Source organism: Neorhizobium sp. SHOUNA12A, assembly GCF_023006505.1.
Taxonomy (GTDB): domain Bacteria; phylum Pseudomonadota; class Alphaproteobacteria; order Rhizobiales; family Rhizobiaceae; genus Neorhizobium.
Genome location: NZ_JALBGV010000008.1, coordinates 1 through 115,343, shown reverse-complemented (window position 1 = coordinate 115,343; position 115,343 = coordinate 1). Strand labels below are relative to the sequence as shown.

The 115,343-nt window shown below is 59.9% G+C and carries 98 protein-coding genes and 7 pseudogenes (1 of these 105 running past the window's edge); 61 read left to right on the top strand and 44 right to left on the bottom strand.

All coding sequences use genetic code 11. The annotated features are described in order from the left end of the window. On the top strand, positions 1 to 845 hold the 3' portion of the coding sequence (locus tag MOV63_RS06320) for a family 16 glycosylhydrolase (protein ID WP_040125433.1). The gene continues 85 nt to the left of window position 1, outside the view; the window shows 845 of its 930 coding nt (coding positions 86–930); its start codon lies beyond the left edge, outside the window; its stop codon occupies positions 843 to 845. Positions 846 to 867: 22 nt separating this feature from the next. On the opposite strand, the gene MOV63_RS06315 is transcribed toward MOV63_RS06320, so the two are convergent. Next, positions 868 to 2,271, bottom strand: coding sequence for a hypothetical protein (locus tag MOV63_RS06315; RefSeq protein WP_247032685.1), 1,404 nt, complete (start codon positions 2,269 to 2,271; stop codon positions 868 to 870). A 28-nt stretch (positions 2,272 to 2,299) separates the two neighbouring features. Continuing rightward, a complete protein-coding gene (locus MOV63_RS06310; RefSeq protein WP_247032677.1) occupies positions 2,300 to 3,217 on the bottom strand; it encodes a sterol desaturase family protein in 918 nt (305 codons plus the stop codon). A gap of 766 nt (positions 3,218 to 3,983) precedes the next feature. Between MOV63_RS06310 and MOV63_RS06305 the strand changes: the two genes are divergently transcribed. Further along, positions 3,984 to 4,910, top strand: a complete 927-nt coding sequence (locus MOV63_RS06305) for a transcriptional regulator (RefSeq protein WP_247032675.1) — start codon at positions 3,984 to 3,986, stop codon at positions 4,908 to 4,910. 40 nt (positions 4,911 to 4,950) lie between these two features. On the opposite strand, the gene MOV63_RS06300 is transcribed toward MOV63_RS06305, so the two are convergent. From MOV63_RS06300 to MOV63_RS06270, 7 genes are all read right to left on the bottom strand, one after another. Beyond that, positions 4,951 to 6,498 carry an alpha-N-arabinofuranosidase gene (locus MOV63_RS06300; RefSeq protein WP_405029304.1) on the bottom strand — a complete coding sequence of 516 codons (1,548 nt, stop codon included), beginning with the start codon at positions 6,496 to 6,498 and terminating at the stop codon, positions 4,951 to 4,953. A gap of 44 nt (positions 6,499 to 6,542) precedes the next feature. Next, positions 6,543 to 7,439 carry an ABC transporter ATP-binding protein gene (locus MOV63_RS06295; protein WP_051900617.1) on the bottom strand — a complete coding sequence of 299 codons (897 nt, stop codon included), beginning with the start codon at positions 7,437 to 7,439 and terminating at the stop codon, positions 6,543 to 6,545. Further along, positions 7,436 to 8,503, bottom strand: a complete 1,068-nt coding sequence (locus tag MOV63_RS06290) for an ABC transporter ATP-binding protein (RefSeq protein WP_247032674.1) — start codon at positions 8,501 to 8,503, stop codon at positions 7,436 to 7,438. Before MOV63_RS06290 ends, MOV63_RS06295 begins: the two co-directional genes overlap by 4 nt. Next, on the bottom strand, positions 8,503 to 9,363 hold the full coding sequence (locus MOV63_RS06285) for an ABC transporter permease (protein WP_247032673.1): 861 nt from the start codon (positions 9,361 to 9,363) through the stop codon (positions 8,503 to 8,505). The genes MOV63_RS06290 and MOV63_RS06285 overlap by 1 nt, the downstream gene beginning before the upstream one ends. Further along, positions 9,360 to 10,367: an ABC transporter permease gene (locus MOV63_RS06280; RefSeq protein ID WP_247032672.1), complete on the bottom strand. Its 1,008-nt coding sequence runs from the start codon at positions 10,365 to 10,367 to the stop codon at positions 9,360 to 9,362. Before MOV63_RS06280 ends, MOV63_RS06285 begins: the two co-directional genes overlap by 4 nt. Before the next feature lie 64 nt (positions 10,368 to 10,431). Then, positions 10,432 to 12,330 (bottom strand): ABC transporter substrate-binding protein, encoded by a 1,899-nt coding sequence (locus MOV63_RS06275; protein ID WP_405029303.1) that lies wholly within the window; start codon positions 12,328 to 12,330, stop codon positions 10,432 to 10,434. Positions 12,331 to 12,579: 249 nt separating this feature from the next. Then, positions 12,580 to 13,611, bottom strand: coding sequence for a LacI family DNA-binding transcriptional regulator (locus tag MOV63_RS06270; RefSeq protein WP_247032670.1), 1,032 nt, complete (start codon positions 13,609 to 13,611; stop codon positions 12,580 to 12,582). A 178-nt stretch (positions 13,612 to 13,789) separates the two neighbouring features. Here MOV63_RS06270 and MOV63_RS06265 point away from each other — a divergent pair, with 178 nt between their 5' ends. The 4 genes from MOV63_RS06265 to MOV63_RS06250 all read left to right on the top strand — a co-directional run bounded on the left by MOV63_RS06265 (position 13,790) and on the right by MOV63_RS06250 (position 20,005). Then, the gene (locus MOV63_RS06265; protein WP_247032668.1) at positions 13,790 to 16,174 is read left to right on the top strand and encodes a CaiB/BaiF CoA-transferase family protein; all 2,385 of its coding nucleotides are present in this window, start codon (positions 13,790 to 13,792) and stop codon (positions 16,172 to 16,174) included. Positions 16,175 to 16,177: 3 nt separating this feature from the next. Continuing rightward, positions 16,178 to 17,017, top strand: a complete 840-nt coding sequence (locus MOV63_RS06260; RefSeq protein WP_247032666.1) for a MaoC family dehydratase — start codon at positions 16,178 to 16,180, stop codon at positions 17,015 to 17,017. A gap of 244 nt (positions 17,018 to 17,261) precedes the next feature. Further along, entirely contained in the window at positions 17,262 to 18,374 is a 1,113-nt protein-coding gene (locus MOV63_RS06255) for a mandelate racemase/muconate lactonizing enzyme family protein (protein WP_040125415.1), read from the top strand. Between the two features lie 35 nt (positions 18,375 to 18,409). Beyond that, entirely contained in the window at positions 18,410 to 20,005 is a 1,596-nt protein-coding gene (locus tag MOV63_RS06250) for an ABC transporter substrate-binding protein (protein WP_247032664.1), read from the top strand. A 119-nt stretch (positions 20,006 to 20,124) separates the two neighbouring features. Here the strand turns inward: MOV63_RS06250 and MOV63_RS06245 are convergent, their stop codons facing one another. From MOV63_RS06245 to MOV63_RS06220, 6 genes are all read right to left on the bottom strand, one after another. Continuing rightward, positions 20,125 to 21,144, bottom strand: a complete 1,020-nt coding sequence (locus MOV63_RS06245; RefSeq protein ID WP_247032662.1) for an ABC transporter ATP-binding protein — start codon at positions 21,142 to 21,144, stop codon at positions 20,125 to 20,127. Beyond that, positions 21,141 to 22,148: an ABC transporter ATP-binding protein gene (locus MOV63_RS06240; protein WP_258719124.1), complete on the bottom strand. Its 1,008-nt coding sequence runs from the start codon at positions 22,146 to 22,148 to the stop codon at positions 21,141 to 21,143. Before MOV63_RS06240 ends, MOV63_RS06245 begins: the two co-directional genes overlap by 4 nt. Further along, positions 22,145 to 23,038 (bottom strand): ABC transporter permease, encoded by an 894-nt coding sequence (locus MOV63_RS06235; RefSeq protein WP_247032659.1) that lies wholly within the window; start codon positions 23,036 to 23,038, stop codon positions 22,145 to 22,147. The genes MOV63_RS06240 and MOV63_RS06235 overlap by 4 nt, the downstream gene beginning before the upstream one ends. After that, positions 23,039 to 23,974 carry an ABC transporter permease gene (locus MOV63_RS06230; protein WP_040125405.1) on the bottom strand — a complete coding sequence of 312 codons (936 nt, stop codon included), beginning with the start codon at positions 23,972 to 23,974 and terminating at the stop codon, positions 23,039 to 23,041. Positions 23,975 to 24,067: 93 nt separating this feature from the next. Beyond that, on the bottom strand, positions 24,068 to 26,647 hold the full coding sequence (locus MOV63_RS06225; RefSeq protein ID WP_247032649.1) for a hypothetical protein: 2,580 nt from the start codon (positions 26,645 to 26,647) through the stop codon (positions 24,068 to 24,070). Positions 26,648 to 26,816: 169 nt separating this feature from the next. After that, complete coding sequence (locus MOV63_RS06220; RefSeq protein WP_247032647.1) at positions 26,817 to 28,433, bottom strand: ABC transporter substrate-binding protein; 1,617 nt, start codon at positions 28,431 to 28,433, stop codon at positions 26,817 to 26,819. Between the two features lie 277 nt (positions 28,434 to 28,710). Between MOV63_RS06220 and MOV63_RS06215 the strand changes: the two genes are divergently transcribed. Next, complete coding sequence (locus MOV63_RS06215; protein WP_247032645.1) at positions 28,711 to 29,841, top strand: LacI family DNA-binding transcriptional regulator; 1,131 nt, start codon at positions 28,711 to 28,713, stop codon at positions 29,839 to 29,841. A gap of 131 nt (positions 29,842 to 29,972) precedes the next feature. Beyond that, positions 29,973 to 32,171, top strand: a complete 2,199-nt coding sequence (locus tag MOV63_RS06210; protein WP_247032643.1) for an alpha-amylase family protein — start codon at positions 29,973 to 29,975, stop codon at positions 32,169 to 32,171. Between the two features lie 90 nt (positions 32,172 to 32,261). On the opposite strand, the gene MOV63_RS06205 is transcribed toward MOV63_RS06210, so the two are convergent. From MOV63_RS06205 to MOV63_RS06195, 3 genes are all read right to left on the bottom strand, one after another. Next, positions 32,262 to 33,479: a diguanylate cyclase gene (locus MOV63_RS06205; protein ID WP_247032729.1), complete on the bottom strand. Its 1,218-nt coding sequence runs from the start codon at positions 33,477 to 33,479 to the stop codon at positions 32,262 to 32,264. Positions 33,480 to 33,626: 147 nt separating this feature from the next. After that, complete coding sequence (locus MOV63_RS06200; protein ID WP_247032637.1) at positions 33,627 to 36,053, bottom strand: PAS-domain containing protein; 2,427 nt, start codon at positions 36,051 to 36,053, stop codon at positions 33,627 to 33,629. Between the two features lie 691 nt (positions 36,054 to 36,744). Beyond that, a complete protein-coding gene (locus tag MOV63_RS06195; protein WP_247032627.1) occupies positions 36,745 to 38,610 on the bottom strand; it encodes a chloride channel protein in 1,866 nt (621 codons plus the stop codon). Positions 38,611 to 38,710: 100 nt separating this feature from the next. Between MOV63_RS06195 and MOV63_RS06190 the strand changes: the two genes are divergently transcribed. Together MOV63_RS06190 and MOV63_RS06185 are read left to right on the top strand one after the other, a co-directional pair. Next, the gene (locus tag MOV63_RS06190; RefSeq protein ID WP_247032625.1) at positions 38,711 to 39,160 is read left to right on the top strand and encodes a MarR family winged helix-turn-helix transcriptional regulator; all 450 of its coding nucleotides are present in this window, start codon (positions 38,711 to 38,713) and stop codon (positions 39,158 to 39,160) included. A 23-nt stretch (positions 39,161 to 39,183) separates the two neighbouring features. Continuing rightward, positions 39,184 to 39,627, top strand: coding sequence for a MarR family winged helix-turn-helix transcriptional regulator (locus MOV63_RS06185; RefSeq protein WP_040125877.1), 444 nt, complete (start codon positions 39,184 to 39,186; stop codon positions 39,625 to 39,627). Positions 39,628 to 39,695: 68 nt separating this feature from the next. On the opposite strand, the gene MOV63_RS06180 is transcribed toward MOV63_RS06185, so the two are convergent. Continuing rightward, a complete protein-coding gene (locus MOV63_RS06180) occupies positions 39,696 to 40,712 on the bottom strand; it encodes a LacI family DNA-binding transcriptional regulator (RefSeq protein WP_247032623.1) in 1,017 nt (338 codons plus the stop codon). A 143-nt stretch (positions 40,713 to 40,855) separates the two neighbouring features. On the opposite strand from MOV63_RS06180, the gene MOV63_RS06175 reads away from it, so the two are divergent. From MOV63_RS06175 to MOV63_RS06140, 8 genes are all read left to right on the top strand, one after another. Then, positions 40,856 to 41,890 carry a Gfo/Idh/MocA family protein gene (locus MOV63_RS06175; RefSeq protein ID WP_247032621.1) on the top strand — a complete coding sequence of 345 codons (1,035 nt, stop codon included), beginning with the start codon at positions 40,856 to 40,858 and terminating at the stop codon, positions 41,888 to 41,890. An 11-nt stretch (positions 41,891 to 41,901) separates the two neighbouring features. Then, a complete protein-coding gene (locus MOV63_RS06170; protein ID WP_247032619.1) occupies positions 41,902 to 42,807 on the top strand; it encodes a sugar phosphate isomerase/epimerase in 906 nt (301 codons plus the stop codon). A 78-nt stretch (positions 42,808 to 42,885) separates the two neighbouring features. Further along, positions 42,886 to 44,118 carry a sugar ABC transporter substrate-binding protein gene (locus MOV63_RS06165; protein WP_247032617.1) on the top strand — a complete coding sequence of 411 codons (1,233 nt, stop codon included), beginning with the start codon at positions 42,886 to 42,888 and terminating at the stop codon, positions 44,116 to 44,118. A gap of 73 nt (positions 44,119 to 44,191) precedes the next feature. After that, complete coding sequence (locus tag MOV63_RS06160; RefSeq protein ID WP_247032615.1) at positions 44,192 to 45,094, top strand: carbohydrate ABC transporter permease; 903 nt, start codon at positions 44,192 to 44,194, stop codon at positions 45,092 to 45,094. Next, positions 45,091 to 45,918: a carbohydrate ABC transporter permease gene (locus MOV63_RS06155; protein ID WP_247032599.1), complete on the top strand. Its 828-nt coding sequence runs from the start codon at positions 45,091 to 45,093 to the stop codon at positions 45,916 to 45,918. The genes MOV63_RS06160 and MOV63_RS06155 overlap by 4 nt, the downstream gene beginning before the upstream one ends. Next, positions 45,915 to 46,985: an ABC transporter ATP-binding protein gene (locus MOV63_RS06150; protein ID WP_247032597.1), complete on the top strand. Its 1,071-nt coding sequence runs from the start codon at positions 45,915 to 45,917 to the stop codon at positions 46,983 to 46,985. The genes MOV63_RS06155 and MOV63_RS06150 overlap by 4 nt, the downstream gene beginning before the upstream one ends. A 404-nt stretch (positions 46,986 to 47,389) precedes the next feature. Further along, positions 47,390 to 47,638: a type II toxin-antitoxin system VapB family antitoxin gene (locus tag MOV63_RS06145; protein ID WP_247032595.1), complete on the top strand. Its 249-nt coding sequence runs from the start codon at positions 47,390 to 47,392 to the stop codon at positions 47,636 to 47,638. Then, complete coding sequence (locus MOV63_RS06140; RefSeq protein WP_247032593.1) at positions 47,635 to 48,048, top strand: type II toxin-antitoxin system VapC family toxin; 414 nt, start codon at positions 47,635 to 47,637, stop codon at positions 48,046 to 48,048. Before MOV63_RS06145 ends, MOV63_RS06140 begins: the two co-directional genes overlap by 4 nt. A 184-nt stretch (positions 48,049 to 48,232) precedes the next feature. On the opposite strand, the gene MOV63_RS06135 is transcribed toward MOV63_RS06140, so the two are convergent. Beyond that, a complete protein-coding gene (locus MOV63_RS06135) occupies positions 48,233 to 48,991 on the bottom strand; it encodes an IclR family transcriptional regulator (protein ID WP_040125876.1) in 759 nt (252 codons plus the stop codon). A gap of 111 nt (positions 48,992 to 49,102) precedes the next feature. Between MOV63_RS06135 and MOV63_RS06130 the strand changes: the two genes are divergently transcribed. The 8 genes from MOV63_RS06130 to MOV63_RS06095 are packed head-to-tail and all read left to right on the top strand — an operon-like array spanning position 49,103 to position 58,556. Then, positions 49,103 to 50,038, top strand: coding sequence for a polysaccharide deacetylase (locus MOV63_RS06130; RefSeq protein ID WP_247032591.1), 936 nt, complete (start codon positions 49,103 to 49,105; stop codon positions 50,036 to 50,038). A gap of 43 nt (positions 50,039 to 50,081) precedes the next feature. Continuing rightward, positions 50,082 to 51,575, top strand: coding sequence for an ABC transporter substrate-binding protein (locus MOV63_RS06125; protein WP_247032590.1), 1,494 nt, complete (start codon positions 50,082 to 50,084; stop codon positions 51,573 to 51,575). A gap of 18 nt (positions 51,576 to 51,593) precedes the next feature. Beyond that, positions 51,594 to 52,514, top strand: a complete 921-nt coding sequence (locus MOV63_RS06120) for an ABC transporter permease (RefSeq protein ID WP_247032588.1) — start codon at positions 51,594 to 51,596, stop codon at positions 52,512 to 52,514. A 10-nt stretch (positions 52,515 to 52,524) separates the two neighbouring features. Next, positions 52,525 to 53,388, top strand: coding sequence for an ABC transporter permease (locus MOV63_RS06115; RefSeq protein WP_247032586.1), 864 nt, complete (start codon positions 52,525 to 52,527; stop codon positions 53,386 to 53,388). A 28-nt stretch (positions 53,389 to 53,416) separates the two neighbouring features. Continuing rightward, on the top strand, positions 53,417 to 54,199 hold the full coding sequence (locus tag MOV63_RS06110) for an SDR family NAD(P)-dependent oxidoreductase (RefSeq protein WP_040125373.1): 783 nt from the start codon (positions 53,417 to 53,419) through the stop codon (positions 54,197 to 54,199). Positions 54,200 to 54,208: 9 nt separating this feature from the next. Continuing rightward, complete coding sequence (locus tag MOV63_RS06105) at positions 54,209 to 55,201, top strand: ABC transporter ATP-binding protein (RefSeq protein WP_247032577.1); 993 nt, start codon at positions 54,209 to 54,211, stop codon at positions 55,199 to 55,201. Further along, positions 55,198 to 56,175, top strand: coding sequence for an ABC transporter ATP-binding protein (locus tag MOV63_RS06100; protein ID WP_040125367.1), 978 nt, complete (start codon positions 55,198 to 55,200; stop codon positions 56,173 to 56,175). The genes MOV63_RS06105 and MOV63_RS06100 overlap by 4 nt, the downstream gene beginning before the upstream one ends. Positions 56,176 to 56,201: 26 nt before the next feature. After that, entirely contained in the window at positions 56,202 to 58,556 is a 2,355-nt protein-coding gene (locus MOV63_RS06095; RefSeq protein WP_247032575.1) for a penicillin acylase family protein, read from the top strand. 272 nt (positions 58,557 to 58,828) lie between these two features. On the opposite strand, the pseudogene MOV63_RS32920 reads toward MOV63_RS06095, so the two are convergent. Both MOV63_RS32920 and MOV63_RS06085 read right to left on the bottom strand, forming a co-directional pair. Beyond that, positions 58,829 to 59,107, bottom strand: a pseudogene (locus tag MOV63_RS32920) (transposase); the annotation flags it as partial. Continuing rightward, complete coding sequence (locus MOV63_RS06085) at positions 58,992 to 60,023, bottom strand: LacI family DNA-binding transcriptional regulator (RefSeq protein ID WP_247032721.1); 1,032 nt, start codon at positions 60,021 to 60,023, stop codon at positions 58,992 to 58,994. The pseudogene MOV63_RS32920 and the gene MOV63_RS06085, both read right to left, overlap by 116 nt. A gap of 164 nt (positions 60,024 to 60,187) precedes the next feature. Between MOV63_RS06085 and MOV63_RS06080 the strand changes: the two genes are divergently transcribed. The 3 genes and pseudogenes from MOV63_RS06080 to MOV63_RS06070 all read left to right on the top strand — a co-directional run. Further along, positions 60,188 to 61,135: a dihydrodipicolinate synthase family protein gene (locus MOV63_RS06080; RefSeq protein ID WP_247032572.1), complete on the top strand. Its 948-nt coding sequence runs from the start codon at positions 60,188 to 60,190 to the stop codon at positions 61,133 to 61,135. 237 nt (positions 61,136 to 61,372) lie between these two features. Then, entirely contained in the window at positions 61,373 to 62,755 is a 1,383-nt protein-coding gene (locus MOV63_RS06075) for an MFS transporter (RefSeq protein ID WP_247032570.1), read from the top strand. An 896-nt stretch (positions 62,756 to 63,651) separates the two neighbouring features. Beyond that, positions 63,652 to 63,879 (top strand): annotated as a pseudogene (locus MOV63_RS06070) (PIN domain-containing protein); the annotation flags it as partial. A gap of 371 nt (positions 63,880 to 64,250) precedes the next feature. Here the strand turns inward: MOV63_RS06070 and purU are convergent. The 6 genes from purU to MOV63_RS06040 all read right to left on the bottom strand — a co-directional run bounded on the left by purU (position 64,251) and on the right by MOV63_RS06040 (position 71,008). Next, positions 64,251 to 65,135 carry a formyltetrahydrofolate deformylase gene (purU, locus tag MOV63_RS06065; protein WP_247032568.1) on the bottom strand — a complete coding sequence of 295 codons (885 nt, stop codon included), beginning with the start codon at positions 65,133 to 65,135 and terminating at the stop codon, positions 64,251 to 64,253. 113 nt (positions 65,136 to 65,248) lie between these two features. Beyond that, entirely contained in the window at positions 65,249 to 66,331 is a 1,083-nt protein-coding gene (locus MOV63_RS06060; protein WP_247032551.1) for an ABC transporter permease, read from the bottom strand. 21 nt (positions 66,332 to 66,352) lie between these two features. Next, on the bottom strand, positions 66,353 to 67,906 hold the full coding sequence (locus MOV63_RS06055) for a sugar ABC transporter ATP-binding protein (protein ID WP_247032549.1): 1,554 nt from the start codon (positions 67,904 to 67,906) through the stop codon (positions 66,353 to 66,355). Between the two features lie 63 nt (positions 67,907 to 67,969). After that, positions 67,970 to 68,893, bottom strand: a complete 924-nt coding sequence (locus MOV63_RS06050; protein WP_247032547.1) for a sugar ABC transporter substrate-binding protein — start codon at positions 68,891 to 68,893, stop codon at positions 67,970 to 67,972. A gap of 113 nt (positions 68,894 to 69,006) precedes the next feature. Further along, positions 69,007 to 69,819, bottom strand: coding sequence for a TIM barrel protein (locus MOV63_RS06045; protein WP_247032545.1), 813 nt, complete (start codon positions 69,817 to 69,819; stop codon positions 69,007 to 69,009). A 157-nt stretch (positions 69,820 to 69,976) separates the two neighbouring features. Continuing rightward, a complete protein-coding gene (locus MOV63_RS06040) occupies positions 69,977 to 71,008 on the bottom strand; it encodes a LacI family DNA-binding transcriptional regulator (protein WP_247032543.1) in 1,032 nt (343 codons plus the stop codon). Between the two features lie 171 nt (positions 71,009 to 71,179). Here MOV63_RS06040 and MOV63_RS06035 point away from each other — a divergent pair, with 171 nt between their 5' ends. The 4 genes and pseudogenes from MOV63_RS06035 (at position 71,180) to MOV63_RS06020 (ending at position 74,672) form a co-directional block, all read left to right on the top strand. After that, the gene (locus MOV63_RS06035; RefSeq protein WP_247032541.1) at positions 71,180 to 72,271 is read left to right on the top strand and encodes a fatty acid desaturase family protein; all 1,092 of its coding nucleotides are present in this window, start codon (positions 71,180 to 71,182) and stop codon (positions 72,269 to 72,271) included. Positions 72,272 to 72,315: 44 nt separating this feature from the next. Then, a complete protein-coding gene (locus tag MOV63_RS06030; RefSeq protein ID WP_046638479.1) occupies positions 72,316 to 72,630 on the top strand; it encodes a MocE family 2Fe-2S type ferredoxin in 315 nt (104 codons plus the stop codon). Between the two features lies 1 nt (position 72,631). Further along, complete coding sequence (locus MOV63_RS06025; protein WP_247032539.1) at positions 72,632 to 73,852, top strand: NAD(P)/FAD-dependent oxidoreductase; 1,221 nt, start codon at positions 72,632 to 72,634, stop codon at positions 73,850 to 73,852. Positions 73,853 to 73,877: 25 nt separating this feature from the next. Then, positions 73,878 to 74,672, top strand: a pseudogene (locus tag MOV63_RS06020) (3-methyl-2-oxobutanoate hydroxymethyltransferase). 110 nt (positions 74,673 to 74,782) lie between these two features. Here MOV63_RS06020 and MOV63_RS06015 read toward each other — a convergent pair. Both MOV63_RS06015 and MOV63_RS06010 read right to left on the bottom strand, forming a co-directional pair. Further along, a complete protein-coding gene (locus tag MOV63_RS06015) occupies positions 74,783 to 75,691 on the bottom strand; it encodes an alpha/beta fold hydrolase (RefSeq protein ID WP_247032537.1) in 909 nt (302 codons plus the stop codon). Then, positions 75,664 to 75,915, bottom strand: coding sequence for a hypothetical protein (locus tag MOV63_RS06010; protein WP_247032535.1), 252 nt, complete (start codon positions 75,913 to 75,915; stop codon positions 75,664 to 75,666). Before MOV63_RS06010 ends, MOV63_RS06015 begins: the two co-directional genes overlap by 28 nt. Before the next feature lie 486 nt (positions 75,916 to 76,401). Here MOV63_RS06010 and MOV63_RS06005 point away from each other — a divergent pair, with 486 nt between their 5' ends. Together MOV63_RS06005 and MOV63_RS06000 are read left to right on the top strand one after the other, a co-directional pair. Continuing rightward, positions 76,402 to 77,544, top strand: a complete 1,143-nt coding sequence (locus tag MOV63_RS06005) for an epoxide hydrolase family protein (protein ID WP_247032534.1) — start codon at positions 76,402 to 76,404, stop codon at positions 77,542 to 77,544. 79 nt (positions 77,545 to 77,623) lie between these two features. Beyond that, positions 77,624 to 78,454 (top strand): endonuclease/exonuclease/phosphatase family protein, encoded by an 831-nt coding sequence (locus tag MOV63_RS06000; protein ID WP_247032532.1) that lies wholly within the window; start codon positions 77,624 to 77,626, stop codon positions 78,452 to 78,454. Between the two features lie 258 nt (positions 78,455 to 78,712). Here MOV63_RS06000 and MOV63_RS05995 read toward each other — a convergent pair whose 3' ends face one another. Both MOV63_RS05995 and MOV63_RS05990 read right to left on the bottom strand, forming a co-directional pair. Next, positions 78,713 to 78,889, bottom strand: coding sequence for a hypothetical protein (locus tag MOV63_RS05995; protein WP_172716982.1), 177 nt, complete (start codon positions 78,887 to 78,889; stop codon positions 78,713 to 78,715). Between the two features lie 484 nt (positions 78,890 to 79,373). Continuing rightward, on the bottom strand, positions 79,374 to 79,577 hold the full coding sequence (locus MOV63_RS05990) for a cold-shock protein (RefSeq protein ID WP_040125337.1): 204 nt from the start codon (positions 79,575 to 79,577) through the stop codon (positions 79,374 to 79,376). Positions 79,578 to 79,665: 88 nt separating this feature from the next. Here MOV63_RS05990 and MOV63_RS05985 point away from each other — a divergent pair. After that, positions 79,666 to 79,914 (top strand): annotated as a pseudogene (locus tag MOV63_RS05985) (hypothetical protein); the annotation flags it as partial. Between the two features lie 169 nt (positions 79,915 to 80,083). Then, entirely contained in the window at positions 80,084 to 80,209 is a 126-nt protein-coding gene (locus MOV63_RS32565) for a hypothetical protein (protein WP_258718730.1), read from the top strand. Positions 80,210 to 80,222: 13 nt separating this feature from the next. Here MOV63_RS32565 and MOV63_RS05980 read toward each other — a convergent pair whose 3' ends face one another. The 4 genes and pseudogenes from MOV63_RS05980 to MOV63_RS05965 all read right to left on the bottom strand — a co-directional run bounded on the left by MOV63_RS05980 (position 80,223) and on the right by MOV63_RS05965 (position 82,297). Next, the gene (locus MOV63_RS05980; RefSeq protein WP_247032527.1) at positions 80,223 to 80,531 is read right to left on the bottom strand and encodes a hypothetical protein; all 309 of its coding nucleotides are present in this window, start codon (positions 80,529 to 80,531) and stop codon (positions 80,223 to 80,225) included. A gap of 211 nt (positions 80,532 to 80,742) precedes the next feature. Next, a pseudogene (locus MOV63_RS05975) lies at positions 80,743 to 80,868 on the bottom strand (DNA polymerase IV); the annotation flags it as partial. A 74-nt stretch (positions 80,869 to 80,942) separates the two neighbouring features. Next, positions 80,943 to 81,584 (bottom strand): 3-oxoacid CoA-transferase subunit B, encoded by a 642-nt coding sequence (locus tag MOV63_RS05970; RefSeq protein WP_040125333.1) that lies wholly within the window; start codon positions 81,582 to 81,584, stop codon positions 80,943 to 80,945. Further along, complete coding sequence (locus MOV63_RS05965; RefSeq protein ID WP_247032525.1) at positions 81,584 to 82,297, bottom strand: CoA transferase subunit A; 714 nt, start codon at positions 82,295 to 82,297, stop codon at positions 81,584 to 81,586. The genes MOV63_RS05970 and MOV63_RS05965 overlap by 1 nt, the downstream gene beginning before the upstream one ends. 77 nt (positions 82,298 to 82,374) lie before the next feature. On the opposite strand from MOV63_RS05965, the gene MOV63_RS05960 reads away from it, so the two are divergent. From MOV63_RS05960 to groL, 12 genes are all read left to right on the top strand, one after another. Next, positions 82,375 to 82,965 carry a PAS and helix-turn-helix domain-containing protein gene (locus tag MOV63_RS05960; protein ID WP_247032523.1) on the top strand — a complete coding sequence of 197 codons (591 nt, stop codon included), beginning with the start codon at positions 82,375 to 82,377 and terminating at the stop codon, positions 82,963 to 82,965. 233 nt (positions 82,966 to 83,198) lie between these two features. Beyond that, positions 83,199 to 83,945 (top strand): TetR/AcrR family transcriptional regulator, encoded by a 747-nt coding sequence (locus MOV63_RS05955; protein WP_247032521.1) that lies wholly within the window; start codon positions 83,199 to 83,201, stop codon positions 83,943 to 83,945. A 297-nt stretch (positions 83,946 to 84,242) separates the two neighbouring features. Continuing rightward, positions 84,243 to 85,190 (top strand): 4-hydroxy-tetrahydrodipicolinate synthase, encoded by a 948-nt coding sequence (locus MOV63_RS05950; protein WP_040125328.1) that lies wholly within the window; start codon positions 84,243 to 84,245, stop codon positions 85,188 to 85,190. Between the two features lie 10 nt (positions 85,191 to 85,200). Further along, positions 85,201 to 85,980, top strand: a complete 780-nt coding sequence (locus tag MOV63_RS05945) for an SDR family NAD(P)-dependent oxidoreductase (protein ID WP_247032519.1) — start codon at positions 85,201 to 85,203, stop codon at positions 85,978 to 85,980. Between the two features lie 95 nt (positions 85,981 to 86,075). Next, positions 86,076 to 87,047, top strand: a complete 972-nt coding sequence (locus tag MOV63_RS05940) for a tripartite tricarboxylate transporter substrate binding protein (RefSeq protein ID WP_247032517.1) — start codon at positions 86,076 to 86,078, stop codon at positions 87,045 to 87,047. A gap of 2 nt (positions 87,048 to 87,049) precedes the next feature. Further along, positions 87,050 to 89,425, top strand: a complete 2,376-nt coding sequence (locus MOV63_RS05935) for a molybdopterin-dependent oxidoreductase (protein WP_247032515.1) — start codon at positions 87,050 to 87,052, stop codon at positions 89,423 to 89,425. Further along, entirely contained in the window at positions 89,422 to 89,880 is a 459-nt protein-coding gene (locus MOV63_RS05930; RefSeq protein WP_247032507.1) for a tripartite tricarboxylate transporter TctB family protein, read from the top strand. Before MOV63_RS05935 ends, MOV63_RS05930 begins: the two co-directional genes overlap by 4 nt. A 9-nt stretch (positions 89,881 to 89,889) precedes the next feature. After that, complete coding sequence (locus MOV63_RS05925) at positions 89,890 to 91,389, top strand: tripartite tricarboxylate transporter permease (protein ID WP_247032505.1); 1,500 nt, start codon at positions 89,890 to 89,892, stop codon at positions 91,387 to 91,389. Positions 91,390 to 91,423: 34 nt separating this feature from the next. Next, the gene (locus tag MOV63_RS05920) at positions 91,424 to 92,680 is read left to right on the top strand and encodes an FAD-binding oxidoreductase (protein ID WP_247032496.1); all 1,257 of its coding nucleotides are present in this window, start codon (positions 91,424 to 91,426) and stop codon (positions 92,678 to 92,680) included. Between the two features lie 167 nt (positions 92,681 to 92,847). Next, positions 92,848 to 93,456, top strand: coding sequence for a J domain-containing protein (locus MOV63_RS05915; protein ID WP_040125316.1), 609 nt, complete (start codon positions 92,848 to 92,850; stop codon positions 93,454 to 93,456). Positions 93,457 to 93,695: 239 nt separating this feature from the next. Then, complete coding sequence (gene groES, locus MOV63_RS05910) at positions 93,696 to 93,992, top strand: co-chaperone GroES (RefSeq protein WP_040125314.1); 297 nt, start codon at positions 93,696 to 93,698, stop codon at positions 93,990 to 93,992. Positions 93,993 to 94,058: 66 nt separating this feature from the next. Continuing rightward, positions 94,059 to 95,693 (top strand): chaperonin GroEL, encoded by a 1,635-nt coding sequence (groL, locus tag MOV63_RS05905; protein ID WP_247032495.1) that lies wholly within the window; start codon positions 94,059 to 94,061, stop codon positions 95,691 to 95,693. 124 nt (positions 95,694 to 95,817) lie between these two features. Here the strand turns inward: groL and MOV63_RS05900 are convergent, their stop codons facing one another. Genes MOV63_RS05900 through MOV63_RS05890 form a run of 3 tightly spaced genes read right to left on the bottom strand, consistent with a single transcriptional unit; the run spans position 95,818 to position 98,987 of the window. Continuing rightward, positions 95,818 to 96,612, bottom strand: a complete 795-nt coding sequence (locus MOV63_RS05900) for a sulfite exporter TauE/SafE family protein (RefSeq protein ID WP_247032489.1) — start codon at positions 96,610 to 96,612, stop codon at positions 95,818 to 95,820. A 7-nt stretch (positions 96,613 to 96,619) separates the two neighbouring features. Further along, positions 96,620 to 97,495: an MBL fold metallo-hydrolase gene (locus MOV63_RS05895; RefSeq protein ID WP_247032487.1), complete on the bottom strand. Its 876-nt coding sequence runs from the start codon at positions 97,493 to 97,495 to the stop codon at positions 96,620 to 96,622. Then, positions 97,482 to 98,987: an aminotransferase class V-fold PLP-dependent enzyme gene (locus MOV63_RS05890; protein WP_258719122.1), complete on the bottom strand. Its 1,506-nt coding sequence runs from the start codon at positions 98,985 to 98,987 to the stop codon at positions 97,482 to 97,484. Before MOV63_RS05890 ends, MOV63_RS05895 begins: the two co-directional genes overlap by 14 nt. Positions 98,988 to 99,091: 104 nt before the next feature. Here MOV63_RS05890 and MOV63_RS05885 point away from each other — a divergent pair, with 104 nt between their 5' ends. Beyond that, entirely contained in the window at positions 99,092 to 99,574 is a 483-nt protein-coding gene (locus MOV63_RS05885; RefSeq protein ID WP_247032483.1) for an Lrp/AsnC family transcriptional regulator, read from the top strand. A 132-nt stretch (positions 99,575 to 99,706) separates the two neighbouring features. Here MOV63_RS05885 and MOV63_RS05880 read toward each other — a convergent pair whose 3' ends face one another. Continuing rightward, positions 99,707 to 100,837, bottom strand: a complete 1,131-nt coding sequence (locus tag MOV63_RS05880; protein ID WP_247032481.1) for a LysR family transcriptional regulator — start codon at positions 100,835 to 100,837, stop codon at positions 99,707 to 99,709. On the opposite strand from MOV63_RS05880, the gene MOV63_RS05875 reads away from it, so the two are divergent. From MOV63_RS05875 to MOV63_RS05840, 8 genes are all read left to right on the top strand, one after another. Then, positions 100,751 to 102,796 carry a hydantoinase/oxoprolinase family protein gene (locus MOV63_RS05875; RefSeq protein ID WP_040125301.1) on the top strand — a complete coding sequence of 682 codons (2,046 nt, stop codon included), beginning with the start codon at positions 100,751 to 100,753 and terminating at the stop codon, positions 102,794 to 102,796. The two genes, MOV63_RS05880 and MOV63_RS05875, sit on opposite strands and share 87 nt — an antisense overlap. Further along, a complete protein-coding gene (locus MOV63_RS05870) occupies positions 102,796 to 104,406 on the top strand; it encodes a hydantoinase B/oxoprolinase family protein (protein WP_247032479.1) in 1,611 nt (536 codons plus the stop codon). Before MOV63_RS05875 ends, MOV63_RS05870 begins: the two co-directional genes overlap by 1 nt. Before the next feature lie 22 nt (positions 104,407 to 104,428). Continuing rightward, on the top strand, positions 104,429 to 105,475 hold the full coding sequence (locus MOV63_RS05865) for an SIS domain-containing protein (RefSeq protein ID WP_247032477.1): 1,047 nt from the start codon (positions 104,429 to 104,431) through the stop codon (positions 105,473 to 105,475). Positions 105,476 to 105,608: 133 nt separating this feature from the next. Beyond that, complete coding sequence (locus tag MOV63_RS05860) at positions 105,609 to 106,502, top strand: fructoselysine 6-kinase (protein WP_247032476.1); 894 nt, start codon at positions 105,609 to 105,611, stop codon at positions 106,500 to 106,502. Between the two features lie 11 nt (positions 106,503 to 106,513). Next, entirely contained in the window at positions 106,514 to 108,217 is a 1,704-nt protein-coding gene (locus MOV63_RS05855; protein ID WP_247032474.1) for an ABC transporter ATP-binding protein, read from the top strand. Beyond that, positions 108,214 to 109,191, top strand: coding sequence for an ABC transporter permease (locus MOV63_RS05850; protein ID WP_247032472.1), 978 nt, complete (start codon positions 108,214 to 108,216; stop codon positions 109,189 to 109,191). Before MOV63_RS05855 ends, MOV63_RS05850 begins: the two co-directional genes overlap by 4 nt. Beyond that, entirely contained in the window at positions 109,188 to 110,024 is an 837-nt protein-coding gene (locus MOV63_RS05845) for an ABC transporter permease (RefSeq protein WP_247032470.1), read from the top strand. Before MOV63_RS05850 ends, MOV63_RS05845 begins: the two co-directional genes overlap by 4 nt. Positions 110,025 to 110,074: 50 nt before the next feature. Further along, on the top strand, positions 110,075 to 111,610 hold the full coding sequence (locus tag MOV63_RS05840; protein ID WP_247032468.1) for an ABC transporter substrate-binding protein: 1,536 nt from the start codon (positions 110,075 to 110,077) through the stop codon (positions 111,608 to 111,610). A 376-nt stretch (positions 111,611 to 111,986) separates the two neighbouring features. On the opposite strand, the pseudogene MOV63_RS05835 reads toward MOV63_RS05840, so the two are convergent. The 3 genes and pseudogenes from MOV63_RS05835 to MOV63_RS05825 all read right to left on the bottom strand — a co-directional run. Continuing rightward, a pseudogene (locus MOV63_RS05835) lies at positions 111,987 to 112,151 on the bottom strand (IS3 family transposase); the annotation flags it as partial. Positions 112,152 to 112,185: 34 nt separating this feature from the next. Further along, a complete protein-coding gene (locus MOV63_RS05830; protein WP_247032466.1) occupies positions 112,186 to 112,518 on the bottom strand; it encodes a hypothetical protein in 333 nt (110 codons plus the stop codon). Between the two features lie 240 nt (positions 112,519 to 112,758). After that, positions 112,759 to 113,355 (bottom strand): transposase, encoded by a 597-nt coding sequence (locus MOV63_RS05825; RefSeq protein WP_247032458.1) that lies wholly within the window; start codon positions 113,353 to 113,355, stop codon positions 112,759 to 112,761. Between MOV63_RS05825 and MOV63_RS05820 the strand changes: the two genes are divergently transcribed. The 3 genes from MOV63_RS05820 (at position 113,342) to MOV63_RS05810 (ending at position 115,058) form a co-directional block, all read left to right on the top strand. Then, entirely contained in the window at positions 113,342 to 113,653 is a 312-nt protein-coding gene (locus MOV63_RS05820) for a hypothetical protein (RefSeq protein WP_247032456.1), read from the top strand. The two genes, MOV63_RS05825 and MOV63_RS05820, sit on opposite strands and share 14 nt — an antisense overlap. A 244-nt stretch (positions 113,654 to 113,897) precedes the next feature. Continuing rightward, a complete protein-coding gene (locus tag MOV63_RS05815) occupies positions 113,898 to 114,344 on the top strand; it encodes a hypothetical protein (protein WP_247032454.1) in 447 nt (148 codons plus the stop codon). Positions 114,345 to 114,614: 270 nt separating this feature from the next. Beyond that, the gene (locus MOV63_RS05810) at positions 114,615 to 115,058 is read left to right on the top strand and encodes a hypothetical protein (protein WP_247032452.1); all 444 of its coding nucleotides are present in this window, start codon (positions 114,615 to 114,617) and stop codon (positions 115,056 to 115,058) included. Here MOV63_RS05810 and MOV63_RS05805 read toward each other — a convergent pair. Further along, a pseudogene (locus tag MOV63_RS05805) lies at positions 115,055 to 115,240 on the bottom strand (transposase domain-containing protein); the annotation flags it as partial. The gene MOV63_RS05810 and the pseudogene MOV63_RS05805 sit on opposite strands and share 4 nt — an antisense overlap. Positions 115,241 to 115,343: the final 103 nt, after the last annotated feature.

Sequence of the window (115,343 nt, the reverse complement as noted above, 5' to 3'; positions counted from 1 at the left end):
CGGCATCTGCGCGCCTGGAAGACCCCACCAGCGGGCGAGCCCTGATATTCGAGGACAATTTCACCAGGCTCGATTGGTCGACCTGGAGCGCCGGTCCGAAGCCGACGACCTCCGATCCGGGCTTTTACGGCCGTTCGGCTTTCGCGAGAGATCGCGGCGAAGAGGGCTTCAACCCCTATGCGATCGTCGACGACCCGAACGCGAGCGATGGCAAGGCGTTGGAAGTGGCCGCAAAACACATCGGACAGCCGATGAAGGTCCCCAATTATTACGGCAACGACCTCGCCGAATTTCAGTGGATATCGGGCAATATTCAGACGGCCAAGCGCGACGGCACGGTCCTCAAAGGCTGGCGGCGCGGCTATTTCGAGGCACGGATGCTGTTTCCGAGACACCCGCTGAGCTGGCCTGCCTTCTGGATGATGAACGGACGCAGCATCCTTCGTCCTCAGACGAGCATCGAAATCGACGTCGTCGAGCACAAGGGCTGGGAGCCGACGCTCTACGGGGCCTATCTGCACGAATGGGGGCAACCCGGCGAGCATAATGAAGGAACCGGCGTGCCCACTCCAATCGACATGACCGCCGGTTATTGCCGATACGGGGTGCTGGTCACCGACACCGAATGCACCATCTATTTCGAGCGGCAGCCCATCGTTGATACCAAGACCGGAATGCCGGCGGTCTGGACGATCAACCGCTCCGCGCAACTCGACGCCGATCAGGACGTGTTCTGGCCGGTGCTCACGCTTGCCTTGCGTTCCGATGTCCCTTATCCGCAGCCGCTCTTGCCCGCGGACACGCTCACCCGCATGCGGGTCGATTATTTCCGGGTCTATGCCTGACGGACAAGCTTTCGGTGCGCAATCAACTCACCTTTGCCGTCATGTAGCGGGTCGCCGGAGCGGTCAGCGTTTCGCCATCCGGCTCGGCGCTCGAAAGGCCGGCAAGGATAAAGAACACAAGGCCGAGATCGACGGTCGGTCCCGCAACCATGGCCCCGATCATCAGGCAGGCGCAGCCGTTGCGCGCGGCAAGCCGGATATCCGAGGTGAAGGTGCGCGGCGTCCCACGCCGTTTCGAGAATGCCGAAATCGCAAAGAGCGAAAACATGATCGTTCCGGGTATTCCCACATTGGAGAGCAGAGCGAACAGGAAGCTCGACGTGCGGGAGGTACCGAGGCCAACCCCGAGACCGTAGGAATCGAGAAAATTCTGGTATCCATAGGTGTTCCAGGAGCCGCGTTCGACCGCGGAAGACGAGGTGGACTTGCTGAAGATGAGCAGGTCAAAATAGTCGTAGAGCTGTCGGAAAAGCGCATCGTTGAGGGCAATCACCAATGCGACGAGACAAATCAGCGGCAGTGCAAACAGCACGATCGCCGAACTGTTCCGGGTTCCGGATTGCCCGCCGGAACGGAAGAAGGCGGTGATATACAGGATCACGAAACATAGCGGCAAAGCCAACAGGCCCGCCGACGACGTGGACCGTATCACCAGCAGGGTCGTGACAAGGAAAAGTGCGCCGCTCCATCTCAGGTCGCGCCCGCAGAGCCACAGCGTGCCGGTAAACCCGACTGAGGCGAGGCTGATGCCGGCAAATGCCGACGCTTCCGGCCATGAGCCGACGATACGCTTGACACCGGCGACGACGTCATCATCGTGAAATGTGTATTGGGCGTTGCGGATGTAGAGAAAGACGTCCTGAGCCCCCGTGCCATAGGTCGCGATGTCGAGCAGAGCAAAGAAGGCATTCGCGCCGGCGAATACCAGAACCCCGACGGTAATCGCCCTGAAGCCGGCCATGGTGGATCCGATTGCCAGGATCAGGACATAGGCAAGAAGATCTGCGGAAACGTAGACCGCCTGGGTGAAATTGCTGGAGACCGGCCCCAAAGGCACAGTGCGGCCGGTGGATGGATATTCGGAAACGCCGAGCGGGATGATGTCCGTCATGCGGGCAAACAGGCGCGGCGCGAAAAAACCCAACGCTGTTCCGTAGATCAGCAGACACGCCAGCCAGAACCCGGGCTTGGGGAAGGACAGTGCCTTGAGCGCGATGTTGAACTTGTCTCGATAGGTCAGGACGCTGAGGGCAAGGAATGCGAGAAAAAGGTGCGCCGGCTGGATGTTTGCGGATCCGATCAGGATCGCGGCTGCAGCACCGAAAACGGAAAGGCCGATGAACACGACGATGCTCGTATGGTATCCTGCAAACAGGCAATAGAGCCCCAGAACGAGCGTGAATATTCCGATGGGCTCCAAACTCATGCGCGATACCTGTCGTTGCCAGCGCCCATCAGCCGATCGTTCCGCTATTTGATGCCGGCGAAGGAGATCGTGGGCCGATGGCGGCCGGAGCCGAACCGGCCGTATCGGCGCCTTGCTCCGTCCTCTTCTGCGTCTCGATGATGAAAGTCGGCGGGTCCCTTTTGGCGCCAGGCTTGGCACGGGCGTCGGGGCGCACCTGCGCGACAATCGCCTTCCAGCTCCTCAGGACCGGATCGAAATAGGCGCCCCTGAACGTATTGAATTTCTGCAATGAGGCGTCGCTGTAGCCGGAGATGCCGAACACCGCCTTCTCTCCTCTTTCAGGCCGGTAGCCGGTTCCAAACATCCAGTCGAAGATCGAAAGGTTGGTTCCGAAATTTTTGTCCCAATGGCGCTCGACCTTGCTGTGGTGGATCTGGTGCATGTGGGGGCTGATCAGGAACCGGTCGAACCAACCCAGACTGACCGGAATATGCGAGTGCTTGAGGGGATCGAGCGTCCAGATGGTGAATATCTTGCTCGCCACGGCCCGCAGGGCGACGGCTTCGACGAGGCTGATGCCGAACAGGAACATGAACAGCCCGGCAAATGTGCCGGTGATCACACCAGCGGCGATCCCACCATAGACCAGCGGGAACGAGTGGCCGCGCTTGGATGTCAGGGGGTTGAGGAAGTCGGCCGAGTGATGGACTTTATGCAGCTCCCACAGGGCGGGCACCTTGTGTTCGAGGTAATGCACCAGGTAATCGGCGAACTCGGCGGCAATCAGCATCACGATCGTGCACGAGAACGTCACGACGTAATTGATACCCAGCGGTGAAAAATCGGCAAAGACGGATCGCAGACCAAAATCCGTCGCGCTGGATACCAGAGCCGTGACCGCGAGCCCTGGGGCGACGAAAACGAGATCCGTCAACTTTCTCCAGACATAGATGATGACATCCATGTGGAAACTCTTCGATGTGAGCACATTGAAAGGCACGCAGTGCTCGAACATTTCCCTGAATGAAAAGTCCGAGTGGTCTCTCCACAGCAGGAAGAAGAAGCTCAGCAAGCCCGCCCCGAAGAAAATCCCCCACGTGACGGCGAACTGCGGAAAATTCAGAAAATATGCCTGTAGATTTTCCATCGTGATCCCTTTCACTCGTTGCGTGGAGCCGAACGTGCTTCACGTCAGGACGCATTGGGGGACTGTGTATGGTCGCTATGGGTGGCAAGGCTTGCAACGCAGCGACGAACTGCCGGACGATCCGTTCCAAGGCTCGTGCCCTATCCGCCCCAAGGCTCGAGCCTTCGCCATGCTTCGTAAGTTACGGCAAAACCCAAGGTCGGTCGTTTTCCGAGCCGAGCCCTAGGTTATCTCCGTATCGCCGGTGGATGGTATCGCGTTGAGCCGTCCTGGCAACAGGATCAAAAGGTTTAAGCCTTGAGCGGCTTTCCATGGGTTTGTTGGGCAAATGGCAGACGATCCTGCCGACGTTCTGCGGAAGCCAGCCTGTCCATCCTCCGAAAGACGTATTTTGCAGAATTGCGGAAGGATCGGCTACTTTCGCGCGATCGGGAACAGTGGTTCTGTGAAGCTACTCGGGCTGGCGTCTGTAAAACGCCTAGATCATCCGCTGACCAAGAGTATCGCCCGGTCTTCGAAAAATTTGCTCTTAGTAAATCAAAATCTCTGATACAAAGGGAGGGCAACTGCATGATCATGAAGCATGAAGCCCAATTTTCTCACCGTCTCGGCCAATACCGGCAGCTTGGTTCTCAAGGGCCTGGCTTCACCTATTCGGGTCAACATTCTTCAGCTTCTCCATGATCGCGGCAAGCTCAACGTCAATGAAATCAGCGCGGCCTTGTCGCTGCCGCAGTCGACGGTTGCCGTGAACATTCTGACCCTTGAAGAGGCGGGTCTCATCGAGACCTATTCTGTCAAGGCGACCAAGGGCAATCAGAAGGTCTGCAGCGCCAAATACGACGAAATCATCGTTCGTTTCGATACCGCCGAGAAAGCAACGAGAAACAACCAGATCGAAGTTGCGATGCCTCTGGGCCTCTACACGAGCTGCGAAGTCTCCGCACCCTGCGGACTTTGCTCGCCAGACGGCGTCATCGGGCTGCTGGATGTTCCGGATTTCTTCCTCGACCCCGGGCGGGTGCAAGCGGCATTGATCTGGTTCGGCCGCGGCAATGTCGAATACAAATTTCCGAACAATGCCAAGCTTGTTAACTCGGCGGTCGAGGCCATCGAATTTTCGATGGAACTTTCATCGGAAGTGCCCGGCACGAACGTCAACTGGCCTTCCGACATAACGCTGTGGATCAACGAGCATCGCATCGGGACCTGGACGTCACCCGGTGACTATGGCGACAAGCGTGGGGTCTATACGCCTCACTGGTGGAAGCTTGAAGGCTCTCAATACGGCAAGCTGAAGACTTGGCGCGTCACCAAGCAGGGATCATTTATCGACGGCGTATCGATCTCCAATGTCACTATCGGCGACATCGGTTTGGCCGAGCATCATTCGATCAGGATGAAAATCGGCATAGAAGAGAACGCCCCCCATCCGGGGGGCATCAACATCTTCGGTCGCGGCTTCGGCAACTACGACCAGGACATCATCATGCGGCTCTATCTTGCCTGACGGCGGATGGGGCCTGTACGGGCCGTCTTCGACTTCGGTTTCACAGGGAAGCGCTGAACCGAACGACGCTCCATGACGCCGGAGGGACGGTGATCGTGACACTGTCACTCGTCACCTCTATGTCCTTCAGATCGCGAGGCGCCACGGTGTTCGGCGCATTTTTGGTGTTACTCGCCTTGAGATCATGGTGATGCAGCGAATGTGCTCGCTGCAGCTTTAGCCCGCCGAAGCCGGTTGCCGCGATATCAACCTGCATATCGTCGGAAAGATGCCGGTTCAGGATGAAGAGGGTGACCGTCTTGTTCTCTTCCGAATGCACCGCCGAGAACTTGAGGTACGGAACCGAGTCGATCTTGTCGTACAGGTCTTCCGTGTGAGTGGGGTCGTAGTAGCGGGTGGCATAGGTCGGCGTATCGACGCGGGTTCTGAGGACGCTGCCCCTGCCGAGATTGCTGAAGTCCGAGAAGGGCCAAAAGATCGTTTGCCGCCAGGCCGGTCCACCGGTTTCCGTCATGATGGGGGCGATGGCGTTTACGAGTTGGGCGAGGCATCCGGCCTTGACGCGATCGGCGTGATTGAGGAGTGAGATGCATGCGCCGCCGAAGGCAAGCGCATCCTGCATGTCGTATTCCTCCTCCAGGATGGGTGGGGCGACGGGCCAGCCTTCCTTCACGCGGTTATGTTCGCCGCGCCGAGTGCGATACCAGACGTTCCATTCATCGAAGCTCAGCATGATGCGCTTGTGGGAGCGACGTCGCGCCGCGACGGCATCGGCAATCGAAACCACCTCCTCGATAAAGCTGTCCATCAGGTCGGGACTTGCCAGGAACGACGGCGTGTCGTCGGCATAGTTGTTGAGATAGGTGTGCAGCGATATGAACTCGACGTGATCGAACGTGTGTTCGAGGACGATCCTCTCCCATTCGCCATAGGTCGCCATTTTTCGTCCGGAAGATCCGCAGGCCGCCAGTTCGATCGTCGGATCGGTCATCCGCATCATCTTTGCGGTTTCCACCGCGATGCGGCCGTATTCGTCGGCCGTTTTCGCCCCCATCTGCCAACCGCCGTCCATTTCGTTGCCCAGGCACCAGAATTTGATGTCGTGCGGTTTTTCCCAGCCGTGCTGTTTCCGAAGCTCAGAAAGATGGGTGCCGGAAGGATGGTTGCAGTATTCGAGCAGATGGCGGGCTTCGTCTGGCCCGCGCGTGCCGAGGTTGACGGCCAACATCGGTTCGATACCGGCCACCCGGCACCAGTCCATGAATTCGTTGGTTCCGAAATGATTGGTGTCGACGGATTTCCATGCCAGGTCGAGGCGGCGCGGGCGCTGCTCCACCGGCCCCACTCCATCCTCCCAATTATAACCGGAAACGAAGTTGCCGCCGGGGTAACGCATGATGGTGGGATTGAGCTCGCGCACGAGCTCCAGGACATCCCGCCTGAACCCCTTTTCGTCGGCCGTCGGATGGCCGGGTTCGAAAATGCCGCCATAGACGCAGCGGCCAAGATGTTCGACAAACGCGCCGAACAGGCGGTTGTCGGTGTCACCAATGATAAAGTCCCGGTCGAACCGGGCTTGGGCCTTGATCATCTCTCAAATCTCACTTTGCTTCAGGAAACGGTAATTCGCCGCTAATGCGACTGCAGCTCTGTCTCTTCGATCGACGAATCCGGCGATGCGCGCGCTTGCTGAGATGCGGCGCTGTCGCCGGTCAGCACGCCGCGACCGTTCGGGTCGGGAGACAGGATGGCGGACTTCAGGAGCTGCGAGTACGGATGCTGGGGGTTATCAAGGACCGAGCGTGCGTCGCCGCTTTCGACGATTTCACCCTTGCGCATGATGATGATCCTGTCGCTCACGTAATAGGCCGTCGCAAGATCGTGCGTGATGTAGATGATCGAAACCTTGAGGTCATCGCGCAGTGCACGAAACAGATTGACGATCGACATTCTCAGCGAGGCATCGACCATCGAAACCGGCTCGTCGGCGACAAGCATCGAAGGGCCGGGGATCAGCGCCCGGGCAATCGCCACCCGCTGGAGCTGACCACCGGAGAGCTCGTGAGGAAACCGCCCACGCACTTCGGCAATCGAAAGGCCGACATTGTTCAGCGCCTTGTCGGCCACGGCTTCCAGCTGTGCGGATGAACGGGCGTCGGTGAAGTTTCTTGCCGTCATGAACAGATAGCGATCGACGCGTTTCAAGGGATTGAACGCCTCGAAGGGGTTCTGAAAAATCGGCTGGACCTCTTTCATGAACCTTCGCCGCGCTCCAGTCCCGCGGATCGAAACCAGGTCGCGGCCCTTGAAAAAGATCGTCCCGGCGCTTGGCCGGACCATGTTGAGGATCATCCTCGCAAGCGTCGTCTTGCCGCTTCCGGATTCGCCGATGATCGTGAAGACTTGAGGCTCATCGCCCTCCAGGCAGAACGATACATTGTCGACGGCCCGGAATTCCTGACGGCCAAGCAGGCCTCCTCGTTTGTAGAGCCTGGAGACGCCGTCGAGCTGCAGAAGAGGAGCCGTCATCGCTCGGTCTCCAATTCCTCGGGCTGGTTCGGCTTCTCGTCAGGTGTCGGCAGGACGTCCGAACTCGCTGCGAAACATGCCACCTTGTGATCTTCCGCGAGGGTGGTAAGGGCCGGGTTCTCGTGTCGGCAGATCTCCATCGCCAGTGGACATCGCGGATGGAAACGGCACCCTTTTGGAGGATCGGCCAGGTTCGGCGGGGTTCCATGAAGCCCGTCGCGTGTATGCCTGTCGCCGATCGTCGGCAAGCTGGCAATCAGATGGGCCGTATACGGATGCAAGGGATTGGCAAAAACGTCAGCGGTTCGCCCTTCTTCGACAAGACGGCCGGCGTACATGATGCCGAGCCTGTCCGTGATGTTTGCATGAACCGTCAGGTCGTGGGTAACGAAGATCATTGACGAGTTGAATTCATGCTGTGTTTCTCGGATCATCGCCAGGACGTCTTTCTGGACGACGACATCGAGCGCGGTCGTCGGTTCGTCGGCGATGATGAACTCCGGCCTGCAAAGCGTAGCGAGGGCAATACAAACGCGCTGCCGCATCCCGCCCGAGAGTTCGTGCGGATAGGACCGGAGGATCTCCGCAGGAAGGCGCAGCCGCTCCAGATGGCGCCGCACCTCCTGGTCGAATTCGGCGCGTGGCAAATGCATGTGCCGGAACGCGAAATCCTCGAACGTCTTGTGAATGCGACGAACGGGATTGAGTACGTTCATCGACCCTTGCAGGATGTAAGAGAGGTGGCGCCAGCGAATGGCTGCACGTCGTGCCGGGGGCAGTGCATAGAGATCATCGTCGATGAAGCTGTATTTCACCTGCCCGCCAACAATTTCCAACGGGGGCCTGATCGCAGCCGCGATCGCTTTGATGAACGTGGTCTTGCCGCAGCTGGATTCGCCCGCAATGCCATAGATCTCGTGCTTGCGCACATGTATCGAGATCCCGTCGACAGCTCTTACTTCGCGGTCGATCCCGAAATATTTCATCCGGTAGTAGGCGCGGAGATTACTCGTTTCCAGGACGTGCGCGTGTCCGTTGCCGGCTGAGACGGGGATCTGCGTCATCAGGAATTCCCCATCCGATCGAGCCGGCTGCGCGGATCGATGTATTCATTCATCGAGATGGCCAGAAGGAAGAGGCCGATGAACGTCAACGTCACGAAGAGGGTGGGAAAGAAGTACCACCACCAGACTCCGGACACCATTGCACTGTGCTGGTTGGCCCAGAAGATCATGCCGCCGACGGTCGGTGTGTCGACATCGGTAAAGCCCAGGACTGCAAGCGTGACTTCGAGCCCGATCGACCAGTTCATGTTATTCATGAAAGTCGAGAAGACGATCGGCAGCACATAGGGCAGATGTTCCTGCGTGACGATCCTCGGCATCGACATGCCGGAAAAAACGCTGGTGTTGGTGAATTCACGGGTTCTGAGGCTTATCATGACCGATCGAATAAGCCGCGCATCATAGGCCCATCCGAGGCCCGCCATGACGAGTGCCAGCACGAACCAGGTCATGTCGTCACGCAACACGAAATAGAGCAGGACCAGAAGCGGGAACAGTGGAATGACGATAAACGTGTCGTTGATCGACATCAGGATGCGATCGACGATCCCGCCGACATAACCGGAGATCAGTCCGATCGTCAGGGAGAGTATGCGACTGATGAGCGCTACGATGAAGCCGAAGGCGAGGGTATTGCGGATCGCAAAGGTCAGTTGCCAGAAGATGTCCTGACCGCGCGAATTGGTTCCGAATATATATTCCAGCGACGGTGGCGCATCCAAGGCCACAACGTAGGAGTCGATCGGTTCGTATGGCGAGAAAAAGGAAGCTACGGCAAGGCCGAGGATGATCGCCATGATCACGCATCCGATTGCGAACTCGCCGTTATAGCGGAACAGGTCTCTGAGGACGGCAATCATTGGCTCACCTGTACGCGCGGGTCGATCAGGGGATAGATGATGTCGATGATGAAGACGGCCGCCGAAACTGCGATGATGGCAATCGAGGTGATGCCCAAAACGAGCGAATAATCGGCAGCATGGACGGCCTCAACCAGAAGGCGCCCGATCCCCGGGTATCCGAAGACCTGTTCGGTGATCACCGCGCCGTTGAAGATCGCGCCGATCGACATTGCAAGGCCGGTGATCTGCGGCAGGAATGCATTGCGCATGACGTAGGACGTTACGAGCTTTTTGTCCGGTACGCCGGCGAGCGCAGCATAGGTGACGTAGTCGTCGGTCACGATATTCGAGACCAGCGCCCGCATTCCCATGAACCAGCTTCCGACACCGACAAGGATGAGGGAGAGCGAAGGCAGAATGGAGTGCATCAGGACGCTGCCCACGAATTGCGGCGTCCATCCAGTCCGGAGGTTCATCTCGTAGCCGCCGCTGCTCGGCAGGATCGGCAAGAGGAATGTGAAGACGATCAACAGAACGAAGGCAACAATATAGTAGGGTACCGGATGGAGCCCCATCATGATCATGCCGAGGACCCGAAGGATGCGATTGCGGCTGTAGTAGCCTGCCAGTCCGCCAAGGACATTGCCAATAAACCAGCTCAATAGCGTCGACACTGTAAGCAGACCGATCGTCCAGGGGATGGCTCTTCCAATCAGTTCACTCACGGGCGTCGGAAATGCCGATAGCGAGGGGCCGAAGTCGAGCATCGCCAGTCGTCGCCAGAATATGAGATACTCCTCCCACAGATTGTCGCCGACGCCGTAGAGTTCCTTGAGGGACTGCCGAAGAAGCTCAATGGATTCGGGGCTGGAAAAGCCAAATGTGCTCACTTGTGCGACGGCATGCTCGACCGGATCTATCGGCGTGAGATGCGTGATCAGAAACGTGATGCTGATGCCGACAAAAACGACCAGCGCGAACTGTAGGATGCGCTTGGCCACATAGATGGCGTAGGATCGCATTGATGCCTCGTATATCGGGATGAGGTCTCCGCCCGGTGCCTTGGAGGCTCCGGGCGGCAGTTTCTCACTTTGCCGGCTTGGTCGGCTTCAAATTGACCATCATGTATTTAGTGTTGCCCCAGTTGGGGACCGGGTCCGTGTAAGGCTTGGTTGCGAGGCTCGGGAAGCCGGTCCAATACGTCGTGTCCATGGTCGTGAAGACGTTGTAGGCCATGAGCGGAATGATCGGCATCTCTTCGGTGGCCAACTTCAGATAATCGAGACCGAGCTCGACCCCACGCGGATCGTCGAAATCGATGGTGCGGATCTCCTCGATGATCTTGTCCAGCCTCGGTTCAGCCCATCGTTGCCAGTTTCTCGGCGGTTGCACCTTGCCGACGTCGACGACAAACTGGGAATGCCAGCTGTCGAGGAAGAACGACAGGTCCGGGTGACCGCCCCAGGTCTCGACGCTCCAGCCTATGAAGGTGTCGAAGTCGCCGACACCTCGCCGGTCAATCATCGTTCCCTGGGCGACGTCGATAACCGCATCGATGCCAAAACGCCGCCATTGCTGCGCGATGATCGATCCGGCACGCGTCATGACCGGCCGGAGATCGCCTTCGACCATGACCTTTACCGAAAATGGCTGCCCGTTCGGCTGAAACCAGCGCTCGCCCTGTTTGGTGAAGCCGGCTTTCTGGAGAAGTTCGGTTGCCGCCTCCGGATCAGGTTTCCACCATCCCTTGCCAAACGCGGTCGCTATATCAGCCGGGTCCGATGGTATCTGGTCCTTGAGGGACGGGCGCAGCATGTCTGCGATCTGCTTGCCCGTCGTCGGGTCGTAGGGCTTGATCTTCCGCTTGCCCGTGTCGAGTTCGAAACCCGTCAGCCACTGCTCCATCGGTTCGAAATAGTATTTCGGATAAAGACCGGTGGGCGGCACGCCGATTGCGGAGATGGTGGCGGCGCCTCGATAGGAAGCCATGCTGACAGCCTTGATGTCGATCAGCAGCGCCAGCGCCCAGCGGACGTCCTTGTTCTGGAATTTTTCCAGCCGATGGTTGAAGATGACCGCAGGCAGGGTCGGGTCAGGATGCGCATAGGGAAACCCCTTGAACCAGCTGACCGAGGACGGCGAGTCCTTGGCAAGCGTGAACATGCCTTCGGGGGACAGATCGTGGATGACGTCGAGACGATGATTGAGCTGCTCGATAACCCGTTTTTCGGGCGGTCCCGGGTCAATATAGGCTAGATAGCCGGGGCCGGGTTCGCCGAACCGGGCGACCGTGGTCCGCTTCCAATCCTCGCGTTTCTTCCAGATGAACCACTTGCCGCCGCGGTCGAAATTGTGGAGCGTATAGGCACCGAGCCCAACCGGCGGGTTGAAGTCGAACTTGAGAACGTCACCGGCTTTCTCAAACACATGCTTCGGCATCATCCACATGGCGTTCCAGCGAACCGTGAACAGTGCATGAAAGCGCGAATTGGGCTTTTTGAGCTTGAAGAGCACTTCTGTCGGGCTCTTCTTCTCGATCGCCGCGACGTTGATCTGAACCGGTGCACTCCAGCGCAGGCCGCTGGTCTTCATGTGGGTCTCGATCGTGAACACCACGTCGTCCGCAGTGAACTCCACGCCATCGCTCCAGAAGATGCCGGAGCGGAGCTTCACGGTCATCTCCGTGAAATTCTTGTTATAGATCGGCTTTTCTGTTGCGAGCGAATTGTCCCAGACACCATCGACACCGTGGTCGGGATCGATGTACCAGAAGGTGTCCATCATGTTCTGGTGGAGACCCGTCGTCTGCCCGCCGGCATTGATGGCCCAAATGTTAAACCATCCGGCGTTTTTGATCGTTCCTTCAGGGTTTTCGAGAATCAGCAGCTGTTCTCGGGGTAAATCGTTGCTTGGCACTTGCCCAAGCGCCGGCCTGGTCGCGAGAAATGTCCCCGCGAGCCACATAAATGTCCTTCTCGAAAGCATGCCGTATTCCTCCCAGTTTCCAGCGTGCTGATCGGCTACCCGACTAAACGAATACTGCCTGGGCGGTGCGGAAAGTCAACCGTTTTCGTGATTTGTATCATGTTTCGTGATATATTCGGTCGGCAGCCGATGAGCTCGAGACCCGGGAGTTGGCTCGCGAGCGTGGTACGCTGTGCAAAAATCGGTTGCCCCCGACTGTCAGTCGCTGGTTACCTTCGGCGATGCCGCGAGGTCTGTCGCCGACTATTCCTATGAAACGCCGGTCGAACCCCGCTTGATGAGCTCGCCGGAAATGCGGCGGATGACCGGTGGTTGGCCCGGAGCGCATGAACCGTTCTCCAGCATCGTCACCGCCACATCGACGATCGTATCGATCGGCTGACGGAACGTAGTTAGATCGTAATGCGGCCAGGCGGCCATGCTTATATCGTCGAAGCCTGCGACAGCGATATCTTCGGGCACGCGTACACCGCTTTCCTTAAGCGCGTCGAGGCCACCGGCCGCAAGTATGTCGTTGGCAAAAAAGATCGCGTCAGTTTCTCCTCGCGCAAGAATGTCGAGCGCAGCGGACCTTCCGGCATAGTAGCTGTATTCATTGCCATCGATCAGGGCGGAAAGCGTCATGCCACGCTCGGCGACGCGGGTGATAAAGGCGTTCTGCCGCTCCCGATTGGTTGTTGTGTGCGAAAGGCCTGCGACATAGGCGACGCGACGGCGGCCGATAGCATGAAAATGGTCGGCGATGGCCCGCGCACCCTCGGCATTGTTGCAGATCACACAACTGAGTTCGGTGTCTTCCGCCACGCGGTTGATCAGGATCGCGGCCCTGCCGTCGGTTGCCCACTGGAGCGTCGGGCCGGACAGGATGGTCGCCGAGATGATGATGACCGCATCGACATTGTAGCGCCTCAGCGCCGAAAGCTGCTCCTCGAGATCGCTGCCCCTGGTGATGTTGAACATCAGGCTCTGCAGCCCGATGCGCTGCAGGGCACGCGATAGCTGCTCGATCAGCGCCGGATAGAACGGGTTCTGCATATCGGAGATGACGATGCCGACGATATTCGTGCGGCTCTTCGACAGCATGCTTGCAATCGCATTGGGATGGTAATCCACGTTCTCGGCAAAACGGACGATCTTTTCGCGTAACTCGGGGGCGATGCTCGCGCCCGGCGTAAAGGCGCGTGAGACCGCCGATTGGCTGACGCCGAGCATGCGGGCGAGTTCACGCGCCGTCATCGGCTTGCGTCTGCTTTTTTCGCTGGCGGTCTCATTCCTGCTCAATGACGGCTCCCCTTGGTTTGGCTGCAACCGATGCGCGCTTCTCACTATGCCTCAAACAGCCGGCCATCAATATGAAAAATTGAGACAGTTCCTGATCTTGCATCCGTATGCAACGCGCGTTAGGTTCGGCATCGGTCGGGAGAACACCTGACCAGACAATCGGATGGTGGAGACGCGGATGTCCAAAGCCCTGGACGGCCTGCGGGTCGTCGATTTTTCGGATACCCTGGCGGGACAGTTTTGCGCGCGGCTGCTGGCGGATTTCGGCGCCGAGGTAATGCTGATCGAACCTCCGGAAGGCTCATCTATCCGGCATATGCCGCCGTTTTCCTTGACCGATCCGACCCTCTCGCTGCGATTTTGGCATCTGAACAGCGGCAAAAATTCCGTCGTCATCGATCGAACAGGCACTGGTGGGCAGGAGACGTTGGACGCCATGCTTTGCGGGGCGGACATCGCCATCCTGCCGGAGGATTTCGATCCGGAGAAGGTCGTGCGCCTCAATCCCGCCTGCATCGCGGTCTGTGTCACCGCCTTTGGTTGCGACGGGCCGCTGAAGGAGTGGCGCGCGCCGGAGATCGTTCTTCAGGCCCTGTCCGGGATGATGAACAACAATGGCGCCTACGGGCGGGAACCTCTCTATGGCGTCGGCGAGCGTGCATCCTTTGCCGCAGGGCAGGCGGCCTATATCGGCATCATGACGGCTTTGCACGAGCGCCATTCCAGCGGTCTCGGCCAGATCGTGGCGATCGATGCCGCCGAAACCGCTGCGGCCATGTGTTTCCCTTATGTCATGCGTCACATCTATAACGGTTCGATCCACACGAGGCAGGACCAGACGATCCCGGCAGGGCAAGTGAAGTGCCGCGATGGTTGGGTTTGCATCTGGATCTACAATCACCGTTGGCGCGCGGTCTGCACCGCGCTCGATCTGCTCCCTCTGGAAACCGACCCGCGCTTTTCCGAACCCCAGGTGCGGCGGGCAAATTGGGATACCCTTTACGAGATCATCCAGGACAAGGTCGAGAACTGGTCTGCTGAGGACCTGGTGGATCGGCTGCAGAAAGCCCAGGTCATTGCCGCAAAAGCCTATCGTCCATCCGAGCAGATCCATAACCGTCACCTGAACGGCCGACACTATTGGGAAAAGGTCGAGGACCGGCTGATCCTTGGCCCGCCGTTCCGCTTGAGCGCCACGCCGCGCGTGGTCAGATCCGGCGCGCCCGCACTTGGGGAGCTGAAGATCGATCCTGCGGTCTGGGAGGCCAAAAGCCGGCAGCCGCGGCAATCGTCGCGATCTTCAAAAGTGCCGCCGCTCGATGGTCTGAGAGTGATCGAGATCACCACGGCCTGGGCGGGCCCGATGGCGGGCCGGGTCCTTGCCTATTTCGGTGCGCAGTCAATCCATGTGGAATCACCGAACCGCGTGAATTCCTGGCGGCTCAACAAGGAGAGGCCGAACCCGATCAATTTTCCGGATGGCGAACCGGGCGCCCGCCCGTTCGACCGGTCCTTTCTCTTCAACTCGCAGAATGTCAACAAACTCTCCTGCATCCTCAACCTGAAGACGGAGGAGGGGCGCAGTACGCTGCGCCGGCTCGTCGCCGTCGCCGATATGTTGATCTGCAATTTCAGGCCCGGCACGCTCGCAAAACTCGGGCTCGACTACGAAAGCCTGGCCGCAATCAAGCCGGACATCATCGTTGCGGAGCTCCCTGCTTTCGGAGGCAGCGGCCCGATGTCGGGATACGCGGCGCTTGGGCCAACCATGGAGATGGCAACCGGAATGTCGGCAATGATGGCCTATCCGGGTGGGCAGCCGGAAAACAGCGGGCCTTCCTACCTCGATCCGATCGGCGGCTTCAACGCGGCTGCGGCGATCCTGACGGCGTTTCATTATCGGGACCGGACGGGCAGGGGCCAGTATGTCGAGGTGCCTCAGGTCGAAGCGGCGATGCAGTTCATCGGCGCGGAACTCCTGCTGGCGGCCGAGAGCGGGGTCGACCCCCTCCCGGATGGCAACCGCGTTGCGAACATGTCGCCGCATGACGCTTTTCCGGCAAGGGGCGAAGACCAATGGGTGGTCATCGCTGCCGAAAACCAGGCGCAATGGCAGGCGCTCTGTTCCGCCATCGGGCATCCTGGGCTCGCAACCGACCCACGGTTCTCCGATCTTGCGGCACGCAAGCGCCACGAAACGGAACTGACTGCGATACTGTCCGAGTGGACTGCTGTGCGAAACAAGCACGCGGTCGCAAGGCTTCTTCAATATGCCGGGGTCGCCGCCGCCCCGGTTGCCAATGCCGCCGATGTCGCCTCCAGCACCTATCTTGCCCATCGGGGGTTCTTCACGGAGCTCGATCATCCGGATGCCGGGCGGCATCGTCATCCCGGCCTGCCGATCCACCTCAGCCGGACGCCGGGCAGCCAGCGCCGCCCGGCCCCGCAGTTCGGCGGAGACAATCGGTACGTCCTCGAAGATATCCTCGCCCTGCCTGCCCTTGAAATCGACCGCGTTTCGGCAGGCGACGTTATGGCCACGGTCCCTTTTCCGGACGGTTGATGGATGGATCAGGACGATATGCCCCCAGTTTTCCCCAGAGATCTGACTGTCGATATCCAACTCGACAACGACCCGCGTTATATCGGCACGATCCACGATGATGTTGTCGCCCGGGCGCGGGGTTACAAGGCTGCGCTCATTCCGGGGGCTTTCGTTTACGGTCACATAAGTCGCGTCGCACTGCAGGCCTGGGGAGAGGCCTGGACGGGACGCGGCGGCATGGGTGCTCGCTTTCGCCGGCCCGTCTATAACGGCGATCGCCTCCTCATCCGTGCCGGAATCCTGGAGGGCGACGCAACCATGAGCCGTGCGCAGGTTTCGGTGACCAACGAGGGGGGCGAAGAGGTGGCCAGCGGCTGGGTCGGCCTGCCTGACGCGGCTCCGGTCGTGTCCGATATATCGGCGTTTGCGCCCATTCCGAGACCGGCGGTTCCCTCGAAAGGCGACGTGGGAAGCCTCCGTCCGGGCATGTCACTGACCACGGCCAACCGGGTGCTGACCCAGGGTGATTTCGAGGCATCTCTGCGCGCTTTTGGAGAGGGCGAACCTTTCTACAAGCGTGAGGGCATCGTCCACTCCGGCTGCGCCATGCGTCTTGCGATGGGAGATGCGCATAATAGTTTCCGGTTTCCCTCGCCGGTCGTCTTGACGGAGATCGAGACCCAGCACTTTGCGCAGGTCAGGCCCGGCCAGCGGCTTGCAACGGTAGGGCAGGTCGCCCAGGTCTATCAGCGCAAGGGCAAGCATTATCTTGGGACCGAGGAATTCCTGCTGGCGGATGGGCTTCTCGTCGCGCGCTTTCGGCGCACCCAGATCTATGCCTATGACACTCCCGGCCCATGACTGCCTCAACCATATTTTTCGGAAAGCAGCGCTTGCATACGGATGCAAACTGCGCAATGCTGCAACGACGGAAGAGGGTGACGGCATCAAGTCGGTCACATGATCGATGCGGCCGGGGAGGGGCGTACGATGTCAGCGAACTGCATGTCGGCATCGGGCTAACGGCCATTATGGACGGACATGGCTCCTATCGAGATTTTGGGACCGGCTTTGACCGGGTGATTTCGTTTTAATGAGGTGCGCAGTGGCGACGGCGACGACGATCAAATCCATCGAGGCTTTCCAGGTTAGCTGGGAACCGAACGAGCCGCCGGGTCGCCGTAGCGCCATCGTCCGCGTGACGACCACCGACGGCATTGTCGGGCATGGAGAGGCCTCGCCGATGATGGGTGGCGAGCACTCGCTCGGGGTGGTTCGTGATTTTGCATCTTCGCTGGTTGGCGTTGACGCTCTGGACCATGCGGTCCTCTACGACAAGCTGCTGCATAAATATGTGAAGCTTGGCCCGGAAGGGGCCGTCACTGGTGCGCTCGCGGCTCTCGATATTGCGCTCTGGGACATCAAGGGCAAATATTTCGGCCAGCCGGTCTTCAAGCTGCTCGGCGGTGGTTGGCGCACGGAAATACCGTTCTATGCCTCGATCGGGGGAAATGCCGGACGCACCGTCGACGAGACCGTGAAGGCGGTCGAGGCGCGCTGGAAATCCGAGACGCCCGCTGCCATCAAGATCCGCTGGGACGGCGACCGCACTCGGCAGGACTATGACATTCCGGGCGATATCGCCAAGGCCAAGGCAGTGCGCAAGCTGGTCGGCGACGATTTCCCGCTCGCCTTCGACGCCAACAATCAATATTCGGTCGGTGGAGCGATCCGGGTGGGCCGGGCTTTGGAGGAGCTCGGTTACCTCTGGTTCGAGGAACCGGTCCAACACTATAACGTGCGCGCGATGGGAGAGGTCGCGCAGCGTCTGGACATCACCGTGTCGGCGGCGGAGCAGACCTACACCACCCAGGCACTGATCGACATCATCAATGCCGGTGTCCGCATGGTGCAGCCGGACATCATCAAGATGGGCGGCATCACCGGGCTGATGCAATGTGCTGCGATCTGCTACGCATACGGCGTCGAACTGGTGCCGCATCAGACCCAGCCGACCATCGCACACGCTGCCAACCTGCACGTTCTGGCAACCATCATGCATCTGACGAAGCCGGCGGAATTCGCCGATCCGTCGACGCGCATGCATGGTGCGTTTGCCAATCCGCCAAAACCGTCAAATGGAAAATTCGAAGTTCCGAGCGGTCCGGGTCTCGGTCTGGTGATCCACGACGCCGAATTGGACAAACGGCGAAGCTGAAAAGCGAAGCTTGTCTTTGGGAGGAGATAATGAGCTTGAACAGAAGAGAATTTCTTGAACTGGCGGCAGCCGCCACGGCGCTGAGCGCGACGGGTATCCCCAGCACCGCCAATGCCCAGAAGAGCACCGATGTCATTCGCATCGGCATTGCTGCGGGCGGCCCCCGCACCAGCGACCCCAACTTCACCACACAGGGTTCCGACAACTGGGCGACGGAGCAAATGTACGAACAACTCGTCCGGCCGGAAGATGGCGATTTCGCCACGACGCCCGACAAGTACGTGCCGACGCTCGCGACCGGATGGAAATCGTCGTCGGACGCCAAGACCTGGACCTTCAAGCTGCGTCAGGGCGTGCAGTTCCACAAGGGTTACGGTGAGATGACGTCGGAGGATGTCGTCTTCTCCTACAAGCGCGCTATGGCCGATGGCACCAATAAGACCATCATGTCGAATGTCGCCGATGTGGTCGCAAAGGGGCCGTACGAGGTCGACGTCGTCCTGAAGACGCCGGACGTGAACCTGCTGGGTACGACGATCTTTTCCAACAATACATCGATCGTTTCGAAGAAAGCCTTCGACAAGATCGGTGCTGAGAAATTCATGACGGATGCGGTGGGAACCGGTCCCTATGAACTCACCCGTTTTGACAGCGAGTGGGGCGAAGCCATGAAGCGCCACGAGGGCTATTGGGGAACCAAGGCGAAGATCGCCGGCGTCGAATGTGTTTTCATCGCCGATACCACTGCCCGGACACTGGCGCTTCTCTCCGGCAATGTCGACATGATCGAGGCCGTCCGCGCGCCTGGCTGGGTGGATTCCATGCTTCAGCGTGACCCGACCCTGCAATTCGACATGACGCAGCCGGGGTCGTTCAACACGCTCCACATCAACCTGAAACGCAAGCCTTTCGACAACCTCAAGGTCCGCCAGGCGTTGATGTATGCGATCGACCGTCACGCTGTCGCCGACGCGCTGAAGCCGATGGGCGGGTTCATGGCCGGTCTGCAGCCGGACTTTTTCCCGGCCGGTTTCAAGACGGAGGACCTGCCGCCGGAATTGCAGTACAAGCCCGATCCGGCAAAGGCGAAGGCGCTGCTGGCGGAAGCGGGCTTCCCCAACGGCTTCGATTTCGACAGCAATTGCAGCCAGCGCGAAGACTATGCGTCGACGATGCTGATCGTGCAGGAACAGCTGCGCGGTGTTGGCATGCGCATGAACCTGAAGATCGGCGATCATACCGCCTATCACGCCGATAATCGCAGCGACAAGAATACGCTTGCGATGCACTCGTCCAGTTATCCGCCGATCCCGACCCAGCTCTATTTCCAGCAGCTTTCGTCGAAATCGGAAGCCAAGCCGGATGGCAAGGGCGGCGGTGCCTATAGCCACTACGGTGTGGTGATGCCGGGTATCGATGATCTGCTGAGCCAGGCCCTGCAGGCGACCGACTACAACACCTATCTCGAACTCTGCAAGAAGATCGAGCTGCAGGTCCTGCGAGATCTGCCGCTGATCGCGCTATCGAGCCTTTCCTTCACCGTGGCTCGCAACAAGCGCGTCAACCTCGGCTATCCGGTCAAGAGCGGTTACGCCCGCTGGCGTTTCCATCGCGCCACCAAGACCGCCTGACGTCGTCGATCGAGTTCCAAATCCGCCATCCCCCGCAAGCGCGTCGCACTTGCGGGGGATGGCGTTTTGCTGCTCGGAACATGACGGCAATCCGTCCTGAGACTTGCCGTAACGCGCCGTCAGGCCGGGATCGCCGGAGACGGCCTGGTGAGCGGGATGGGAAACGGCTTTGCGAAATGACAGGCCGCCAATTGGCCTGGTGCGACTTCGCGCAGCGGCGGTCGCTCGATGCTGCAGATCTCCTGGCGGATCGGGCAACGGGTATGGAAACTGCAGCCTGGCGGAACGCGTTTGGGGCTCGGGACGTCGCCTTCCAGAATGATGCGCTTGCCCTTGCGTTCGGGATCCGGTTCAGGCGCTGCCGATAACAGCGCCTGCGTATAGGGATGCTGCGGCATCCCGTAGATCTGTTTCTTCGGCCCGATCTCGACGATCCGGCCAAGATACATGACCGCCACGCGATCGGCGATGTGGCGAACGACAGCAAGGTCATGGGCGATGAACAGGAAGGAGAAGTTCTTCTTCCTTTGAAGGTCCTGCATCAGGTTGATGATCTGCGCCTGGACGGAGACATCGAGAGCGGAGACGGGTTCGTCGGCCACGATGAATTTCGGATCGACCGCGATGGCGCGCGCCATGCCGATGCGCTGGCGCTGGCCGCCGGAAAACTGCCGCGGGTTGCGGTCCATGAAGCTCGGGGAAAGCCCCACCTGGTTCATCAGGTCTGCAACGCGTTCCCGCCGGTCGCGCCGGGACCTGACCAGGCCGAACACATCCAGCGGCTCGGCAATGATCTGGGCCACCGTGCGACGGGGGCTGAGCGAGCCGTAAGGGTCCTGAAAGATCATCTGCAGGTGGCGGCGCATGTCGCGCATCTGTGCGGGCGCCAGCCCGGTCAGCTCGGTATTGTCGAAATGGACCCTGCCGGCTGTGGGATCGATCAGCCGCAGCAGAAGGCGGCCGAGGGTGGATTTCCCGCAACCGGATTCGCCGACAAGCGCCAGCGTTTCGCTGTGATTGACCGAGAAGGAACAGCCGTCGACGGCACGCACCTCGTCGGCCCGCTTCCCGAGGCTGAAGCCGAGGCCGGAACCGAACGTCTTGCCGAGGTCTTCGACGCGAAGGATGGGATCGGTCATTGCAGGGATGCCTCCTTCTTTTTTGCATCCGCCTGTCCGGCGGTCACCCAGCATGCCGCCCGTTGGTCCGGTCCGAAGGAGAACATCGGCGGCATTTCCCTTGCGCATTTTTCAATGCGCAAGGAACATCGCTCGTAGAAAGGACAGCCTGTCTTGATCGATCCGGCCAGCGGCACCGATCCCGGGATCTGGTAGAGACGATCGCGGTCGTCGTCGAGCCGCGGGATCGATTGCAACAATCCCCGCGTATAGGGGTGACTGGGCGTGCGGAAAATCGAAAGGACATCCGCTTCCTCGACAACCCTGCCGGCATACATCACCACCACCCGCTCGCAGACATCCGCAATAACGCCGAGATCGTGCGAAATCAGCAGCACCGCGGTGTTCAGCGTGCGACGCAGCTTGTGCATCAGGTCGAGAACCTGTGCCTGGATGGTGACGTCGAGCGCCGTCGTCGGTTCGTCGGCGATCAGTAGTTTCGGATTGCAGGCCAATGCCATGGCGATCATCACGCGTTGACGCATTCCGCCGGAGAACTGATGCGGATAGGAATCCACCCGCCCGGCCGGATCCGGTATGCCGACCAGTCCCAGCATTTCGATGACACGCGCGCGCCTTTGCTCGCTGGTCATTGCTTCGTGGAGCATGACCGCCTCGCCGATCTGGTCGCCGATCTTCATGACCGGGTTCAGCGAACTCATCGGCTCCTGGAAGATCATCGCGATGTCCCGACCGCGGATTTCGGGCATTTTCGAGCGCGGGAGGTCGAGCAGGTTGACCCCGTTGAATTCGATACGGCCTTGCACGATGCGTCCCGGCGGTTCGGAGATCAGCCGCAGGATGGAGAGCGAGGTGATCGACTTGCCGGATCCGGATTCCCCGACGATTCCGACCGCCCCTCCGGGTGGGATTTCGAAACTCACGCCATCGACCACCCGGATCGGGTTGGCCTTCGGGCCGAATTCGACGGCAAGATTGTCGACCTTCAGGAGGGGCACCGTCATTCGGAGATCTCCGGATCGAGCACGTCTCGCACAACGTCGCCCAGAAGGTTGAACGAGAGGACGACGCAGGTGATAGCGAAGCCGGCGCCGATGATCGGCCATGGCGAACCGAAGAGATTGTTGAGGCCGTCGCGGATGATATTGCCCCAGCTCGGGTTCGGCGGTTGGGTGCCGATGCCAAGGAAGCTCAGCGACGCCTCAAGGCGGATCGCGGAGGCGACCCAGAGTGTCATCAGGACCACGATCGGTGCTGCGATATTGGGAATGACGTGACGGAAGATGATGACCGGCGTCCGCAGGCCGATTGCAGTGGCCGCCTCGATATAGGGCTCCTGCTTGACCGCGAGCGTCGAAGCGCGGGCCACGCGGGCGAAGCCGGGAATGAAGGCGACGGTGATGACTGCTATGACGTTCCAGAAGCCGCCACCCAGCACCGCCGCAATCATGATGGCGAGCAGCAGTTCGGGGAAAGCCAGCAGCAGGTCGATCAGGCGCGAGATCACCCGATCGATTATGCCGCCGAAATACCCTGCGACGACGCCGAGGACAGTCCCGCAGATCGCCGCCAGTACCGGAGAAATCAGGCCGAAAATCAACGAATTGCGGGAGCCGTGGATCATTCTCGAGAGCACGTCGCGTCCGAACTGGTCGGTGCCGAGCCAGTTGCTGGCAGAGGGGAGCCGGTTGATCTTGAGGATGCTCTGGGCAAGCGGATCGTATGGTGCGAGGAGCGGCGCGAAGATCGCCACTACAATAAAGATCAGCACGATCACGAACGCTATGATGGTCGAGGGGCGCGAGAACAGCGTATAGCCGATCTGGCTGAGCGGCTTCGGTTCCGGGGCAAGCAAGGGTGAGGAGAGCTGGGAGTTTTCGGTGGTGACGACCATTTACTGCACCCGGATTCTGGGATCGACGACGATGTAAACGAGATCCATCAGGAGGTTGATGAGCACGACAAACAGCGCGAAAATCACAACACCGCCCTGGATGACCGCGTAGTCACGTTCAGCAATAGCGCTGATGAGCAGCTTGCCGATCCCCGGCCGGTTGAAAACCAGTTCGATCGCGACCGACCCGGACAGGGTCGCAAGCATGCTGAGGCCGATACCTGTGGTGAGCGGAAGCATCGCATTGCGCAGGCCGTGCCGGTAGATGACCCGGCGTTCCCGTGCGCCCTTGGCACGTGCGGTGCGAATATAGTCCTTGCCGAACACCTCCAGCAGAGAGGTTCGCGTCAGTCGTCCGATGAACGCGGCCTTGACCATGGCAAGCGTTAAGGCCGGCAGGAAGACGTGATGCATGCGGTCGACAAAACCTTCGCCGCCGCCATTGATCGGAAATAACCCCATGTTCAGCGAAAAGGTGATCAGCAGCAGGGCGCCGAGGTAAAAGTCCGGGACGGCGTAGCCCAGTAGCGAGAATCCGCGAACGGCGGCGTCCGGTGCCTTGTTCCTGTGTGTCGCGGCCAGCACGCCGAGTGGAATCCCGACGCCGACCCCCATGATCATGGCGACGATCGTCAGCTCGATCGTGTAGGGCAGGTTATAGGCAATCAGCCTGAGCACCGACTGGTTGTTCATCAACGACGTGCCGAAGTCGAGCGTCAGCATCCCCCACAGGAAGCTGAAATATTGCATCCACAGCGGGGCGTTGAGCCCCATCCGCTCGCGGAAGATTTCCAGCTGTTCGGGTGTTGCCATGTCCCCCAGGGCCGCGATCGCCGGGTCGCCGGGCAAGATGCGCATGGCGATGAAGACGAGCGTCAGCACAAGCAGAACCGTGGGAATGGCATCGGCCAGTCTCAGCAGCAAATATCGCGCCATGGTGTGTTCCTCCTCCCTGGTCGCGGTTCCGATCCTGCCTCCTCGCATTCCGGAACACGCTATTTTCACGCAGCAAACCGCCGACAGCCAGCCTCAATTTTGTAACGACGTGAAATAAGGCTCGTTGGACAGGTTCGGCTGCAATCCCGGCGACAGACAAGAGCGCCCATTTTGCCGAAAGCTGACGAAATATTGCAGATGATATCGCGACTGCGTGTAGGTGCCCGGCACCGTGGCGGCAAAACCTCCGGACTTGTCCTTCATCGGAAGCGACTTCCACCGTTCTGCCTGGTTGATGCGACGGTAGTGTAGTGTCGGTTCACTTTCCGCCTTTCCATCGAACCGGACTTCGAAATCGGCGCCCGGCTTGAAGGTCGGCGCACCGGTCACGCCGGAGGGGCGGGACAGAACCGGAAAACGTGCTTCCAGCGCGGCGATTGCCGCTGCGGCCTTCGGGCTCGCCTCAACGCTCTCATAGCAACCGCCGCCGCGGAGCGACTCCAGATCGGCCACTTCCGCCTGCATTTCCGGCAACCTCGAATGCCAGGATCCACGCAGCCATGATTGCGGACCATAGGTAAGGTCATCGGCGTAAAGATCGCGCGAGATATCGGCGATCTTTTCCCATGCCATCAGTGAACGTCTTGCATGGTCGATAACGCGGTCCATCAACGGCGTGACCTTGGTGGCGACGAACAGTTCAGCCCAGCATGCTGCCCGGAAGCGTTCTGCAAAAAACCGCGCCAGTCCGGCGCAGATCCGGATATCGACGAGCATTCTCTGGACGGCAATCCTGCCGAAGCTGGATGTGCTGTTGGCCTTCAGGACTTCGCTTTCGCAGCCATTTGCCATCTCGTCCAGCCAATCGGCGACATCCAGCGGCGTAAAGCGATGCGACGGTTCTCCGGCGAGCAGCAATTCGGCATATTCACGGGCATTGGCAAACAGCGTTGGATCGAATGTCGGTGCATTGCCGAACCGAACCGGACCTTCCATGTCGAACCCATAGGCGCGTCGACCGGAGCCTTCGACGAGCGCAAGGTTGGTGTAGACCTCCGGCCAGTAGTGGTTGTTCGAGGCGGATGGCCCATGCGCGAGAGTGACCAGCGGCAGAACACGGCTTGCCCAGGACATGCCTTTTTCGCATTCCTCGGCGGCATCGCCGCAGACCTGCTGGAGATAACGCATCCAGCTTTCGCGCGGCGCATCGGGGTTGTAGAGCAACCGACCCCAGACCCGATATTGATAGTCGTATTTCTGCCAATCGTACCGCGTGGCATAGCCCTGTTTCTGGTAGTTGAAGCGTCCGCCCGGAATGCCTGTCCCCATGCGGCCCTTGAAGCCCAGCGGCTCGCACCATTCCACGCCGTCCGACCCGGCAAACATCGAGCTGCGGCCGTAACCGGCTGCAAATTCGGGATCTCCCCACAGGAGCACGCGCTGCGTGCCCGGCCAGATGCGGTAGATGACCTTGTAGTCCTTGTCGGCCGTCAGCAGATCGCCATAGGAGTAACGCAGGAATTTTCGCGACCCCTCGCTCAGTTGCTCCCGTTCGCTGCGAGCAACCTCCGGCGGGTATTCCTTCTCGCGGATTGCCGATTGGTGGTAGGGCGGTCCCATATGCTCCGCGAGATATTTTGGCGAGGCGGCGATTGGCATGCCGCTGTCACGGGCAATCCCGATCATCTTGTGGTCGAGACCCTTGCCGTGCATGTCGATTTCGACGGGCCGGCCGGCAGCCGCAACGCCGGCGAACGCGTCCTCCCAAAAACCGTATTCGCCCTCGGCGATGCCACCCTCCACATGCACCCGGAAAGTAAGGCCGGTGATTTCCGGTACTTCCTTCAGAAGCGTGGTGATCGCGTCGCGGCAATAGGGTGCGAGATTGTCTTTGGTGACGCCGCGGACGGTATAGTTGGCGCGTGGTACGTCATCGAAATCATATCGCTGGGTCCACAGCGCAAGCTGGAATTCAAGGCCGCGCCTGGCGGCTTCCCGGCCGATGAATTTGAGCATGTCGAGGTTCCGCTCGCGCTCGTCCTCCGGCAGCTCCACCACCTTCACGTCATGGCCTGGAAGGTCGAGCAGATATGGATAGGGGAAATAGAAGTAGACGTCGGTGATCCAGGGGTTGTGATAAGGGTAGTTGTATCCGAAGCCGAGCGCGAGCGAGAAACGGTTGAAACGATTTGTCGCGAGCATCGAGAGATAATCGCGCCACTGCTGGCGGTCGTAAAACCAGACCTTGTCTTCCTGTTCGCTGCAAAACATCCGGCTCATGCTGCGCACGCGGGCGGATGGCCGCTCGACAAGGGGGTAGGTTCCCTCGAAGAGATCCACTCCGGACGCAAACTGCACACGGTCGGCGAGTTCGGTCAAAGCGAAGACCAGTCCGCGGATGTCGGAGCCCCAGGCCGAGATGCAATCACCTTGCCGGGTAAGAACGAAGCTCTCCGGTGTCTCCGGCAGGTCGACCGCCATGTCGGTGTTCCCGGGGAGACCAGCTCCGGAGACGGTGATGCTCGTTCCCGATTGTGCGGCGCTTGCGATTTGAGCCTGCACATTGCGGCGGGCAAGGGCTGCCTGCAGTTCGGTCGCTGCCCAACGGACCGGATGAAACGCGGCGTCATCCGCATCTGGCAGAACAATGGTGACCGAAGTCGGTGCAGTCATAACGTCATCCTTAGAAATATGAAACCATTCGTCGTTGAATGCGGCGGCGATTGCCTGCGCTCCGCGGCCTTCGCCGTCCCGGCAAACGAATGTCTTGAACTGGCCATGGTCGGACCAACCGGGAAGGGTTCCCGGCCGGCGTCGTCGTTTGGAAGTCACGCGGCGTCGATCAGCCGATTTTCGCTCTTGTCAGACGCCAGTGGGCGTAACCCGACTTGAGTTCGTAACCGAGGTCGACATTGGCCGCGCGCACGACCAGATAACCGTTGTCGCTGATCGGCAGGAGCGGCATGTCGGTCAGGAACTTGACCTCGATCTCCTGGACCAGCTTCACACGCTTCTCGAGATTGGGCTCCTGCATCGCTTTCTTCAGCATGTCGTCGATGCCGGGAATGGCAACGCCGTAGTGGCTGAAGTTCGGACCGCCCGAGCCGTCGGATTTGACCTCAGCGGCGGCTGTCAGCTGCTCGATGATCGCCTGGGTCGGGACCGGAGGATAGGCTGCCGAGCGCTGGAACATCGTATTGGTGCCCTTCGCCTGGTCGGCATGGAAGGCCGTGTGGTCCTTGATGTCCAGCTTCATCTCCACGCCGCCGGCGCGAAGCTGTTCCTGGATGATCAGCATCACCGAGGAATAGTCTTCTCGCTGCGAGGTATAGGCGTTGAAAGACAGCCCGTTCGGAAAGCCTGCTTCGGCCAGCAGTTGCTTGGCCTTTTTCGGATCGTGGTCGTAGCGCACGGCCGCCGGTATGGTACCGGCGGTGAAACCGCCGAGAAACGACGGCGGATTAAGGCCATACGTGCGCTGGCTGACCGGTGCCATGGCGCTCGCGAGTTCGTCGCGATTGATCAGATAGGCAATGGCCTGCCGAACGCGGATATCGTCGAAAGGTTTGACAGTCAGGTTCATGGACACTGTGAAGAAGCTGCCCGGTGAAGCCACATCGAAATGCAGCTTGGCATTCCGCTGCTGGATCGACGGCACCCAGCCCGGCGCGCGCACCCCTTCGATCATGTGGACGTCGCCGGACAACAGGGCCAGCGTCCGGGCCGTGGTATCGGCGATATAGCGGATCTGAAGATTGGGAGTTGTCGGCGCGTCTCCGAAATAGTCCTTGTTGACGGTCAGCTTCACGCCCTGTGAGGGATCGCTTTCGACGCTGGCGAGTTGGTAAGGCCCGGTTCCGATAGGATCCTTTTCGAAGGCCGGCGCCCCCTTTTCCTCAAGCGCCTTGCGGGAAATGATGCTCGACGAATAATGGCTGAGCGGGCCCATGATGAACAGCGGGTCCGGCTGGTTGAGGGTGAAGATCACTGTCGCCGGACCGTCCACCTTGACGTCCGCGATATTGTCGAACAGGACGCGGTTGCCGCCCAGTGCCTTGTCGTTGCGCAGGCGATCGAACGTGAATTTCACATCGTCTGACGTCAGGTTGCCGTAGCCCTTGTGGAATTTCACGCCCTGGCGAAGCTGGAATGTCCAGCTCTTGGCGTCCGGTGTCACCGACCAGCTGGTCGCAAGGCTTGGCTGGACCTCGGCGACGCTGGTCGGGAAATGCCCGAGCGGCACTTCGACCAGTTTGTCGAAGATATGAATGATGGCCCATTCGTCGGCGCCCTGAATCGAACGTGCCGGATCTATGGTGCGTACGCCGCGGGCGGCAAAGGCCAGCCGCAGCGTGTCTGATGCCTGTGCGAAAGCAGAGCCGCTCAAACTGGTCGCTATGCCTGCACCAGCAATGGTTGCAGCCGTGCGGCCGATAAACATGCGCCGAGATATTGCCATGTCACTCCCTCCCTGGGCGTACCGAACCCTGTTCCGCCTCCACGGCACAAGACGGTTGACGAACAATGCAATCCGATGGTAGCGCTGCCATCGACGGATCGTCAAGCACTGAAGAGCGATTTTTTAGCATGCGCGGAGACAAAGGCCGAAAGGTCCGGCAGGGCAAATGGATTACCTCGGGCAACGCGGATAACATCCCGGCCATCGCAAACATGGCCGTGCGGCAAACATCTCTGCAGATGCGACGCCGTCGGACATTCACTTGATGGAGCCTTAGATGTCGAAACGCCGGACTGACGGTAGACCCACGATAGCCGACGTCGCCGCACTGGCAGGTGTGGGAGCGATTACGGTCTCCCGGGCCCTGCGTGATCCATCGCTGGTGTCCGATATGCTTCGGGAAAAGATCGATACCGCCGTCCGCGAGCTTGGCTATGTTCCCAATCTCAATGCGAGGGCCCTGGCATCCACCCGCAGCGATGTGGTCGGCGTTCTCGTTCCGTCACTGACCCAGCACATCTTCGCGGATGTCCTGCGCGGCATCTATGACGGGATAGGCCATACGAGGCTACACATCCAGGTCGGCAACACGCGTTACGATCTGGACGAGGAGGAGCGACTTCTGGCTGAACTTCTCCGACACAAGCCGGCCGGCCTGATCGTCTCGGGCATTGACCAGAATGCCGCTTCCCGGCGGATGCTGGAAAAAGCCAACTGCCCGGTGATCCAGATCATGGATCTGTCCGACAATCCGGTCAACAAGATCATCGGATTTTCCCATCACAACGCCGCCAAGGCGATGACCCAACATCTCATCGAAGTCGGATATCGCCGTATCGGTTTTCTCAGCGGTTGGATGAACAGCCGTTCGAAGGGGCGTCTGTCGGGTTACGTCGAAGCGCTCGAGGATGCCGGGATATTCGATCCGCGATTGACGAACGCAGCCGGTGATCTTGGTGCGCTGGCGCTGCGGGGCAGTTGGGACAAGCATCAATATTCGACGCCCGCAATGGGTCGGGAACTGCTTAGCGAGCTTTGGAACAGCGAGCCCCGTATGGATGCGGTTTTCTGCAACAACGACGTGCTGGCGCTTGGCGCTCTCTTCGAGTGCCAGGCCCGCGGTTTGTCGGTTCCGAATGATTTCGGCATCGCCGGGTTCAACGACGAGGATTTCATGGAGGCGGCGTCGCCCGCCATGTCGAGTGTCAGAACACATCGCTGGACCGTCGGACACGACGCGGTGATTGCCCTGCGCCGACAGCTGGACGGCGAGCCGGACGATGAGCGCATCGTTGACGTCGGGTTCGACATCGTCAAGCGAGCCAGCACCGATCGCAGGGCGCAACCGGTGCGGGATGACGATGCTGCCGCTCCCCAACAGACGCGTACTGCAGGCGACGATCGCTGAACCCTTGCCGCGCGAAACACCTGTTGGGTGGACGGATATGATCTGAGCAATCGCGTCGAGGAGGCGCCGCGCGGATCGGCAGACAAGAGGTTGATCGCAGAGGAAGCCGGCAGGCCAAGGGAGGATATTTAATGGCTGAAGAACCCTGGTACAGAACCACAACACGTTGGGGACAGACCAACCTGGTCGAGATCGATCCGGATCGCTACGATGGCGCCTGGTGGCGGGCCCACTGGAAAAACACGCGCATCCAAGGCGTGATCGTCAATGCCGGCGGCATTGTTGCCTATTATCCTTCCGCTTTCCCGCTTCATCATCGCGCTCACACGCTTGGGGAAAGGGACCTCTACGGCGAAATCGTCAAGGATGCACGGGAAGCGGGGCTGAAGGTGATAGCCCGCATGGATTCGAACCGGGTTGCGGAAGACTTTTACCGCGCTCATCCGGATTGGATCTGTGTCGACGCGACCGGAAAGCCATATCGTCAGGCGGACAAATACATCACCTGCATCAATTCGCCCTATTACTGGGAATATCTGCCGCAGGTCATGCGGGAGATTATCGAACACAGCAATCCGGACGGTTTTGCCGACAACAGCTGGGCCGGCATTCCGCGCAAGAACATCTGTCATTGCCGGCATTGCGCAGAGCAGTTCCGCGCCCATGCCGGCATCGATCTGCCGTCTGCTCAAGACTGGTCCGACGAGCGTTATCGGCGATGGGTGCGCTGGAACTATCAGCGCCGCACCGACATCTGGGAACTCAACAACTCCGTCACGATGAAAGCCGGCGGCAAACATTGCCGGTGGATGGGCATGATCAGCGGCGACGTGCTGAACAACAGTTCGCGCTTCATCGATCTGAAAGCCATTCTCGCGCGCACCGAAATCGTCATGCTCGACCACCAGCGCCGCAATCCCGTGGATGGGTTTGCCGACAATACGGAAGCGGGCAAGCGGCTGCATGAAGTGGGCGGTTGGGAAAAGCTCATTCCGGAAAGCATGCCGCAATACCAGCTCGGAAGCCCGGCCTTCCGGCTCGCAAGCATGCCCGCGGCAGAGGTGAGGTTATGGTCGTCGGCCGGCTTTGCCGGGGGCATCCAGCCGTGGTGGCACCATATCGGCTCACTCCACGAAGACCGGCGCCAGTACAAAAGCGCAGAGCCGATCTTCTCCTGGCATGAAGCCAATGAGGATATTCTTCTCAATCGCAGGCCGCTGGCCGACGTGGGCGTGGTGTGGTCGCAGGACAACCATGACTTCCACGGCCAGGACAAAGCCAACGACCGCACGATGAACCCCTACAGGGGAGCGATCCGTGCCCTCGATCGCGCCGGGGTCACCTATTTGCCGATCCACGCCGATGACGTGGCTGGTGCGATCGGCCGCGTCGGCGTCCTCATTCTGCCCAATCTCGGCGCGATGTCGGACGATCAGGTGAACGCCGTAAAGGCATTCGCGCAAGCGGGTGGCTCGGTAATCGCCACGTCGGAAACCAGCCTCTATGATGTTTCAGGCGATCAGAGGCGAGATTTTGCACTGGCGGATCTTTTTGGCGTGCACCGTGGCAGCGGGTCACGGGGCGGACAGGAGCTCGCCAACCCGGATATCGAGGTCGCCGCAAGACATACCTATCTCCGCCTTGTCCCGGAACTGCGGGCTGCCCTTTATGGCCCGACGGATAGCACGGCGCCGGCTGCCGTCGGAATACGTCATCCGCTGTTGAGCGGTCTGGAAGGAACGGACACGATCCCGTTCGGCGGCTTCCTTCCCGTCGTCGGCGTCGATGATGACGTGGCGGTCCTGGCGACCTTCGTTCCCGAATTCCCGATCTATCCGCCGGAAACCTCCTGGATGCGCCAGCCCCGGTCGGATCTACCGATGATCACGCTCCGCGAGCCGGCCAGCGGCAGCAAGCTGATCTGGTTGGTTGGCGATCTCGACCGGTGTTTTGCCCGCGACGAGCATCCGGAACATGCGACGATCATCGCCAACGCTGTTCGTTGGGCTCTCCGTGATCGGCAACTGGTGTCGCTCGAAGGTGGGCACGGTGTCATAAGCCCGGCGCTTTACGAGCAGCAAGGTCGCTATGTCCTGCATCTCAACAACCGCCTGATCATGGCGAAAATGCCGGGACGACAGGACGAACTTCTGCCCGTTGGTCCGATCACGGTCCGCCTGCGCATCGGCTCGAGAATAATATCCTCTAACATCCGCCTGACCGTAAGCGGCCGCTCTGTTCCGGCCATAACGCAGGGCACCGAGCTTGTTTTCGAGGTGCCGGCCATCGCGGATCACGAAGTCGCGGTTATCGACTTTGATCCGGCATAGCCAAATCCGGAACCGCAGGCTTCCGTCGGGGCGGCGCCAATCGTCCTTCATGGTCTTTGACTTGAAGACCCGATACGGGGAGCCGGCAGGTCAATCGGAGGCCTGGCCGGTCTCTGGAGAATGGACCACCAGGCAGTTGCGGCCGGCCTTTTTGGCAAGGTAGAGGGCCGCATCCGCCTGGCGCTGAAGATGTTCCGCCGACACCAGCCCGCAATCTTGCATCAATATCGCCACTCCAATGCTGACAGTGACATAAGGAACGACGCGAGAGGTGGGGTTTGGAAGAGACGCAGCTTCTACTCGGTTGCGGATTCTCTCGGCGATCACCCTGGCCTCCTGTTCGTCGGCGCCCGGAAGGAAGACGAGAAATTCTTCGCCTCCATAGCGAGCGACCTGGTCTCGCTCGTCTCTCATACTGCTTTGGATGATGCCGGCGACTTTCACAAGGCATCGATCGCCTTCGGCATGCCCGAGATTATCGTTGAGGCGTTTGAAGTCGTCGACATCGCACATCAGCATCGCCGCACCGCTCGTTTGTTTAAGGTCGGCATTCCAGAACTGATGGAGCGTCTCCATCATCGAACGCCGGTTGGCGACGCCGGTCAGCGGGTCGGTTCGTGCCAGCAGTTCGAGCTGGGAATTGGCGTCGGTTAATTCCGCGAGGCGACTTCGATCTCGTAACTCGAGCAGGAAGGTCTTGTGAGCCAGGATCGTTGCGGTGCGTCGGGCAACGATGGTTGCTACGACACCGCTCGCGAAAAACAGCGTTCCGGCGAGAGCACTTCCCACCTGGATGTTCGGATTGTGCAGTTGAAAAACAAAATAGATACCGAGAGCAAAAGCACTGATCGCCATCGCCCAACCAAGCGGAATGGGAAATATAATGACGGCGGTGACCGCCACAAAAAGCATGATGGTCAGATGGCGCTCGTAGAACTCGCCACCCGCGTGAACACCGACCAAAGCGACAGACAGGAGGATGAGAAAGACTGCCGAGAGAATGATAACGCCCTGCAGCCACAAAGCGTGCGGTCGCAGGAAGACCATCGCGGCGACAAGAGCTGCGGGCGGAAGGAGAGATGCCGGCCACAGCATCGTCATCACGGTTTGGATTGGGAGCAGGATTGCGTAGAGGCCCAACGTCAGGACGTCGAGCACGATAACCCAGATCATCCACGCGCGGATGATCTTGGCAGTCTGCGGCCAGGAACGTTCGCGAAAAAGCCGGGCCAGATCCCCATTGAGCCGGATATCCCGCGTGCGTCCGCCCAGGAGGCGCTCGACCTGTTCCACTATGGCCGGACTCAGCCTCGGCAGAGGTTTCCGCGAAGACGCTGTTGCCGATTTGGTAGAACCTATAATTCGCTTGGCGTCCATGTGCCGGATCTAGGGTGCAGATGACTGGGGACAAGACGGGCTAGCGAGCCGACCGGACTCGGGTCGCCAGTTTTACTTTTACGCCTGGGCCTCGATCGGCAGGTTTGTCCGGTCGATCGTCCCGGCCGTGTCCGCCTCCATCTGCTCGGGCCGCGCGATAGGCAGATTGACTGTAAACACCGTTCCTTCGCCCTTCACGCTGTCGACGTGAATTTCGCCGCCATGCAACTGGACCACCTGCTTCACCAGGTTCAGGCCGATACCCGTGCCAGCGATGCCGGACGAACTTCTCGCTCGGAAATAACGTCCAAACATCTTCGGCAAGTCATCCGCGTCGATGCCGATGCCTTCGTCGCGAACGGTAATCTGGACACAGTCGCTTTGCTGCCACCCCGTGACATAGACGTTCGGAGAGTCCGGCGCGTATTTCACGGCGTTTGAGAAGAGATTGGTGAACACTTGCTCCAGCGCCGCACTGTCGCCATAAATGGTCGAGGGAAGCCGCTCCAGATCGAGCAAGAACCGGTGCGACTTGCGTATGCTCTCTTGTCGCGCACTGCAGGTCCTGATGATGTCGGCCAACGCGCATGGCTTGCGAACGATATCGATATAACCGTGATCCAAGCGTCCGACCGCCAGAATGCTTTCCATCAACTCAAGCATTCGCGAAACTGCGCCGCGGATCTGCTCCGTTTTCTCACCGATAAACTCCGGTGTGACCGCGTTCTTGCGGCGGACGAGACGCTGCGCCGCGCCGTCGATGATCGAAAGCGGCGTCCGGAATTCGTGAGACGCCATCGAAACGAATTGCCGCTGCAACTCGTTGACCTGCCGCTCTTGATCAAGCATCCGTTCGAGTTCCGCAGCCTGGCGCGCGATTTCTGCGGTTCTGCTGCGCACTGTTTCCTCGAGATCATCGCGGTGCTGAAGCAGCGCCCGTTCCGCCCGTTTCCGCTCGGTGACGTCGACAGCGGCAATCAGCGACGCCGGACGACTGTCGAAGGCGAGTTGGCTTGAGTAGATAAAGACCTCGATTTCGGCTCCGCGAGCTGTCCGATGCCGCTGAGACCGATTGGCTTCGCGGCCATGCTCTGCGGCGGTGGCCGCGACCCTCATTCTTTCCCAATCCTCCGGCGGAAGGATGTCCAAGAGTGTCATGGAAAGAAAAAGGTCACGATCATAGCCGTAATGATCAAGAGCCGCCTGGTTGACGTCGAGAAACTGGAGGCTCTCCCGGTCTTGAACCCACATTGGCAAAGGGTTTCCTTCGAACAATAGCCGGAAGGAAGCCTCGCGCATCTTGAGATCGGTGATGTCGACGCGAATCCCCACGCTTCCGCCACCCGAGACGCGTCTTTCCTCGATCCGCACCCAGCGGTTTCCCGGCAGGCGCTGCTCATGAGCACTCTTCGGCTCTGCGTGACGGGCCAACCGATCGGCCAGCCATTCTTCCTCACGGCCGATCGCCTCGGGATATTGGCCACGCTGCAGCCCGCTGCGAAGTCTGTCCTCGAAACCCATGCCTTTGACGAGGGGCGCGCCGCTATCGGCGTAAAGTTGCTCGTAGCGGCGATTCCACATCACAAATCGATCGTCTTCATCGAACAGTGCCAAGCCTTCGGGAACGACTTCGAAGGCGGCCAGCAGGCGCGCATGCGCTGCCCGCGCCTCCTGCTCTGCGTGTTCGGCCTGGGCATGAGCCTGAGCAAGGGATCGTTCGGCTAGTCGCGCCTCGGTAACGTCCTCATGCGTCGACACCCATCCCCCGTCGGCGGTGCGCTGATGGCAGCCTCGGATGACTTTGCCCGATCTAAGTTCTTTTACCCAGACCTGCGACGACCCCGCGGCGTTCGTGTCTTCCGCCCATGCGAGATATTCCTCCGTGGACATCGTCGGGACGGCGCCGACTTCGTTTCGCAGCTTTAGGATGTCTTCGAGCGACTGCCCAGGGTGGATCAAGGCTGGGTCCACGCCGTAAACCTCGGCGTAGCGACTGTTGGATAGCGCCAGCGTGCCGTCGGCGTTGAAGAGGCAAACCCCCTGGCTCATGCTGGCGAGTGCGATGCGGAGCTGTTGTTCGTGGCCAAGAATCTGCTTGCGGCCGCGGCTTGACGCCAGTTGTGCATTCACGCGCGCGCCAAGTTCCCTGCTGTCGATCATGCTTGAGACACAGTCAACCGCACCGGCCTCAAACCCGGCGATCCGTCCTTCGATATCGCCCTCAGGAGTGACTAGGATCACCGGTATTTCAGATGTCCCCGAACTAAGCTTCAGGCTGCGGCAGGTCTGGACGCCGCACAAATCTGCAAATGTGATGTCGAGCAGGATAAGGTGAGGGTGTGACGCCTCCACGACTGTTTGTAGGTTCTCCAGGGTGTCGCATGGGGAGACAACCGAGATCTCAATGTTTTCCACCGGCAGCTGACTGAGATCCAGCTTGGCTGCATCTGCGCCGATGACAAGAACTGTCGTCCGTCGATGAGCGGTGTTTTGGGCAATTGCCATCGAAACCGCATCTCCGTCCGGAGCCGCGGGCAGTGAAGACGAGTGTAACCGAAGGGGAAATGCTGTCGCCAATGAAGATCGCCTACCATTCCGCCGCTGATCTGTCGCAGGCCTACAATACGTATCGACTATTAAGGAGAGCTTATAGAGGCGTGTCGCGATATCCTTAGGCTTAACTGCCTATTGCCGAAATCCGCCGCATCCGCGCGCGGTTTCCGTCGGGGCTGAGATCGATATGGCAAGCTCGAAAATCAGGCCGAAGATTTTTATACGTCAGTCCGATTGAAGCGCCGATCGATATACCTTATCCAATCACCGAGGTTCCCGAAGAGAACGGCGAGATCGTATTGCCATTCGAGCAGAAGCAGTCTCCAGCTCATGCGTTCTGAAGCCACACCTCGCTGAGCAAGTTGGGCACGAAGGAAATCCATCTTTGCGGTCGGCGAAGATAGGACGGTGGAGCCGTAGCCGGCCTCAACATCGTCAGTCATTCGTTGCAAAACACTGGGCATATTCCTGTGGTCGCTCATACTTTATGCTCCTCATCAATGGATGCCGGAGAGGAGGAGGCTGCGAAAACGTGGCGTTCTCCTCACCCATCGAATGTATGTCGTGAGGCGATGTATATCAAGAAATTCACGAGCGGACATGTACACGAACGCGGCATTGATCAGGCCAAGTGGCCAACGGTTCAATCAATTTCTTTTCGTTGCGCGGCTTGTCCAACGCCGGCGTCTTTGCCCATGCTCGCGTGATTTCGCGTCGTCGTCGAAAGATATGGCCGTCGTTCGAATTCCGAGGTTCGCAGCAAACTTCTCAGGCGCAGAAGATCTTTTCGCGCAACGAGCCCGCACAATTTTCCGCTGACGGGATCGACGATCGGAACCCGTCCGGTATCGGTTGAAAGCATTACATCTGCGACGAAACCGACCGTGTCTTCCGGATGGCAAACCGGGACCGAAGCGTCCGAAACCCGTTCGGCAAGCGTTTGCTCCGCCAGTTCGGCTTTCCCCTGCCAGCCAAGTACGTCGCCTCGGGAAACAACGCCCGCCAAACGCCCGGCGCTGTCGATCACGGGGTAAATACGATGGGTTTTTTGCGGAGACGCAAAGAGGTCACAGGCGTCCCTTACCGTCATTGTTGCCGGCAGCGTGTCCACCTCCTTGATCATGATCTCACCGGCCCTTGTGAATTCGAACGGATCGATACCGTATTCGCGGGTGATGTGTTGCCCCCGTCGCGCAATCTTCTCGGTCAGGATCGAACGGCGCAGGAGCAGGACCGTCACGGCATAGGCGACCACCGTCGCTGCCAGAAGCGGCACCAAGGTGTTTATATCTCCCGTGATCTCGACGGCGAAGAACGTGCCGGTCAGCGGCGCACGCATTGTCCCGCCCATCATCGCAGCCATTCCCAGCAAGGCCCAGAAGCCGGGGTCGTGACCCGGCATAACCAGACCGACAAGCCAGCCAAGAGCGCCGCCGAAAATCAGCAAAGGGGCGAGGACCCCGCCGGAGGTCCCGGAAGACAGCGCAAATAGCCAGATACAGGTCTTGACCAGGAGGATGGTCAGGACGGTCGAGGCGAGCAGCTTGTTGTTGAGCAGGCCGTCGATAATGTCATAGCCGACGCCCAAGCTGCGAGGCTCGATCAACCCCCCGACGCCAATCACGATGCCGCCGAGCATCGGCCACCACATCCAGTGTATCGGAAGCTCTTCGAAGAGATCCTCGATCTTGTAGAGCAGAGTGGTGAGCAGCCCGGATTGCAGACCCGATACGATGCCGATCGCGGCGCAGGCGAAAATGCCCCACCATGGCAGAGCGATTTCAAAGTGGGTCGGAAACAGCGGGCCCGTGCCGAACAATATCGGCCGCCAGCATATCGAGACGCACGCTGCAACGGCAACGGGGATGAAGCTGCGAGGTTTCCATTCAAACAGAAGGAGTTCGACGGCGAGCATGACCGCTGCAATCGGCGAACCGAAAATAGCCGTCATGCCAGCCGCTGCCCCCGCCACCAGCAGCGTCTTGCGCTCGGCGGCGCTCATATGGAAGAACTGCGCGAACAACGATCCGATTGCTCCGCCCGTCATGATGATCGGACCTTCCGCGCCGAACGGGCCGCCTGTGCCGATCGAAATCGCCGACGACAGCGGCTTCAGCACCGCGACCTTAGGCGACATCCGGCTGCCACCGATAAGGATCGCCTCGATCGCCTCGGGAATGCCGTGACCGCGGATCTTCTCTGACCCGAAGCGGGCCATCAGGCCGATGACAAATCCTCCCAAAGGAGGAATCAGCAAGATCCATGGGGACCGCGGCACGCCTGCGAGCGAGGCCGGTTCTATACCGATATGGCCGAACCAGACGATGTTGGTGACCAGCGCGATCAGGCTCACAAGACACCATGCCGCGAACGCGCCGCCGGAGCCCACGACAATCGACATTCCGACCAGGATGAGAACACGCTTGTCGGTGGTGAAGTCTCCTGCCTCGCGCCTGGAAAGTCCTCCTGTGAAGTCGTGCGGTCGGTTGCCGGGTTGATGCTGCGACATGGCTTTCCTTTTCCGGGTCGGAAACGAGCGTGGCTTGAGCACGTCGAATATATCGTGATACGATGTAAATCAAGCCGTAAATCCGGGAGCACATATGGCTATGAAGCATCAGGAACGACTCACCGCGGGAGATTACGAAGCACTTGCCGACTTGCGTTATAGCATCCGCCGGTTCCGGCAGTTCAGCGCGCAAGAGGCGGATAAGCTCGGTCTTAAGCCGCAGCAGCATCAGGCGCTGCTGGCGATAAAGGGCTTGCCGAGCGGCAGACAGATGACCGCGCGGATGCTGGCCGAGCGCCTCCTGATGACCGGTAGACTGGTGGATGACCTTATTCAGCAACTGATCGACGAAGGTTATGTCGAGGCAGGGCCGTCAACGGTGGGTCGCGCCAAACACGTTATTCGTCTCACGCCCAAGGCGGAGGATGCCCTTGACCGACTGGCAAGTGCCCATCTATTCGAGATCCGGAAGATGGCGCCGGAATTGATGCAGGCGCTCCGGGTCCTGCAGGACCGCCAGAAGATGCAGCGCATGACATGGATGCTTTGACTGCTGACGAAAACGGAGAGCAGATGAAGAAGCTCAGTAGGCTCAGGCAGGTAGACTACGAAACGCTCGCCGACCTTCGTTATGCGCTTCGGCAGTTCATGGATTTCAGTGCATCCGCCGCGCAGGTAGAAGGATTGCCGCCCCAGCAGCACCAGGCGCTTCTGGCGATAAAAGGCAATCGCAACGGCAAACCGATGACGGTCGGAATGCTCGCCGAACGGCTCATCATCGCCCCTCATACTGCGACGGAACTGATCAACCGGCTTGTTGACGGAGGGCTCGCAGCGCGACAGGTGGATCAGGAGGATCGACGGCGCCAGACCGTTCGACTAACGGACAAGGCCGAGGAGCTGCTAGGCCGCCTAAGCGAAGCGCATATCGTGGAAATCCGCGAGATGACACCGAAGCTGGTGGCGCTGCTCTCTCAACTCGAAAAGATGCCATTGGCATCTGCCGACGACGAGTAGGCAGAAATCGGCCTGAACGCACTTGGTGTTCGGTAATGGCGGGAGACAGCGGCTCAGACTGAGGCCGTTCAGCCGCTTGTGCCCTCGATCAACGTCATAGGCCAGATCACGCGGGATGTCTGTCCAACGTAATGGGACTGATAGTCGGGTATGACTGACAGCAGATGCTCCGCCAGGCTGATCCCCAGATCACGAAGAGACAACGTAAAGCAGGTCAGGGCCGGAGAGAGGTACTGAGCTTGGGGACTGTAGCGACCGATGATCGCAATGTCCTTGCCCGGCTTAACGCCAGCGTCCTCGAACCCCTTGTAGAGCCCTGTAACCAGGATCTCATTGACCAGTACGATTGCCGACGGGCGTGGAGATCTGGATGCGATCTCGTGGGCTACTGCATAGCCCCCCGCTTCGCTCGGTTTTGCCCGGAAGATATGATCCTCGTTAAGGGTAAGCCCATGTTCTGCGAGCACCTCGCGGCATCGATCGGCGAACACGTAACCCAGGTTGAGATCGCCATGGGGCCAGATGATCCCGATATCTCTGTGGCCCGCCTTGACCAGCCGCTCGATCGCGACCTCCGCCATCCCTTCGAAGTCCAGATCGATCCAGGGTTGGCCGACATCGGTCAGGCTGCGGCCAAGCGAGATGAACGGAATGTTGTGCCGGTGCAGCAGCTCGAACCGTGCATCGTTGCGCCGGGTGGCCGAGAGGATGATGGCATCGGCAAAGCCGCGCGCCACGGTGCGTTGCAGATAGGCATAGGGATCTTCGTTGGAAGAGCAGAGCAGGGCGACGAGATCGAGCTTGTGGCGGCTAAGCACGGTCTGCACCCCGTCGAAAACGCTCATGAAGAAGGCGTCTCCCTGGCTGTTGATTTCCGGCCCGGTCTGCATCATGAAACCCACCACGCCGGTCGAGCCCTTGCGCAGCGAGCGGCCCGACTGGTTGGGGACATAGCCCAGCTTCTCCGCCGCCTCCAGCACGCGCCTGCGGGTTTCCGCATTCACGTCCGCCTTTCCATTGAGCGCGCGGGACACGGTGCCAATGGAAATATCCAGATAATCGGCAAGTTGGCGGATGCCTGTCACAGGGAGCCTCTTGAGGGTTCGGTATAAGACCGTAATCGTTTTCGGAAGCAGTATTGACAAAAAAATCGATGTGTTCATAGTACCGTAAACGTTTACGGATGCACAGGAGGTGTCGTGCCGTAAACATTGCATGGGAGGAATTGGTGACATACAAGGTCGTTTTGTGTGGCTGCGGCGCAATGGCCAAAGGATGGCTGCGCGCGCTTCAGTCCACGCCGGCGCTGAAGCGGGCGCTGACCGTCGTGGGTCTGGTCGATCTCGACCTCTCGGTTGCACAGGCGCTGGCCGCCGAATTTTCGCTTCAGCCGGTCTCTATCGGATCCGATCTCGCCGCGGTGCTGAGCGAAACCGGCGCGGACATTGTATTCGACGTCGTCATTCCCGCCGCCCGCCATTCTGTCGTGAAGGCCGCGCTTTCCCTCGGATGCCATGTGCTGAGCGAAAAACCCATGGCGACCTCGATGGAGGAGGCGACAGACCTGATCCGCGCCGCAGAGGCTGCCGGGCGCATTCATTCCATCGTGCAGAACCGGCGGTTTATTTCGGGTGTGCGACGCATGCGGCGGTTTGTCGAAAGCGGCGCGATTGGCGCGATCACCGCGATCCATTGCGATTTCTTCATTGCCCCGCATTTCGGCGGCTTCCGCGAGCAGATGGACAATGTCCTGCTTCTGGACATGGCGATCCACACCTTCGATGCGGCCCGTTTCGTCTCTGGTAAGACGCCGCTTTCCGTCTACTGCCTGGAAACAAATCCACCCGGCTCCTGGTATGCCCACGGCGCCAGCGCCAATGCGGTGTTTCAGCTCACCGACGACGTGATTTTCACCTATCGCGGCTCCTGGTGTGCGGAAGGCCAGCGCACCAGTTGGGAAAGCGAATGGCGCATCGTCGGCTCGAACGGAATGTTGACCTGGGACGGAGAAGACACTTTCCGTGCCTCCGTTGCGGGAAGCGAGAGCGGTCTGCTGCGCGGCGCAATACCGATCGAGGTTCTGCCGCCCGCTCGTGAGGAGGAAACCCACGGCCATGCCAGCGTCATCGCCGATTTCCTCTCAGCCATCGAAACCGGCGGTGTGCCGGAAACAGTGGGTTGGGACAACATCAAGAGCCTTGCCATGGTGTTTGGTGCGATCGAAAGCGCCAGATCACGGCAAACCATCGACCTTGCAGCATAAGGGCCAGCACTATGACCGGACAGCGAAACCATTCCATCCGCATCGGCACCATGATCAGCGCCACCAAGGGCCAGGCGGCCGAGCGGATTTCCCAGATTGCCGATATGGGCTTTGAAAGTTTCCAGCCGTTTTTCTGGCAGACCACCAACGGCCAGGACATCGCCGAGCTCGGCAAGCGTTGCCGCGAGGCCATCGGCGCGCGGGACATTACCATTTCGACCGTCGGCATGTTCGGCAATCCCCTGGAAGAAACGGATCTCGATCTCCAGACGCTCCAGGGCTGGAAGGACTGCATCGACAATGCCCACCACTTCGGCGCCACCTGCGTTGCCGGCTTCACCGGGCGCATCCGCAACAGGCCGCTAACGGAAAGCCTGCCGCGTTACCGGCAAATCTGGAGCGAGCTTGCCCGCCGCGCGGCTGACAAGGGCATCCGCATCGCCTTTGAAAATTGCGCCATGGACGGCAACTGGGCAACCGGCGACTGGAATATCGCCCATAATCCGGATGCCTGGGAACTGATTTTCAACGAGACGCCGGACGAGCATATCGGGCTTGAATGGGAACCTTGCCACCAGATGGTCTATCTCATCGAGCCCTTACCGCAGATCCGCAAATGGGCGCAGCGGATTTTCCACGTCCACGGCAAGGATGCCACCATCCGCTGGGACGTGATCCGCGAGCACGGCATCTTCGGAAAACATCCCTTCGTGTTCATGCGCACGCCCGGTTTCGGCGACAGCAACTGGACCGACATTATTTCGGAACTTCGGCTGGCCGGCTGGTCGGGCTCCATCGACATCGAGGGATGGCATGATCCTGTCTATCGGGATGCATTGGAAATGACGGGGCAGATCCACGCCCTGAACCATCTGAAACAGGCAAGGGGCGGCACATTCGTCGTCGATCCGGTCTGATGCGCAGGCCGGCTGGCCATAGAAGGAGCTCTGCGCCAGCCGGATGAGAATTGAGGATAACCAAGAAGGAGGAGAACCATGGGTATCCGCAGGACTATGATTTCCGTTGCATTGGCTCTGGCCAGTGTGTCATTTGCCGGCATAAGCGCCAGAGCGGAGGATGTGAAACTCGTCCTCTGGTCGCTGGACCGCGATATCCAGCCCGCGCCGAACCTCATCAAGGAATTCAACGCGCAGAATAACGGCATCCAGATCGAATACCGCCAGCTTCAGTTCGACGACGTGGTGAGCGAGGCCATGCGCGCCTATTCCACGGGCAAGGCACCCGACATCATTGCCATCGACAATCCCAATCATGCGATGTTCGCCTCCCGCAAGGCCTTTCTGGATCTCACCGACATGATCCTGCAATCCAAGGTCATCAAGCCGGAGAACTATTTTCCCGGCCCGCTGAAATCGGTGATGTGGGACAACAAATATTACGGGGTGCCGAAGGCGACCAACACGATTGCGCTTTATTACAACAAGGATCTCTTCAAGGCCGCAGGTCTCGATCCCGAAAAGCCGCCGCAGACCTGGACCGACCTGGTGGCGACGGCGAAAAAGCTTACCAATCCTTCAAAGAACATCTACGGCATCACCTTTTCCGCCAAGGCCAACGAGGAGGGCACTTTCCAGTTCCTGCCCTGGGCGCAGATGGGCGGCGCCACCTATAAATCGATCAACAGCGAAGGTGCCGTCAACGCGCTTACCACCTGGAAGCAGATGCTGGATGAAAAGCTGGCCTCGCCGGATACGCTCACCCGAAGCCAATGGGATTCGACCGCCACCTTCAATGCCGGAAATGCGGCCATGGCGATTTCCGGTCCATGGGAAATCGACCGGATGCTGAGCGATGCCAAATTCCAATGGGGCACCGCTCTTCTGCCGGTGCCGAGCGAGGGCGCTCAGCGTTCATCCGCCATGGGTGATTTCAACTGGGCGATCTTTTCGAGCACCAAACATCCGAAAGAGGCCTTCAAGGCATTGGAATTCTTCGCTTCCAAGGATGCCACCATGTACAAGAATTTCGGCCAGCTTCCGGCCCGGTCCGACATCCCGGTTCCGCCCACGGGCAATGCCCTGAAGGATTCAGCGCTCAAAACCTTCGTGGAACAGCTGAAATATGCGCAACCGCGCGGCCCCTCGCCGGAATGGCCGAAAATCTCGAAAGCCATCCAGGACGCGATACAGGCGGCCCTGACAGGCCAGATGGCGCCGAAGGCCGCGCTCGATCAGGCGGCTGCGAAGATCAAGTCGATCGACGGCTGAGACAGCCACCCTCCCGCGATGACGGCCCGGCACCCATCCGCCGGGCCGTCCTGCAGGCTCCAGCGAGGTTTCGATGAAAAGAGTGTTTTCCAGCGTAACGGATGGCCGCGGTTTCGACCTTGTTCTGGTCGGGGTGCCCTTCACGTTCCTCCTGGCACTGGCAGGGCTTCCGCTGCTCTACAACATCCTGATGAGCTTTCAGGAAGTGGACATGTTCAGCCTGGCCAGCGTCATCCGGCCTTTTGTCGGCTTCAAAAACTATGTCGACCTGTTCACCGAGCCTGAAACCATATCCATCCTCAAGAACACGGTCATCTTCGTGGTGGGGTCGATCGCCGGGCAGTTTCTGGTCGGCTTCTCATTGGCCCTGTTCTTCTGGATCAATTTCCCCGGCGCGTCCTGGCTGCGCGGCCTCTTTCTGGTTTCCTGGGTCATGCCCGGTCTCGTTGTCGGCGCCATCTGGAACTGGATCCTGTCCGGGGATTTCGGCGTGCTCAATTTTCTGTTGCAGCAAACCGGCCTCGTCGGCGGCAATATCTTCTGGAGGTCCGATCCGAATTTCTCGCTCTGGGCGGTTATTCTGGCCAATATCTGGCTCGGCACCTCCTTCAACATGATCCTGCTCGCCACCGGTCTTGCCGCCATTCCTGCCGATCTCTACGAGGCGGCGGAAATGGATGGCGCCAATGCCTGGCAACGCTTCTGGACCATCACCCTGCCGATGATGCGCTCCACCATCGGCGCGATCATCGCGCTCGGGCTGATCTTCACACTGCAGCAATTCGATCTGTTTGCCGCGATTACCGATGGCGGACCGAACAATTCCTCCAATGTCGCGCAATACTGGGCCTGGGATCTTTCCTTCCGGCAGTACGACTTCGGCAAGGGCGCCACCATTTCCGTCATCATGACCGTCTTCGTGATGTTTGCCGCAACCGTTTATGTCCGTTCCACACGCCATGAGGTGCGCGGATGAGTGAAATCGCGGGAAACCGGCTGTTGCTTGCCCTGTCGGTCGTCATGGCGGCTATTTATCTCTTCCCGCTCTACTGGATGTATCTGACGGCGCTGAAAAGCGGCTCGGAAATGTTCGCCACACCGCCGACATTCTGGCCCTCCTCTGCCCAATGGCAGACCTTCACCTATGTCTGGGAAAGCCGGAACATGGGCCGCTACCTGTGGAACTCAACGGTCATTGCCTTCGGTGCGGTGGCCCTGATCGCGTTTCTGGGCACCGGCTGCGCCTATGTGCTGGCGCGCTACCGCAACGTCTGGGTGGATATCGGGCTTTTCCTCATCCTGATGTTTCAGGTTCTGCCGGCCTCGCTGATGATAACGCCGATCTTCGTGGGTTTTTCGCAAGTGGGCCTGCTCGAATTTCCGCGCTTTGCCGTTATCCTGGCCATTACCGCCAAAAGCATGCCCTTTTTCGTTGTGCTCGTGCGTGCAACCTTCATGGCCGTGCCGATGGAGCTGGAGGAGGCGGCGCTGGTCGATGGCAATTCCCGCATCGGCGCTTTCTTCAACATCGTTCTGCCACTGGCGCGCAACGGCATCCTGGTCAGTGCCATCCTCATCTTCATGCAGGCCTTCGGCGAATTCGTCTATTCCAAGTCGATAATCCAGGACATCCAGCTGCAGCCGGCCAGCGTCGGGCTCAATTCCTTCATGGGGCCGAACACCAGCGAGTGGAACAACATCATGGCCTACGCCACCATGTATGTGACGCCCATCCTCGCCATCTTCGTTCTGTTGCAGCGTCGCATCGTGTCCGGGCTCACATCGGGAGCATTGAAATGACCCACCAAATCGAACTCTCGGCCGTCAACAAATATTACGGCGCCTATCATGCCCTGAAGGATATCGATCTTTCCATTCGCAAGGGCTCGTTCGTCGCGCTGGTCGGCCCGTCCGGCTGCGGCAAGTCCACGCTGCTGCGCTCGCTGGCGGGGCTCGAGACCATATCGAGCGGTGATCTCGTCATCGCCGGAAAACGCATGAACGGGGTGCCGCCCCGAAAGCGCGATCTTGCCATGGTGTTCCAGTCCTATGCGCTCTACCCGCATATGACGGTCGAACAAAACCTGACCTACAGCCTGAAGATCAACGGGGTCAGAAAGGCAGAGAGGCAAAGGGCGGCAGCCGACGTGGCGGCCATCACCGGATTGTCGAACCTGCTCCACCGGTATCCCCGGGAACTGTCTGGGGGGCAACGTCAGCGCGTCGCGATGAGCCGAGCCATCATCCGCAATCCGCAAGCCTTCCTTTTCGACGAACCGCTCTCGAACCTCGACGCAGCATTGCGTGTTCACATGCGCAAGGAGATCAGGGCGCTGCACGACCGCCTCGGCGCGACCTCGGTCTATGTGACCCATGACCAGGTCGAGGCGATGACGATGGCGGATCATGTCGTCGTCATGCGCAATGGCATTATCGAACAACAGGGCAAGCCGCTCGATTTATACGACCGCCCGGCCAATCGCTTCGTCGCCGGCTTCATCGGGTCGCCGGCGATGAATTTCATTCCGGCGCGATCGACGCCTGACGGAAGAGCCCTTGTTCTGGATATCGCCGACCCGCAAACCGTCGATCTCGGTTGTCCGCTTCCAGCCGGACGTGCCCTGATCGTCGGCATCCGCCCGGAGCATCTCACTCTCGCCGCGGCCGATGCCGTCGGCTTCAAGGTGGATGTTGCGACAGTTGAAACGACCGGCGCGGCAACGTTCATTACCACCGCCACCACGCCTGAGATTGTCATTGCCTTGAATGGCAGGAGCGTTGTGACGGCGGGCGAGACCATTCGGCTGACGTTTGCCGCAAGCAATGTCCATCTGTTCGACGCCGAGACCGAGCAGAGCCTCAAATGATCGTGCCGGCGCGCTACGGTATGTGTCGATTGCCGTGTTGGGTACCGACTGCCGGTTCATGGAAATGTGTAGCCAAGTACTGAAGGCTGGCTCAGATGAGAACGCATCCATCGCCCGGCCCACTTCGATCAGGAGAGCTCAGCATGTTGTTCTTGCCCCGATAAAGCCTCGAACTCCTCATGCATGATCTCCAGAGCTCTGCTGATCTCGCGCTGCGCGGAGGTATATGTCGAGCGCCAGTGGCGGAAAATTCCCAGAGGCGGTCCGGATTCGAGCAAGTTCAATCGCGCGCACCGCTGATTACTCCTTCCACGAAGGCAAGGTGTCTCGTGGATGGCACGCCGGCATCTGCCATCTTGATGGCAGCACGCGATGAGCTTATATTTCCCGCAAAGGAGACTGTAATGGCCGCACCACAACTCTCTGTTCGAAGCTCCAAGGCAAGGGATTTGGCTCACCGGCTCGCGCGTCGTGAGAATCGTTCGATTGCCGAAGTGGTCGAACGCGCGCTTGAAGCCTACGAGACACGCGAGGCGGGTCGCGAACCGGCGGCGACCTTTTACCCGCGGGTCAACGCGCAAGCTGCCACCGATATTGACCTGGATACCCTCATCTGTGAAAGCCGTAGTCCTCACCAAGGCATCGAGCTTTGATATTTCTCGATACCAACGTTATCTCGGAGACGTTGCGGAAGGATCCTCACCAAGCCGTCATGGCCTGGCTGGTTCGGTTCGACGCGGAATTGGCATTGCCTACTGTGACAATTGCCGAGATTGCTTTTGGCATTCAAAAGATTAGGCCGGACCAGCGGGCCGAGCGTTTGGAACAGGGGCTGGCGGAATGGCGTCGTCGGTTTGCCGATCGGATGTTTGGTCTCACAGAAGAAGCGGCGCTCGCTTATGGTGAGATCATGGGGCAGGCGGCTCGTCGGGGGCACGCAATGTCAGCACCGGACGCAGTGATCGCTGCAATAGCTCGTGTTAACGGAGGGCGCTTGGCCACGCGCAATCTTAAGGATTTTGAAACGACAGGTCTCGTACTCCTCAACCCGTGGGATTTTTAACCCGTTCAAGCGGGTGAGCGTTCATAAACCAAACTCGCCTCGCGGGTCATTTGATCACCGCCCGATAAAGTGACAACTTCGAAGGCCGGCTTCGTTTGTTCAAAAATGCTCGGACGAAGGAGCGTAGCTTTGCAAATGATGCAGGATTTCAGCGCTTTCCATCATCCCGCGGTGCGAATGAACGTCAGCGGCGATAACCGAGCGCCCGGCTGATATCGTCTGCCGCACTGCGCACCATCAGCAGAAAGCCTTCGCGTCGCTCATTATAGCGCACTGTCGGAACGCCGAGATTAAGCGCGGCGGCGACCGCGCCGGTGCCGTCAAAGATCGGCGCGGCAATGCCGGTCGAGCCGGTGACGAATTCCTGGTCGTTCAGTGCGTAGCCATCCCGGCGAATCTTCACGAGCATCTCGCGGATGCGCTCGATATCGGTCACCGTATAGCGGGTATAGGAGAGGAGCTGAACGCGGGAGAGATAGTGCTCCAGCGCCTCCTTCGGCGTGAAGGCGAGCAGCACGCGGCCGGTCGCGGTACAATAGGCGGCGATCGCTGCGTCAAGGTTGACGTCATAGCGAACCCGATGCCGGCTGACGCATTTCGCCAGCCGGCGGATATCGCAATGAGCGTTCATCGTCGCGAGCAGGATGGTCTCGCCGGATTCATCGCGCAGTTTTTCCATGAACGGTTTTGCCACCACGACCAACGGCTCTTCATGGCGCCTGAACGGAAAGCCGTGCCGGCTCGCCTCGACGAGCATGTAGCGGCCGGCGTCGTCCTGGACCACATGACCACGGGCAGCCAGCGTCTGGACGAGGCCATGGGCGCTGCTTTTCGGGAAAGAAAGATCGCGCACGATCTGTGCCAGTGGCACCGCTTCCCGGCGGGACGCCATATATTCCAGGAGATCGAGAATCCGGCCGGCACTTTTGATTTCGGAGTTCATATATGTGAACAAGACCCCCATTGATGGTTATCGGATCGGCTCATAACAATTCTGCCTAGAAAGCAGCCACTCACGTTTTCAAGTGTTGCGCTGATAAGGATGAACGATCTCATGAATGCGCCGAATAAGCAAAACGATGCCTCCGAACCTTGGACCTGGCCGGATAGTGTCTGGCAGCAAAAGGTTCAGAAGGTACGTGCCGGGCGCAGCCTGAGACCGGCGAAGTGGAAAAACGGCGCGCGCATGGCAGTGGCATTGTCTTTCGATTCCGATCACGAGACGATGGAACTGCGCCATGGCGGAGCCTCCTTCGGCACAATGAGCCGCGGCCAGTACGGCGCCCGCGCCGGCATGCCGCGCATCCTGCGCCTGCTGGAAAAATATTCGGTGCCGGCCTCCTTCTTCATGCCGGCCGTCTCGGCGATGATCAATGCGGGCGAAGTGAAGACTGTCGTCTCATCCGGCCACGAGCTCGGCATCCACAGCTGGATCCACGAGTTCAATTCCCGGCTCGACGAGGTGACCGAACGCGATCTGGCGCTCCGTGCCGCCGACACACTCGAACGCCTGTCCGGCATCCGCCCGGTCGGCATGCGAACCGCATCCTGGGATTTCAGCCCTTATACGCTGAAGATCGCCCGCGAGATGGGCCTTCTCTACGATTCCTCGCTGATGGCCGACGAGGAGCCCTACGAGCTTCTGGAGGACGGCGAGCCGACCGGTGTGGTCGAAATTCCGGTCGAATGGATCCGCGACGACGCGCCTTATGTGGCGATGGATCGGATGACCGGCGCGCGGCCCTATGGGGGGCCGGCCATGGTGCTCGATATCTTTGCCCGCGAACTTGAGGTGGCCTGGGACGAGGGCGGGCTGTTCCAGCTCACCATGCATCCGCATCATGTCGGCCACCGGTCGCGCATCTTCATTCTGGAAGAGATCATCCGGCTTGCCAAGTCGAAGGGCGACGTCTGGTTCTGCACCCATGCGGAATTGGCGCGTTACTGTGCCGACGAGGCCGGGCTAAAGACCGCCGAGAAGGCGGCATAAAGAGTTCTCAAATACAGCAGCAACAACAATGAGGGTAAGGAACATGTCTGCCAGAATAGCCTCCATCGCCGCCGTGCTGTTGGCGCTCACCGCGTCGGCCGCGCTTGCGCAAACCAAGGACACGCTGACCATCGACCTGCCGAACGATGCGGCAACGCTCGATCCGCATCTGCAGTGGAACACCGACAGCTACTCGATCTACCGCAATATCTTCGACAACCTGCTGACGCGCGACGTCAAGGGCGAGATCGTGCCGCAGATCGCCAAGTCGTGGAAATATCTCGACGACAAGACGATCGAATTCCAGATTCGCGACGGCGTGACTTTCCAGGACGGCACGAAACTCACGGCTGAGGATGTCGCCTTCTCGATCAACCGCATCATCGATCCAAAGCTGAAGAGCCCGCAGCTTTCGCAGTTCGACCAGATCACCAAGGCCGAGGCGGTGAACCCGACCCTCGTCAAGATGACGACCAAGTCACCTTATCCGGCGCTGCTCGCCCAACTGGTCAAGCTTTCGATCGTGCCGAAAGCCTATGTCGAGAAGGTCGGCGACCAGGAATTCAACTTGAAGCCTCTCGGTTCCGGCCCCTACAAGATGGCCAACTGGCAGAAGGGCGTTCAGACCGAACTCGAAGCCTATGGCAGCTACTGGCGCGCCAAGCCGCCGTTCCAGAAGGTGGTCTTTCGCACGGTGCCCGACGTCTCCACTCGCATCGCCGACCTGAAGACCGGCAAGGCTGACCTCATCCGCGACGTGCCGCCGGATCAGGCCGAAAGCATCAAGAACGACAGCAATTCGCAGGTCCTCTCGGTTCCGACCGAGCGCATCGGCTACCTGTTCATCAATGCCCAGGGCGGCGTTACCAAGGACGTCCGCGTCCGCCAGGCGATCGCCTATGCGATCGACCGTCAGGCGCTCGTCGAAGCCCTGCTCGAAGGCTACGGCAAACCGGTGGAAGTGCTCGGTGCCGAACCGGTCTTCGGTTACACCGACAAGGTCAAGGGATACGAATACAATCTCGACAAGGCGAAGGAACTGGTGAAGGCCGCCGGTGCCGAAGGTGCGACCGTCGAATTCCTGACCTCGCCTGCCTATAGCCGCGCCACTGTCGAAGCCATTCAGCAGATGGTCAACGAGGCCGGCCTCAAGGTGGAGATCTCCTCCAGCGACCAGGCGACCTTCCTGAAGCGCCGCCAGGGCGATCCCGCCAATGCCGGAGGCCTTGCCTTCGGCGCCTGGTCCTGCGCCTGCCAGGACGTGGACGGCGTGATCTTCCCGCTGTTCCGCACCGGCAGCATCTGGGCGAAGTATTCGAACCCGAAGTTCGATGAAGCTGTCGACAAGGCACGCGTCATCCTCGATCAGAAGGAGCGTCTGAAGCTCTACGAACAGGCCTATCAGGTCCTGAAGGACGACGTTCCGGGCATGGGCCTTTATCAGGCCTATGCACTCTATGGAGCCGCCAAGAAGCTGAAGTGGCAGCCGACCGCCAATGAAGCCATGTTCGTCATGGACATGAGCTGGCAGCAGTAACAGACGGATAGCACGAACATGTTGAGATACGCCGTCGAGCGTTTGATACAGGCGATCATTGCGATCTTCGGCGTTCTCACCATCGTCTTCGTCGTCATGCATCTCTCGGGCGATCCGACCCTGCTGCTGGTGCCGCAAGACGCGTCGGCCGAGATGATCGCCCAGCTGCGCAGCCAGCTCGGTTTCGACCGGCCGATCTGGGTGCAATATCTGGAATATCTGGGCGGTCTCTCGCACCTCGACTTCGGCATTTCCGTCGTCCAGCGAGTGCCGGCATTCGATATCGTCGTTTCGCGCCTGCCCTATACGGCGATGCTCGCCGCTGGCGCGCTGGTGGTGGCGGTCGGCATCGGCATCCCGGCCGGCATCATCATGGCGACCAGGCGCGGCGACTGGCTCGAACGGCTGCTGACGGCGATCGTCGTCACCGGCCAGAGCGTGCCGACTTTCCTGTCGGGCATCGTGCTGATCTTCCTCTTCGGCGTGACGCTGCGCTGGCTGCCCACCTCCGGCTCCGGCGACTTCGCCTCGCTGATCATGCCCTCCATCGCTCTCGGGGCGATCTCGATGTCGACCTTTGCCCGCATGACCCGGATTTCGATCATCGACGAGCTCGGCAAGGATTATGTACGGGCGGGGCGCGCCCGCGGCCTGTCACTTGGTTCGGTGGTATTCCGCCATGTACTGCGCAATGCTGCGATCCCGGTCATCACCATCGCCGCGCTCGAAATCGGCAACCTGCTTGCCGGTGCTGTCATCGTCGAGACGGTGTTCGCCTGGCCAGGCATCGGCCAGCTTGCCATCCAATCCATCCAGTCGCGCGACTTCCTGGTCGTCCAGGTGATCGTGCTTTTGATTTCCTTCGTTTATGTGCTGACCAGCGTGATTGCGGATTTCGTCTACGCGCTCGTCGATCCGCGCATCCGTCTGGTCCGATAAGGAGAAGGCTTTGAGCACCGCCGTCCTCGCCCTCCGCCAACGCCTTCGCCGGGTCCCTGTCTCGGTCGTCATCGTATCGATCATTTTCCTGGTGATCGTGCTTCTGGCGATCTTCGCGCCGTGGGTGGCGCCAGCCGATCCCAACCGGCAGAACCTGCTCGGCCGCCTGAAGCCGCCGGGCTTCGAGATGCGCGGCATCACCTACTGGCTTGGCACCGACGATCTCGGCCGCGATCTGCTGTCGCGCACGCTCTACGGCGCCGGCGTCTCGCTCTCGGTCGCCGTGCTGTCCGTGGTCGTCTCGTCGCTGGTCGGCGTCACGCTCGGCATGGTCGCCGGCTGGTTCCGCGGCAAGATCGAGATCCTCATCATGCGTCTGGTCGACATCATGATGTCGATCCCGGCGATCCTGCTGGCGGTGCTGACCGTCGCGGTGCTCGGCCCCGGCTTTCTGAAGCTGGTCCTGGTGCTCGGCCTGACACGCTGGCCGCGTTATACCCGCGTCGCCTATGCCCAGACGCTGCAGGTGGCGAACCTGCCGTTCATCAAGGCTTCGGAACTTGCGGGAGCCGGGGCGGCGCGCATTCTTTTCCATCACATCCTCCCGAATATCGCAGGCCCGGTGCTGATTGTCGCGACCGCAGAATTCGGCCTGATGATCCTGATGGAAGCGGGCCTTTCCTTCCTCGGCCTCGGCATCCAGCCGCCGGCCTCGAGCTGGGGCTCGATCATGAGCGTCGGCCGTCAATATATCGAGCGGGCCTGGTGGATCGTCGCCTTTCCTGGCGCCTGTCTCTTCTTGCTCGTCTTTTCCGTCAACGTGCTTGGCGACTGGTTGCGCGACCAGCTCGACCCACGTTCCCGCAGCCGTTGAGTCTTTTGGCGCTTTGAGGTTTTAAGTCATGGAATTCGAAAACAAGACCATCGTCATCACCGGCGCCGCCGGCATTTTCGGCCGCTGGATCGCCGCCTATTTCGCCCGGGAAGGCGCACGCCTTTGCCTGAGCGACGTCCGCATGGATGGCCTTGAAAAGGCGGTCTCCGAGCTCGGGCTCGACCGCTCCAAAGTGTTGCTGCATGCGACCGAGCTGACCAGCGACGCCTCGATGCTCGAACTCGTCGATCTCGTGAAGCGCGAATGGAAGGCGCCGGACATTCTCGTCAACAACGCCGGCATCTATACCCGTTTCAGCCTGCTGGAGATGGAATTCTCCGACTGGGACCGCGTCTTCGGCGTCAACCTGCGGGCGCCCTTCGTGCTGTCGCGCGAATTCGCCAAGCTGATGATCGCGGAAGGCAAGGCCGGCTCGATCGTCAACATCTCCTCGGGTGCCGCACGCAAAATGAACCAGAATTCCGTCCCCTATTGCACGTCGAAGACGGCGATTGAACGGCTTTCCAAGGGTTTTGCTCTGGAGCTTGCCGAATACGGCATTCGCGTCAACGTCGTCGAGCCAGGCTTTGCGCCGGGCAGCGAAGTGAGCGAGCTTTCCGACGAATACGTCACCAACATGCTGAAGAACATTCCGCTCGGCCGCGCCAGCGGTCCCGAGGATGCGCCGGGCGCGATCGCCTATCTCTGCTCCGACAAGGCCGCCTTCATCACCGGCGCCGTGATCAGCGTCGATGGCGGCAATTCGATCGGCAATTACAAGCGCCCCGAACGGGCGAAGACGGCAGGCTGAGGAGAGATCATGGACGCCGCCAACCCGCTGCTTTCCGTCGACAGGCTGACCATCGATATCGGTGGCGCCAACGTCGTCGACGACATCTCCTTCACCGTCGCGCCCGGCAAGGTCATGGCGCTGGTGGGGGAATCCGGTTGCGGCAAGTCGCTGACCTCCTATGCCATGCTCGGCCTGCTGCCGCCGGCCGCCATACGCACCGCCGGCCGGATCATGCTCGAAAACACCGATCTCGCCGCCCTCTCGGAACGGCAGTTCCGCAAGGCGCGCGGCAAGGACATCTCGATTATCTTCCAGGAACCGAGCGCCTCGCTCGACCCGCTGACGACGGTCGGCTCGCAGATTGCCGAGGCCTATCGGGTCCACCATGGCGTCTCGAAGGCAGAGGCCTACGAGAAGGCGCGGCAGATGCTGGTCGATGTCGGCATTCCCGACCCGACCCGGCGGCTGGATCAATATCCGTTCGAACTCTCCGGCGGCATGTGCCAGCGCATCATGATCTCGATCGCGCTGATCTGCGGCCCGCGCGTGCTGGTCGCCGACGAGCCGACCACCGCGCTCGACGTGACCATCCAGGCGCAGATCCTCGACCTGATGAAGAAGCTGGTCGCCGACCGCGGCACCGCGATCGTGCTGATCACCCACGACATGGGCGTGGTTGCCGACATCGCCGACGACGTGGCGGTGATGTATGCCGGCCGCATCGCTGAAATCGCGCCGGTGCACGATCTCTTCCGGCAGCCGAAGCATCCGTACACAGCCCTGCTGCTTGCCAGCGTGCCTAAGCTCGATGATGCGCCGAAGGCGGACCTCGCGACCATCGAGGGGACGGTACCGACGCCGAACGAATTCGGCGTCGGTTGCCGTTTCACCGAACGCTGTCCGCTGGCGACCGACAAGTGTCGCACCGAACAACCGCCGCTTTTCGATTGCGGCGGAGGCCATCGTTCCGCCTGCTGGCATATCGACCGCTTGGCGGAAATCCACGAGGTGGCGGCATGAGCGATCATAAGAACGTTCTCGAAATCCGCGACGTCGCGGTGCATTTTGGCGGCCGAGGTGGCCTGCTCGGCAAGTCCGGCCCGGTGGTCAAGGCCGTCAATGGCGTCGACCTCGATATCGCCCGCGGCGAGACCGTGGCGCTGGTCGGCGAATCCGGCTGCGGCAAGTCGACGCTTTCCAACACCATCGTCGGCCTGCAAGCGCCGATCTCCGGCAGCGTCCGCATCAGTGGTGACGAAGTGGTCGGCGCCAATCGCCGCCAGCTCAATGATATCCGCCGCAAGGTGCAGATGATTTTTCAGGATCCGGCGCTGTCTCTCGATCCGCGCTCGACCGTCGGGGCCACGATCGGCGAACCGCTGATTGTCCGCGGCGTCGCCAGGGGGAGGGCACTGAAGGAACGGGTCGCGACGCTGCTGCAGCAGGTGGGCTTGCGGCCCGAACATGCGGACCGCTATCCGCACCAGTTCTCCGGCGGCCAGCGCCAACGCGTGGTGATCGCCCGCGCACTTGCCCTCGAGCCGGATCTCCTGATCTGCGACGAGCCGGTTTCGGCGCTCGACGTCTCGGTACGGGCCCAGATCCTCAACTTGCTGGTGGCGCTGCAGAAGCGCACCGGCGTTTCCTATCTCTTCGTCAGCCATGACCTCGGCGTGGTGCGGCATATCTGCGACCGGGTCGTCGTCATGTATCTCGGCCGCTTCGTGGAAATGGCCGACCGTGATACCTTTTTCGCCAATCCGAAACATCCCTATACCAAGGCGCTGATGTCGGCCGTGCCGGAGGCCGATCCGGAGGTGCAGCGCGCCAAGCAGCGCTTTATCCTCAGCGGCGAACTGCCAAGTCCTTCAAACATCCCGTCCGGCTGCGCATTCCATACACGCTGCCCGCTGGCGACCGAAATCTGCTTGAAAGAACGGCCGGAACTGACGCCGCGTGCCGATGGCGCGCGCGTCGCTTGTCACCACGCCTAAGAAGCCATCGCGCATGAGAGACTGACATGACTGACGCCAAGGCACACGAAACCCTCCGGCTGGCTGGCCTCGATGTCCGGGCAGAAATCCGCATCGACCGCTGGGGCGTCCCGCATATCAAGGCGGCAAGCGACAAGGACCTGTTCTTCGTCCAGGGTTTCAACGCCGCCCGCGACCGGCTCTGGCAGCTTGACCTGTGGCGCAAGCGCGGCCTCGGTCTTCTCGCCGCCGACTTCGGGCCCGGATACCTGGCGCAGGACCACGCCGCCCGGCATTTCCTCTATCGCGGCGACATGGCGCCGGAGTGGACCTCCTATGCGCCGGATACGCAAGCGATCTGCACCGCTTTCGCCGCCGGCATCAATGCCTATGTCGCGCTTTGCGAAGCGGAGCCGGCCCGGTTGCCGCCAGAATTCGCCATCTTCGGCACCAGGCCGTCACGCTGGCAGGCGGCCGATGTGGTGCGGATCCGCAGCCATGCGCTGACCCGCAACGGCATTTCCGAAATCCTGCGCGCCAATATCATGGCGCTTGCGGATGCGGAGACCGACCTGCTGCGCTTCGAGCTCGATCCACCGGTCTCGCCGAAGCCGGAGGAGGGGATTTCGCTCGCCGATATTCCGCTTTCCGCGACCCGCCTCTTCAAGCTCGCCACGGCGGCCGTCACTTTTGACAAGGCCCGGCTTGCGGCAGGGCTGGACGACGTCTGGAAATGGACTGAGGTCACCGATCTCGGCGATATCGTTCAGGCGATCGCGGAGGAGGGATCCAACAACTGGGCTGTCCACGGTTCGCGCACCGAAAGCGGCCGGCCGATCCTCGCAAGTGATCCGCACCGAGCGCACGCAGTCCCGTCGCTACGTTATCTCGTTCACCTCCAAGCGCCGGGCCTCAATGCCATCGGCACCGGCGAGCCGACCGCGCCCGGCATCTCGCTCGGCCATAACGACCGCACCGCCTTCGGCCTGACCATCTTCGGCGCCGACCAGGAAGACGTCTATGTCTACGCGACCAAGGACGGCGATCCGGAACAATATCGTTACGCCGACGGCTGGGAGAAGATCACCCGCATCGAGGAGAGTTTCGCGGTCAAGGGCCATCCCGACCAGCCGATGACGCTGTCTTTCACCCGCCACGGCCCGATCCTCCACGAAAACCGGAAGATCCGTCAGGTCATCGCCATCCGCTCCGTCTGGCTGTCGCCCGGTTCGGCCGCATATCTCGGCAGCCTGTCTTATATGCGCAGCGGTTCGGTGCAGGCGTTTTCGCAGACGCTCGGGTCCTGGGGTACGCCCTCGGTCAACCATGTCAGCGCCGATGTGGACGGCAATATCGGCTGGTTCACCGCCGGTTTCACACCGGTGCGCCGCAACTGGGAAGGGCTGCTGCCCGTGCCGGGCCATGGCAGCCACGAATGGGACGGCTTCCTGCCCGCCGGCGAACTGCCGCGTGCTTATAACCCGGCCGATGGTTTCGTCGCTTCGGCAAACGAGATGAACCTGCCTCCCGATCGCGATCCGAGAGCCCCGTCGATCGGACACGAATGGGCGGAGGTCAGCCGCGCCCTGCGTATCAAATCGGTGCTGGGTGCAGACCCGAAGCACACGCTGCAGGCCTCGATGGCCTTGCAGACCGACGTCTATTCCCGCCCGGCCGCGACCATCTGCGCCGTGCTTCAAAAAGTTGCCAGCCGTCAACCGCGGGATGACCGGCAGGAACATGCCTTAAAGCTTTTCAACGGCTGGGATTATCGTCTCGAAGCGGGGAGTGCGGCGGCTGCACTGTTCGAAGTCTGGTGGATGAAGCACCTGCGACCGGCACTGCTGGCAAGGTTCGCACCGAACCCGACCGTCCGCCAGTTGCTGCTGCCCGGCGATGTCGACCGCATGCTGGTACTTCTCAGCGAACCCGGCGCGCTCTGGGACGCCGCCGACCGCGACACGATGTTGCTTTCGACACTTTCCGCCGGCTTTGCCGATTGCGAAATCCGGCTTGGTCCTAATCCGTCGGCCTGGCGCTGGGGCGACCTGCACCGCGCGCTCTTCGAACACGCGACCAGCCGCATCAAGACCGAAGGGGATCCCGACTGGAACGTCGGCCCGCTGCCTGTCGGCGGCAGCCGTTCGACGCCCATGCATGCCGGCTACCGGATGGGTGATTTTGGCGTCAATGCGGGCGCGTCCGTCCGACTTGTCATGGATGTCGGCGACTGGGACAATAGCGTCTGCATCAACACACCCGGTCAGTCCGGTGATCCCCGTTCGCCGCATTACGGCGACCTTGCCCACGCCTGGTCGAAAGGTGAATACGTGCCGCTCCTCTATAGCGACGCCCGCATCGAGCCGGAAACCACCCACCGCATCACACTTCTGCCGGCTTAAGCCGGCGGGAGGGAGCTGGGGAGCTTCCCGGTTAGTGAGGCTTGTACAGCTCACCGCGATCAAGCCTGGATCGCCCGTCCTAATCTATAAAGACGATGCGATCGTCAATTTCGGTGGCGTCGTTTGGCAGTTAATTTGAGAATAACCGTCTTTGCTCCGCACCGATCAACGCCGATTTGGGTCATGTTGACAAAGTGGGGGAGCCAAATCTTCGCCGTGGCGATCGCCAGGAATGCCGCGAATGATGTTTTGGTCTTGTCGTAGCGATGCGCGTCCCACACCCCTTGCTCGGCCCAGCGACGGAACCGAACATAGACGGAATTCCACTTTCCGTATCGCTCATGCATATCCCGCCACGGGCAGCCGATTGTCAACATGGCCACGGCAATTTGGGTGAAGACGCTCATATGGGAGCAGATCGCTGGTTCAATCCCATCAAGAGCAGGGTTTCGCAGACGATTTTCGGGGTATGAGGGTCGGAGCCGAAATACGGATTCGCTCGTCAGCTGAAATGGTGCCGCTTGTGAGCAGGTCCAAAGCGTTTGACGCAATCTGCTCGAAGGGGACCCGCAGTGTCGTGAGCGGTGTCGGAAGATGATTGACGATCGGGATGTCGTTGTATCCGACGACTGAAACATCGTTGGGTACGGATATCCCGAGGCGTGACAGGCCGGAAAGAGCACCGATTGCGGTGTTGTCGTTCACGGCAAAGATCGCCGTCGGGCGATCTTTGAGGCGCATGAGCTGCAGGGCCGCATCCGCTCCGGCGTCGATCCCGAAGGTCGACGGCACAATGCAATCCGGGCGGAGCGAGATGGCGGCCTCTTGCAGTGCCTGCCTGTAGCCTTCGACGCGCCCGCGCGAGCTGGAGGCATATGAAGGACCGGCAATCACTCCGATACGACGATGACCGAGATCCAGGAGGTGGCGCGTCGCCAGATATCCGCCCAGCCTGTCGTCGCCCACCGAAGACAGGCTCCGTCCATCGGTGCGCAACGCCAGGACAAAAGGTACCCCCCGGGCCGCGAGCTCGTCAGGAAAATCGTCATCCTCGCGGGCAGTCGAAAGGATCAAGCCGTCGACGCCTCGTTTCAGAAGAGACTCCGCAGCAAGTCTGTCGGCCTTGGGCTTGTCATCCGTCGTTGCGACAATCGCAAAGCGCCCACTTTTGCTGCATGCTTTTGCCAGGGCTTCATAAAGCATTGCCATGACGGTATCGGTCAGCCGGGGCACGATCACGCCAACCGTCATCGTGTTGCCGCGTCGGAGGCTCGCTGCGGAGACGTCTCGGACATAACCCATGTCTTCGGCGATTTTCCGGACGCGGCGCGAAGTTTCGTTGTCGGATCGGGGAAGTCGTTCATCGAGGATGCGCGATACCGTCGATTTCGAAACGCCAGCTGCCGACGCGACATCAAGGATGGTCACCCGTGTCTGACGGCTCACTTCTCCGGGCTTTGAATCCATTTCGCTTTTTTCCATCTGCGGCGTTCTCGCGGTCAACGCGCCAACCATGCAACAAAAAAAATGTTGACTCCAGCAAAATCGGAAACGATAGTGGGAACGTTCCCATTAACGATCCCATCGCTGATCGCAAAGGCGGACAGCGGCTATCTAGGAGGAGAAAACCTATGCCAACGATGGATCTGAGAGGTCTGAGCCCGGCACCCGTTACCGCGTTTACCCGCGACGGAGAGGTCGATTATCCGGCCAATGCCCGTATTGCCAAATGGCTTGCCGGCATGGACGGCGTCAAGAGCCTCGTTATCCTTGGCCATGCCGGCGAAGGCACGTTCCTGACCGAGGAAGAGCGCCTGAAGCTCATCCGCACCTATGTCGAAGCCGTCGATGGTCAGGTTCCAATCATTGCTGGCATCACCGGCGAGGGTACCAAGGTCGCCGCTGAAGAAGCCAAGAAGTGCAAGTCTGCCGGCGCGACGGGTGCTCTTGTCTATCCGAACCATGGCTGGCTGCGTTTCGGCTTCCAGAAAGGCGCCCCGCAGGATCGCTACAAGGCGATCTGGCAGGAATCAGGCCTGCAGTGCATCCTGTTCCAGTACCCGGATGCCACCAAGGCTTCCTACGACCTGGACACCCAGCTTGCTATCGCGACGCAGGATGGCGTCGTCGCCACCAAAAATGGCGTTCGAAACATGAAGCGCTGGTATGTCGAGATCCCGGAACTCAAGAAGGCCAACCCGAACCTGCAGATCCTGAGCTGCCATGACGAATGGCTGTTGCCGACCATGTTCGATGTCGATGGCCTGCTTGTGGGCTACGGCAATATCACACCGGAGCTGCTGATCGACCTGATCAAGGCAGGAAAGGCGCAGAACTATCCGGAAGCCCGCCGGATCTTCGAACGTCTCCTTCCAGTCACCCGTGCCGTCTACCACCGTGGTTCCCATATGGAAGGCACCGTCGCCCTCAAGCTTGGGCTTGTCCACCGTGGCGTGCTTGACCATGCCACGATCAGGGAGCCTCTGAAGAACCTCGGCGAAAAGGCCGAAGCGGAGATCTTTGCAGCCTTTGATGCTGCCGGTATCGGCCGGGTTGAGCAGCTTCTGGCAGCCGAGTGACTGAGGACGCCCCCGCCTCTCAAGCGGGGGCTTCTTACGAGGAGGGGATTGCGGCCGCATCGGGGAGTGATGGGCCGCGGTCGCACCGTCTGTCACGCTGGTGCCTGATTAGCCGATGAGAGAGCCATGCCTTCCGGATCCACAGCGACACCATGCCAAAGGGTCCCGAAGTTTAAGACATCCAACGCGTAGGTTCGACGCCAGGCTGGGAGAGTAGGCCGGGCAGAGGGAGGAAACATGAATATCGAACAACGGATGGCCGCGCCGTCGCCGGCCGTCGATACCCAAGCTGAAATCAGCGCCCGCCTAGAACGGCTGCCAGTGACCCGGGAGGTCTTCTGGGCTCGAAATATCGTCGGCGCAGCCACATTCTTTGACGGCTACACCGTCATTGCCATAGCCTATGCCATGCCGGTTCTTGTCCGCGAATGGGGTTTGACCCCGGGACAGACGGGCATGATCCTGTCGATGGGCTACCTGGGGCAGTTGATCGGCGCCATTTGCTTTGGCTGGCTTGCCGAGCGGATCGGCCGTCTCAAAGTGCTGCTATTCACCATCCTGCTCTTCGTCAGCATGGACGTCGCATGCCTTTTTGCGGCCGGTGCCGGCATGATGATGGCATTGCGTTTCATTCAAGGCATCGGAACCGGTGGAGAAGTTCCGGTCGCGAGTGCATATATCAACGAGTTGATCAGCTCGAAGGGGCGGGGCCGCTTCTTCCTGCTGTATGAGGTCATGTTTCTGCTCGGCCTCGTCGGCGCAGGCTTGATCGGCTATTTCATGGTCCCAGCCTATGGCTGGAAGGCGATGTTCGTCGTCGGCCTGATCCCGGCCGTCCTCATGATCCCGCTGCGCTGGTTCCTCAATGAATCACCTCGCTGGCTCGCCGCCAACGGCCGCTATGAGGAAGCCGACCGGATCGTCACCAAGTTGGAGAACAGCGCTCGTGCTGCCGGCAAGGAGCTGCCGGAACCGAAAATCGTAGCCGCCCCCATTCGTCGTCGATCGGACTGGCGCGAACTTTTCCAGGGCATCTACCTCAAGCGCACACTGTCGATCTGGGCCATGTGGTTCTGTGCCTATATGGTCGCCAATGGGACGATCACCTGGCTTCCGACCCTCTATCGGCAGACATTCAACCTGCCGCTGGAAACTAGTATCCTATACGGGTTTATCACTTCGGTCGGAGGCGTGATCGCGGCCGTTATCTGCGCATTGCTCATCGACAAGGTCGGTCGCAAGCGCTGGTACACCGGTGCCCTTCTGATCGCACCGGTCCCGCTTGTCATCCTCGCTTGGCTGGGTGCGACGTCGGCAACACAGGTCCTGATCCTGGCCGGTCTCGCCTACGCCATCGTCCAGACCGTGACTTTCTCGCTCTACCTCTATTCCGCGGAAATCTACCCGACCCGCCTTCGTGCTATTGGCACGGGGACAGGCAGCGCCTGGCTTCGTCTCGGATCCTCCGCGGGCCCTATCGCGGTGGGTTGGGTCATGTCGTCGATGGGCATCCAATATGTCTTCGGCGCGTTCGCAGCGATCCTTCTCGTTGGCGCCCTGGTGACGGCCCTCTTCGCGGTCGAGACCAAGGGTCAGGTTCTGGAGGAGCTTTCGCCATGATGCCCTGATGCGCTAGCCATGAATAAGTGTAGGGATCAAAGGCTCGGCGAGGATCGCACGGGCCTTGATCTTTCACAGTTGCAGCTTCGGACGGGCTGGTCATCGTTTTACCCCCTAGATTGCTTCGCCGTCCGACGTAAATACCGAGGCAGCGCGAGCGGCTCCCGAACCACGAACTCGGCACGGCTTACGACGTCAAGATCCCGGTCGCCCGTCCGGAAAGATTCGCTAGCTCGCTCCAAATGGTAAAATTTGCCAATCGTCATTCAGGTCCATACTGGACGGAAAATGATTGTAGAACGTCGATTTGGCCAACGCCGGCTTCCGCGATGTTGCCGTCAGTGCCGACAGCTCCTTCGCAAAAGAGCCGGATCACGGCGTCAAGCAAACGGCGACGGGTCGAAGAGAAACTAGCGACGCTCGATCATTCAATGCGTGTCAGTTTTTCGCGCGTAAGAGCGACCTGGAACGTTCCATCCGACAGAAGCTCTACGAGATACCCATTGGACGTATAGTAAATAACCGTTGGGGGCGCCTGGTCGCCGGCAGAGGGATCAGCTTGCCGTGTAGCCTCTATAACCATCACCATGGAACCTCTTTCGTTCAAGCAGCTAATCAGTTGCTCCCGTGGGCCCATCATGTCGTCCGTCCTGTTGTCCACCCGGAATGAGCTTAGAGAGCGAGCCGACGGGGAACAAGTACGGGCTTGGAAGAGACGGCTATATTGTCGTTAGAACACCTCGGCTTCCACAGGCGATGCTTCCTGCGCCGATTACGCTCGTGATGCTGGCTTGAGATAGGCGGTGAACTTAACCATCAGAATCATTCGACGGATCGGCATTGGGCGGCAATTCTCCCGGGCGGATGACGCGCGAGTTGCTGAAATCTGCGTTTGGAGGCTGGAAAACACAGTTCTCAAAGCATTTTCCGGCCGTATTCTGCCGTTGGACGAGGCGGCAGCCGTCAAGGCCGCCCAATGGCATGTGCCCAACCCCAGACCGATCAATGCCGCCTATATTGCAGCGACAGCCTTCACCCGACGTATGAAGCTGGTGACTCGCAACATCAAGGATTTCAAGGATATGGAAGTGGCACTCGTGAACCCGTGGGACACGCCGGCCTAGACCCATCTTCTGCTGTGGTCAGCATTGCTATCGCATCTGAGCTCGTTACGCGGTGCATATAAGAGTAGGGACCGGTCGCAGCGATCAGGCCCCAGTGTCGACGAGGGCGCTCACAAACGAGCTTCGCAACGACCTCTTCTGGGCTGACCACGGCGCAATCCGGAGTCACCGTGCGATGTCTCGCTCCCGTTTTACCCGCTGGCTGATCTGCGGAACTTCCTGAAGACCCAAGGCACCTGGCAGCCTTTCAGCGTGACAGGCGCGGAGCGAGACCTGGTTTGCTGTGGCCAGAAGTCTCGAGCTTCGTCTCGGCAGAGGTTTCTGCTCCAATCACCAAGGACGCCGCCCTTCGGTCGACGACAACGGTCATATTAGCCCATGCGCTCGGAGGCATAGGAACCTGGGCTTGCCGGGAAGACGACGGTGCGATGTCCGTTGATGAAGGTGCGGTGGTGGATATGGGCGTGGATGGCGCGCGCCAGCACCTGGCTTTCGACGTCGCGGCCGAGAGAGACATAGTCTTCCTGAGACTGCGCATGGGTGACCCGCACGGTGTCCTGCTCGATGATCGGACCTTCGTCGAGATCGGCGGTGACGTAATGCGCGGTGGCGCCGATCAGCTTCACGCCACGTTCGAAAGCCTGCTTATAGGGATTGGCGCCCTTGAACGACGGCAGGAAGGAGTGGTGGATGTTGATGATCTTGCCGGACATCTTCTGGCACATCTGATCGGACAGGATCTGCATGTAGCGAGCAAGCACGATGAGTTCGGTGCCGGTCTGCTTGACGAGGTCCATGATGCGCGCTTCGGCCTCAGGCTTGTTGGCTTCGGTCACCGGAATATGATGGAAGGGGATATCGTGATTGACCACGACCTTCTGGTAGTCGAAGTGGTTGGAGACGACGCCGACGATCTCGATCGGCAGTGCGCCGATCTTCCAGCGGTAGAGCAGGTCGTTCAGGCAATGACCGAAGCGCGATACCATCAGCAGGACCTTCTCCCGCCTGGCGGCATCATGCAGGCTCCAGTTCATGCCGAAACGCTCGGCGATAGCGGGGAAGCCCTGTGCGAGCTTCGCTTCATTGGCCTCCTTCTCGGAGATGAAGGAGACGCGCATGAAGAACTTGCCCGTGCCGAGGTCGTCGAACTGGGATGAATCCACGATGTTGCAGCCCTGATCGGCGAGATAGCCGGAGACTGCAGCGACGATGCCGCGGGTCGACTGACAGGAAATGGTCAAAACATAGGTCTTCATGGTCATCTCGTGAATGGCCTGTGACGGCGTCATCTCAGTTGTAAGACGGGTGCATGGGGGAGGCGGCGCCGGTTGCTCGGAACCGGCACCGCCTCTGCGCCTGGGGAGGTCCTTCAGGCGCGGGATTTCTTGCGTTGGCGGTGCACGTCAATGACGACTGCTGCGACGATGATCGCGCCCTTGACGATCTCCTGGTAATAGGCGCCGACCTTGAGGAAGGTGAAGCCAGAGGTCACCACACCGAGAATAATCGTGCCGATTACCGTCCCGGTGATCCGGCCGACGCCGCCGGAAAGCGAAGCGCCGCCGATGACGGCCGCGGCGATGGCGTCGAGTTCGAAGGAGACGCCCATGTTCGGTTGGCCGGACTGGGCGCGGGCAGCGAGCATGACGCCGGCGAGGCCGGAGAGAAGGCCGGCCACCGCATAGACCTTGATCAGGTGCTTGCCGATATCGATCCCCGAGACGCGCGCAGCCTGGCTGTTGGCGCCGATGGCATAGGTGAACTTGCCGTAGCGGGTATAGGACAATCCGATGTGGAAGATGATCGCCACGACGAAAAAGACGATGACCGTTCGCGGGACGGGAAAGCCCCAGAGACTGAAGCTCTGGCCGAGCCAGGCGAAGTTTTCGTTGAGCAAAGCGACGGGCTGGCCTTCGGTATACCATTTGGCAAGGCCGCGGACTGAGACCATCATGCCAAGCGTGGCAATAAAGGGCGGAATGCCTGTCTTGGCGATAAGAAGGCCGTTCAGAAAACCCAGGAATGCGCCGAGCAGCACGCCGACCAGAAGCGGCCAGAACGGGCTGGAATCGATGAACCAGTCCAGGCCGAATGCGGCGTATTCGGGTTGCAGGAAGACGGCGCGGGCATTCAACGAGGTCTGAGCGAAGCTCGCAGCCACCATGGCGATAAACCCGACCATGGAGCCGGACGAGAGATCGACGCCGCCGGTGATGATGACCTGCGTCACGCCGACCGCGATAATCCCAGTGACGGCCACCTGCAGGACGATGATGGACAAGCGCTGCTTGTTCGCCAGAAAGCTTTCGCCCACGACGTACCAGCCGATCACTTCAAAGATAAGGGCGATCCCGATCAGGACTGCCAGGATCGAGAATTCCGGCGGAAGTCGCCGAATTTTCTTCAAGCCCGTCTTGGAGGTCTCCCCCAGTTCGTTGATGGCATCAGACATGATATCCTCCCGACTGTGTCGTCAGCGCGACGCCAGCTCCATTATCTTGACTTGATCGGCTTCGGCCCTGTCCAGGATGCCTGTGACCCGCCCCTCGTGCAGCACGACGATGCGATCACTCATGCCGAGCACCTCCGGCATCTCCGACGAGATCATAATGATCGCCACACCTTGGCCCGCGAGCTGCGAGACCAGCCGGTGGATTTCGGCCTTGGCGCCGACATCTATGCCGCGGGTGGGTTCGTCGAGGATCAGGATCTTTGGATTGGTCATCAGCCAGCGACAGATCAGCACCTTCTGCTGGTTGCCACCCGACAGGTTGATGATCGGCTCCCGCATGTCGGGCGTGCGGACCCTGAGGCGGTTGGCCATGTCGGTGGCCGCCTTCCGCAGCTTGTCCTGCTGTACGAAACCGAGCTGCACATAGCGCTGTTGCAGCACCGCCATCTGGGCGTTTTCCTGGATGTCGAGCAGCAGGAAACAGCCGGTCTCCTTTCGATCCTCCGTCAGAAACGCCATGCCATGTGCCATGGCAACGGACGGCGAGGAGACGGTCAATTGCTTGCCGAAGAGTTCGATCGTCCCGGAATTTGCAGGGGTCACGCCGAAGATTGTCTCCGCGACGTTGGACCGGCCCGAGCCGACGAGGCCGGCAAAGCCGAGGATCTCGCCGGCCCGGAGATCGAAGGACACGTCGCGGAAGACGCCGTTCAGCGTCAGCCCTTTTACCGACAGCACGACGTCGCCGATCTGCGCCGGTTCTTTTGGGAACATCTGAGTGATCTCGCGCCCGACCATCATGCGGATGATGTCTTCGCGGGTCACCTCCGAGGAATTGCAGGTTGCAACATACTTGCCGTCACGAAAGACGGAGACCTCGTCAGCGATCTCGAAGAGTTCGTTCATCTTGTGGGTGATGTAGATGATGCCCTTTCCTTCCTCGCGAAGGGAGCGGATGATCCGGAAGAGGTGGTTCACCTCCCTCTCGGTAAGGGCCGATGTCGGTTCGTCCATGATGAGGACGTCGGAATCGAAGGATACGGCCTTGGCGATCTCGACCATTTGGCGGTTGGCCACGCTGAGCTTGCCGACCTTGATTTCCGGATCGATCTCGATTCCGAGGCGCTTAAACAGCGCGTCCGTTCGACGGTTCATTTCGGCGTGGTCTACGATACCGAAACGCCCGAGCGGCTCACGACCGATCCAGATGTTTTCCGACACGGTCATGGGCGCCATCAGATTGAGTTCCTGATGGATCATCGCGATTCCGTTCTGGAGCGCGTCGAGCGGATTCTTGAGGCGGATGTCTATGCCACGCAGTTTGAATGAGCCGCTGTCGGGCGTGTAGATGCCGGCGAGGATCTTCATCAGCGTGGACTTGCCGGCGCCGTTCTCGCCCATAAGGGCATGCACCGTCGCGCGTTTCAGCTTCAGCTGCACATTGTCCAGAGCAACGACACCTGGGAATTCCTTGCGCACGTCCTCGACTTCCAGAAGATATTTGCTGCCCGGGACAGCGCCGCTCCTGCGAACGGCCTCCATGGTCTGCGGACTGATGATGCGTTCAGCCGACATGGTGATCCTCCTCCACGAGAGTGATCCGCTGCCCCGCAAGGCAGCGGATCGGCCCGTCTCCGGTCAATTCTTCGCCGTGAACTTGGCCATGTTTTCAGGCGTCACGAGCTGGAACGGGATCCAGACCTTGGCGTCCACTTTCTCACCCTTGGCGAGCTTTATGGCCGCGGCGACGGCACCCGAGCCCTGGCCGAAGGCATCCTGGAAGACGGATACATCCAGATTGCCCGCCTTCATGTAGGCGAGTGCTTCCTGGGTGGCATCGATGCCCGCAACGACCACGTCCTTCATATCCCAGCCGGCAGATTTCATGGCGTTGATCGCACCGATCGCCATGTTGTCGTTGTTGGCGATGACAGCCGCCGGCTTGCGACCGGCCGCGATCCAGTTGGTCATCAGGTCCTGCGCCTTGACCGGATCCCATACCGCGGTCTGCTCGTCGAGAATCTTGATGCCCTTGCAGTCCGGCGTCGCGATCACGTCGTGGACGTCCTTGGTGCGCTGGACGGCAGCCTGGTTGGCAAGATCACCGACCATGACAAGGATATCGCCCTTGCCGCCCAGGATGCGACATACTTCCTTGGTCTGCAGCGTGCCTGACTGAACTTCGTCAGAGGCGACGAATGCTCCCTTGGCGCCAAGCTTGTCCACGTCTGCCGGCATCCGGTTGACGTAGACGATCGGGATGCCGGCATCGTTCGCCAGCTTCGTCATCGGCGCCGTTGCCGTGGTGTCGACTGCATTGACGATGATCGCATCGACTTTGGAGGCGATGAAGTTCTGGATCTGGGAAAGCTGCTTCTGAACGTCATCATCGGCGATTTCGATCTGGACAGGCTGCTTCGCATCGGCTGCAGACTTCTCGATGCCCTTGCGCAGAACCGTCAGGAACGTGTCGGAATTGGCCATGGACACGCCAATATTGCCTGCATAAGCACTCGATGCCATCAGGACGCCGAACACGGCACTCGCCAAAAGTTTCTTCATCTCTTCCTCCTCTGAAACGGTGCCCGGCGAACACCTTAAAAATGCCGGTCGCCTCCTCCCCGAAGGCAATCTCACGAACCAATCCGGTCACTCCCACCGGATCGGTGAAGACGTCAAAGTCTGTCCCGGATCAGCTCCATGCTGCTGCGGATCATCGTTTGCGGATCGCTCGATGCGTGAACGGATGACGCGAACGGTTCGAACGACAGCGGGCCGGAATAACCAGCGTCGATGAGCGCACGGATTTGACCGATATTGTCCAGCCGGTCCCGTGCCGTCACCATCACGCGATGCGGGTCTCGCATGGCGTCGATGCTGACTTCCTGATCATCGACGCCTGAAATGTGGACCAGCCCCGTCAAGTCCGGAAATATGTCCGGCTCGCCAGCGAGCACGTGGTGAAACGTGTCATGAACCAGCTTGAAGCTCTCGCGGCCATCGATCGCGACAATCGCTTCCGCTGCTTCTTTCTTGGAGCGAAGCGAGCAGATCTGGAAGCCGAGCGGCTCCACGAGGCCGATGAGGTTATTGGCCCGCAGGATAGGTTTCAGCGCCTTGAGCGCAACGCGCAAATTCCCCTGACGTTCTCCCTCCAGCTTGCCGCTTCCATCGTTGACAGGCACGAGGACCAGGGCTTTTGCGCCGCAGGCAGCGGCATAAGCGGCCAATTCCGTGGCCTCCGCTTCCCGCTCCGGCGTCCATTCGTTGAAGCGCTGCAGGGCATTGATCGAAATGATTTCGGTTCCGTGCGCCTTTGCCAGGTCGTTGACCGTCTCGGGCGAAGTCCCGTCGAGAATGGCATTACCCGCAAGATCGTTGCGGATTTCGAACTGCCGAACACCGAGCGATATGCCCAGTTCGAAAAAAACGCCGAGCGGCATGTGTGGCGCAACCATGTGGTTGAGCGCGAAGGTAAGCGCGGCCATGAGTTCTCCCGAAGTTTGGCGCGGCCGGCTTTCCTCCTCCGTCCCGCTGAATGAAGTCATCAGGTTTCGTGGCGTTGGTCAAAGAGGAAATAGCAATATTCCGTTTCATTCATGAAAGAATTTGCGGATTGATATGATGGATTTCCATCATCGCAGCTCAGATGTTTTCCGGCACGTAAATTTCGAGCGGCAGGAAAGTCTGGCCTGGCGCCGTCGCGGGACCGGTATCCACCGCCTCGACCATTAGCTGGACCAGTTCGCGGCACAGATTGGCAAGCGGTGTCGCGATCGCCATGGTCACGATCTCATCAGCCAGCGCTGCGCGGGAAATTGGCGTCAGTTCGTTGACGACGATAACATGCTTGCCGCCGAGTTTTTCTTCTCGGATGGCGGAAATGGCGCCTTCCATTCCGCCTCCGGCAACATAGAAACCCACAAGATCCGGATGGCGGTGCAGCAGATCCAGCGTTGCTTCGTGGGTGATTTCGACCGTTTCCAGGTTCACCAGCGTGTCCAGAACCTCGAAATCGGGAGCGTGTTCGCGAAAGTAGGACCGAAAGCCGATCTCGCGCAGTTCGTGACCGTGAAAGCGGTGACTGCCGACGAAAACAGCCACCTTCCCGGGGCTTTTCGCAGCCTTCGTGATCATCCAGGCGGCCGTCCGACCGGCCTTGCGGTTGTTGAGGCCGACATAGCCCTCGCGGATGCCGGAGGCGAAATCAGACAGGAGTGAGAATACCGGGATGCCTCTTGCCTTCAGTTCTTCCGCCGCCACCGTCAGGGCCGGATAGTCCGGGGATGTCATGGCGACCGCCTGATTCCTGGCGCCAACCTCTTTCAGCTTGTCGGCCAGTTCGCTCGGCGTCTGGTTGGCGCAGAATTCGATCTGCGCCACGCCGCGAATGCCGGGATGGTTTTGGACGGCGATCTCCAGCTCCCGCTTGAAGCTCTGGTAGAAATGGTGGTTGGGCTTCTGCAGGATGAAGCCCAACCGGTATTGCGGCAGGCCCTCGAACACGCGCTGCCGCAGCAATCCGACGGCATGGAAGCCGATCTCGTTTGCCGCGTCATAGACGCGCCGCGCCGTGTCCTCGCGCACCTTGTGGCGCCCGTTCAACACGCGGTCCACGGTTGCGACACTCACTCCCGCAGCCTTGGCCAGATCCGTGATCGTTGGTCTTGATCCCATCTGTTCCTCCTCAAGTGAGATCTTTCTATCATGGAATAAATCAAAAATGATAGACTTTGATAGAATATATCATCCGTGGATTGTGATCCGTCAGAACAACGATAATCCTCAAGATCAGATTCCATGCGGCGCCTTTGATGGCGACCGCATCGAAACCGATGGAGGAGATCAATGGCGAGGACAGCGGCAAAGCGTGACTATAGCCTGCTTGGACGCGATGCGCAGGCAGCGGTGGCCAATGGGCTCGCGGCGGCGCAGTGGTATCATACCGAGGTCCCGCGCAAGCAGATGAAGGAATTGATGAAGCGGGAGGATGGGCCAGCCCTCCGGGACACGGCGATCTGGCTCGGCTGCATGGTCGTCTTTGCAGGGCTTGGCATCTATTTCTGGGGCAGCCTCTGGGCGATCCCTTTCTTCCTCGCCTACGGCGTGTTCTACGGGTCCGCCTCGGATAGCCGCTGGCATGAATGTGGTCATGGCACGGCGTTCAAGACGATGTGGATGAACAACGTTGTCTACCAGATCGCCTGTTTCATGATCATGCGCAATCCGGTGACCTGGCGCTGGAGCCATACTCGGCACCACACCGATACGGTCATTGTCGGCCGGGATCCGGAAATCGCGGTGATGCGTCCGCCGGATCTCCTGCGGCTGATCCTCAATCTGTTCGGCCTGCTGGATGCCTGGCATGCGGTGATCGACATGGTCCGCAATGCGTTTGGGGTCATCAGCGCCGAAGAGAAGATCGTCATTCCGGAGACGGAGCAGCCGAAGGCGATCCGCGTCGCACGCATCTGGCTCGCGATCTATGTGGCGACCGTTGCGCTTTCGATCGCCGTGAATTCGATCCTGCCGTTGATGCTGATCGGCATGCCGCGCCTTTATGGTGCCTGGCACCATGTCATGACCGGCCTGCTGCAGCATGGTGGCCTTGCCGACAACGTCACCGACCACCGGCTAAACAGCCGCACAGTCTACATGAACCCAATCAGCCGCTTCATCTACTGGAACATGAACTATCACGTGGAGCACCACATGTTCCCGATGGTGCCCTATCACGCGCTGCCGAAGCTGCACGCGATGATCAAGGACGATCTGCCGGCACCGAACCCGTCGATCCTCGACGGTTATCGAGAGATGATCCCGGCCTTCCTACGCCAGCTCCGGAACGAGGATTACTTCCTGAAGCGCGAGTTGCCGCCGACGGCAAAGCCCTATCGCGAAGACTTCCACAGCGACGCCATGGCGCCGGCGGCGGAGTGACACCGGCGTCCGAGAAGACAAGTCATAAAGGGGAGGAGAACCCGATGAGCACCTGGATCGACGTCTGCGACAAGGACGAGATCGACGAAGAGGACGTCATCCGCTTCGATCACGACGGCAAGAGCTACGCCGTCTATCGCAGCCCGGAAGACAGTTTCCACGCGACCGATGGACATTGCACGCACGAGAATGTCCATCTGGCCGATGGACTGGTGATGGACGACATTATCGAATGTCCGAAGCACAACGGCCGCTTCAACTACAAGACCGGCCAAGCCAAGGGCGCCCCCGTCTGCGTCAACCTCAAGACTTATGCGGTCAAGGTCGACGGTGGCCGCGTCTTCATCCAGGTCGGCTGAGATGGGTGACAAAGGCATGGTGATCGTCGGCGCCGGCGAAGCGGGCGTTCGGGCGGCCTTTGCCCTGCGGGAGCGAGGCTACCGGGGGACCGTCACGCTGATCGGTGATGAGCCGCATCTCCCCTACGAGCGTCCACCCCTGTCGAAAGCGGGCGAGGAAGCCGGGACCGTCCGGGCGATTGTCGCAAGCGAACGTTTTGCTGAGGCGGGGATCACCTTCCTGCGAGGGCGGCGAGCTATCTTGATCGACCCAGCACGCCATGCGCTGCTGCTGGAAACCGGCGAAATGCTATCCTACGAACGACTGCTGCTCGCAACCGGCGCCGCTCCGCGCCAATTCCCAGGCCTTGCCACAAGCGATCGCGTCCATGTGCTGCGGACCCTCGAGGACGCATCCGCCATTCGTCGCCACATGCGGGAGGATGGCCGCCTGGCCATTCTCGGCGGTGGCTTCATCGGGCTCGAACTGGCCGCGATGGGCCGGAAACTCGGCACGGCCATCTCCCTGATTGAGGCGCAACCGCGTGTGTTGATGCGCGGCGTTCCCGAAAAGCTCGCACTCGCCTTGCAGGCACGGCATACGGCAGAAGGCGTGGAACTGCTCTGCGGCGTGGGGATCGAGACCATCGCCGATGGCCGGAGCGGCGTCACCATCGGGTTCGCCGATGGTCGCCACATCAAGGTCGATGCGCTCGTGGTCGGGATCGGCGCCCAGCCCAACACCCGCGTTGCCGCAGAAGCAGGGCTTGCGATCGACAACGGCATCACCGTCGACCGCTATCTGACGACCAGCGACCCGCACATCTTCGCCGCCGGCGACTGTTGCTCCTTTCCAGTCGCCGCCTATGGCGGCCGGCGCGTCAGGCTCGAATCCTGGCGCAACGCGCAGGAACAGGGCAGCGTCGCGGCGGCCAACATGCTGGGAGAGGCAGAACCTTTCGATGCGGTGCCGTGGTTCTGGTCGGACCAATACGACCTGACGCTGCAGGTAGCCGGCCTGTCCGACGGCGCGACATCGACCGTCGGCCGGACGCTGTCGCCGGAGGCCGAGATCCTGTTTCACCTCGATGCGGATGGGGGATTGCTGGCAGCCAGCGGACTTGGCCCAGGCGGTGCCGTCGCCCGCGACATTCGACTGGCCGAGATGCTGATCGCCAGGGGCACGCGCCCCGATCGCGCTGCACTCGCCGATCCTTCGGTCAAACTGAAATCCCTTCTGTGAGCGCCTGGCGCCAAAGGATGCACCGATGAAATCCAACCGTCCCACCGTTGCCGATATCCTGGCGCTCAAGGGCAAGCGCCAGCTCAGCATGCTTCGTGTCGTCACGCTCGAGGAGGCGGAAGCCGCCGACAAGGCCGGGATTGAAATGGTCTCCGTGCCGCCGGCGCTCCTTGGGCCTGCCTTCCGGGAGGTGGCGCCAAGCGTCTTTGCCGTGCCGGGGCTCGAATATGGCGACTTCGTCACCACGGAGGAATATCTGCGGGCGGCCTTCAAAGCGATGCGCGCCGGTGGCGACGCCGTCTATTGCGCGGCGAGCCTCCGGATCATCCGGGGGCTCAGGGAAGAGGGTATTCCCGTCTGCAGCCATGTCGGCCTCATTCCCTCGAAGGCAACCTAGACCGGTGGCTTCAAGGCGGTCGGCAAGACGGCCGACAGCGCGATGGCGATCTGGAATGCCGTCAAGGCCATCGAGGAGGCCGGTGCCTTCGCCGCCGAAATCGAGGTGGTTCCCGCCGAAATTGCCTCGCTGATCAGCGCCCGGACGTCTCTCTTCATGATCTCGATGGGGGCGGGCGCCGGTTGCGATGCGCAATATCTTTTTGCCGATGACGTGCTCGGACAGAACCGCGGGCACGTGCCCCGACATGCGAAGACCTATCGCAACTTTGCTGCCGAGTTCGACCGCCTGCAGCACGAGCGCATCGCAGCCTTCCGGGAATTCCGCCGGGATGTCGAGAGCGGAGCCTATCCGGCAGAGCCGCACAATGTCGGTGTGGCAGGCGAGGAACTTGCCCGTTTCCGCGATATGATCGACGGCTGATCGAGCCACAGGAGGTGGCATGAAAGAGGCCGCGCCCGCTGAGAGAACGGATCACTCCGCGACGATGTTGTTGAACCTGTCAATCTCGTGCTGGGTGAGCGGCATACAGATCAACCGGAAGAAAACGCTGCGTCGCCGAAGAATTCGGCCAGCACCTTCGTCGTTTCGATGGGATACTCTTCAGGAAAAAAGTGGCCGCCCGGCATCGAATGACCGACGACATCGCCTGCGAATTGTTGCCACAACGCCAACGGCCCTCCGTCATTGGTATACCAGGTGGCTAATGCACCGGTTCCGCTCCAGAGGGCCATGAGTGGGCAACGAATACGGCGTCCGGCGATTTGATCTTGGACGTCATGCTGGCGATCGACGCTTGCTGCAGCACGATACTCCTCGCAGATCGCGTGAACATGGTCTGCACTTCTAAGCGCCTCGACATAGGCCTCTCTGATCTGTGGCGGGAACACCGCGGCGGAAGATCCCCAGCCTGTGAGCGCATCGTCGATAACGGCCTCCGGTGCACCTGCGATTAGTCTTTCCGGCAAAGGCTCGGCTTGCGCCAGTAAGACCCACGGCCAAAAGCCTAACGCAAATCGGTCATCAGCTTGATCCCAGACGGTGGAGGTCGGGACAATATCCAGAACGGCAAGCTTTCTTATCACCGCCGGATGATCGAGCGCCATGCGGTAAGCGACACGGCCGCCCCGGTCATGGCCACCGATCATGAACTCGCTGAAGCCGAACTTTTCCATAAGCTCGACCATCTCGGCCGCCATCGCGCGTTTGGAATAGGGGAGGTGATCGGGGGTGGAAGGAGGGCAAGCGCTGGCGCCATATCCACGCAGATCGGCACAGATGACGGTGAACTCAGAGGCAAGCAGAGGAGCGATGTCGCGCCACATGAGATGGGTCTGTGGGAAGCCATGCAGCAAGAGAAGCGGCGGGCCGCTCCCGGCAACGGTGGTGAATATCGATCCACCCGACACGGAAATTATTTGCGCATGGCTGTGGTTCGGCATGTTGCTTCTCCTTGCAGCGTCATCGTCACTCGTGCGCTCAGTTGAACGGCCAGCCGGGTCCCGGCAGTGGTTACTTCGATGGAAACGATTTGACCGGTGCCGGCCATCTGATTCATCTTGTCCATACCGAGCCACTGCGCGGTGGTGATGAAGAGGGTCGATCGATCCTCGCCGCCGAGCATACAGGCGAAAGCGCGCCGATCGGCCTTGACCTCGTCAAGCATTTCACCGCCTTCTCGTACTCGGTGGCAATACCCCTAGACGCGATCGATTTTTCCGGACCTTGCGAACAGCACGATCGGTTTTCCTCGGCGGTCACCCGCCTCTTCATAGGCGAGATTAAGATGGGGCCTTTTTGATGTATTTCGTCATGAGCATGAAACCAAAGTCGTCCAACACGTGTTTTAGATCTTTCCCAGGTGAGCCGCAGTGCATCGCTGGTCAGCGATCAGCGATGCCACTCCGCATGTTGGCCCACCTGCCGAAGTCGCAATTCGCTACAACGATCAGGGGAGAGGCTGGTTCCCCTCTCGCCGCGGCGACGCGTTGAAGGGCGAGAGGGAGACGATCATCGATGACACGTGTCGGTGAATGTCGATTGGCGCCAGTGCGCGCTCACCTGGGCACGAAGCGAGCAAGATTATTCTTCGACCTGTGTGGCCAACGTATTTCAGCGGGCGCCTGAACGCGTTGCGGAAAGGATAAAGGGAATGGCAACACCGTTCAAAGTCGACTGGTCAGATGAGGCCTTCGATGCATTGAAGGCGCGGGTGCGATCATATCGTTTGCCTGACCAGCCGGATGATTCCGATTGGTCCTATGGCTGTGATCCCCAAACCCTGCGCGAACTCTGTGCCTATTGGGTTGACCGCTACGATGTTGATGCGATGGTCAGAGATCTCAACTGCTTTCCGCAGTTCACGACGGAGGTTGATGGGCTGAGGCTTCATTTCGTTCACGTTCGAGGCGAGGCTGAGAGCAAGCGGCCACTGCTCCTGATCCACGGCTGGCCCGGCTCGACTTACGAATTCTGGCCGGCGGTGGAAGCCTTGGCGTTTCCATCTCGTAACGGTGGACGTGCCGACGATGCTTTCGACCTCGTCGTCCCATCGCTGCCGGGCTATGGCTTTTCTGCCAAGCCCAACCAGCCGATCGATCCGCGGCGCATCGGTGCACTGTTCAACGCGCTGATGCGCGAGGTCTTGGGGTACGATCGCTACCTCGTTCATGGGACTGACTGGGGTGCCGTGATCGGTCCATGGATGGCGCTGGATCAGGCCAATTCGATCCTCGGCTTGCATATTGATTATCTCGGCACTGTCCCTGAGGACGCGCCGCAGGATGACACCGAGCGACGCTGGATGCAGCAGTTTGCGGACTATGAGAAGCGGCTGGGTGCGTATTCACACCTTCAGTCCACGCGGGTACAGTCACTCGCCTATGCGATGCATAACAATCCCGTGGCCCAAGCCGCCTGGCTCCTCGAGCGCTTTCACGATTGGGCCGACCTGGGCGAACGATCGATCATCGACGTGTTCGGTCACGACCGATTGATCACCAGCATCATGCTTTATGTCATGACCGACACGTTCGCGACATCGACGTGGATCTACACCGCCTCGGAGCGAGAGAAGAGCAAGATGCTACCCAAAGGCCGCCGGATCGAGGTGCCTACCGGTTATGCCTCCTGGCCCGATCCGAGGCACCCAGCGCCACCACGGTCCCTCGTCGAGCGCACCTGCAATCTCGTCCACTGGAGCGAACAACCGCGCGGCGGCCACTTCCCACCCACCGAACAACCGGAGGCGTTCGTCGCCGATCTGCGCGCCTGGGTACGCGGGATCGCCGCGTGACCTCCTGTGCCAAGCACAATGCTTCCACGACGCGAAAGCGCGTCAGGACGTTACTCACTACAGAGGAGTTCGTGATAAAATGCGTATCCGTGTTGTCACCCTGAATGTGTGGAATACACAAGGCGATGCGCGCAGGATTTCTCTGATTAATCAGGAATTGCGGGCGCTTCAACCGGATATCATTTCGTTGCAGGAAGTCGTCCAGTCCGAAAATATCCGGATGCTTGACGAAATCCTGGAAGGATTGGACATCGGGTCGATCCATCAAGTGGACCTTCAACGATTTCTTCCGCCCTTTGCCGATCAATATGGTGGGACAGCGATTGCGAGCAAGTGGCCGATGCGGCCGCTAGAGGCGCTGGACCTTCGGCTCGCTGAAGCACCCGATGTGCCTTGGGCGACGCTGGCTGCCGCCGTCGATGTTCCCAATGAGGGCGAAATGCTTTTCATCGCTGCGACGACCGCGTGGCGTCCGAGCGCAGAAGCGGCTCGCGAACGGCAGGTACAGGCGATCGTTGATCTTGATCTCCGCCATCGCCGGGCGCTCCCGACCATTATTGCCGGAGATTTCAATGCCGATCCAGATTCGTCAAGTATGAGATTTCTGACGGGTCGTCAGTCATTGGGCGGCCGAAGTGTGCTCTACCACGATGCCTGGGACATTGCGGGTGAGGGAGTGGGGTTCACGTGGACCAGTGACAATCCCAATGCAAAGGCAGGCATCGATCAGATCATTCGACAGCCGGAATATCATCGCCGGTTCGACTACGTCCTTGTTGGCTCCTGGGATGGTCACCCGAAAGCCCATGCGCTTGTGCATTCCGCGCAGGTCGCCTTTGACAAACCACGGGATGGAATTTGGTTAAGCGATCATTTTGGTGTGGTCGCCGAAATTGACGTGGGCCTTTGATGGGATGGAAAAGCCGTGACCTTCTCATCGATCTCTTCGCAAATCCGAGATATCTGGCTCTTGAAGATACCACTCATGATACCACTCATGCCCACCGCCTTGACCAGATCGCGCGACACAAGCCCCTTCGAGGCCGCCGGATTGAAAGTGATCAATCCATGGTCCCAATGAAGGTGATATTCAGCTAGGTGTCCTTGAGTCCGATTTCCACCGTGACCGCCGAAGAGGAAATGTCCGAAAACCGTTCGGAAGTCCTACTCATCGCCGCGGAGGATCCAGCGTTGGAAGAGACTTCGCGTGAGCGGCCGCTTCGCCGGAGTAGGGGAAATCCTCACCGAGCTGGCGGTCGCCGTCATAAACTTTGAAGGTCGGTCCCTCGAGCTCAACAATCCTATAACCGTTGACGTACTCGACCTTTGGCGTTTTCCATCCCATTATCAGCTTCCTTCTTAGAATCTTTACAGCCGCAGCTCGGGCTCGCCGGCAGGCTACAGCATTCTTTGTCCCGGAATCGCCAAGACAACTTGCACCCGCCCATGTTTATCAGGAGGGGTGCTGAACGGCTTCGATCTCATCGACCTGGTTGGGAAGTGCGGAAGGCGGATTGCGATCAGCGTCACGCCCGGCCGCCGTACCGACCGCGAACTCCGCTCCCCGCACCTAGTCAGTCTCTCCCGAAACCTTATCAGATCTCGCAGGGCATCGTAGCCCTGTCCTGGACCCTACCCGTCGGGACCTCGCTGGCAAGCTAACGGCTCGCTTGTCCAACCTACATCCAATCTCGGCAGGCCTGCTATTCCGGCGCGTTGATCTCGTCGATGTGCCACATGGATCAGCTTGGCTCGTTGGCGAAACTGCCAGCTCAAGCTGAACAGCGCTTCCTGGCAGAGCCCTGTATTTCGCGAAGCCGAGTTCTTAGTCAAAGAACCGAAACGTTCTCTGCTTTTGATTTTCCGGTCTTGCGATCTTGCCCCAGTTCGAAGCTGACCTTGTCGCCTTCACGGAGCGATCCGCCGCGCTCGAGTGCGGAGACGTGGACGAAAACGTCCTGTCCGCCATTCTCGGGCGTGATGAAACCAAAACCCTTGTCGTCGTTGAAAAATTTCACTGTACCAGTCGCCATGAATACCTATTCCCGTGTTCGCAGAGTTGCGGGTGCACTCTATAGCGGGATGACCGTCGTGGATACAATGATCGTCGCGAATATCGACAATGGGCAACGCGGATACGGAAACAGACGTACAGGCTACCGCCACCACAGCGATGGTTTCTGGTACTCCCTTGCAGCATTCGGTGCTGCCGCTATCATCGGCGGTGCCATCGCGAGCCAGCCTCATCGCGCGGGTGGCGGCAGCCATGCACAGTGGTGTACAAACCGCTATCAGTCCTATCGCGCTTGCGACACCACGGATTCTCCGCGCGCAGGCGTGCGAGTAATCTGTTCATCGCCCTATAGATAAAGCCGTTTCGAACGGGTGCTCTAGTAGCCATTTCTGATGAAGCCGCTCAATCGACCGATCGCGCAGCTTCATCCTGGGGTGCCTTCCTGTGTAAAAGCGAGACGCAATTAACCTCTCAGTAACGAAGCCGGAGCATGAGTCTGGGGCTCAATCGCTGAGAGGTTTTGTCATGCGTGTTCCCGGTGGTGCTGTGCTTTTGGTTATCCCGATTATTGCGGTGCTGCTGTTTGGCGCGTCGCTCGCTTGGGACCAGCTCGACAAACTTGATCCCATCGTGACTGGCACGATCCGGTAGAAAGACATTTTCCTCACGTGCTGTTCTTGACACGGCTACGCCGCTGCCGGCGCTCGGTCGAAAGGTCGGGCAGATTGCCATCCAACTGCAGGCCGGTGTGGTCGCGGTCATCCGCCAAGAATTCTCTTTCGATTTCCTTGATCGCCTCGTCGAGCCTGTGCAGTTGGATCGGCAGAGAACCATCCCCAGCAGGCATGTCTGCGCGTGTAAGAAGCCGTTCTACTGCGCGGCGGGCGGAAGCATAGATACGTTGCCGCCCTTCGACCGTGGCGTCGCTGGAGCGCTGGATGGCTTGGCGGAGTACGGAAATAAGTGCTGACATAGGATCCTGGCCGCGATGAGAGCACGAAGCTAGGGCCAGATTGTCAGTCGTCAATCGTGCGAATTCGCGCTAAATCCAACTGTTTACTATTTCCAAGCCCCGATCGACGCATAACTGGCTCGAGGGGCTCCTTCCTAAACCAGACATCCCGTATAGGCTTCCGCCGGGCGCTTCACCGTTCAACTTTTCCTGCTCAGACAAAGCTGGCGGTCTAAAGCGGCAGCCGCAGCAGCGGCTCCGTTCCAGAGGCCCGCCGCTCCAGCGAAGACAGGGTGACGCTGAGCAGGCGGATCCCTTTTCGCGGTGGGAAGATTGGTGCGAGCAGCAGGCCGACCACGTTCCCACCGATCAGGAAGAGATCGGCTCCGGCGTGGGCGATCACCTCGCGGGATGTATCGCCCCATGCGACGATCAAAGACCGACCCTGAAATCAGCTCTGGTCTTTGCCTTGATTTCTTCCAAGGTCACTCCGTCTGCCATTTCGATCAGCACCATTTCAGGAGCGCCCGTCCTTGCGATCGTGAAAACGCCGAGGTCGGTGATGACGAGGTCCACGACGCGCTTGCCTGTCAGCGGAAGATCGCATTCCGGCAAAAGCTTCGACTCGCCCTTGGCCTCGTGCTCCATCAGTACCACGACGCGTTTGACGCCGGCGACGAGGTCCATCGCGCCACCCATGCCCTTGGCCATCTTGCCGGGAATCATCCAGTTCGCGAGGTCACCGTTGCTGGCCACCTGCATGGCGCCCAGGATCGACAGGTCGATGTGACCGCCGCGGATCATCGCGAAACTGTCGGCTGACGAAAAGAAGCTCGTCATCGGCAGTTCGCTGACCGTCTGCTTGCCGGCATTGATGAGGTCGGCGTCGACTTCATTGTCGAGCGGGAAAGGGCCGATGCCGAGCATGCCATTTTCGCTCTGCAGCACGACATTGATCCCGTCGGGAATGTGGTTGGCCACCAGCGTCGGAATGCCGATGCCAAGGTTGACGTAGAAGCCGTCCTGAAGCTCACGCGCTGCGCGCGCGGCCATCTGGTCGCGTGTCCAAGCCATTACATCGCCTCCGTCTGTACGGATCTCACGGTCCGCTGTTCGATATGTTTCTTCGCATCGGGAACATGGAGAATTTTCGAGACGAAGATGCCCGGCGTATGGATATGGTCGGCGTCGATCTGGCCGACGTCGACGAGATGTTCGACCTCGGCGACCGTGAACTTGCCCGCGGTCGCCATCATCGGATTGAAGTTCCGGGCCGTCTTGCGATAGACGAGATTGCCTTCGGTGTCGCCCTTCCAGGCATGGACAAGCGATACGTCCGCGGTCAGCGCCATTTCCATCACATATTGCTCGCCGCCGAACTCCCGGATCTCCTTGCCCTCCGAAATGATCGTACCGACACCCGTCTTTGTGAAGAACGCCGGGATGCCTGCGCCGCCTGCGCGTATCCGTTCGGCAAGCGTGCCCTGCGGATTAAACTCGAGCTCGAGTTCGCCGGACAGAAACTGTTGGGCGAAGAGCTTGTTCTCCCCGACATAGGACGAGATCATTTTCCGAATCTGTCGCGTTTCCAGCAACAAGCCGAGGCCTATCCCATCGACGCCGGCATTGTTCGAGACGACCGTGAGATCCTTTACGCCGGACAGCTTGACGGCCTCGATCAGCGTTTCCGGTATTCCGCAAAGCCCGAAGCCTCCCGACATGATCACCATGCCGTCCTTCAAGACGCCTGCCAGCGCCTCAGTGGCGCTCGATACTATCTTTCGCATCCCGACCCTCCCACGAAATTACGTTACTGCGAAACTAAGGCTTGATCGGCCCCGGCGACTAGCCGTATTTATACTGCATGTCTGAAGCTCCAGCATCAATCGCGGATCCGGATCAGAGCCATCGGTTTCTGCTGGCCGATATGCCGGTGCCGATGGTTTATGCAAGGCATCGCATTATTCGCGATTGTAACGTCGAATTCGCGACGCTTTTTGGGCTTCGCCGGGAAGAGATCCTGGACACCAGTTTTGCACGGCTCTACCCGAAGATCGCAGACTTTGTCCGCATTGGTCATTTGTGGCGCAGTCATCTGCCTGCCGGGCAGGTTTTTTATGACGAACGGATCATGACGAGGGGGGATGGCGGACGCTTCTGGTGCAGGGTGAACGGCCGTAGCCACCATTTTGCCGATCCGTTTGCCGAAGCACTCTATTGTTTCCAAGCGATCAACCGGCCGATCAAAAGCTCCGATCCTACCTTTACCGACCGGCAGCACCAGATCATCACCCTGGTTGCCCAGGGAAAGAGTAACGCAATGATCGCTGACGAACTCGGACTTTCGAAACGTACCATCGAATCTCATCGCGCCCGGCTTATGCAAGCCGTAGGCGTACGCAATTCGGCCGAGCTGGTAGCCTGGTTTACGGCAGGTCATAAACGGCAAGGATGAGTTCATTCAATCTGGCCGAGTAGAGGTCATATCCTCAGTCAGGCTTCTTTCCCAAACAACAAGGTCGGCGCCATCATCTGCCCAGGATGAGCGCCGAGTTATGCTGGCGGGGCGGTTTTCGTGCGGGACGGCATCAAACGCCATTTTGCCGCTGCCAAATTGACCGGTGTGGACTGCGGTGCCAAGCTTGATGACGGCCCCACAAATCCTCATGCTCCCAAAAATTGCACTTGATGGCCCCCGTCGGTCCGCTACAAAACGACGACGATAGCCGCGAAGCAAAGAATTTGGGATGTATGGTGAAAAAGGCAGATAACGGAACGTCCAGCGTCAATCGTGCGGATGAGCCGCGAGAGCGTATTGTCGCGGCCGCGCGCGAAGTGTTTATCGAGCAGGGATTTGATCTGGCGACCGTTCGCGACATCACGAGGCGGGCCGATGTGAATGTTGCTGCCGTCAATTATTATTTCGGCTCCAAGGAAGATCTCATCAGCGAGGTGCTTAACCTGATGATGGAGCCCTATACCCATGCCCGGATAGACGCTTTGGAAAAATGCGAGGCCACAGCTCGGCCGGGATTCCCGGTTTTGGAGGAAGTCGTCGGAGCTCTTGTCCGACCGATGGTACAGTTCAGCCGCGACGCCTCGGGCGCACGCCCCCTGACGCGGCTGATCCTGCAGGTCCGTTCGCGGCCGCGTGAATCGACCAACCGTTTTTTCATACGCCGCGTCGATCCAGCCGTGTTCCGCTTTATCGATGCCTTCAGTCGAGCACTCCCGGATATGCAGCGCCGCGATATTTTCTGGCGTTATAATTTTTCGATTGGCGCCATCATGCAGGTCCTGATCGATTCGGACCCAGCATCGTACCGCCTCAAGCAACTGTCCGGCGGCCTTTGCGATACCGATGATGATGAAGAGATCATCCGTCAGCTCTCGCGGTTTATTTGCACCGGATTCCATGCGCCTGCCATCGGGTGATGATCTCGGATCTCGACCTACAGCTGAAAGTTGCGCACGATGAGGTATACTTCAGTTTCTATTCAAAATCGGATCTACGCTGGATGATAATCTTTTTTATTGCCTTTTGAGAAAAACGTCAGGGCATATATTTCAAGGTTAGACTGTTTTTCCAATTATTCCTTCAATCGCATTCTGGTTTTTCCAAAGTCACCGGCTGCTGCTTGATTCTTGGGCGGTCTGACCGATTAAAATCATTGACTCCATCTCGTCTCAAATTATGTTTCAAACATTGTTTAACATTCACGGAGTCCTGCAATGACTGCTGCTGCCCCGAAGATCACCGGATCCTTCGTTGCCTTGATCACCCCGTTTGACAAGTCAGGCGCCGTCGATATGGGTGCATTCCGCGAATTGCTTTCCTTCCATGAGGCGAATGGCACCTCAGCCGTCTTGATCATGGGTTCGACCGGCGAGGTATCCATGCTGTCGGCCGAGGAGAAGAAGAAAATCATCGTCGAGACGTCGAAAATGAAATCGGCCAAGATGCCGATCTTCTTTGGCTGCACCGGCAACAACACCGACGTTACGATTGAAAATGTGAAGTTCGCCAAGGATAACGGCGCGGACGGTGCCATCCTCGCGGCTCCAGCATATATCTGCGCGCCGGAAGCGGACATCGAAGGTTATTTCCTGGAGGTAGCCGACGCAACCGACCTGCCCCTCGGGCTCTACAACAACCCGCCGCGCGTCAAGAGCGACCTGCACTGGGATCACCTGCTGCGCATCTTCAAGCATCCCAACTACGTCATTCACAAGGAATCAACTGCCCGTGTCGGCCAGGTTGCCCAGGTTCTCGCCGCGCGTCCGGATATTTCGGTCATGTGCTGCGACAGCCCCAATCTCGGCCTCGTCGTTCCGACAATGAGCCTTGGTGGCCATGGCACTGCCAACATGGGCGGCAATATTGCCCCGGCCGAAGTGGCGGTGATGTCGCGTCCGTGGACGAGTTATGTCGAAGCCGAAGGGTTCCGCGACACCTATTTGAACCTTCTGCCGCTGCTGCACTACAATTACTCGGCGATCAATCCGGTGGCCGTGAAATCGCTGATGAAGGCTGTCGGACTGCCGGCTGGCGAACTGCGGCGGCCGTTGACCGGCCTGGAAGGCGAAGCGCTCGCAAAGGGTATTCGCATCGTCCAGGACCTCGGCCTCGACAAGAAATATGGCTGGAAGCTGCAGCCCGCTTCCGCCTTGGCAGCCTGAGGCCCGGCCGATGGATCTCGGGATTTCCGGTCGGAATGCTATCGTTACCGGCGCAAGCCGAGGCATGGGCAAGGCCGCCGCAATGGCTCTCGCGCGGGAGAATGTGGATCTGACCATCATCGCCCGCACGCCCGAAACACTGCAGGCGGCGGCCGCAGAAATCCGAGCGGTTACCGGCGCCCGCGTCACTACCGTCGTCGGCGATATTACCACGCTTGCCGGTCGTGAAGCCGTTCTGTCCGTCTGCCCAAAACCGGACATTCTGGTCAACAACGCCGATGGCGAACTGCCCGGTGATTTCCGCAACTGGTCTCGTGAGGACTGGTTGCGGGGCATCGATCGGATGATGCTGACACCGATCGACATGATGCGTCTGACCGTCGACGGAATGATGGCCCGCGAGTTCGGGCGTATCGTCAACATCGTGTCGCGCAGCGTCAAGATCGCCCAGGCCGAGCTTGGCATGTCGAATGCGGCGCGCTCCGGCCTGGTCGGTTTCGTCGCTGGCCTCGCTCGACAGACGATCGCCCACAATGTGACGATCAACAATGTGCTCCCGGGCATTGTCGCTTCGGATGGCCAGCGCCAGCATGTCGAGGTACTTGCTCAGGAAAGCGGCCGCTCTTTCGACGAAATCTGGGCCGCCCGTGCGGCACAGAACCCGGCCGGCCGCTACGGGCGCCCCGAAGAAATTGGCGCCTACATTGCCTTCCTGTGCTCGGCGAATGCCGGCTTCGTCACCGCTCAGAACCTGCTAATCGATGGCGGGCAATATCCCGGAACGTTCTGACGGCGGGAGCGGATTGCTGCTCGCCGCGAAGAATCCGCGATGCATACAATGACTTTCGACTGCATACATCCTCTTGGAGCCAGAAGGAATCCATCATGAACCGCTTCGGAACAGTATTGCTTTCTCTATCGATGACGTTGTCGGTGGCCGGCCTCGCCAAGGCGGACGACTATCCCAGCCGGCCGGTATCCATTGTCGTGCCTTATCCGCCGGGCGGTGCAGTCGATGGCGTTGCACGCGTTCTTGCCGCCACGCTTTCGGTTAAGACCGGTAAGACATTCGTGGTCGATAACCGTGCGGGCGGTGCCGGCGGCGTGGTCGGTTCGTCCGATGTGGTCAAGGCTGCTCCCGATGGCTACACCCTGCTGCTGAATGCGTCGATCCATGTGGTCACGCCGCTGATCAACAAGAACGTGCCTTTCGATGTCGTCAACGACTTCACGCACATCAGCGGCATCGCGGCTGGCCCTCTGCTGATCACCACCAATCCGTCGGACAAGGCGAACACGCTGAAGGAATTCTTCGCCGAGGTGAAGGCGGCTCCGGATTCCTACAACTTCGCCACCTCGGGTTATGGCTCGGCTGGTCATTTGGCTGTGGAAGTCCTGAAGGGCGAAGCTGGCGTCGATACTGAAGTGGTTACCTACAAGGGAGCCGGTCCGGCACTTACCGACATGATTGGCGGCCAGGTGCAACTGATCGCCGATCCGATCCTGTCGTCCCTGCCGCATGTCAAGGCAGGCCGGCTGAAGCCGCTTGCGGTGACCAGCCTCACCCGTTCGCCCCTGGCACCGGATGTCCCGACCGTTGCCGAGAGCGGCATGCCTGCATTGGAAATGCTCTCCTGGTACGGTGTCTGGGCGCCGAAAAATCTTGATCCAAAAGCGGCGGAATATCTCGGCAAGGTCCTGCAGGACGTTGTCACCTCCGCCGAATTCAAGGACAAGCTGACCGTCTTCGGCTTCGAGCCGATGTACAAGAACAGCGCCGATCTGAAGGCCTTCGTGGTCGACGAGACGAAGCGCTACAGCAAGATCGTCAAGACAGCCGGCATCAAGGTAGAATGAAGATGACGAAGGCTCCGAAAACCGCGCAACATTCGGAGCCTTCGGCAGACCGGCGCCATGTCGGAACCCATTGGGGGTTCTACAGCCATGATGGCTTGGATGGCGCCATTCGCCCGATCGCGGGCGATCCCAACCCCGTTCAATTCGGCGGGGAACTTTCAGCCGACAGGCTCGCGCCGTGCCGCATCCTCAGACCGGCGGTCAGGCGATCCTTCCTTGAAAAGGGACCGGGTAATCGTGCCGGCCGGCGGGGAGCCGAGGCATTTGTCGAAGTTTCCTGGGATGAAGCACTTGAACTGGTCGCCGGCGAAATTCGCCGCGTTAGGGACGAGCACGGCAACGGCGCGATTTTTTCCGGCTCCTACGGCTGGTCGAGCGCCGGGCGATTTCATCATGCGCAAAGCCAGCTGAAACGCTTTTTCAACATGAACGGCGGTTCCGTTCGTTCCGTCCAGAGCTATAGTTATGCCGCCGGCGAAATCATCCTGCCGCACGTCATCGGCTCCACCGATGGGCTGATTACCGGCCATAGCCCATGGAGCCAGATCGTCGGCCATGCGGATCTGATCGTGATGTTCGGCGGCACTCCGCTTCGCAACGCTCAGGTCAATGCCGGCGGCGTTTCGCGGCATGAAACCCGCCAGGGTCTGCTTGATTGCAAGGAGGCCGGCGCCCATTTCATCAACGTCGGACCCGTCCGAGATGACGCCGCCGGCGAGCTCGATGCCCAGTGGATGTCTCTCAGGCCCGGGACGGACGCCGCCCTGCTGCTGGCCATCGCCCATGTGCTGATAAAGGAGGATCGTTACGACGCGGGGTTCATCGGACGCTACACCGTTGGCTTCGAGACATTGCAGGATTATCTGTTTGGCAATGTGGACGGCGTCATCAAGGATGTCGCCTGGGCAGCCGGCATTACGGGTCTTGAAACGCAGGACATCCTCACCCTTGCCCGGACCATGGCCTCGCGAAAAACCTTCATCATGATGGCATGGGCGCTGCAACGCGCCGACCATGGCGAACAGGCCTATTGGGCGGCAATCGTGGTGGCATCGCTGCTCGGTCGCATCGGTTTGCCTGGCGGAGGGTTTGGTTTCGGTTATGCATCCGTATCGGGCATTGGCCAGCCGGCGCCGGCCGTGAAATGGCCGGCGCTACCGCAGGGGCAGAATGCGATTTCCGACTACATTCCGGTCGCCCGAATTGCCGACATGCTGCTTTCGCCGGGAGCGGAATACGACCATGACGGCAAAAAACGGATCTATCCGGACATAAGGCTGATTTATTGGGCTGGCGGCAATCCCTTTCACCATCATCAGGATCTCAATCGACTGGTTGAGGCTTGGCAGAAGCCTGAAACGATCATCGTTCACGAGCATTGGTGGAATGCCCACGCCCGGCATGCCGACATCGTATTGCCGGCCTCGACATTCCTGGAACGCGACGATCTGGTTGCCAGCGGCCGCGACGGTTTTCTCGGATATTCGACACGAATAACGGCGCCACCTGCGGACGTATTCTCGGATCACGAGATCCTGCGTCGCGTTGCGGCAAAGCTTGGGACTGAGGCGGCATTCACCGGTGGATTGAGCGAATCCGAATGGCTGGAGAAGCTTTATGCCGACGTGCAGGCGAATGCCGCGGCAGGCGACATTTCTCTGCCCGATTTTTTGACGTTTCGGAATGTGGGACTGATTGAGGTGGAAAGTCAAAACGCGGAACGGCCTTTCCTTTCCGCATTTCGCGCGGACCCGGTTGCCCATCCGCTGCGCACGCCGTCCGGTCTGATCGAGCTTTCCTCGGTACTCATTGCCGGCTTCGACTATGTCGATTGCCCTGGCCATCCGGCGTGGGTGGAACCGGCCGAATGGCTGGGGGGCAAACTGGCGGACGTCTATCCACTGCATCTCCTGTCCTGCCAGCCGCATGACAAGCTACACAGCCAGTGGGACCATGCGGCACCGTCGCGCCGGACCAAAAGCGGTGGCCGCCAGCCGGTGCGCATTCATCCCGACGACGCCGCGGCTCGCGGACTGGCGCAAGGCGAGGTGGTGACCATTTCCAACACCCGCGGTGCATGCCTGGCGGTCGTTGCCATCACCGATGCCGTCATGCCCGGCGTCGTGCAGTTGGCGACGGGCGCCTGGTTCGATCCGGCGGATCCCTCGACGCCGGGTTCGCTGGAACTGAACGGCAATCCGAATGTCCTGACGCCGGATCATGGAACCTCCCGCCTCACGCAGGGGCCAAGCCCGAACTCATGCCTTGTCGAGATTTCCCGTTTCATCGGCACACCGCCGCAGGTGCGAGCCTACCGCCCGCCGGATCTGGTCCCCGACCCGCGATTGAATGACGCTCACGGAAAGGAATGCCCATGACCTCACGTTTCAATCCGCAATTGATCGCAGGGCTCTTGTTCGTATTGATCGGCGCCGCTTTTCTGTTGAGCAGTCTCGATCTCTCCTATGGTACCTGGCGCAAAATCGGTCCCGGTGCATTTCCGGGCCTGGTCGCCTCGGCGCTGATTGCCATGGGCGTTATTGTCGCCTTCACGGCCGAGAAACATGACATCAGCAAAGAACAACCGAGCCTTTATTCATCGAAGGTCACGTTCATCATTGCAGCGATAGTGGTGTTTGGGCTGGTCATTCGTGGAGGAGGGTTGCTGCCGGCGGTCTTCTGTTGCTGCGTCATCTCCTCGTTGGCGTCGCGCCCTTTACGGCCGGTGAAATCGATGTTGTACGGGCTCGGGCTGGGCACGGCCTGCAGCCTAGCCTTCGTCAAAGGGCTTGGCATGCCAGTTGCCATCATTGGTCCCTGGTTCGGACTTTAGGACGATCACATGGACACACTGAACGCGCTGCTACTCGGCTTTGACCAGGCAATCCTGCCGACGAACCTGTTCTGGTGCCTGATCGGCACGCTGCTCGGGACCCTTGTCGGCGTCCTGCCGGGCCTCGGGCCCGCCGCCACAATGGCCATCCTCCTGCCTTTCACCATCGGACTTGAACCGGTGACGTCGCTGATCATGATGGCAGGCATCTATTACGGTGCGCAATATGGCGGTTCGACAACGGCCATCCTTCTCAATCTGCCCGGTGAAGCATCGTCCGTGGTGACAGCGATCGACGGCTACAAGATGGCCCGCAACGGACGCGCGGGCGTGGCATTGTCGACGGCGGCGATCGGCTCCTTTTTTGCCGGTACCGTCGCCACGCTGTTGCTGGCATTGTTCGCGCCCTCGCTTGCCGAAATTGGATTGCTGTTCGGCCCCGCGGAGTACTTCTCCCTGATGATCCTCGGGCTTGTCGCCTCGGTCGTGCTTTCGCGCGGATCGCTGCCGAAGGCACTTGCCATGGTCTTCATCGGCATTCTGGTCGGCCTTGTCGGCCAGGATGTGCAAACTGCCGTGCCGCGCTTCACGCTCGGTTTTGAAGAGATGTCGAGCGGTATCAATTTCGTCGTGGTGGCGATGGGATTATTCGGCATCGGCGAGTTGATCAAGGATCTGGAAAACCCGGAAAGCCGCACGGCCATCAACGCGCCATTCTTCTCGATGATCCCGTCGCGGGAAGACTGGCGCAGGATGGTTGCGCCGATCCTTCGTGGCACCGGGATCGGTTCCGTGCTGGGACTTCTGCCGGGTGGAGGCGCGCTTCTCGCTGCCTTCGCCGCCTATGCCATAGAGAAGCGCGTTGCCAATCCGCCCGAAGGTTTCGGCGGTGGTGCGATCGAAGGCGTTGCATCGCCCGAGAGCGCCAACAATGCCGGTGCGCAGACCTCGTTCGTCCCGCTGCTCACGCTCGGCCTACCGGCCAACGCCGTCATGGCCTTGATGTTCGGCGCCCTGATCATGCAAGGTATCGCACCCGGGCCGACGCTGATTTCCGAACATCCCGACGTGTTCTGGGGCGTCATCGTGTCGATGTGGGTCGGCAATGTCATGCTGCTGGTCTTGAACCTGCCACTGATCGGCATCTGGACCCGCTTATTGACGATGCCTTTCCATTATCTCTTTCCGGCTATCGTGGTGTTCTGCTCGATTGGCGCATTCTCGCTCAGCAACTCGGTCTTCGATCTTTGGTTGCTTGGAGCCTTCGGCGTCGCCGGCTACATCTTCGCCAAGCTTGATTGCGATCCGGCACCACTGGTGATGGGCCTCATTCTTGGGCCGATGATGGAAGAGAATTTCCGTAGGGCCATGTTCCTCGCCCGTGGCAATCACGGCATTTTTGTCGATCGTCCGATTTCGGCGGGTCTGCTTGTCCTTGCTGTGCTCGCCATCCTCGCGGTCGCACTGCCGAAGATCAAGGCCGTCCGCGAAGAGGCATTTCAGGAATGAACCGGCTTATTCTGGACACGCAGAGTGAAACACCATGCATGTAGTGGTCATTGGAGCGGGTATCGTCGGCGCAGCGACGGCACTCGAGCTGTTGAGAGACGGGCACGAGGTCACCATCGTCGAACCCGAACAGCCCGGCGGTCGCCACGCCGCAAGTTATGGCAACAGCGGTTGGTTGAGCCCTGCCTCGATCATCCCGATGTCGATGCCGGGCCTCTGGAGGAAGGTGCCGGGCTATCTTGCCGACCCCTCCGGACCGCTGACCATCCGCTGGCGGCACCTGGTGCGTCTCGCGCCCTGGCTGCTGCGCTTCGTGCTGGCCGGTTCGACGGAAGCCAAGGTCGAACGGACCGCGAGAATTCTGGCGAGCCTCCTGCATGATGCTCCATCCCGGCATGCGGCACTGGCGGAAAAAATCGGACGGCCGGACCTAATCCGCCGTAAAGGCCTGCTCTACGTGTACCGGGATCGCGCGGCTTTCGAGGCCGAGGCTTTTGCGTGGCGCCTGCGGCGCGACAACGGCGTTTCCTATCGAGAGCTATCCTCAGCCGAACTGCACGAACTCGAGCCCAATCTTTCACCCCGCTACTCCTTTGCTGCCTTCGTCGAGGATGGCGGTCATTGCGTGGATCCGGGAGGCTATGTCGCAGCAATGGTCGATCATGCGGTGGATCTCGGCGCCCAGCGCATCAATGCAAGGGCGACCGGTTTCAATCTTGCCGGCAACCGGCTTTCCGGTGTCCGGACAGAAGCGGGCATCGTGGCATGCGACAAGGCCGTCATCGCTGCCGGAATACACTCGAAAAAGCTAGCGGCGCTCGCCGATGACACAATCCCGATGCAGAGCGAGCGCGGTTACCACGTGGTCGTTCCCTATCATCTGGCAAAGGGGGAGATGCCGATCATGCCGAGCGACGGCAGGATGGGCAACAATCCGACGCTTGCCGGACTTCGCATTGCCGGACAGGTCGAGCTGGCAAGCGTCGAGGAAAGACCGAACTGGATCCGCGCCGACATCCTGTTGAAACACGCGAAAGGAACATATCCGGCACTGTCGGATATATCCGAGGACAGAAGTATCGACCGGTGGATGGGGCATCGTCCCTCGACTGCGGACGGCCTTCCGGTGATCGGATTCTCGCGGTCTTCCGAAGATATCGTTCATGCCTTTGGCCACGGTCATGTCGGCCTTGCAGCCGGACCGGTTAGCGGCGCGCTTGTTGCAGGCCTGATCGCTGGGCGCCAATGTGCCATCGATCTATCCGCGCTGTCCGCCGCCCGTTTTCGCTAATCCGCAATCTGCAGGATCGTGTCGGAGAACATCATGCGGCTGAAACGGCCCAAATCCCTGCTTTCAGTCGCTTCGACGACATCCGGCGATCCCCCCAGTTCGAAAATCTATGCGGTTGGGCGATCCATATTCGTTGCCGAGAGGATTGGCCGGTCGTATAAGGCGCGATGACGTCTGATTCAAAGATATTTGTTGGCCTGCGGTCGACCCGCAAAAAACCGGCCCCGGACCACGAACCAAGCCGTGCGAAATGCCAATGGGACGGGTGCGAAAAGAATGGCACCCATCGCGCTCCCGTCGGGCGAGATGCTGAAGGGCTGTATCTGCTGTTCTGTCCCGAGCATGTAAGGGAATATGGCAAAGGTTATAACTTTGCGCCAAATCTGTCTGACCCTTTAATTAGGCGCTATCAGACGGAGGCGGCAAACGGCAGCCGCCCGACTTGGGGTACTGGTATCAATCGCGCGTCGGAAATGCCGCTCCCGTCGACGGCTCGCTCCGGTTCTGCAAAGGCAACGAACGCACGTAAAAGCGCTGCAGAACGCCAGGCGGCGCAGGTGGATCTTCAGCGACGCAAGCTCAAGGTATTGGAGGCCAAGGCTTTCGAGACCCTCGATCTTTCGCCGGATGCAACGCCGGAGGAGATCAGAAGCCGCTACAAGCAGAGGCTCAAGATGCACCATCCGGACGCAAACCATGGAGAGCGCAACTCGGAGGACGAGCTTCGGGCGTCGATTGACGCCCATAAGATCCTCAAGCTCAACGGCTTCTGCTAGCGGCGTGGCAAGGGATCTGCGGCAGTCTCGATGGCAGCGGCGTGTACCTCCAGCAAAGGGAGGCGCCGTCCCGGATAGAGCGGAGTTGACGGCGGCTTACAGCGATGAAATCCATGGAGTCGCCACAGATGGCGGATCACAACTAAGGCACGAATCGCTCTAGCACTCTCAGCATAAGAGTGCTAAGGATATCCGATCGGGAACCCGCCATTGGGCTGCGCTCTCGCCAAGGAACCCAAATGAATAATACCATTTTTCGGCCGTTGCACGACCGCGTCGTCGTGCGCCGTATCGAGGCTGAAGCCAAGACCAAGGGCGGGATCATCATTCCCGATACCGCCAAGGAAAAGCCGCAGGAAGGCGAGATCGTCGCCGTCGGCACCGGAGCACGTGACGAGAGCGGCAAGATCGTTCCCCTCGATGTCAAGGCCGGCGACCGCATCCTGTTCGGCAAATGGTCCGGCACCGAGATCAAGTTCAACGGCGAAGACCTGTTGATCATGAAGGAAGCAGACGTCATGGGCGTCATCGCCTGATTTTCGGGCGCTTCTTTATTTCCTTTTGATGACGACTATGGGGCCAATGGCCCGGGAGTTATTGCCATGTCTGCCAAACAGATCAAATTCGGCCGTGATGCACGCGAAAAGCTGCTGCGCGGCGTCGACATTCTTGCCGATGCAGTCAAGGTCACGCTCGGTCCGAAGGGCCGCAACGTGGTGATCGACAAATCCTACGGCGCACCGCGCATCACCAAGGACGGCGTTGCCGTCGCCAAGGAAATCGAACTTGACGACAAGTTCGAAAACATGGGCGCCCAGATGGTCCGCGAAGTCGCTTCGAAGACCAACGACGTCGCCGGCGACGGCACCACGACTGCAACCGTTCTCGCCCAGGCGATCGTTCGCGAAGGCGGCAAGGCTGTTGCAGCCGGCATGAACCCGATGGATCTGAAGCGCGGCATCGATCTTGCTGTCACCGCCGTCGTCAAGGACCTGCTTGCCAAGGCAAAGAAGATCAACACATCCGAAGAGATTGCTCAGGTCGGCACCATCTCGGCCAATGGCGAGAAGGAAATAGGCCAGTATATCGCCGACGCGATGCAAAAGGTCGGCAATGAAGGTGTGATCACCGTCGAAGAAGCAAAGACCGCCGAAACCGAACTCGAAGTCGTCGAAGGCATGCAGTTCGACCGCGGCTACCTGTCGCCCTATTTCGTCACCAACGCCGAAAAGATGGTGGCTGAGCTGGAAGATGCCTATGTGCTGCTGCACGAAAAGAAGCTCTCCAACCTGCAGGCCATGCTTCCTATCCTGGAAGCCGTCGTCCAGAGTGGCAAGCCGCTGCTGATCATTTCCGAGGACGTTGAAGGCGAAGCTCTTGCGACGCTCGTCGTCAACAAGCTGCGTGGCGGCCTCAAGATCGCTGCCGTCAAGGCTCCGGGCTTCGGCGACCGCCGCAAGGCCATGCTGGAGGATCTGGCGATCCTGACGGGCGGCACCGTCATCTCCGAAGACCTCGGCATCAAGCTTGAAAACGTGACGCTCGAGATGCTCGGCCGCGCCAAGAAGGTCTCGATCACCAAGGAGAACACCACTGTCGTCGATGGTGCGGGGACCAAGGCGGATATTGACGGACGCATCGGCCAGATCAAGGCTCAGATCGAGGAAACCACTTCGGACTACGACCGCGAAAAGCTGCAGGAGCGTCTGGCCAAGCTGGCCGGCGGCGTTGCCGTGATCCGCGTCGGCGGCTCGACGGAAGTCGAAGTCAAGGAGAAGAAGGACCGTATCGACGACGCCCTCAACGCGACGCGTGCAGCGGTCGAAGAAGGTATCGTGCCTGGCGGGGGGACAGCCCTTCTTCGCGCCTCCATCCTTCTGAACATCAAGGGCGAGAATGAGGATCAGAATGCCGGGATCAGCATCATCCGCAAGGCTCTGCAGTCTCTGGTTCGTCAGATTGCCGAGAATGCCGGTGACGAAGGTTCGATCGTGGTTGGCAAAATCCTGGAAAGCGATACCGACAACTATGGCTACAACGCCCAGACCGGCGAATTTGGCGACATGATCGCCATGGGCATCGTCGATCCGGTCAAGGTGGTTCGCACGGCTCTGCAGAACGCGGCTTCGGTTGCCGGTCTGCTGGTGACGACGGAAGCCATGATCGCCGATCTGCCGAAGAAGGATGCTGCCGGCGGCGGCATGCCTGACATGGGCGGCATGGGCGGCATGATGTAAACGGTTCCCAATCGGGAACTCGAATAAGCCGTTTGCGGTGAAGGGCTCCGATCGATCGGGGCCCTTTTGTCATATGCTGGCTACGTCTCGCTTCCACAATTCCCCGCTACCTGAGGTTTTGCGATCATCTTGTCCAAGGCAGTGCAGCGTAGCTTCGCCACAGCACATAGAGGCTGACGGAAAAGATGATCCATCGGAAGATCTGCGCCAGCGTATTGCGATGCGTAGAGAGCCGCGTGGCGGTTATCGTGCCGAGCGTCCCGCCGCCAACGCCGCCAGCAATGAAATATCCCGCGACCTGCCAGTCCACCAGCCCGGACAAGGCGTAGTTGGCCGCTGTCGTGAGGCCGAACGTGCCGACGGCGAGGAGAGACGAACCGACCGCGTTGATCAGCGGCATGCCGGTAGAGAACAGCAGTCCCGGCACGATCAGGAAGCCACCGCCGATGCCGAAGAAACCGGAACAGAGGCCGGTCAGCAAGGCAACCAGGCTGGTCTTTCCATGGGTGCGGACCGTCAGGGATTGCGGCGTGATGCCGATCTGGCTGCGTGTCTTGCTCATGACGAAGCTGACGAACATCATCAGCAGTCCGAACATGAAGAGAAGGTCCTGGCCCTCGACGACCTTGCCGAGACTGGAGCCGAAATAGGCGCCGAGCGACCCGGCGATGGTGAAGATCAACGCGCATCGCCACCAGACATGGCCGCGAACCGCATGGCCCACGAGATTGAGATAGGCATTGACGGAGACGGCGAGCGCGCCGGTGCCGATCGCAGTATGCACGTCCTTGACGCCAACGACATAGATCAGCAGCGGCGTCGCGAGGATCGAGCCGCCTCCGCCGATCAGGCCGAGGGTGAAACCGATCAGCGATCCTGAGCCGATCGCAAGCAGGACCTGCTCGATTGATCCATCCATGCGGCCGTCAATTCCAGACCGAACGGGGAAACGCGTCGAGCGGAATCTTCAGGTAACGGCACCCGTTGTCTTCGGCCGGCGGCAGTTCGCCACCGCGAATGTTGACCTGCAGCGCGTGCAGGATCAGCTTCGGCATCGGCAAGGTTCTGTCGCGGGTCTCCCTCAGATCGACAAAATCCAGCTGCGACCTGCCGGCGACATGCGGGTTATCGGCTTTCTGCTGCGCGACCGAACTTTGCCACAAGGCTTCGCGGCCACCCTGCCGGTAGTCATGACCCGTGAAGAGGCGAGTTTCGTCGGGCAGCGACAGGATTGCCTGGATCGACGTCCAGAGGTTAGTGGCGCTACCGCCGGGGAAATCGGCGCGGGCGGAGCCGGTGTCGGGCATGAACAGCGTGTCGTGAATGAAGGCCGCATCGCCGACGAGATAGGTGATCGAGGCGAGCGTGTGTCCGGGCGAATGCATCACCCGCGCTTCCAGCTCGCCGATCGCGAAAGTCTCGCCGTCCTGCAATAGCCGGTCCCATTGGGAGCCGTCGCAGGCGAGATCCGGCCAGTTGTAGATCTGTCGCCAGATTTTCTGCACCGCCACCACATGCTCGCCGATCGCGGTCGGCGCGCCGGTCCTCGCCTTGAGGTAACGTGCTGCCGAGAAATGATCCGCGTGCGGATGCGTGTCGAGGATCCATTCCACCGTCAGCCCGCGAGAGGCTACGTGGTCGAGGATCGCGTCGGCATTCACCGTGGCGGTGGAGCCGGATTTCTCGTCGAAATCGAGGACCGGGTCGATGATAGCGCATTTGCGCGTCATCGGGTCCGATACGACATATTGAATGCTGCCCGTCCGCGCATCGTAGAAAGCGGCAACATCAGGCTTGTGCATAGGCCAGGCCCTCTTCGGTCTCCATGCGCGGAAAGAAGATCGCTCGTGCCGGGTCGAAATCATAGTCGGCTTCGAACATCGGCGCATCTGCCGCAAGCTGCGCCACGGACTCGATGATGAACCGTACTTTTTCATCCGAAAGCAGGACACTGAAGTTCAACCGCGTGAAACCCGGCTTCCTGATTTCGTCGCCGGCGAGAATGGCCTGGCGCATCTCTTCGGATTGCTTGGCATCGATCGACAGCAGCCGGTGCACGTAAGGGCCGGCGCAGGCACAGCCGCCGCGCGCCTGGATGCCGAAGCGGTCGCTCAGCATGCGCGTGACAAGCTGCTGGTGGACATAACCACCCTTGCCGTTGCGGATGCGAAAGGAGAAGATCGGCAGCCGATCCGCGCCGGGCAATCCGAGCAATTCCAGTTGCGGCACCTGGCTCCAGGCGGCAAATGCCTGCTGGGTCAGCTCTCGGTTGCGCCTATCCATCTCCTCAAGGCCGATTGCGTGTTTGACGATGAAGGCGAGAGCGGCACGGATGTCGCCGACGACGTTCGGCGTGCCCGCTTCCTCGCGCGCTTCCAGGCTGCTGCTGTAGTCGTGAGTCTCCGGCGAGACGAACTTCACCGTGCCGCCGCCCGGCCAAGAGGGTTTGTTCGTCGCCAGGCCCTCACGACGGACAATAAGGATGCCCGAAGCACCAGGACCGCCGATGAACTTGTGCGGCGAAATGACGATGGCGTCGATCTGTGCATCCGCACCAGGCGACATGGAAATCGGCACATAGGGACCGGCGCCCGCATAATCCCAGATCATCCTTGCGCCCGCGGCTTTGACCATTCTGGTAATCACGGCGACATCGCTGGTAATCCCCGTGATGTTCGATCCGGCAGACAATGTGCAAACCGTCAGGTCCGGCGATCCGTCGCGCAGCGCCTTGTCGAGAAGGGACAGATCGGGCCCGCCGGACGGACACTCGGAGAGCTCGACGATTTCCGCCCCGCTTTCGCGCCAGGGGAGAATGTTCGAGTGGTGTTCATAGGGTCCGATGATGACCCGGACGGTTTTCCCTGCCGCGACCGCTTCCGTGACGCCGAATAGTTTGACGAGGCGATTGAGGCCGGACGTCGCGCCGGAGCCGGTGAAGATGACGGCATGCTCTTCGGTCGCGCCACAGAATTCGGCGATCAGCGACCGCGCTTCCCGCCGCATCCGGGTCATGAAGCCGCCGCAATAGGAGGCTTCCGTATGACTGTTGGCGTAGTAGGGCAGGACTTCGTCCATCACGAAGTGTTCGATCGCGCGCAACGCCCGGCCGGAGGCGACATAATCCGCATAGACCAGGTTCTTCACGCCGTACGGACCTTCGATCTGTGCCGTCGCGCCGACGAGATCGTCGCGAAGATCGGCGATCAGCCCGGGATGGTTCAAGGCCTTGCGAAAACGAGCAAGAGGCGTGAGGGCCTGATTGGTTTCACGACGAATGGCTTGCACGGTCATCTCGCTGTAATCCTCTTCAGTCTCGAAGTTGACAGCGATTGTATTCTGCTTCAGGCTCGAAGAACTCACCTATTTTATGCGAATTTTCCCCCAGGTTGTGTCGTATGATCGAATCTTCAGCAAAGATCGATGTGTTTGATCTGAAAATCCTCACTGTTTTGCAAAAAGACGCCAGCCTTTCGCAGCGTGATCTGGCGGAGAAGGTCGGCCTGTCGCAAAACGCTTGCTGGCGGCGGCTTCAGCGGCTCCAGACGATCGGAATGATCCGCGGTTCACACAGCGATATCGACCTCAGCGCGCTGGGGCTGGATCTCACCGTCTTCGTGATGATCCGCACCCGCCATCATTCCAAAGAATGGATCGACGGTTTTCGCAGCCATGTCGAGCGTCTTCCCGAGGTCATCGATTTCTACCGGATCGGCGGGGACTGGGACTATCTGATCAAGGTCGTGACCAGAGGCATGTCCGGCTACGATACATTTTATCAGAAGCTGATCACCAATTTCGACCTTGCGACGGTCACCGGTTTCTTCTCCATGGAAGCCATCATCAACAATCGTCCGGTGGACCTGAGCCGGTTGCGGTAACGACCCTGACCGAGGCGCCCGTTCGCGCTGGTAGCTATCAATGCTTCTTTTGCTGTGTTCGCACCGCGGGTTTTTCAGCGGCATGGGAATTTGTAGGTTTGACTCAGAACGTCGCCTCAGGACCACAACTCCCTATCCTGGACCTTGCTCCAACACCTCCTTCAACGTCCCAACGAACGTCTGTGCGGCAAGCGAGAGGGGGCGGCGCTTCGGGATGATCATTCCAACGGAAACCGGGATGCGGGGCTCGAACTGGCGCACGGCGATGTGGTCGAACTCATTGGCATCCCAAACCGAGAAATGATCGACGAGGGCCACTCCGCGCCCTCGCTCGACGAGGCGCCGGATAAGCTGACTCTGGTTCGAGATCAGGCTGTTCGAAGGCCGTACGCCTTCGTCGGAAAGCGATCGGAAGATCGCCGCGCCAAACGGAACCGAGCGCGGATAGGTCACGAACGGCTGGTCGGCGATGTCGCTGGCGAGGATGATGCGATGTTTCGCAAGCTCGTGATCGGTCGGCATGATGCAGACCATCGAAGAGGTCTTGAGTGTCTGCGTCATCAGGTCGGCCTCATGCTCGGGATGATGCACCAAGCCGAAATCGTAATTTCCGCGACTGACATAGGTGTGGATCTTGTCGGAGTCGAGAAGGTCCACCTGGACCTGGATTCCGGGGTATAGATTGTTGAAACGCTCGACAGCCATCGGGATCAGCGCGGTGCTGAACGCCGAAAGTATGCCGATATTCACATAGCCCTGCGACATGGTGGTGAGGTCGAGAGACAGGTTCTCGAACAGCATCAGCTCGTCCATCAGCAGCGTCGCATGCGCAAAAAGCAGCTCCGCCTCGGGCGTCGGACGCAGTCGGCCGGCGCTGCGCTCAAACAGTTTGACGCCGGCAAAATCCTCCAGCTGCTTCAACGACTTGCTCGCGTTGGGCTGCGTCGTGTGCAGCACAAGCGCCGCCTCCGTGACGGAGCCTGTTTTCATGAAGGCGGCCAAGGTGTCGAGATGGCGCAACTTGATCCGGCGCATGATGGATATCTCCAGAGTATTCCAAAATTGAATGGAAAGCTCGAATAATTGAATTTTACAAGATGCGCCATGCCTTTCTAGATTGCTGGTCATTACGGGACAGGCGGACGCGGAAGCCGACGCACAAGCACGAAGATCATCATGGGCAACATCAGGGTTGGCATCGATGTCGGCGGAACCTTCACGGATTTCACCGTACTCGACGACGAAACGGGCGGCATGCGCCACTTCAAGGTGTCCTCGACACCGCATGATCCTTCCGAGGCAATCGAGATCGGCATCGCCAGCTTCGAAGGACGCAGCCTGAGAGCCTCCGACGTCGTCCATTTCGGTCATGGCACGACGGTTGCCACGAACATGGTCATCGAGCGTCGCGGCGGCAAGACTGGCCTCCTCACCACCGAAGGCTTTCGGGACGTTCTTGAAATCGGTCGCCAGACCCGTCCCGACCTGTTCGACATGAGTGTCCGCAAGCCCGATCCGCTGGTCGTGCGGCCGTTGCGCCTGGAAGTCGCCGAGCGCCTCGGTCCCCACGGCGAAGTCATCGTTCCTCTCGATGAAGCCGGCGTGGAAGACGCTGCAAAACGGTTCAGGGCAGAGGGCGTCGAAGCCATCGCCATCGGCTTTCTACATTCGTATCGCAATGCCGCTCACGAGCGGCGCGCAGCCGAGATTGTCCGCAAGCATCTGCCGGATGTCTTCGTCAGCCTGTCGAGCGACGTATTGCCGGAGTTCCGCGAATACGAGCGCATCTCCACCACGGTGATGAACGCCTATCTGATGCCGCGCATGGACGGCTATCTCGATCGCTTCATGAAACGATCGCGCCAGGCCGGCATCGATGCCAAGCCTTATACCATCCATTCCAATGGCGGCTTGATGTCCACCGAGACGGCGCGCAACTACCCGGTGCGGACCTGCCTGTCGGGTCCAGCGGCCGGTGTCGTCGGTGCAGCGCTCGTCGGCAAGGCGGCATCCTTTCCCGACATCATTACCTATGACGTGGGCGGCACCTCTACCGACGTCGCTCTCATCGCCGGCGGCAAGCCCGCCTATTCGGCCGACCGCGACGTGGCCGGCTATTCCATCCGTTGCGCGATGGTCGATGTCAGCGTCATCGGGGCAGGCGGCGGCTCCATCGCATGGCTTGACGATGCAGGCGGCCTGAAGGTCGGCCCGCAGAGCGCGGCTGCGGTTCCGGGTCCGGCTGCCTACGGCAAGGGCGGAACGGATGCCACGATCACCGACGCCAACATCGTCCTGCAGCGCCTGAACCCGATTGCGCTACTTGATGGCGCCATGCCGGTCGATCGCGAGGCGGCACTGAGTGCGATCAGCGCGGTTGCCGAAAAGATCGATCGCAGCGTCGAAGACACCGCCTGGGGCATTATCCGCATCGCCGTGGCCAACATGGCGCGCGCCATTCGTGCCGTGTCGATGGACAAGGGTCACGACCTCAAGCAGTTCGCGCTGATGGCCTTCGGCGGCGCAGGCCCCCTGCATGCCTCGCTGGTTGCGGCCGAGACCGGTCTTAACACGGTCATCATCCCGGAATCGCCCGGCACCATGTGCGCCCGCGGCGTTCTCCTTTCCGACGTTACCCGAGATTTCGTCTCCACTCAGATCAAACGGGCACAGGGCGAAGGCTGGACCGAGATCACGACAGCCGTCGCAGGTCTTGAAAAGCAGGCGAGAAAATGGCTCGAGGCGGAGACCATCCCCGACGACAGGCGCGCATTGCAGCACATCGCCGAAGCGCGCTATGCGGGCCAGAACCACGAAATTCGTGTCGAAGGCATCTTGTCGAGCGCGGAGGATTTCGCGGTTCGTTTCGCCGAAGCCCACCGCGTCGTCTATGGTTATGCACTGGACAATCATCCGGTTGAAATCGTCAACCTGCGTGTCCAGGCGATCGGCCACGCCGGGCGGCCGCTGCAGACGGTGGAAAGCGCTTCCGGCACCATGGCGGATGCCAGGGTTGGCGAGCGCGATGTGTATGTCGGCCCCGAAGGCGGCTGGAAAACTGTGCCAGTCTACAAGCGTGCGCTGATGCCGCAGGGGGAAAAATTCGCCGGCCCAGCCATTATCGAGGAACTCACCTCGACCGCCTACGTGCTTCCCGACCAGATCGGCATCATCGACGCCTATGGCAACATCATCCTCAGCTTTGTGAAGGACCGTGTGTGATGCAGCAGCACGTCAAACCACCGCGCGAGTTCGACGCCATCGAAATGGAGGTCTATTCCAACCGGTTCATGTCGATCACAGACGAGATGGGGCTCAGCCTCGTGCGTTCGTCCTTCTCCACCAACATCAAGGAGCGCAAGGACTGCTCCGTTGGCCTGTTCGATGGTAAAGGACGCCTCGTCGTCCAGGCATCGCACATTCCGGTGCATCTGGGGTCACTGCAGGGCGGCGTAGCGGCCGTACTCGAGAACTACAGGCTCGAGGACATCAAGCCGGGCGATGCGTTCATCTGCAACGATCCCTATCTGGCGGGCGGCTCGCACACGCCGGATATTTCCATCCTCACGCCGGTCTTTTATCAAGGCCGCCTTTGTTTCTTCGCCGCCAATCTGGGTCACCATTCCGACGTCGGAGGCGGCGTGCCCGGCTCCTGCGATCCGAGCCAGACCAGCATCTTTGCCGAGGGCCTGCGTATTCCCGTGCTGAAGATCGCGCGCGAGGGCGTGCTCGATGAGCAGATCGTCAAACTCATCAGCACCAACAGCCGCGATCCGCTGGAGCGCATCCTCGATCTCAAGGTGCAGATAGCCACCAACGAAATTGGGCAGCGGAAGCTCGTGGCCCTTGCCGACCAATTCGGCATCGCCACGGTCGAGAAGGCGATCGAGGACCTGATCGCGTATTCGGAAAGCCGGCTGCGCAAGCGCATCAAGGAAATGCCTGACGGCGTCTACAAAGGCGAAGCCTTCATCGACGGCGATGGCGTCGGTTTCGAGCCCTGCCGTATCCAGGTCGCCATCAAAGTGGAAGGTGAGGGGATTACCTTCGACTTCACAGGCACCGACAGTCAGGCGCGAGGCGCGGTCAACATTCCCAAGACCGCCCTCGACGCCACTTGCTACTACACGATCAAGGCGCTTCTGGACCCGTCGCTTCCGCCGAATGAAGGCATGGCGTTGCCAGTCTCGATCATTGCCGAGGAGGGCACACTGGTGCGGCCGAAGTTTCCCGCCGCCGTCGGCATCCGCTCGACGAGTTGCCAACGGGTAGTGCGCGCCGTCTTCCAGGCCTTCGCCGACGTTCTGCCCCGGGAAAAGGTATTCGCCTCTTCCGCCGACATGAACGCGACGATGATCTTCTTCGGGCCGCACAAGACCCGCCAGGGCAGCTTCGTCTATCTCGAAACGGTCGGCGGCGGTGCCGGCGCAAGCCTCGATCATGATGGCATGAACGGCATTCAGGTTCACATTACCAACACGTCGAACCTGCCGGCCGAAGCACTCGAGATCGAATATCCGCTGATGGTCCGTCGTTATGCACTGGCCGACGGGTCGGGCGGCGAGGGGCATACCACGGGCGGCATGGGCATCGTCCGCGAGGTCGTCGCCATGACGGATGGCATACGCGCCAACGCTTCCTGCGAGGGACTGCGTACTCCAGCCGACGGGGTCTTCGGCGGCGGACAGGGCGAGGTTGCGCGGCTGAAATTCGGCACTGCCGACGGCACTGTGACCGAATACGATATCTCGATCACCAATATCCTCATGAACCGTGGCGACAGCCTGTTCCTGCAAACGCCGGGCGGCGGCGGCTTCGGTCGCGCGTCCTGAACTGATTGGAGAATAAACTATCATGGCTCTCGAAAACCTGACGCCAAGCGACGAAGAGATCAAGTCCGCTCCGAACCCGAATTACCTGGAAGGTGACTATCTGAAGGGCGTCCTGGAGATGACCTTTCGCGAGGGCAACCCGCTGGCCGAAAAGCTGGTGGACGACATCTTCTCGTCGCGTGAAATCAACACCGTCTATCTGGTCGGCGCCGGCGGCTCGAATTCCTACATCGAACCGATCAAGTACATCCTCGACAAGTATTGCGACCTGCGCATCGAGCGTATCAACTCGACCGAGTTCGAAACGCGCCGCCCGAAGCCTGTAAACGAGAAGGCTGTCGTGCTTCTCACCTCACATAACGGCGAGACCGAAGACACCGTGGTTGCCGCCCGCTGGGCCAAGACTACCGGCGCGGTTACCGTCGCGCTCACTTCCGGCCACGAAAGCGGTCTGGCAAAGATCTGCGATTACCTTCTGCCCTACAGCAAGGAGCTGCCGGGCATGCCGAAGACGATGATCGCTTATCTGTTCGCCGCCTACCTGCTAAAGCACCTCCGCAGCCCGGTCGGCCCGCAACTGCTGCGTGACCTCGAAGCGATGCCGGCCAAGCTGCACGACATCAAGGATGCCGAGCGCGAGCGTGGCATGGAGCTCGCCCGCCGTTACAAAGACGAGAACATCTACTACGTGCTCTCCAGCGGTATCCTCTCGGGTCTCAATTACCAGTATTCGATCTGCATCTTCAACGAAATGTTATGGCTTGATGCATCCGACATCCATTCGGGCGAATTTCGCCATGGTCCCTTCGAAGTTGCCGATCCGGAGATGGCCTATGTCTTCCTCATGGACAATGGCGAGAACCGCAAGATCGACCAGCGCGCGCTGAAGTTCACCCGCCGGGTTACCGACAAGATCATCACTTTCGACGCCGGCCGCTACGAAGACATCTCACCGCTGCTGTCGCCCTTCGTGATCGGCGTCACCTGGTACTGGTTCGCCCACACGCTGTCGGTATTGCGCGAGCATCCGCTGTCCGTGCGCCGCTACATGTGGAAGGTCGACTACTGATGATCAGGCGCCCGCCCGCATGGTTGTTTCTGCCTCGCGCGAGTTCGTCGCGGTTCGGCACGGCATCGCCTCCGCGGGCGGGCGGTTTCTCCGTCGCGCCCTATGTCTCGCATGAAAAGAAGGCGGCCGAAAAATGATCACGCCCGACACGTCTTTCAACACGTTCAAGGTGCTCGGGCTCGGCGATAACGTTGTCGACCGCTATCTCAACACCGGTAAGATGTATCCTGGCGGAAATGCCCTGAACTTTGCTGTCTATGCCAAGATGCTTGGCGCCGATGCGGCATTTCTGGGTACCTTCGGTACGGATGCCGCCGCGCGGCATGTTCGGGCCACGCTTGAAGCGCTTTGCGTGCCGGCAACGCACAGCCGTATTATCGAAGGCGAAAACGGCCATGCGGATGTGCGTGTCGTCGACGGAAACCGGGAATTCGTGTTCTCCAATAGAGGTGGCGTCGCGCGGGAAAATCCGTTCACGCCGGGTCAGGGCGATATCGACTACCTCTCCGCATTCGCACTGGTGCACACGAGTTGCTACAGTCACCTCAACCAGCATCTCGCGACGCTGAAGAATGGCAGCCATCTGCTGTCCTATGATTTCTCCTATCGCTGGCAGGTGGAGGACCTGATCGCGCCGGTGGCGCCGCACCTCGATTTCGCCGCCCTGTCGGCAGGCGATGTCGGGCGTGGCCGTGCATTGGAAGTCCTGCGCGAGGTCGTCGGGCATGGCTGCGGCCTGGCGCTCGCGACCCTCGGGCCGGAGGGCGCTGTTGCCTATAATGGCAAGGACTTCGTGTCCGTTGCGCCCGTACCCACCGATGTCGTCGATACGCTTGGCGCTGGCGATGCATTCATCACCGCGACGCTGCTGACGCTGGCTGCCCGTGGCTGGAAGCGCGGCGAGCATGTAGGGCCGCAGGCCATCCACGCCGCGATGGAAAAGGGCTCGCAGTTTGCCGCCGAGATCTGCCGGATCGAGGGTGCGTTCGGTTATCCGGCACCCATCCACTCGCAAGTCACGGCTTGATCGGAGGCGCGATGCTGGAAGTCAGGAACCTCTCGATTGCTTTCAAGACCCGCGACGGACTGAAGTCCGCGGTGCGCAATATCGACTTCACCATCGGGCCGGGCGAAATACTCGGTCTGGTCGGGGAGAGCGGTAGCGGCAAGACGATCACCTCGCTTGCGGTGATGGGCTTGCTCCCGCCGAATGCGATAGTCACGAGCGGCGAGGTTCTGGTCGACGGCATCGACATGCTTCAACTCGGACCCGGTGAACTGCGCAAGCTGCGCGGCAGGCATATTGCGATGATCTTCCAGGATCCGATGGCGTCGCTCGACCCGATCTTCCCCTGCGGCGACCAGATCATCGAGGCGATCCGGCTTCACGAAACGGTTGGCAAGGCGCAGGCGCGCCAGAAGGCGATAGAACTTCTTGAGAAGGTCAGGATTCCTGATCCCGAGCGCGCCATGCGTGCCTATCCGCACGAGCTTTCCGGCGGCCAATGTCAACGCATCATGATCGCCATGGCGGTCGCCTGCAAACCCCGCATCATCATTGCCGACGAACCGACCACGGCGCTCGACGTGACCGTGCAGAAACAGGTTCTCGACCTGTTGCGCGGCCTTAACGAGGAGGTGGGGGCAGCCATCCTGCTGATCACGCATGACCTTGGCGTTGTCTACGAAGTCGCGGACCGGGTCGTGGTCATGTATTCCGGAGACAGAATAGAGGAGGCGACCACCGCCGATCTCTTCAATAATCCCAAGAGCAGTTATGCCAAGGCGCTGATAGACTCGATGCCGACGCCCGGCGGCCAGCATGACCGCCTGCCAGTGATCGAGCGTGACGCGCTTGGCAACGTTTTCAGCGTCCGACCCGAACCGCGCGTCCGTTCAAGCAATGTCGCGGCGGCACCGGACGCGAACGCTACGCCGCTGCTCGAGATCAGGGATCTCGTCAAGTCCTACTGGATCAAGCCTGCACCGCTTGCGGTGCCGGTCGAAATGCGGGCTGTGGACCGTGTCAGCCTGAGCATTGCACCGCGCTCGACACTTGGGCTGGTTGGCGAATCCGGTTGCGGTAAAAGCACCCTTTCCCGCGCCGTCATGCGGCTCTATCGCCCCGACGCCGGCGAAATCCTGCTCAAGGGACGAGATATCGCCAGACTTTCGGAAGGCGAGATGCGGCCGTTCCGGCGTGAGATCGCCATGGTCTTCCAGAACCCTTATGGCTCCCTCAATCCGCGCCAGACCGTCGCCGAGCTTGTCGAAGCGCCGTTGGTTATCTTCGGGGAAGGCACTGCGCCCATGCGTCGCCGCCGCGTCGCTGGCCTGCTCGAAGCGGTCGGTCTGCCAGCCGCCGCGGCGGCGAAATATCCACATGAGTTTTCCGGCGGACAACGACAGCGGATTGCCATCGCCCGGGCTCTCGCACTCAATCCGTCGCTCGTGATCTGCGATGAGGCTGTCTCGGCCCTCGACGTTTCCGTACAGGCGCAGGTGCTCAACCTGCTCAAGGATCTGCAGGTGGAGTTCGACCTGACCTATCTCTTCATTTCCCACGACCTTTCCGTGGTCGAACATATCAGTGACACGGTCGCCGTCATGCAGAAGGGCCGCATCGTCGAATACGGGTCGGCGAAGGCAATCTTCGCCAATCCGAAGGAAGCCTATACCCGGATGCTGCTCGATGCGGTGCCGACCATCGGTTCGGACCGTGTCGGAAAGGGGGTCGCATGAACGCCTCTGTTGCCGGAGCTTTGCTGCTTGTTGGACGAAAGCTGCTGACGGCCTTCATCCAGCTGCTGGTAATCGCCACACTGATCTTCTCGGTCATGTACATCATGCCGGGTGATCCGGTGCTGTTATTGCTCGGCGCCGACAGCAATCCCTCGCCTGAAGCCGTTGCCTCCATGCGCAACCAGCTTGGCCTGGACCAGCCTGTCATGTCGCAGTATTTCGTCTGGCTGTGGAAGGCGCTGCATCTTGATTTCGGGGCGTCGCTCGCCAACGGCTATCCGGTTTCGCGATATGTGCTTTCCAACCTGCCGCGCACGCTGGAACTGGCCTTCGCGGCGATCATCATCGCGACGCTGATCGGTGTTCCGCTTGGCATTGCCGCTGCCCTCAAGCGTGGAAGTCTGCGCGATACGATCCTGACGTCCGTCGCCACGATCGGGATTTCTGTGCCTGTCTACATCCTGGGCACGATGCTGGTTCTGTTCTTCAGCCTGAAACTCGGTTGGTTGCCCGCCAGCGGCTATACGGACATTTCGCGAAACGCACTTGAGCATTTCCGCAAGCTCACCCTCCCGGCGGTGGCACTCGGATTCGGCCTTGCCGCCTCGATTGCACGCATGACGCGCTCATCGATGCTGGAAATCCTTGGACGGGATTTCGTGCGGGCGCTACGGGCGAAGGGCATGTCGGAGCGACGCATCATCTGGCAGCACGTGCTGCGCAATGCGGCAATCCCGATCGTCACCATCATCGGGCTGCAGCTCGGCAACCTGATGGGCGGCACGGTGCTCGTCGAAGCAATGTTCAATTGGCCGGGGCTCAGCACGCTGCTGGTGGGTGCGGTATCGGCCCGCAATTATCCGTTGGTCCAGGGCGCGATGCTTGCCATTGCTGCGCTTTTCATCTGCATCAATCTGCTGGTCGAACTGCTGTATAGCCTGCTCGACCCGCGCATCAGGAGGAAACGCACGTGACCTCCCGCACCCTTGGCGTCGCTCGCAGTCAGCCGGCATTCGTCGCAAGTCTTGCCGTATTGGCGATCGTCCTTCTGATGGCGATCTTCGGCGGCTGGCTCGCGCCTCACGACCCATTCATGCTCAACCCGCAGGCCGTCAACCAGGGCAGCTCCGCCAGCCACTGGCTGGGAACCGACGAATTCGGCCGCGATCTGCTGAGCCGGCTTCTTATCGGCATCCGTCCGACCCTCATGGTAGCGCTTGGCGCCACGGTGATCGCCGCTGTGTTCGGAACTTTCCTTGGAATCGCAGGTGCTTACGGACGTTTGTGGCTGTCCTTTCTGATCATGCGCGCCGTCGACATCATGTTGAGCTTTCCGCCAATTCTGCTTGCGCTGCTCGCGGTCGGGTTCTGGGAAAGCGACGTTCTCAGCCTGACCGTCGTGATCGGCGTGCTCTATATCCCGCATTTTGCCCGTGTCGCTCATTCTGCCACGCTTCAGGTCACACGCCAGGAGTTCATGGAAGCCGAGCATGCCATGGGGGCCTCGGTGCGGCGTGTCGTCTTCACGGCGATTCTGCCGAACATCCTGTCGCCGCTGGTCGTCCAGGCGACGCTGACGGTCGCCGCGGCGATTCTCCTTGAATCGGGACTGAGCTTCCTTGGCCTAGGCATTGTGCCGCCGGAACCGTCCTGGGGCCAGATGATCGGGACCGCCCGCGGCTATCTCGGCCAGAACCCGATGTATGTCATCTGGCCATCCCTTCTTCTCGCGCTGACAGTGCTCGCCATCAACGTGGTGGGCGACCGGTTGCGCGACATTCTCGATCCACGTCTCAGGGAGGAATAGCCGACATGGAAAAGACGAATAAACAAGCACAAGCAAAAAAGGGGTACAGCATGAAGAAATCAGTTCTCGGGCTTATCTTCGCCCTCGCATCCAGCGTTTCCGCGCATCAGGCTCTGGCTGCTGAGGGCGGTACTCTCTATTTCGGTCTCTCCGGCGAGCCTTCCACGCTCGACAGCACCATTAACGCGGGAACGCCGGCCCGCACGATCCGGCTCGCCATTCACCGCGGCCTCGTCAACTACGGCGCTGATGGAAAGCTGTCGCAGGAACTTGCGCGATCCTACGAGGTCTCCACAGACGCACTGACCTATACGTTCAAGCTGCGGGACGCCAAATTCCACGACGGGTCGCCGGTGACCGCGCAGGATGTGAAGGCGTCCATCGAGCGCATCACCGCAGCAGACAGCAAGGCGACTTATCGAAACGAGCTGGGTGTGATCAAAGCGATCGATACGCTCGATGCCAAGACAGTCAAGCTGACGCTTTCCAAGCCATTCGTTCCGCTCATCCACTACCTGGCGCTTCCGGAATCGGCCATCGTGCCCGCCGCCTGGATCAGGGATCATGGCAAGGATCCGAATGCAACGCCGATTGGCGCCGGGCCTTTCAAGTTTTCCGCATGGGAACGTGGTCGCGAATTGACCGTCGAAAAGTTCGACGGATATTACAAGCAGGGCAGGCCTCACCTCGATGACGTCCACTACGTCTTTTATGCCGACGAAAATACCCGCGTGAATGCGCTGAAATCGAGCGACGTCGACATCATCGACTACGTTCCGTGGAAGGACGCCGCCTCGATCGAAGCCGATTCCAATCTGAAGCTGGCAAGCACGACCGGCCCTTTCATGATGCTGCAGTTCAACACCAAATTCGAGCCGTTTTCGAAGCCGGAGGTGCGGCAGGCCGTATCTTACGCCATCGATCGCGCCACGGTCATCAACACGGCCTTCAATGGTCGGGGCACGCCGATTTACGGAATTGCGGTTCCGGAAGGATACATGGGCTATTCCAAGGAGAAGGCCAACTACTTCAGCTACGACATTACCAAGGCGAAGGCACTGCTGGCGAAGGCGGGTTATCCGAACGGCTTCGAGGCACGGCTGTTGTCGACCGCCCAATACGGCTTCCATAACAATACCGCGATCGCGGTGCAGGCGGAGCTCGCCAAGATCGGCATCAAGGCGAAGCTTGATCTTCCGGACTGGTCCGGCCGCATCGCCAAGAACAACGCCGGCGACTATGATTTTCTTGTCGCGGGCACCGCAGGCGACATCGCCGACCCCGATTGGCTCAGCAACTTCTTCTACGGTGGGCAGCAACTGGTCCGGCTCAACAACTCAGCCTACTTCAACGATCCGGCCATCAACGATCTCCTGGACAAGGGGCGCGTCACGCTCGACACGGCCGAGCGGGGGAAGATCTACGGCCAGTTTGTCGACCGTGCTCTGGAGCAGTCGCCTTTTGTTTATCTGATGTGGCGCGACCAGAGTTTCGGCCTTCGCAAGAACGTCAAGGGCTTTACCAACATTCCCGGCTTTCTGACATTCCAGTCCGGCATCACGGTGGAAGACACCGAACTGGAATAGGCAGTTGAGAATGGCTGATTTATTCCCCCGATCTTTCAGATCGGGGGAACGCACATATTTGCTTGTCGAATGAGTGACCGTGGTTGATGATGATGAACGGTGCTGGTGCAAAATTTAAGGTACCCGCGAGCGTGGGTACCTTCTGCGTCTGCACTGCAGACCTTTAGCGTTAGCAGGGCGATTGTGACCGTAGTTAGCCTCCTTCGCCAATAGCAGGGCCGGCAGAGCGACCGTTGTGACGGATCGCGCGAAGCTGGCTGTTCATTCCCGATGGGATTCGCGGGCCAGCTCTTGTCGGACCCAGGTTGGATCGTTGCACGATGCCTGCCGGAACGCTAGCGCGCCGCAACCGGTGGTTTTTTTGACCCTGATGCTATTCGAGCGCTTCTTTGAGGATTTCGCCTTCCATCCTCTTCTTGTCGAGGAGGCGCTGCTGCTCTTTCACCTGGTTCTGAAGCGCCCGATATTCGGATGCCGCGACGACCTCCACCTGCGACGTAGTGGCAGTCAGCGCACTCTGCGTTGCATGCTTGTGCCGAGCAAGTCAAATATAACCGATAATGGAAGTTTATCGTTCATTTTTTTGAGCAGACATGGCGTGCGGTTTTGGCGGAAATCAGTGCGATAAACCGCTCAAGCAAAAGACGTTGCTGGGCATGGATTCGCGCTCCCGCTACCAGTCTAATCACCGAATGCTCGTCGCCGATCAGCTTTGAGAGGTACCCCTTGATATTCAGGGCGTAGGGCTCTCCTGGCTGTCTCGGCTCGATGACCACGGCGGCGACCATCTGCCGGAACGGAAGTGCCAGTTCGGGCGATATCTCTCCGCCATTCTCCCTGACAATCTGAGAGAGCGTTTCGATGTCCTCGCGGAATCGCTGGACCGCCTTCGGCTGCAGCTCGATCACGTTGACCGGCTCGTCGACTGATTCCAGGATCGCCTTCTGACGCTCGCGCTCCGCTCTAGTACTACAGTTGCGCTTTATGGTGATAATACCCTCTCCGATGAGCGATCGCCGCTTGCAACTTGTGCTGCCTTCGCCATCGAGACCATCGCAAGATGAGGGAAACTGAGACCGATCGCGACAGGGCCATCGCCATCAAATGCAGTATTTCCGTGGTTGTATGGACTTGCTTGAGCCTAAGGATCACGCTGCAGCCCCAACCCGGTCGTCTGGACTCGTTTCGTTCCATTTGCCAAACGCGTGGCGGCGTTGCTGAGCGCTGACCTTCACAAGGAATGCTGCCGCAGCCATCACCAGGCTCATATGGCGATGCCACCCATGCCAGGAGCGAGCCTCGCAATGGTCAAGACCCAGATCATCCTTCGCACGCAGGAAGCATTCTTCGATTGTCCAGCGCAATCCGGCAGCGGCCGCAAGTTCAGCTAATGTCGTCTCAGCAGGAGCATTTGCGAAGTAGTAGGCGATGGCATCTGGATTCCGCAGACTACGGCGTGCCAAAAGCCAACGTCGAAAGCCATCTTCATTCGGCCGGGTCATTGGAAGGCGTGTCCATTCGTAAAGCGCGTCGATCCAGGTCTCGAAGATGCGACTGTTCATCGGCGCATCGACGATGAAGGGAGCCGTGAGACCATGACAGCGCAGTCCGGCAATGAAGGTCTGTGCCTTCCATTTCCCGAAGGGAGCATAGGCGACAACGCGGTTGCCTTTGCGTGACCAACCGGTGCGTTTTGTCAGACGTGTGTTCGTCGAAGTCTCATCGATAAAGATGAGCCGCGACAATGCCTTGTTGAAGAACCGCTTTCGGCGGCTGATCCACAGATCACGCGCCTTGGCGATCTCCGGTCTGCGCTGCTCGCTTGCCTTGAGGCTTTTTTTTATTGCTCAGCCCAAGCCGGTGCAGAAACCGCCCGACCGTGGCTCGGTGGACTTTTACACCGCGCTCAGCCAATTCAATACACAACTCGTCCAAGGTCACTTCGCCATGAAGAGACACGCGCCCGCTGATCCATTCACCATGGGCAGAAAGCTTGCTGCCAGGCGGATGTCCCTGCTTGCCGGCGGCAAGCGAACCGGATGAGCGATGAAGAATCAATCGGCCTGTTCGCCAGTTGCGCCTACTAAAGTTAACCCGCCCGATAGGCGCTATTGCTTTACAAATCCTCTGGCGGCGGGGAGGTCTGATACAGCTTGACTGCGGAACCAAAGGCAGCTGCATTCCTCAATGACACTTGGCATTTTTTTGCTGTATGTGGATAATGGGAGAGTTGCAATTTTATTCTTCAGCCAAGCAAACCGTAGATCAACGGGAGATGTGAATACCGATGGCATACCAATTGCTTATCCCACTCACTTTGATTCCCACTGAAGAAACGGATCCCCGGCGAGTTGAAGAAGTTCGCGAACAAATTCTGACGGCGGGCCGTTGGACCCTCCCGATCATGGTCGAAAAAGACGCGCTGTTCGTTATGGATGGCCATCACCGGCTGGCGGTTGCTTTGCAACTCGGCTTAAATGTGATCCCCAGTGTTCTTCTCGATTACGAAACTGTCCAGGTAGAAGCTTGGCGGGCGGGGGAAACAATTACACCCGAGCACATATTCGATATTGTACGCCGTTGCTGCAAGTTTCCGATCAAAACCACCCGCCATATTTTTAAGGGTGAACTCCCTGCCTGTAACGTGCCCCTTGAAGAGCTCCGACGAAACCCAGATCTTTCGAAGGTTAGTGTGCCGACGCCACAGGGGGGAATGCTACCCTATCCCACATAAAATGCGGGGCGCGAACTGTCCCGATACACGTACTCTTGTGCGGAGGGATCGCCTGACCTGACTCCTCAAGGCTCCGGTTTGCACATCTCGAACGAAATCTGCTATTCGCCTCGGAGGCAAAGAGGAGTAGACAAATCGCCGCTAGTGGATTGATTTCAACGCTTGGTGCCCCGTAACCGATGTTTCAGACCCACATTGTCTTGAGCCAGAGCCGTTGCTATCGGGATTGCTCCTATATGCTCTGCTCGCGGCAAGAGAGTCAGATTTCAGATGTCCAGAAGAAACCAGTTTAACGGGATTTGCCACGACATCCTCGGAACGTTTGTTAGCCGGTACAACGATCACGATGGTTATTGGTCCCTGGGCCAGTACGTTGCGCTCCTCGAACGTCTGGGCGAAGGCCAACTTCAGCTCAATCTGATGGACGCGACTGAGGCTCCTGACAGTCGCGTCATCGCTGCGTCAGAGGAGTATTATCGAGGCGCGGTTCTGCGAATGATGGAGGCCAATTCGATGCCGCAGATGTGGCTCGCGAATGCAAGCATCAAGGTTTCCATCGTTGCCCCAGCCAAGGTCGCTTGCGAAATTGAAATTGTTTCTGATCTTGGCAGGACTTACCGGAGCCAGCGCACCATAACTGTTCGGCCTCATGACCCCGTCATTGAGCTGCGGAGAACAGATAGATTCGGCCCTTCGAACCAAAAAGGCCGCTAAACGTGGGCTGCTTTGTTCATCCAATTCCACGGCAATAGGTCGGCGATCTGGCTTTGCTTGTGGCCGTTCACAATGGCGGTGAGGATACTCGTCAAATACGCAAACGGCTCGACGGCATTGAGCTTGCAGGTCTCGATCAGCGAGGCGACGGTCGCCCAGTTCTCAGCCCCGGCATCCAAGCCGGGTTCATGGTGCCGGGTTTCTGACGTTCGAAGCAAGGGTCACTTATCCCTTCCACCCCCTGGTTGGCCAAACCGTATTGGTAACCGGCAGCCATCAGCACGA

Bases quoted from the DNA above. Each gene is read 5' to 3' on its own strand.
- MOV63_RS05885 (WP_247032483.1), top strand. From the start codon at position 99,092: ATGATCGAATCTTCAGCAAAGATCGATGTGTTTGATCTGAAAATCCTC.
- MOV63_RS06165 (WP_247032617.1), top strand. From the start codon at position 42,886: ATGGGTATCCGCAGGACTATGATTTCCGTTGCATTGGCTCTGGCCAGT.
- MOV63_RS05995 (WP_172716982.1), bottom strand. From the start codon at position 78,889: ATGGGATGGAAAACGCCAAAGGTCGAGTACGTCAACGGTTATAGGATT.
- MOV63_RS06125 (WP_247032590.1), top strand. From the start codon at position 50,082: ATGTCTGCCAGAATAGCCTCCATCGCCGCCGTGCTGTTGGCGCTCACC.
- MOV63_RS06230 (WP_040125405.1), bottom strand. From the start codon at position 23,974: ATGGCGCGATATTTGCTGCTGAGACTGGCCGATGCCATTCCCACGGTT.
- MOV63_RS06110 (WP_040125373.1), top strand. From the start codon at position 53,417: ATGGAATTCGAAAACAAGACCATCGTCATCACCGGCGCCGCCGGCATT.
- MOV63_RS06235 (WP_247032659.1), bottom strand. From the start codon at position 23,038: ATGGTCGTCACCACCGAAAACTCCCAGCTCTCCTCACCCTTGCTTGCC.
- MOV63_RS06045 (WP_247032545.1), bottom strand. From the start codon at position 69,819: ATGGCCGCGCTTACCTTCGCGCTCAACCACATGGTTGCGCCACACATG.
- MOV63_RS06015 (WP_247032537.1), bottom strand. From the start codon at position 75,691: ATGCCGAACCACAGCCATGCGCAAATAATTTCCGTGTCGGGTGGATCG.
- MOV63_RS06245 (WP_247032662.1), bottom strand. From the start codon at position 21,144: ATGACCGATCCCATCCTTCGCGTCGAAGACCTCGGCAAGACGTTCGGT.
- groES (WP_040125314.1), top strand. From the start codon at position 93,696: ATGAATAATACCATTTTTCGGCCGTTGCACGACCGCGTCGTCGTGCGC.
- MOV63_RS05840 (WP_247032468.1), top strand. From the start codon at position 110,075: ATGAAGAAATCAGTTCTCGGGCTTATCTTCGCCCTCGCATCCAGCGTT.
- MOV63_RS06185 (WP_040125877.1), top strand. From the start codon at position 39,184: ATGAAGAAGCTCAGTAGGCTCAGGCAGGTAGACTACGAAACGCTCGCC.
- MOV63_RS06240 (WP_258719124.1), bottom strand. From the start codon at position 22,148: ATGACGGTGCCCCTCCTGAAGGTCGACAATCTTGCCGTCGAATTCGGC.
- MOV63_RS06265 (WP_247032668.1), top strand. From the start codon at position 13,790: ATGTCCAAAGCCCTGGACGGCCTGCGGGTCGTCGATTTTTCGGATACC.
- MOV63_RS06085 (WP_247032721.1), bottom strand. From the start codon at position 60,023: ATGGATTCAAAGCCCGGAGAAGTGAGCCGTCAGACACGGGTGACCATC.
- MOV63_RS06010 (WP_247032535.1), bottom strand. From the start codon at position 75,915: ATGCTTGACGAGGTCAAGGCCGATCGGCGCGCTTTCGCCTGTATGCTC.
- MOV63_RS06055 (WP_247032549.1), bottom strand. From the start codon at position 67,906: ATGTCGGCTGAACGCATCATCAGTCCGCAGACCATGGAGGCCGTTCGC.
- MOV63_RS06005 (WP_247032534.1), top strand. From the start codon at position 76,402: ATGGCAACACCGTTCAAAGTCGACTGGTCAGATGAGGCCTTCGATGCA.
- MOV63_RS06155 (WP_247032599.1), top strand. From the start codon at position 45,091: ATGAGTGAAATCGCGGGAAACCGGCTGTTGCTTGCCCTGTCGGTCGTC.
- MOV63_RS06030 (WP_046638479.1), top strand. From the start codon at position 72,316: ATGAGCACCTGGATCGACGTCTGCGACAAGGACGAGATCGACGAAGAG.
- MOV63_RS05820 (WP_247032456.1), top strand. From the start codon at position 113,342: ATGAGCCGCGACAATGCCTTGTTGAAGAACCGCTTTCGGCGGCTGATC.
- MOV63_RS05860 (WP_247032476.1), top strand. From the start codon at position 105,609: ATGATCACGCCCGACACGTCTTTCAACACGTTCAAGGTGCTCGGGCTC.
- MOV63_RS05810 (WP_247032452.1), top strand. From the start codon at position 114,615: ATGTCCAGAAGAAACCAGTTTAACGGGATTTGCCACGACATCCTCGGA.
- MOV63_RS06080 (WP_247032572.1), top strand. From the start codon at position 60,188: ATGCCAACGATGGATCTGAGAGGTCTGAGCCCGGCACCCGTTACCGCG.
- MOV63_RS06150 (WP_247032597.1), top strand. From the start codon at position 45,915: ATGACCCACCAAATCGAACTCTCGGCCGTCAACAAATATTACGGCGCC.
- MOV63_RS06130 (WP_247032591.1), top strand. From the start codon at position 49,103: ATGAATGCGCCGAATAAGCAAAACGATGCCTCCGAACCTTGGACCTGG.
- MOV63_RS06105 (WP_247032577.1), top strand. From the start codon at position 54,209: ATGGACGCCGCCAACCCGCTGCTTTCCGTCGACAGGCTGACCATCGAT.
- MOV63_RS06145 (WP_247032595.1), top strand. From the start codon at position 47,390: ATGGCCGCACCACAACTCTCTGTTCGAAGCTCCAAGGCAAGGGATTTG.
- MOV63_RS05925 (WP_247032505.1), top strand. From the start codon at position 89,890: ATGGACACACTGAACGCGCTGCTACTCGGCTTTGACCAGGCAATCCTG.
- MOV63_RS06310 (WP_247032677.1), bottom strand. From the start codon at position 3,217: ATGGATGTCATCATCTATGTCTGGAGAAAGTTGACGGATCTCGTTTTC.
- MOV63_RS05920 (WP_247032496.1), top strand. From the start codon at position 91,424: ATGCATGTAGTGGTCATTGGAGCGGGTATCGTCGGCGCAGCGACGGCA.
- MOV63_RS06160 (WP_247032615.1), top strand. From the start codon at position 44,192: ATGAAAAGAGTGTTTTCCAGCGTAACGGATGGCCGCGGTTTCGACCTT.
- MOV63_RS05950 (WP_040125328.1), top strand. From the start codon at position 84,243: ATGACTGCTGCTGCCCCGAAGATCACCGGATCCTTCGTTGCCTTGATC.
- MOV63_RS06260 (WP_247032666.1), top strand. From the start codon at position 16,178: ATGGATCAGGACGATATGCCCCCAGTTTTCCCCAGAGATCTGACTGTC.
- MOV63_RS06035 (WP_247032541.1), top strand. From the start codon at position 71,180: ATGGCGAGGACAGCGGCAAAGCGTGACTATAGCCTGCTTGGACGCGAT.
- MOV63_RS05980 (WP_247032527.1), bottom strand. From the start codon at position 80,531: ATGTCAGCACTTATTTCCGTACTCCGCCAAGCCATCCAGCGCTCCAGC.
- MOV63_RS06285 (WP_247032673.1), bottom strand. From the start codon at position 9,363: ATGATTGCCGTCCTCAGAGACCTGTTCCGCTATAACGGCGAGTTCGCA.
- MOV63_RS06225 (WP_247032649.1), bottom strand. From the start codon at position 26,647: ATGACTGCACCGACTTCGGTCACCATTGTTCTGCCAGATGCGGATGAC.
- MOV63_RS05990 (WP_040125337.1), bottom strand. From the start codon at position 79,577: ATGGCGACTGGTACAGTGAAATTTTTCAACGACGACAAGGGTTTTGGT.
- MOV63_RS05895 (WP_247032487.1), bottom strand. From the start codon at position 97,495: ATGCACAAGCCTGATGTTGCCGCTTTCTACGATGCGCGGACGGGCAGC.
- MOV63_RS06000 (WP_247032532.1), top strand. From the start codon at position 77,624: ATGCGTATCCGTGTTGTCACCCTGAATGTGTGGAATACACAAGGCGAT.
- MOV63_RS06275 (WP_405029303.1), bottom strand. From the start codon at position 12,330: ATGCTTTCGAGAAGGACATTTATGTGGCTCGCGGGGACATTTCTCGCG.
- MOV63_RS05930 (WP_247032507.1), top strand. From the start codon at position 89,422: ATGACCTCACGTTTCAATCCGCAATTGATCGCAGGGCTCTTGTTCGTA.
- MOV63_RS06295 (WP_051900617.1), bottom strand. From the start codon at position 7,439: ATGACGGCTCCTCTTCTGCAGCTCGACGGCGTCTCCAGGCTCTACAAA.
- MOV63_RS05850 (WP_247032472.1), top strand. From the start codon at position 108,214: ATGAACGCCTCTGTTGCCGGAGCTTTGCTGCTTGTTGGACGAAAGCTG.
- MOV63_RS06305 (WP_247032675.1), top strand. From the start codon at position 3,984: ATGAAGCCCAATTTTCTCACCGTCTCGGCCAATACCGGCAGCTTGGTT.
- MOV63_RS32565 (WP_258718730.1), top strand. From the start codon at position 80,084: ATGCGTGTTCCCGGTGGTGCTGTGCTTTTGGTTATCCCGATTATTGCG.
- MOV63_RS06095 (WP_247032575.1), top strand. From the start codon at position 56,202: ATGACTGACGCCAAGGCACACGAAACCCTCCGGCTGGCTGGCCTCGAT.
- MOV63_RS06135 (WP_040125876.1), bottom strand. From the start codon at position 48,991: ATGAACTCCGAAATCAAAAGTGCCGGCCGGATTCTCGATCTCCTGGAA.
- MOV63_RS06170 (WP_247032619.1), top strand. From the start codon at position 41,902: ATGACCGGACAGCGAAACCATTCCATCCGCATCGGCACCATGATCAGC.
- MOV63_RS06120 (WP_247032588.1), top strand. From the start codon at position 51,594: ATGTTGAGATACGCCGTCGAGCGTTTGATACAGGCGATCATTGCGATC.
- MOV63_RS05865 (WP_247032477.1), top strand. From the start codon at position 104,429: ATGGCTCTCGAAAACCTGACGCCAAGCGACGAAGAGATCAAGTCCGCT.
- MOV63_RS05940 (WP_247032517.1), top strand. From the start codon at position 86,076: ATGAACCGCTTCGGAACAGTATTGCTTTCTCTATCGATGACGTTGTCG.
- MOV63_RS05875 (WP_040125301.1), top strand. From the start codon at position 100,751: ATGGGCAACATCAGGGTTGGCATCGATGTCGGCGGAACCTTCACGGAT.
- MOV63_RS05890 (WP_258719122.1), bottom strand. From the start codon at position 98,987: ATGACCGTGCAAGCCATTCGTCGTGAAACCAATCAGGCCCTCACGCCT.
- MOV63_RS05855 (WP_247032474.1), top strand. From the start codon at position 106,514: ATGCTGGAAGTCAGGAACCTCTCGATTGCTTTCAAGACCCGCGACGGA.
- MOV63_RS06060 (WP_247032551.1), bottom strand. From the start codon at position 66,331: ATGTCTGATGCCATCAACGAACTGGGGGAGACCTCCAAGACGGGCTTG.
- MOV63_RS06280 (WP_247032672.1), bottom strand. From the start codon at position 10,367: ATGCGATCCTACGCCATCTATGTGGCCAAGCGCATCCTACAGTTCGCG.
- groL (WP_247032495.1), top strand. From the start codon at position 94,059: ATGTCTGCCAAACAGATCAAATTCGGCCGTGATGCACGCGAAAAGCTG.
- MOV63_RS06190 (WP_247032625.1), top strand. From the start codon at position 38,711: ATGAAGCATCAGGAACGACTCACCGCGGGAGATTACGAAGCACTTGCC.
- MOV63_RS06195 (WP_247032627.1), bottom strand. From the start codon at position 38,610: ATGTCGCAGCATCAACCCGGCAACCGACCGCACGACTTCACAGGAGGA.
- MOV63_RS05935 (WP_247032515.1), top strand. From the start codon at position 87,050: ATGACGAAGGCTCCGAAAACCGCGCAACATTCGGAGCCTTCGGCAGAC.
- MOV63_RS06290 (WP_247032674.1), bottom strand. From the start codon at position 8,503: ATGACGCAGATCCCCGTCTCAGCCGGCAACGGACACGCGCACGTCCTG.
- MOV63_RS06210 (WP_247032643.1), top strand. From the start codon at position 29,973: ATGGCTGAAGAACCCTGGTACAGAACCACAACACGTTGGGGACAGACC.
- MOV63_RS05955 (WP_247032521.1), top strand. From the start codon at position 83,199: ATGGCCCCCGTCGGTCCGCTACAAAACGACGACGATAGCCGCGAAGCA.
- MOV63_RS05960 (WP_247032523.1), top strand. From the start codon at position 82,375: ATGTCTGAAGCTCCAGCATCAATCGCGGATCCGGATCAGAGCCATCGG.
- MOV63_RS05900 (WP_247032489.1), bottom strand. From the start codon at position 96,612: ATGGATGGATCAATCGAGCAGGTCCTGCTTGCGATCGGCTCAGGATCG.
- MOV63_RS05945 (WP_247032519.1), top strand. From the start codon at position 85,201: ATGGATCTCGGGATTTCCGGTCGGAATGCTATCGTTACCGGCGCAAGC.
- MOV63_RS06040 (WP_247032543.1), bottom strand. From the start codon at position 71,008: ATGGGATCAAGACCAACGATCACGGATCTGGCCAAGGCTGCGGGAGTG.
- MOV63_RS06315 (WP_247032685.1), bottom strand. From the start codon at position 2,271: ATGAGTTTGGAGCCCATCGGAATATTCACGCTCGTTCTGGGGCTCTAT.
- MOV63_RS05870 (WP_247032479.1), top strand. From the start codon at position 102,796: ATGCAGCAGCACGTCAAACCACCGCGCGAGTTCGACGCCATCGAAATG.
- MOV63_RS06050 (WP_247032547.1), bottom strand. From the start codon at position 68,893: ATGAAGAAACTTTTGGCGAGTGCCGTGTTCGGCGTCCTGATGGCATCG.
- MOV63_RS06025 (WP_247032539.1), top strand. From the start codon at position 72,632: ATGGGTGACAAAGGCATGGTGATCGTCGGCGCCGGCGAAGCGGGCGTT.
- MOV63_RS05915 (WP_040125316.1), top strand. From the start codon at position 92,848: ATGACGTCTGATTCAAAGATATTTGTTGGCCTGCGGTCGACCCGCAAA.
- MOV63_RS06220 (WP_247032647.1), bottom strand. From the start codon at position 28,433: ATGGCAATATCTCGGCGCATGTTTATCGGCCGCACGGCTGCAACCATT.
- MOV63_RS05970 (WP_040125333.1), bottom strand. From the start codon at position 81,584: ATGGCTTGGACACGCGACCAGATGGCCGCGCGCGCAGCGCGTGAGCTT.
- MOV63_RS06075 (WP_247032570.1), top strand. From the start codon at position 61,373: ATGAATATCGAACAACGGATGGCCGCGCCGTCGCCGGCCGTCGATACC.
- MOV63_RS06100 (WP_040125367.1), top strand. From the start codon at position 55,198: ATGAGCGATCATAAGAACGTTCTCGAAATCCGCGACGTCGCGGTGCAT.
- purU (WP_247032568.1), bottom strand. From the start codon at position 65,135: ATGAAGACCTATGTTTTGACCATTTCCTGTCAGTCGACCCGCGGCATC.
- MOV63_RS06215 (WP_247032645.1), top strand. From the start codon at position 28,711: ATGTCGAAACGCCGGACTGACGGTAGACCCACGATAGCCGACGTCGCC.
- MOV63_RS06200 (WP_247032637.1), bottom strand. From the start codon at position 36,053: ATGGCAATTGCCCAAAACACCGCTCATCGACGGACGACAGTTCTTGTC.
- MOV63_RS05965 (WP_247032525.1), bottom strand. From the start codon at position 82,297: ATGCGAAAGATAGTATCGAGCGCCACTGAGGCGCTGGCAGGCGTCTTG.
- MOV63_RS05815 (WP_247032454.1), top strand. From the start codon at position 113,898: ATGGCATACCAATTGCTTATCCCACTCACTTTGATTCCCACTGAAGAA.